At 66.5% G+C, this 115343-nt stretch carries 102 protein-coding genes and 1 tRNA gene (2 of these 103 running past the window's edge); 45 read left to right on the top strand and 58 right to left on the bottom strand.

The window, feature by feature from the left end:
* From nuoH to FAZ98_RS04375, 15 genes are all read right to left on the bottom strand, one after another.
* Positions 1 to 880, bottom strand: the 5' portion of a protein-coding gene (gene nuoH, locus FAZ98_RS04445; protein WP_158949162.1) for an NADH-quinone oxidoreductase subunit NuoH. Its footprint begins 185 nt before the window's first position; the window shows 880 of its 1065 coding nt (coding positions 1-880); its start codon is at positions 878 to 880; its stop codon lies off the left edge, out of view.
* Positions 881 to 3223: an NADH-quinone oxidoreductase subunit NuoG gene (gene nuoG, locus FAZ98_RS04440; RefSeq protein WP_158949159.1), complete on the bottom strand. Its 2343-nt coding sequence runs from the start codon at positions 3221 to 3223 to the stop codon at positions 881 to 883.
* Positions 3224 to 3344: 121 nt separating this feature from the next.
* On the bottom strand, positions 3345 to 4673 hold the full coding sequence (gene nuoF, locus FAZ98_RS04435) for an NADH-quinone oxidoreductase subunit NuoF (RefSeq protein ID WP_158949157.1): 1329 nt from the start codon (positions 4671 to 4673) through the stop codon (positions 3345 to 3347).
* Complete coding sequence (gene nuoE / locus FAZ98_RS04430) at positions 4670 to 5155, bottom strand: NADH-quinone oxidoreductase subunit NuoE (RefSeq protein WP_158949155.1); 486 nt, start codon at positions 5153 to 5155, stop codon at positions 4670 to 4672. The genes nuoF and nuoE overlap by 4 nt, the downstream gene beginning before the upstream one ends.
* 142 nt (positions 5156 to 5297) lie before the next feature.
* Positions 5298 to 6551 (bottom strand): NADH-quinone oxidoreductase subunit D, encoded by a 1254-nt coding sequence (locus FAZ98_RS04425; protein WP_158949153.1) that lies wholly within the window; start codon positions 6549 to 6551, stop codon positions 5298 to 5300.
* Between the two features lie 9 nt (positions 6552 to 6560).
* A complete protein-coding gene (locus tag FAZ98_RS04420; protein ID WP_158949151.1) occupies positions 6561 to 7166 on the bottom strand; it encodes an NADH-quinone oxidoreductase subunit C in 606 nt (201 codons plus the stop codon).
* Positions 7167 to 7188: 22 nt separating this feature from the next.
* Positions 7189 to 7668 (bottom strand): NuoB/complex I 20 kDa subunit family protein, encoded by a 480-nt coding sequence (locus FAZ98_RS04415; RefSeq protein WP_027819582.1) that lies wholly within the window; start codon positions 7666 to 7668, stop codon positions 7189 to 7191.
* Between the two features lie 76 nt (positions 7669 to 7744).
* On the bottom strand, positions 7745 to 8104 hold the full coding sequence (locus FAZ98_RS04410; protein ID WP_158949149.1) for an NADH-quinone oxidoreductase subunit A: 360 nt from the start codon (positions 8102 to 8104) through the stop codon (positions 7745 to 7747).
* A 161-nt stretch (positions 8105 to 8265) separates the two neighbouring features.
* Positions 8266 to 8350 (bottom strand) — tRNA-Leu (locus FAZ98_RS04405).
* A gap of 111 nt (positions 8351 to 8461) precedes the next feature.
* Positions 8462 to 8851: a preprotein translocase subunit SecG gene (gene secG, locus FAZ98_RS04400; protein WP_158949147.1), complete on the bottom strand. Its 390-nt coding sequence runs from the start codon at positions 8849 to 8851 to the stop codon at positions 8462 to 8464.
* Between the two features lie 93 nt (positions 8852 to 8944).
* Positions 8945 to 9727: a triose-phosphate isomerase gene (tpiA, locus tag FAZ98_RS04395; protein ID WP_158949145.1), complete on the bottom strand. Its 783-nt coding sequence runs from the start codon at positions 9725 to 9727 to the stop codon at positions 8945 to 8947.
* 150 nt (positions 9728 to 9877) lie between these two features.
* Positions 9878 to 10891 carry an NAD(P)H-quinone oxidoreductase gene (locus FAZ98_RS04390; protein ID WP_158949143.1) on the bottom strand — a complete coding sequence of 338 codons (1014 nt, stop codon included), beginning with the start codon at positions 10889 to 10891 and terminating at the stop codon, positions 9878 to 9880.
* A 140-nt stretch (positions 10892 to 11031) separates the two neighbouring features.
* Complete coding sequence (gene pnp / locus FAZ98_RS04385; RefSeq protein WP_158949141.1) at positions 11032 to 13176, bottom strand: polyribonucleotide nucleotidyltransferase; 2145 nt, start codon at positions 13174 to 13176, stop codon at positions 11032 to 11034.
* A gap of 373 nt (positions 13177 to 13549) precedes the next feature.
* Complete coding sequence (gene rpsO, locus FAZ98_RS04380) at positions 13550 to 13819, bottom strand: 30S ribosomal protein S15 (RefSeq protein ID WP_158949138.1); 270 nt, start codon at positions 13817 to 13819, stop codon at positions 13550 to 13552.
* Positions 13820 to 13999: 180 nt separating this feature from the next.
* Positions 14000 to 15265: a branched-chain amino acid ABC transporter substrate-binding protein gene (locus FAZ98_RS04375; RefSeq protein WP_158951867.1), complete on the bottom strand. Its 1266-nt coding sequence runs from the start codon at positions 15263 to 15265 to the stop codon at positions 14000 to 14002.
* Between the two features lie 240 nt (positions 15266 to 15505).
* Between FAZ98_RS04375 and FAZ98_RS04370 the strand changes: the two genes are divergently transcribed.
* Complete coding sequence (locus FAZ98_RS04370) at positions 15506 to 16045, top strand: hypothetical protein (RefSeq protein ID WP_158949136.1); 540 nt, start codon at positions 15506 to 15508, stop codon at positions 16043 to 16045.
* 121 nt (positions 16046 to 16166) lie between these two features.
* On the opposite strand, the gene FAZ98_RS04365 is transcribed toward FAZ98_RS04370, so the two are convergent.
* From FAZ98_RS04365 to FAZ98_RS04340, 6 genes are all read right to left on the bottom strand, one after another.
* Positions 16167 to 17717, bottom strand: a complete 1551-nt coding sequence (locus FAZ98_RS04365) for a 2-isopropylmalate synthase (protein WP_158949134.1) — start codon at positions 17715 to 17717, stop codon at positions 16167 to 16169.
* A 349-nt stretch (positions 17718 to 18066) separates the two neighbouring features.
* A complete protein-coding gene (gene pssA, locus FAZ98_RS04360) occupies positions 18067 to 18939 on the bottom strand; it encodes a CDP-diacylglycerol--serine O-phosphatidyltransferase (protein ID WP_158949132.1) in 873 nt (290 codons plus the stop codon).
* 12 nt (positions 18940 to 18951) lie between these two features.
* On the bottom strand, positions 18952 to 19605 hold the full coding sequence (locus tag FAZ98_RS04355) for a phosphatidylserine decarboxylase (RefSeq protein ID WP_035534386.1): 654 nt from the start codon (positions 19603 to 19605) through the stop codon (positions 18952 to 18954).
* A 158-nt stretch (positions 19606 to 19763) separates the two neighbouring features.
* Positions 19764 to 20780, bottom strand: coding sequence for a ketol-acid reductoisomerase (gene ilvC, locus FAZ98_RS04350; RefSeq protein ID WP_158949130.1), 1017 nt, complete (start codon positions 20778 to 20780; stop codon positions 19764 to 19766).
* 125 nt (positions 20781 to 20905) lie between these two features.
* Positions 20906 to 21397, bottom strand: a complete 492-nt coding sequence (ilvN, locus tag FAZ98_RS04345; RefSeq protein WP_158949128.1) for an acetolactate synthase small subunit — start codon at positions 21395 to 21397, stop codon at positions 20906 to 20908.
* A gap of 110 nt (positions 21398 to 21507) precedes the next feature.
* The gene (locus tag FAZ98_RS04340; RefSeq protein ID WP_158951866.1) at positions 21508 to 23283 is read right to left on the bottom strand and encodes an acetolactate synthase 3 catalytic subunit; all 1776 of its coding nucleotides are present in this window, start codon (positions 23281 to 23283) and stop codon (positions 21508 to 21510) included.
* 429 nt (positions 23284 to 23712) lie between these two features.
* Between FAZ98_RS04340 and FAZ98_RS04335 the strand changes: the two genes are divergently transcribed.
* The 10 genes from FAZ98_RS04335 (at position 23713) to FAZ98_RS04290 (ending at position 31809) form a co-directional block, all read left to right on the top strand.
* Positions 23713 to 24276, top strand: a complete 564-nt coding sequence (locus FAZ98_RS04335) for an RNA polymerase sigma factor (RefSeq protein ID WP_158949125.1) — start codon at positions 23713 to 23715, stop codon at positions 24274 to 24276.
* On the top strand, positions 24273 to 24701 hold the full coding sequence (locus FAZ98_RS04330) for a DUF3619 family protein (RefSeq protein WP_158949123.1): 429 nt from the start codon (positions 24273 to 24275) through the stop codon (positions 24699 to 24701). The genes FAZ98_RS04335 and FAZ98_RS04330 overlap by 4 nt, the downstream gene beginning before the upstream one ends.
* 42 nt (positions 24702 to 24743) lie before the next feature.
* Entirely contained in the window at positions 24744 to 25559 is an 816-nt protein-coding gene (locus FAZ98_RS04325) for a DUF3106 domain-containing protein (protein ID WP_158949121.1), read from the top strand.
* Positions 25560 to 25798: 239 nt separating this feature from the next.
* Positions 25799 to 26290: an RDD family protein gene (locus FAZ98_RS04320; RefSeq protein WP_233272692.1), complete on the top strand. Its 492-nt coding sequence runs from the start codon at positions 25799 to 25801 to the stop codon at positions 26288 to 26290.
* A 157-nt stretch (positions 26291 to 26447) separates the two neighbouring features.
* Complete coding sequence (locus FAZ98_RS04315; RefSeq protein WP_158949116.1) at positions 26448 to 27410, top strand: UDP-2,3-diacylglucosamine diphosphatase; 963 nt, start codon at positions 26448 to 26450, stop codon at positions 27408 to 27410.
* A gap of 178 nt (positions 27411 to 27588) precedes the next feature.
* Positions 27589 to 28623, top strand: coding sequence for a glycosyltransferase family 4 protein (locus FAZ98_RS04310; RefSeq protein ID WP_158949114.1), 1035 nt, complete (start codon positions 27589 to 27591; stop codon positions 28621 to 28623).
* Between the two features lie 142 nt (positions 28624 to 28765).
* Entirely contained in the window at positions 28766 to 29377 is a 612-nt protein-coding gene (locus tag FAZ98_RS35545; protein WP_233272658.1) for a diacylglycerol kinase, read from the top strand.
* A gap of 239 nt (positions 29378 to 29616) precedes the next feature.
* Positions 29617 to 30369, top strand: a complete 753-nt coding sequence (locus tag FAZ98_RS04300) for a TetR/AcrR family transcriptional regulator (protein ID WP_158949112.1) — start codon at positions 29617 to 29619, stop codon at positions 30367 to 30369.
* A gap of 38 nt (positions 30370 to 30407) precedes the next feature.
* Entirely contained in the window at positions 30408 to 30992 is a 585-nt protein-coding gene (locus tag FAZ98_RS04295; protein WP_158949110.1) for an LOG family protein, read from the top strand.
* Positions 30993 to 31062: 70 nt separating this feature from the next.
* Positions 31063 to 31809 carry an SDR family oxidoreductase gene (locus FAZ98_RS04290; RefSeq protein WP_158949108.1) on the top strand — a complete coding sequence of 249 codons (747 nt, stop codon included), beginning with the start codon at positions 31063 to 31065 and terminating at the stop codon, positions 31807 to 31809.
* A gap of 21 nt (positions 31810 to 31830) precedes the next feature.
* On the opposite strand, the gene FAZ98_RS04285 is transcribed toward FAZ98_RS04290, so the two are convergent.
* The 5 genes from FAZ98_RS04285 to FAZ98_RS04265 all read right to left on the bottom strand — a co-directional run bounded on the left by FAZ98_RS04285 (position 31831) and on the right by FAZ98_RS04265 (position 35395).
* Positions 31831 to 32487 (bottom strand): DUF924 family protein, encoded by a 657-nt coding sequence (locus tag FAZ98_RS04285; protein ID WP_158949106.1) that lies wholly within the window; start codon positions 32485 to 32487, stop codon positions 31831 to 31833.
* On the bottom strand, positions 32484 to 33218 hold the full coding sequence (locus FAZ98_RS04280; protein ID WP_158949104.1) for an alanyl-tRNA editing protein: 735 nt from the start codon (positions 33216 to 33218) through the stop codon (positions 32484 to 32486). Before FAZ98_RS04280 ends, FAZ98_RS04285 begins: the two co-directional genes overlap by 4 nt.
* A 167-nt stretch (positions 33219 to 33385) precedes the next feature.
* Positions 33386 to 33796, bottom strand: coding sequence for a group II truncated hemoglobin (locus tag FAZ98_RS04275; protein ID WP_158949102.1), 411 nt, complete (start codon positions 33794 to 33796; stop codon positions 33386 to 33388).
* Positions 33797 to 33908: 112 nt separating this feature from the next.
* On the bottom strand, positions 33909 to 34220 hold the full coding sequence (locus FAZ98_RS04270) for a Zn-ribbon domain-containing OB-fold protein (RefSeq protein WP_158949100.1): 312 nt from the start codon (positions 34218 to 34220) through the stop codon (positions 33909 to 33911).
* Entirely contained in the window at positions 34217 to 35395 is a 1179-nt protein-coding gene (locus tag FAZ98_RS04265; protein WP_158949098.1) for a thiolase family protein, read from the bottom strand. The genes FAZ98_RS04270 and FAZ98_RS04265 overlap by 4 nt, the downstream gene beginning before the upstream one ends.
* Positions 35396 to 35601: 206 nt before the next feature.
* Between FAZ98_RS04265 and FAZ98_RS04260 the strand changes: the two genes are divergently transcribed.
* Genes FAZ98_RS04260 through FAZ98_RS04240 form a run of 5 tightly spaced genes read left to right on the top strand, consistent with a single transcriptional unit; the run spans position 35602 to position 40882 of the window.
* Positions 35602 to 36600: a PDR/VanB family oxidoreductase gene (locus FAZ98_RS04260; RefSeq protein ID WP_158949096.1), complete on the top strand. Its 999-nt coding sequence runs from the start codon at positions 35602 to 35604 to the stop codon at positions 36598 to 36600.
* A gap of 50 nt (positions 36601 to 36650) precedes the next feature.
* Positions 36651 to 37970 (top strand): aromatic ring-hydroxylating dioxygenase subunit alpha, encoded by a 1320-nt coding sequence (locus tag FAZ98_RS04255; protein ID WP_158949094.1) that lies wholly within the window; start codon positions 36651 to 36653, stop codon positions 37968 to 37970.
* A gap of 14 nt (positions 37971 to 37984) precedes the next feature.
* Positions 37985 to 38458, top strand: a complete 474-nt coding sequence (locus tag FAZ98_RS04250) for an aromatic-ring-hydroxylating dioxygenase subunit beta (protein ID WP_158949092.1) — start codon at positions 37985 to 37987, stop codon at positions 38456 to 38458.
* Between the two features lie 20 nt (positions 38459 to 38478).
* Complete coding sequence (locus FAZ98_RS04245) at positions 38479 to 40104, top strand: AMP-binding protein (protein WP_158951864.1); 1626 nt, start codon at positions 38479 to 38481, stop codon at positions 40102 to 40104.
* 19 nt (positions 40105 to 40123) lie between these two features.
* Positions 40124 to 40882, top strand: a complete 759-nt coding sequence (locus FAZ98_RS04240; protein WP_158949090.1) for an SDR family NAD(P)-dependent oxidoreductase — start codon at positions 40124 to 40126, stop codon at positions 40880 to 40882.
* A gap of 103 nt (positions 40883 to 40985) precedes the next feature.
* Here the strand turns inward: FAZ98_RS04240 and FAZ98_RS04235 are convergent, their stop codons facing one another.
* From FAZ98_RS04235 to FAZ98_RS04170, 14 genes are all read right to left on the bottom strand, one after another.
* The gene (locus tag FAZ98_RS04235) at positions 40986 to 41510 is read right to left on the bottom strand and encodes a MarR family winged helix-turn-helix transcriptional regulator (protein WP_158949088.1); all 525 of its coding nucleotides are present in this window, start codon (positions 41508 to 41510) and stop codon (positions 40986 to 40988) included.
* 93 nt (positions 41511 to 41603) lie between these two features.
* Positions 41604 to 44252 (bottom strand): ABC transporter permease, encoded by a 2649-nt coding sequence (locus FAZ98_RS04230; RefSeq protein WP_407672035.1) that lies wholly within the window; start codon positions 44250 to 44252, stop codon positions 41604 to 41606.
* The gene (locus FAZ98_RS04225; RefSeq protein WP_158949086.1) at positions 44249 to 44863 is read right to left on the bottom strand and encodes a DUF4126 domain-containing protein; all 615 of its coding nucleotides are present in this window, start codon (positions 44861 to 44863) and stop codon (positions 44249 to 44251) included. Before FAZ98_RS04225 ends, FAZ98_RS04230 begins: the two co-directional genes overlap by 4 nt.
* 234 nt (positions 44864 to 45097) lie before the next feature.
* Positions 45098 to 45418: a quaternary ammonium compound efflux SMR transporter SugE gene (gene sugE, locus FAZ98_RS04220; protein WP_158949084.1), complete on the bottom strand. Its 321-nt coding sequence runs from the start codon at positions 45416 to 45418 to the stop codon at positions 45098 to 45100.
* Between the two features lie 140 nt (positions 45419 to 45558).
* Positions 45559 to 46257, bottom strand: coding sequence for a two-component system response regulator KdpE (gene kdpE, locus FAZ98_RS04215; RefSeq protein ID WP_158949082.1), 699 nt, complete (start codon positions 46255 to 46257; stop codon positions 45559 to 45561).
* On the bottom strand, positions 46250 to 49123 hold the full coding sequence (locus FAZ98_RS04210; RefSeq protein ID WP_158949080.1) for a sensor histidine kinase: 2874 nt from the start codon (positions 49121 to 49123) through the stop codon (positions 46250 to 46252). Before FAZ98_RS04210 ends, kdpE begins: the two co-directional genes overlap by 8 nt.
* 129 nt (positions 49124 to 49252) lie before the next feature.
* Positions 49253 to 49831 carry a potassium-transporting ATPase subunit KdpC gene (kdpC, locus tag FAZ98_RS04205; RefSeq protein WP_158949078.1) on the bottom strand — a complete coding sequence of 193 codons (579 nt, stop codon included), beginning with the start codon at positions 49829 to 49831 and terminating at the stop codon, positions 49253 to 49255.
* A 28-nt stretch (positions 49832 to 49859) separates the two neighbouring features.
* Entirely contained in the window at positions 49860 to 51962 is a 2103-nt protein-coding gene (gene kdpB / locus FAZ98_RS04200; RefSeq protein ID WP_407672034.1) for a potassium-transporting ATPase subunit KdpB, read from the bottom strand.
* A 26-nt stretch (positions 51963 to 51988) separates the two neighbouring features.
* Positions 51989 to 53794, bottom strand: a complete 1806-nt coding sequence (gene kdpA / locus FAZ98_RS04195; protein ID WP_158949076.1) for a potassium-transporting ATPase subunit KdpA — start codon at positions 53792 to 53794, stop codon at positions 51989 to 51991.
* A complete protein-coding gene (locus tag FAZ98_RS04190; protein WP_158949073.1) occupies positions 53791 to 53883 on the bottom strand; it encodes a potassium-transporting ATPase subunit F in 93 nt (30 codons plus the stop codon). The genes kdpA and FAZ98_RS04190 overlap by 4 nt, the downstream gene beginning before the upstream one ends.
* The gene (locus tag FAZ98_RS04185) at positions 53880 to 53996 is read right to left on the bottom strand and encodes a potassium ABC transporter ATPase (RefSeq protein ID WP_158949071.1); all 117 of its coding nucleotides are present in this window, start codon (positions 53994 to 53996) and stop codon (positions 53880 to 53882) included. The genes FAZ98_RS04190 and FAZ98_RS04185 overlap by 4 nt, the downstream gene beginning before the upstream one ends.
* A 220-nt stretch (positions 53997 to 54216) precedes the next feature.
* Entirely contained in the window at positions 54217 to 55191 is a 975-nt protein-coding gene (locus FAZ98_RS04180; protein WP_158951861.1) for a quinone oxidoreductase family protein, read from the bottom strand.
* A gap of 72 nt (positions 55192 to 55263) precedes the next feature.
* The gene (locus tag FAZ98_RS04175) at positions 55264 to 55653 is read right to left on the bottom strand and encodes a methylglyoxal synthase (protein WP_158949069.1); all 390 of its coding nucleotides are present in this window, start codon (positions 55651 to 55653) and stop codon (positions 55264 to 55266) included.
* Positions 55654 to 55710: 57 nt separating this feature from the next.
* A complete protein-coding gene (locus tag FAZ98_RS04170; RefSeq protein WP_158949067.1) occupies positions 55711 to 56490 on the bottom strand; it encodes an SDR family oxidoreductase in 780 nt (259 codons plus the stop codon).
* 393 nt (positions 56491 to 56883) lie between these two features.
* Here FAZ98_RS04170 and upp point away from each other — a divergent pair, with 393 nt between their 5' ends.
* The 10 genes from upp (at position 56884) to mnmH (ending at position 66996) form a co-directional block, all read left to right on the top strand.
* A complete protein-coding gene (gene upp, locus FAZ98_RS04165; protein WP_158949065.1) occupies positions 56884 to 57534 on the top strand; it encodes a uracil phosphoribosyltransferase in 651 nt (216 codons plus the stop codon).
* Between the two features lie 584 nt (positions 57535 to 58118).
* The gene (locus FAZ98_RS04160; protein ID WP_158949063.1) at positions 58119 to 58847 is read left to right on the top strand and encodes a YebC/PmpR family DNA-binding transcriptional regulator; all 729 of its coding nucleotides are present in this window, start codon (positions 58119 to 58121) and stop codon (positions 58845 to 58847) included.
* Between the two features lie 115 nt (positions 58848 to 58962).
* Entirely contained in the window at positions 58963 to 60237 is a 1275-nt protein-coding gene (purD, locus tag FAZ98_RS04155) for a phosphoribosylamine--glycine ligase (protein WP_158949060.1), read from the top strand.
* Positions 60238 to 60842: 605 nt separating this feature from the next.
* On the top strand, positions 60843 to 61814 hold the full coding sequence (gene hemF / locus FAZ98_RS04150; RefSeq protein WP_158949058.1) for an oxygen-dependent coproporphyrinogen oxidase: 972 nt from the start codon (positions 60843 to 60845) through the stop codon (positions 61812 to 61814).
* Positions 61801 to 62535 (top strand): nicotinate-nucleotide adenylyltransferase, encoded by a 735-nt coding sequence (locus FAZ98_RS04145; RefSeq protein ID WP_158949056.1) that lies wholly within the window; start codon positions 61801 to 61803, stop codon positions 62533 to 62535. Before hemF ends, FAZ98_RS04145 begins: the two co-directional genes overlap by 14 nt.
* A 2-nt stretch (positions 62536 to 62537) precedes the next feature.
* Positions 62538 to 63005 (top strand): ribosome silencing factor, encoded by a 468-nt coding sequence (gene rsfS, locus FAZ98_RS04140; RefSeq protein ID WP_158949054.1) that lies wholly within the window; start codon positions 62538 to 62540, stop codon positions 63003 to 63005.
* Positions 63006 to 63039: 34 nt separating this feature from the next.
* Positions 63040 to 63510 (top strand): 23S rRNA (pseudouridine(1915)-N(3))-methyltransferase RlmH, encoded by a 471-nt coding sequence (rlmH, locus tag FAZ98_RS04135; protein WP_158949052.1) that lies wholly within the window; start codon positions 63040 to 63042, stop codon positions 63508 to 63510.
* A gap of 245 nt (positions 63511 to 63755) precedes the next feature.
* Complete coding sequence (locus FAZ98_RS04130; RefSeq protein ID WP_158949050.1) at positions 63756 to 64382, top strand: Maf family protein; 627 nt, start codon at positions 63756 to 63758, stop codon at positions 64380 to 64382.
* Between the two features lie 4 nt (positions 64383 to 64386).
* The gene (gene rng, locus FAZ98_RS04125; protein WP_158949048.1) at positions 64387 to 65856 is read left to right on the top strand and encodes a ribonuclease G; all 1470 of its coding nucleotides are present in this window, start codon (positions 64387 to 64389) and stop codon (positions 65854 to 65856) included.
* Positions 65857 to 65898: 42 nt separating this feature from the next.
* Positions 65899 to 66996 (top strand): tRNA 2-selenouridine(34) synthase MnmH, encoded by a 1098-nt coding sequence (mnmH, locus tag FAZ98_RS04120; protein WP_158949046.1) that lies wholly within the window; start codon positions 65899 to 65901, stop codon positions 66994 to 66996.
* Between the two features lie 163 nt (positions 66997 to 67159).
* Here mnmH and FAZ98_RS04115 read toward each other — a convergent pair whose 3' ends face one another.
* Complete coding sequence (locus FAZ98_RS04115; RefSeq protein ID WP_158949044.1) at positions 67160 to 67474, bottom strand: DUF4148 domain-containing protein; 315 nt, start codon at positions 67472 to 67474, stop codon at positions 67160 to 67162.
* Positions 67475 to 67784: 310 nt separating this feature from the next.
* Positions 67785 to 68786 carry a lipopolysaccharide heptosyltransferase I gene (gene waaC, locus FAZ98_RS04110; RefSeq protein WP_158949042.1) on the bottom strand — a complete coding sequence of 334 codons (1002 nt, stop codon included), beginning with the start codon at positions 68784 to 68786 and terminating at the stop codon, positions 67785 to 67787.
* A 381-nt stretch (positions 68787 to 69167) separates the two neighbouring features.
* On the opposite strand from waaC, the gene FAZ98_RS04105 reads away from it, so the two are divergent.
* The 3 genes from FAZ98_RS04105 (at position 69168) to FAZ98_RS04095 (ending at position 72744) form a co-directional block, all read left to right on the top strand.
* Positions 69168 to 70319, top strand: a complete 1152-nt coding sequence (locus FAZ98_RS04105) for a glycosyltransferase family 4 protein (RefSeq protein WP_158949040.1) — start codon at positions 69168 to 69170, stop codon at positions 70317 to 70319.
* Positions 70320 to 70394: 75 nt separating this feature from the next.
* Complete coding sequence (locus FAZ98_RS04100) at positions 70395 to 71420, top strand: glycosyltransferase family 4 protein (RefSeq protein WP_158949038.1); 1026 nt, start codon at positions 70395 to 70397, stop codon at positions 71418 to 71420.
* A gap of 40 nt (positions 71421 to 71460) precedes the next feature.
* Positions 71461 to 72744: an O-antigen ligase family protein gene (locus FAZ98_RS04095; RefSeq protein WP_158949036.1), complete on the top strand. Its 1284-nt coding sequence runs from the start codon at positions 71461 to 71463 to the stop codon at positions 72742 to 72744.
* 98 nt (positions 72745 to 72842) lie between these two features.
* Here the strand turns inward: FAZ98_RS04095 and msbA are convergent, their stop codons facing one another.
* A complete protein-coding gene (gene msbA / locus FAZ98_RS04090) occupies positions 72843 to 74636 on the bottom strand; it encodes a lipid A export permease/ATP-binding protein MsbA (RefSeq protein WP_158949034.1) in 1794 nt (597 codons plus the stop codon).
* A 374-nt stretch (positions 74637 to 75010) separates the two neighbouring features.
* Here msbA and FAZ98_RS04085 point away from each other — a divergent pair, with 374 nt between their 5' ends.
* Positions 75011 to 75799, top strand: coding sequence for a glycosyltransferase family 2 protein (locus tag FAZ98_RS04085; RefSeq protein ID WP_158949032.1), 789 nt, complete (start codon positions 75011 to 75013; stop codon positions 75797 to 75799).
* 24 nt (positions 75800 to 75823) lie between these two features.
* Here FAZ98_RS04085 and dnaE read toward each other — a convergent pair whose 3' ends face one another.
* Positions 75824 to 79399, bottom strand: a complete 3576-nt coding sequence (gene dnaE, locus FAZ98_RS04080) for a DNA polymerase III subunit alpha (RefSeq protein ID WP_158951860.1) — start codon at positions 79397 to 79399, stop codon at positions 75824 to 75826.
* A gap of 281 nt (positions 79400 to 79680) precedes the next feature.
* Here dnaE and FAZ98_RS04075 point away from each other — a divergent pair, with 281 nt between their 5' ends.
* Both FAZ98_RS04075 and gluQRS read left to right on the top strand, forming a co-directional pair.
* Positions 79681 to 80571 carry a sulfurtransferase gene (locus FAZ98_RS04075; protein ID WP_158949030.1) on the top strand — a complete coding sequence of 297 codons (891 nt, stop codon included), beginning with the start codon at positions 79681 to 79683 and terminating at the stop codon, positions 80569 to 80571.
* Positions 80572 to 80578: 7 nt separating this feature from the next.
* A complete protein-coding gene (gluQRS, locus tag FAZ98_RS04070) occupies positions 80579 to 81535 on the top strand; it encodes a tRNA glutamyl-Q(34) synthetase GluQRS (protein ID WP_158949028.1) in 957 nt (318 codons plus the stop codon).
* Between the two features lie 73 nt (positions 81536 to 81608).
* Here gluQRS and FAZ98_RS04065 read toward each other — a convergent pair whose 3' ends face one another.
* The 6 genes from FAZ98_RS04065 to purT all read right to left on the bottom strand — a co-directional run bounded on the left by FAZ98_RS04065 (position 81609) and on the right by purT (position 89289).
* On the bottom strand, positions 81609 to 83123 hold the full coding sequence (locus FAZ98_RS04065; protein WP_158949026.1) for a DEAD/DEAH box helicase: 1515 nt from the start codon (positions 83121 to 83123) through the stop codon (positions 81609 to 81611).
* 701 nt (positions 83124 to 83824) lie between these two features.
* Complete coding sequence (locus FAZ98_RS04060) at positions 83825 to 85261, bottom strand: aldehyde dehydrogenase family protein (RefSeq protein WP_158949024.1); 1437 nt, start codon at positions 85259 to 85261, stop codon at positions 83825 to 83827.
* Positions 85262 to 85374: 113 nt separating this feature from the next.
* Positions 85375 to 87033, bottom strand: coding sequence for an acetolactate synthase large subunit (locus FAZ98_RS04055; RefSeq protein WP_158949022.1), 1659 nt, complete (start codon positions 87031 to 87033; stop codon positions 85375 to 85377).
* Positions 87034 to 87251: 218 nt separating this feature from the next.
* On the bottom strand, positions 87252 to 87677 hold the full coding sequence (locus FAZ98_RS04050; protein WP_158949020.1) for an MliC family protein: 426 nt from the start codon (positions 87675 to 87677) through the stop codon (positions 87252 to 87254).
* 50 nt (positions 87678 to 87727) lie between these two features.
* Complete coding sequence (locus tag FAZ98_RS04045; protein ID WP_158949018.1) at positions 87728 to 87916, bottom strand: DUF6726 family protein; 189 nt, start codon at positions 87914 to 87916, stop codon at positions 87728 to 87730.
* 149 nt (positions 87917 to 88065) lie between these two features.
* Entirely contained in the window at positions 88066 to 89289 is a 1224-nt protein-coding gene (gene purT / locus FAZ98_RS04040) for a formate-dependent phosphoribosylglycinamide formyltransferase (protein ID WP_158949016.1), read from the bottom strand.
* Positions 89290 to 89512: 223 nt separating this feature from the next.
* Between purT and FAZ98_RS04035 the strand changes: the two genes are divergently transcribed.
* Positions 89513 to 90145: an META domain-containing protein gene (locus tag FAZ98_RS04035; RefSeq protein WP_158949014.1), complete on the top strand. Its 633-nt coding sequence runs from the start codon at positions 89513 to 89515 to the stop codon at positions 90143 to 90145.
* Between the two features lie 225 nt (positions 90146 to 90370).
* The gene (locus FAZ98_RS04030; protein ID WP_158949012.1) at positions 90371 to 95524 is read left to right on the top strand and encodes a DNA translocase FtsK; all 5154 of its coding nucleotides are present in this window, start codon (positions 90371 to 90373) and stop codon (positions 95522 to 95524) included.
* Positions 95525 to 95625: 101 nt separating this feature from the next.
* Here FAZ98_RS04030 and FAZ98_RS04025 read toward each other — a convergent pair whose 3' ends face one another.
* The gene (locus FAZ98_RS04025) at positions 95626 to 96144 is read right to left on the bottom strand and encodes an antimicrobial peptide resistance and lipid A acylation PagP (protein WP_233272657.1); all 519 of its coding nucleotides are present in this window, start codon (positions 96142 to 96144) and stop codon (positions 95626 to 95628) included.
* Between the two features lie 289 nt (positions 96145 to 96433).
* Positions 96434 to 97657: a lactonase family protein gene (locus tag FAZ98_RS04020; protein ID WP_233272656.1), complete on the bottom strand. Its 1224-nt coding sequence runs from the start codon at positions 97655 to 97657 to the stop codon at positions 96434 to 96436.
* Positions 97658 to 97900: 243 nt separating this feature from the next.
* Between FAZ98_RS04020 and FAZ98_RS04015 the strand changes: the two genes are divergently transcribed.
* The 3 genes from FAZ98_RS04015 (at position 97901) to FAZ98_RS04005 (ending at position 101758) form a co-directional block, all read left to right on the top strand.
* Positions 97901 to 98050: a DUF3096 domain-containing protein gene (locus FAZ98_RS04015; protein ID WP_158949008.1), complete on the top strand. Its 150-nt coding sequence runs from the start codon at positions 97901 to 97903 to the stop codon at positions 98048 to 98050.
* A gap of 211 nt (positions 98051 to 98261) precedes the next feature.
* Positions 98262 to 100124, top strand: a complete 1863-nt coding sequence (locus tag FAZ98_RS04010; protein WP_158949006.1) for a glycoside hydrolase family 15 protein — start codon at positions 98262 to 98264, stop codon at positions 100122 to 100124.
* A gap of 338 nt (positions 100125 to 100462) precedes the next feature.
* Entirely contained in the window at positions 100463 to 101758 is a 1296-nt protein-coding gene (locus FAZ98_RS04005; protein ID WP_158949004.1) for a polyhydroxyalkanoate depolymerase, read from the top strand.
* Between the two features lie 134 nt (positions 101759 to 101892).
* Here the strand turns inward: FAZ98_RS04005 and FAZ98_RS04000 are convergent, their stop codons facing one another.
* The gene (locus FAZ98_RS04000; protein ID WP_158949002.1) at positions 101893 to 102525 is read right to left on the bottom strand and encodes a TetR family transcriptional regulator; all 633 of its coding nucleotides are present in this window, start codon (positions 102523 to 102525) and stop codon (positions 101893 to 101895) included.
* 620 nt (positions 102526 to 103145) lie between these two features.
* On the opposite strand from FAZ98_RS04000, the gene rsxB reads away from it, so the two are divergent.
* The 3 genes from rsxB (at position 103146) to FAZ98_RS03985 (ending at position 105365) form a co-directional block, all read left to right on the top strand.
* On the top strand, positions 103146 to 104084 hold the full coding sequence (gene rsxB / locus FAZ98_RS03995) for an electron transport complex subunit RsxB (RefSeq protein ID WP_407672033.1): 939 nt from the start codon (positions 103146 to 103148) through the stop codon (positions 104082 to 104084).
* A gap of 44 nt (positions 104085 to 104128) precedes the next feature.
* The gene (gene nth / locus FAZ98_RS03990) at positions 104129 to 104773 is read left to right on the top strand and encodes an endonuclease III (RefSeq protein WP_158948998.1); all 645 of its coding nucleotides are present in this window, start codon (positions 104129 to 104131) and stop codon (positions 104771 to 104773) included.
* 151 nt (positions 104774 to 104924) lie between these two features.
* On the top strand, positions 104925 to 105365 hold the full coding sequence (locus FAZ98_RS03985; protein WP_158948996.1) for a DUF1841 family protein: 441 nt from the start codon (positions 104925 to 104927) through the stop codon (positions 105363 to 105365).
* Positions 105366 to 105480: 115 nt separating this feature from the next.
* Here FAZ98_RS03985 and FAZ98_RS03980 read toward each other — a convergent pair whose 3' ends face one another.
* Together FAZ98_RS03980 and FAZ98_RS03975 are read right to left on the bottom strand one after the other, a co-directional pair.
* Positions 105481 to 105894: a c-type cytochrome gene (locus FAZ98_RS03980; protein ID WP_158948994.1), complete on the bottom strand. Its 414-nt coding sequence runs from the start codon at positions 105892 to 105894 to the stop codon at positions 105481 to 105483.
* Positions 105895 to 105909: 15 nt separating this feature from the next.
* Positions 105910 to 106275: a c-type cytochrome gene (locus tag FAZ98_RS03975; protein WP_158948992.1), complete on the bottom strand. Its 366-nt coding sequence runs from the start codon at positions 106273 to 106275 to the stop codon at positions 105910 to 105912.
* A gap of 429 nt (positions 106276 to 106704) precedes the next feature.
* On the opposite strand from FAZ98_RS03975, the gene FAZ98_RS03970 reads away from it, so the two are divergent.
* The 5 genes from FAZ98_RS03970 to FAZ98_RS03950 all read left to right on the top strand — a co-directional run bounded on the left by FAZ98_RS03970 (position 106705) and on the right by FAZ98_RS03950 (position 112276).
* Entirely contained in the window at positions 106705 to 107556 is an 852-nt protein-coding gene (locus FAZ98_RS03970; RefSeq protein ID WP_158948990.1) for an AAA family ATPase, read from the top strand.
* Between the two features lie 28 nt (positions 107557 to 107584).
* Complete coding sequence (locus FAZ98_RS03965; protein ID WP_158948988.1) at positions 107585 to 108757, top strand: vWA domain-containing protein; 1173 nt, start codon at positions 107585 to 107587, stop codon at positions 108755 to 108757.
* Positions 108758 to 109025: 268 nt separating this feature from the next.
* Positions 109026 to 110147, top strand: coding sequence for a benzoate/H(+) symporter BenE family transporter (locus FAZ98_RS03960; protein ID WP_233272691.1), 1122 nt, complete (start codon positions 109026 to 109028; stop codon positions 110145 to 110147).
* A gap of 372 nt (positions 110148 to 110519) precedes the next feature.
* A complete protein-coding gene (tal, locus tag FAZ98_RS03955; protein WP_158948984.1) occupies positions 110520 to 111479 on the top strand; it encodes a transaldolase in 960 nt (319 codons plus the stop codon).
* 365 nt (positions 111480 to 111844) lie between these two features.
* On the top strand, positions 111845 to 112276 hold the full coding sequence (locus FAZ98_RS03950) for a VOC family protein (RefSeq protein ID WP_158948982.1): 432 nt from the start codon (positions 111845 to 111847) through the stop codon (positions 112274 to 112276).
* Between the two features lie 16 nt (positions 112277 to 112292).
* Here FAZ98_RS03950 and FAZ98_RS03945 read toward each other — a convergent pair whose 3' ends face one another.
* The 3 genes from FAZ98_RS03945 to FAZ98_RS03935 all read right to left on the bottom strand — a co-directional run.
* Positions 112293 to 113468: an FUSC family protein gene (locus FAZ98_RS03945; protein ID WP_158948980.1), complete on the bottom strand. Its 1176-nt coding sequence runs from the start codon at positions 113466 to 113468 to the stop codon at positions 112293 to 112295.
* 110 nt (positions 113469 to 113578) lie between these two features.
* On the bottom strand, positions 113579 to 115129 hold the full coding sequence (gene mctP / locus FAZ98_RS03940; protein ID WP_158948978.1) for a monocarboxylate uptake permease MctP: 1551 nt from the start codon (positions 115127 to 115129) through the stop codon (positions 113579 to 113581).
* Positions 115126 to 115343, bottom strand: the 3' portion of a protein-coding gene (locus tag FAZ98_RS03935; RefSeq protein ID WP_158948976.1) for a DUF3311 domain-containing protein. Its footprint extends 19 nt past the window's final position; the window shows 218 of its 237 coding nt (coding positions 20-237); the start codon falls outside the window, past its right edge — the gene reads right to left on this strand; its stop codon occupies positions 115126 to 115128. Before FAZ98_RS03935 ends, mctP begins: the two co-directional genes overlap by 4 nt.

The raw sequence follows: 115343 nt of genomic DNA, 5'->3' as shown, positions 1-115343 counted from the left end.
TGCCCGGAATGAAATCGAGGAAGCTGAACGGCGCGCTCCAGCCGCCGAGGAACAGCACCGCGGTCAGCGCCGAGATCACGATCATGTTGATGTACTCGGCGAGGAAGAACAGCGCGAAACCCATCCCCGAGTAATCGATCATGTGACCCGCAACGATTTCCGACTCCCCTTCCACCACGTCGAACGGGTGGCGGTTCGTTTCCGCGAGACCCGAGATGAAGTAGACGACAAAGATCGGCAGGAGCGGCAGCCAGTTCCACGAGAGGAAGGTGACGCCGTGGCTCGCGAACATGCCGCGCATCTGGCTTTCGACGATGTCCGAAAGATTCAGGCTGCCCGACACCATCAGCACGACCACGAGCGCGAAACCCATGGAGATTTCGTACGAGACCATCTGGGCCGCGGCGCGCATCGCGCCGAGGAACGCGTACTTCGAGTTCGACGCCCAGCCCGCGAGAATCACGCCGTACACGCCGATCGACGAAATCGCCATCACGTAGAGCAGACCCGCGTTGATGTTGCCGAGCACCGCGCCCGCCTGGAACGGGATCACGGCCCAGACCGCGAAGGCCGGCACCACCACCATGATCGGCGCGATCATGTAGATCCAGCGGCTCGCCTGCGCGGGCTGAATGACTTCCTTGAGCAGCAGCTTCAGCACGTCGGCGATCGGCTGCAACAGGCCGCCGGGACCGACGCGGTTCGGCCCGAGACGCACGTGCATCCAGCCGATCAGCTTGCGCTCCCAGAGGATCAGGTACGCCACGCACAACAGGATCACCACCGCCACGACGAGAATGCGCACCAACGCCCACACCGTGGGCCACGCCACGCCGAGCAGCTGGCTGCCGCCTGCATTGATCGTATCGAACAAGCTCATTTACGCCTTCTCCACCAGCAGTTCACCGAACAGGCTGCCGAGTTGCGCACCGGCCGGCGTTGCCGCCGAGACGCGCACCACATTCGGCGCAAGATTCGCATCGCGCGTGGCCGGCAACGTTACCGCAAGCTCGCCCTGGCGCACGCGCACGGCTTCGCCTTCCTTCAGACCCAGTTGCTCGAACAGCGCGGCGGGCAGGCCGACCGCGTTCGCCACGCGTGCGGCCGTGGTCAGTTGCAGCGCTTCGCCGCGACGCACGATGGGGTCGGCATGATAGATGGGCACGTCGGCGATACGCTCGAAGCGGCCTTCGGCGGCCTTCGCGAGACTGCCGCGCGCGACCGTGGCGCTTGCCCGGTTCGACAGACGGCTTTCGATCTCGCCGTCGCCGAGCGCCTTGCGGCGCACTTCTTCGGCCGTGTCGTACTCGAAGCCCTTCGCGCCGAGCAGCGTGCCCAGCACGCGCAGGACCTTCCAGCCCGGACGCGTGTCGCCGAGCGGACGCACGACGCCGTTGAAGGTTTGCGGCGTGCCTTCGGCGTTGACGAAGGTGCCCGAGGTTTCCGTGTACGGCGCGATCGGCAGCAGCACGTCGGCGTAGTCGAGACCCGTCTTGTACGGCGAGAACACGGCGACCATTTCAGCCTGCGCGAGCGCGGCGCGCGCGGCGGCCGGATTGGCCGTGTCGTATTCCGGCTCCATGTTCAGCAGCAGATAACCCTTGCGCGGCTGCTCGAACGCTTCGCGAGCGTTCAGGCCGTCGCGGCCCGCGAAGCCCGGCAGCGCGCCAGCGAGGTGCGCGCCCACCGTGTTGGCCGCTTCCGTGAGGAAGCCGAGCGTGGCGCCCGTGGTGTCGGCGATGAACTGCGCGGCGGCATGCAGACGCGAGAATTCCGGATGCTGGACGGCGGCGTTGCCGAGCAGCACGTAGCGGCGCTCGCCGTTCGAGAGCGAGGTGGCCAACGCCTTCGCGGCTTCCGTGGCCTGCGCGCCCGCGAAGCCTTCCGGCACCGCGACGCCCTTCGCTTCCGCTACGGCGGCCGCGATCGCGGCGAGTTCGTCGAGCCATGCCGAAGGCGCCGCGACGATACGTTGCGCGTTCGGGATCAGCGAGCCGTCGGCGGTGGCTTGCAGCAGCGTGACCTGCGCGCCGCCCTTCGCGGCTTGACGCAGACGCGCGGCGAACAGCGCGTGGTCACGGCGCAGGAACGAGCCGATCACGAACGCCGAGTCGGCATACGAGAGTTCGGCGATCGGCGTGCCGAGCCACGGCGCGCCCGCGAGCGGCGCCGAGAAGTCGCTCTGGCGCAGACGGAAGTCGACGTTCGGCGTGCCGATCGCATCCGCGAACTGCTTCGCGAGAAAGAGTTCTTCGGTCGTGCTGTGCGGGCTCGCGAGCAGCGCGATCTGGTCTTCGCCGTGTTCGTCGGCGATGCCCTTGATGCCCTTGATGACGTATTCGAGCGCGGTCTGCCAGTCGGTCTCGACCCACTCGCCGCCCTGCTTGATCATCGGGCGCGTGAGGCGGTCTTCGCTGTTCAGACCTTCGTACGAGAAGCGGTCCTTGTCCGAGATCCAGCATTCGTTAATGGATTCGTTCTCGAACGGCAGCACGCGCATGACGCGATTGTTCTTGACCTGCACGACGAGGTTCGCACCCGTGGCGTCGTGCGGGCTCACCGACTTGCGGCGCGACAGTTCCCACGTACGCGCCGAGAAGCGGAACGGCTTGCTCGTGAGCGCACCGACCGGGCACAGGTCGATCATGTTGCCCGAGAGTTCCGAGTCGACGGTCTTGCCAACGAACGAGGTGATTTCCGAGTGCTCGCCGCGGCCGAGCATGCCCAGCTCCATCACGCCGGCGATTTCGTCGCCGAAGCGCACGCAGCGCGTGCAGTGGATGCAGCGCGACATCTCTTCCATGGAGATGAGCGGACCGACGTTCTTGTGGAACACCACGCGCTTTTCTTCGCTGTAGCGCGACGCCGACTTGCCGTAACCGACGGCCAGATCCTGGAGCTGGCATTCGCCGCCCTGGTCGCAGATCGGGCAATCGAGCGGGTGGTTGATCAGCAGGAATTCCATCACGGCTTGCTGGCCCTGCACCGCCTTGTCGGACATCGTGCGCACGACCATGCCTTGCGAGACCGGCGTCGCGCACGCGGGCACGGCCTTCGGCATCTTCTCGACATCGACGAGACACATCCGGCAGTTGGCCGCGATGGACAGCTTCTTGTGATAGCAGAAGTGCGGGATGTACGTGTCCACCCGCTGCGCAGCCTGGATCACCATGCTGCCCTCGGGCACCTGCACCTTCTTGCCGTCTATTTCAAGTTCAACCATGATGGTTAATCGTCCCTAACCTGTTACCGCCCAATTTCACAGCGGCATTCCCCGTTGCGTCGTGCTACGCGGCGCATGCACCCCGCGCTGTCCTGTGAGCGCCGCGGCGGGCGCTCGCCTCTCAGGCGGCCACCGTTTCCGTGGCCGCGTGCGAGCCGGCATGACCGCCGACGAGACAACGCTTGTTGTGCACGTGATATTCGAATTCGTCCCAGTAGTGCTTGAGCATGCCGCGCACCGGCATGGCCGCCGCGTCGCCCAGCGCGCAGATCGTACGGCCCATGATGTTGCCCGCGACCGAGTTCAGCAGATCCAGGTCTTCCTGGCGGCCCTGACCGTGCTCGATGCGGTTCACCACGCGATACAGCCAGCCCGTGCCTTCGCGGCACGGCGTGCACTGGCCGCACGACTCTTCGTAGTAGAAGTACGAGAGGCGCAGCAGCGAGCGCACCATGCAGCGCGTTTCGTCCATGACGATGACCGCGCCCGAGCCGAGCATCGAGCCCTGCTTGGCGATGGAGTCATAGTCCATGTCGGTCTGCATCATCAGGTCGCCCGGAATGACCGGCGCCGACGAGCCGCCCGGAATCACGGCCTTGAGCTTCTTGCCGCCGCGCACGCCGCCGGCGAGTTCCATGAGCGTCGCGAACGGCGTACCGAGCGGGATCTCGTAGTTGCCCGGACGCTCCACGTCGCCCGAGACCGAGAAGATCTTCGTGCCGCCGTTGTTCGGCTTGCCGAGTTCCATGTAGGTCTGCGGACCGACGGTCAGCAAAAACGGCACGGCCGCGAAGGTTTCCGTGTTGTTGATCGTCGTGGGCTTGCCGTACACACCGAAGCTCGCCGGGAACGGCGGCTTGAAGCGCGGCTGGCCTTTCTTGCCTTCGAGCGATTCGAGCAACGCCGTTTCTTCGCCGCAGATGTACGCGCCATAACCATGGTGCGCATGCAACTGGAAGCAGAAGTCGGTGCCCAGAATGTTGTCGCCGAGATAACCCGCGGCGCGTGCTTCGTCGAGCGCGGCTTCGAAGCGGCGATACACCTCGAAGATCTCGCCGTGGATGTAGTTGTAGCCCACGGTGATGCCCATCGCGTACGCGCCGATGGCCATGCCTTCGATCACGGCGTGCGGATTCCAGCGCAGGATGTCGCGATCCTTGAACGTGCCCGGCTCGCCTTCGTCCGAGTTGCAGACCAGATACTTCTGGCCCGGGAACTGGCGCGGCATGAAGCTCCACTTCAGGCCGGTCGGGAAGCCCGCGCCGCCGCGGCCACGCAGGCCACCGGCCTTCACGTCGGCGATCACCTGTTCCGGCGGAATCTTCTCTTCGAGAATACGGCGCAGCTGCTTGTAGCCGCCGCGCGCCACGTAGTCTTCGAGATGCCAGTTCTCGCCATTGAGGCCCGCGAGAATCAGCGGTTTGATGTGACGGTCGTGCAACGAAGTCATTTCGAAAGCTCCTCGAGCAGCTGGTCGATCTTCTCGCGGCTCATGAAGCTGCACATGCGGTGATTGTTCACGAGCATCACCGGCGCATCGCCGCACGCGCCCATGCACTCACCTTCTTTCAAGGTGAACTTGCCGTCGGACGTGGTTTCGCCGAAGTCGATTCCGAGCTTCTGCTTCAGGTATTCGGCGGCGCTCTCCGAGCCGCCTTCCGGGCCGAGCTGGCACGGCAGATTCGTGCAGAGCGTGATCTTGTGCTTGCCGACAGGCCGGGTCTCGAACATCGTGTAGAACGTGGCGACTTCCTGCACGGCCACCGGCGGCATGCCGATGTAGTCGGCCACGAACTGCATGAGTTCGGGGGACAGCCAGCCATGCTCTTCCTGAGCCACGGCCAACGCCGCCATCACGGCGGACTGTCGTTGATCGGCGGGATACTTCGTCAACGCGCGATCGATTTCTTTCAGGCCTTCAGCTGAGATCATTTTCAGACACGACTCTTTCAATTCCTACCGAACGAAAACCTGCCGCGCGGTTCATACACTCGCTGCGACAGACGTGGCGTTCCATGCTGCGTGCGTCCGGGACCGGACGCGCCTTGCTGCGCACCACCCGGGCGACTACGCCCTAGCGGTCAATTTCGCCGAACACGATGTCCTGCGTACCGATGATCGTGACCGCGTCGGCAATCATGTGGCCGCGCGCCATTTCATCGAGCGCGGACAAATGGGCGTACCCAGGCGCGCGGATCTTCAGACGATAAGGCTTGTTCGCACCATCCGACACCAGGTAGATGCCGAACTCGCCCTTCGGATGCTCGACCGCCGCGTACGCCTCGCCTTCCGGCACATGGAAGCCTTCCGTGAAGAGCTTGAAGTGGTGAATCAGCTCTTCCATGTTCGACTTCATGTTCACGCGCGACGGCGGCGCAACCTTGTGATTGTCGACCATCACGGGGCCGGGATTCTTGCGCAGCCACTCAATGCACTGTTTCGCAATGCGCGTGGATTGACGCATTTCCTCGACACGCACGAGATAGCGGTCGTAGCAATCGCCGTTCACGCCCACCGGAATGTCGAAGTCCATCTGGTCGTAGACTTCGTACGGCTGCTTCTTGCGCAAATCCCATTCGATGCCCGAACCGCGCAGCATCGCGCCCGAAAGACCGAGCTGCATGGCGCGCTCGGGGCTCACCACGCCGATCCCCACGAGACGCTGCTTCCAGATACGGTTGTCAGTGAGGAGCGTTTCGTACTCGTCGACGCAACCCGGGAAGCGCGTGAAGAAGTCGTCGATGAAGTCCAGCAGCGAGCCCTGACGCGCTTCGTTCATCTTCGCGAGCGCTTTCTCGTTGTGGATTTTCGACGCCTTGTATTGCGGCATTGCGTCGGGCAGATCGCGATACACGCCGCCCGGACGGTAATAGGCCGCGTGCATGCGCGCACCCGAGACCGCCTCGTACACGTCCATCAGATCTTCGCGTTCGCGGAAGGCGTACAGAAACACCGCCATCGCGCCCACGTCGAGCGCATGCGAGCCGATCCACATGAGGTGGTTCAGCACGCGCGTGACTTCGTCGAACAGCACGCGGATATATTTGGCGCGCACCGGCGGCTCGATACCGAGCAGCTTCTCGATCGCCATCACGTAGCCGTGCTCGTTGACCATCATCGACACGTAGTCGAGACGGTCCATGTACGGCACCGACTGGATGAACGTCTTGCTCTCGGCGAGCTTTTCGGTCGCGCGATGCAGCAGGCCGATATGCGGATCGGCGCGCTGGATCACTTCGCCGTCGAGCTCGAGCACGAGGCGCAGCACACCGTGCGCTGCCGGGTGCTGCGGGCCGAAGTTGAGCGTGTAGTTCTTGATCTCTGACATGCGACCCTCTTAGTGTTTCCTCAGACCACCGTAACGATCCTCGCGGATCACGCGCGGCGTGATTTCACGCGGCTCGATGGTAACCGGCTGGTAGACCACACGCTTTTGTTCCGGGTCGTAACGCATTTCGACATAGCCCGACACCGGGAAGTCCTTGCGGAACGGGTGGCCGATAAAGCCGTAGTCGGTCAGGATGCGGCGCAGGTCGGGGTGGCCTTCGAAGACGATGCCGAACAGGTCGAACGCTTCGCGCTCGTACCAGTTGGCCGAATTCCAGATTTCGACGACCGAGGGGACGATGGGCACGTCGTCGTCCGGCGCGAACACGCGCAGACGCAGACGCCAGTTGTGCGTGAGCGAAAGCAGATGCGAGACGGCCGCGAAGCGCGGACCTTCCCACGCGCCGTCGCCGAACGTCTGATAGTCGACGCCGGACAGATCCATCAGTTGCTCGAAACGCAGCGACGGATTGTCGCGGAGTTCTGTCGCTACATTCAGGTAATCTACCGCTTTTATGACCAAGGTCAATTCACCGAGCTTTTCGGTGAGACTGACGACGCGCGCGCCGAGGGCCGCTTCGAGGTTCGCTTTCAGGGTCTCGAGTTTGCTTGCCATATTGTGGGGAGGCGCTCGGCCTTTATTGACGGGCGATGGTGCTGGTGCGGCGAATCTTCGCCTGCAACTGGATCACCCCATAAACCAGGGCTTCCGCGGTCGGGGGGCAGCCCGGCACGTAGACGTCCACCGGCACGATGCGATCGCAGCCGCGCACCACCGAATACGAATAGTGATAGTAGCCGCCACCGTTCGCGCACGATCCCATCGAGATCACCCAGCGCGGCTCGGCCATCTGGTCATAGACCTTGCGCAGCGCGGGCGCCATCTTGTTGCACAGCGTACCGGCCACGATCATCACGTCGGACTGACGCGGGCTCGGCCGGAACACCACGCCAAAACGGTCGAGGTCGTAGCGGGCCGCGCCCGCGTGCATCATCTCCACCGCACAACACGCCAGGCCGAACGTCATCGGCCACAGCGAGCCAGTGCGCGTCCAGTTGATCAGTTTGTCAGCCGTGGTGGTGACAAACCCTTCCTTCAAGACCCCTTCGATACTCATGTGCTTTCCACTCCAGACGAACGGCCCGCAGTGTCGCGCCCTGCAGTGCCGCCGATGCTATCCGGCGATTAATCCATTATTCCCAGTCGAGACCGCCCTTCTTCCAGATGTAGGCAAAGCCAAGCAGGAATTCGAGCAGAAACAGCATCATCGACAGGAAACCGGGCCAGCCGATATCGCGCAGGGCAACACCCCACGGAAACAGGAATGCCGTTTCGAGGTCGAAGATGATGAAAAGGATGGCCACGAGGTAGTAGCGTACGTCGAACTTCATTCGCGCGTCTTCGAACGCTTCGAAGCCGCACTCGTACGGCGAGTTCTTTTCGCTGTCGGGCCGATTGGGACCGAGGATCTTGCCGATGGTAACCAGCGCTATACCCAGACCGAGACCCACGAGGAGGAACAGGAGGACGGGGAAGTAGGCAGCGAGGTTCAAGGCAATCCTCTATCGGTTGGTTCTGAGGTTCCGCGGGAACTTCTATCGCTCCGCGGGAATCACTTTCGTACTTCGCGCTGCGAACAGAAAACGAACACGACGTAAAAAGCAAAAATGCCAGCCGAAGCTGAAGCAAGCGGCTGGCATCTTTTAGAATACATTGGTGCCGACGGCGAGACTCGAACTCGCACAGCTTTCGCCACTACCCCCTCAAGATAGCGTGTCTACCAATTTCACCACGTCGGCACTACATACAATCCGGGACAACAAATTCTTGCAACCCGCGAATCGCTTCAAGACTTAGATTCTAACTTGTTTCCGGACTTTGTTCAACGCACAAAAACAAGTTTTCAGAATTTATTTCGGAACGTCGTTGCCCGGATTCGAGGCCGCCACAGCCGGCGATGCCGTAGCCGGAGCGGAGGCGACCGATGCCGGGGCAACAGGCGCCGAAGCCACGACAGGAGCCGGTGCAGCCGCTCCGAGCACGCCCGCCGAAGGCTTCGCATGATACGACCCCAGGTAGGTTAATGCAAGCGTGGACACGAAAAACACCGTTGCGAGAACCGCCGTGGTGCGCGACAAAAAGTTGGCCGAACCGCTCGCGCCGAAGAGGCTGCCGGACGCGCCGCTGCCGAATGCGGCACCCATGTCCGCACCTTTGCCGTGCTGCAGCAATACGAGGCCGATCACCCCGAGCGCCGACAGAAGCTGAACGACGATAATCAACGTTTTCAAATACAGCATCACACTCACCTGAGTCCTGGTTAAAACGCCCGGCCCATGACGAACCGGACGTGTAAGCCGCCCGCACGACGCCCTCGCGTCGTGCGCAAGCCGTTAGCCCGCGACGCTCTCGCCCGCCGCAGCGGCCGCGCAGATCGCGAGGAAATCCCCTTCTTTCAACGACGCGCCGCCGATCAGGCCGCCGTCGATGTCTTCCTGGCGGAACAGTTCCGCCGCGTTTTCCGGCTTCACGCTGCCGCCGTACAGCACCGAGACGTTCGCCACCTGCGCGCCCTTGGCCGCGAGGCGCGCGCGCAGGAACGCGTGCACCTGCTGCGCCTGCTCCGTGGTCGCGCTCTTGCCCGTGCCGATGGCCCAGACCGGTTCGTACGCGACGACAATGCGCGCCGCCTCGTCCACCGAAAGTGCCGCCAGCACTGCATCGAGCTGTGCGCCCACGACGCGCTCGGTCGCGCCCGATTCGCGCTCCTCGAGCGTTTCGCCCACGCAAACGATGGGCGTGAGGCCCGCCGTCAGCGCGCGCAGCGCTTTTTGCGCGACGACTTGCGAGCTTTCGCCGTGATACGCACGACGCTCCGAGTGACCCACGATCGCGTATGCCGCCTCGAAGTCGAGAATCATGCCCGCGGCGATCTCGCCCGTGTAAGCGCCCTGTTCGTGCGCCGACACGTCCTGCGCGCCCCACGCGACCCGGCTGCCGCCGAGCAACGCCTGAGCTTGCGCAAGATAGGGAAACGGCACGCACACGCCAACGCGCACTTCCGCGGGCAGCGCCTGCGCGCCTTGCGCGACACCCTGCAGCAGGGCCGCGTTGGCCGCGAGACGGCCATGCATCTTCCAGTTACCGACTACAAGCTTCGATCGTGAATTCGTCATTGTTCCGGTTGCTGTTAAAAGCGGACGCAAAACACATAATTTTACTGCGTGAAATCTACGCGGGTCAAACCGGCGCGACGTGCTTGTGCGAAAAACGCCCGAAAAATCAAGCGCGGCGCATCGCACGCACCCCGCACGTCACCGCACCGGTCACGCTTTGGACCAATCGAGCATGATCTTGCCGATATGCTCGCTGCTCTCCATGAGCGCATGCGCCTCGGCGGCCTGCGCGGCGGGGAACACGCGGAACACGACCGGCTTGATGCGCCCTTCTTCGATGAGGGGCCACACGCGCGCCTTCAGCTCTTGCGCGATCTGCGCCTTGAACTCGACCGAGCGGGCGCGCAGCGTCGAACCGGTGATCGTCAAACGGCGGCGCATGATTTCGGCCATGTTGACCTCGGCTTTCGCGCCACCCAGCGTCGCGATCAGCACGATACGGCCGCCGTCCGCCAGCGCGGACAACTCGCGCGGCACGTAGCCGCCCGCCACCATGTCGAGGATCACGTCCACCCCGCGGTCGTTCGTGAGCGCCTTCACCACTTCGACGAAGTCGCCGTCGCGATAGTTGATCGCGCGTTCGGCGCCCAGCTCCTCGCAGGCGCGGCACTTGTCGTCCGAACCGGCCGTCGCGAACACGCGGAAACCGAGCGCATGCGCGATCTGGATCGCCGTGACGCCGATCCCGCTCGATCCGCCCTGCACCAGCAGCGTTTCGTTCTCGCCGCCCTCGCCTTTGCCGAGTTGCGCGCGCTGGAACACGTTGCTCCAGACCGTGAAGAAGGTCTCGGGCAGCGACGCGGCTTCGATGTCGCTCAAGCCCTGGGGCACCGGCAAACACTGGACGAGCGGCGCGACCGCGTACTCGGCATAGCCGCCGCCCGCGATCAGCGCGCATACGCGATCGCCCACCTTCAGCCCGAACGGATTGTTCTTCTCGTCGATCGTGCCGCCCACGATCTCGCCCGCCACTTCCAGCCCCGGCAGATCGGAAATGCCCGGCGGCGGCGCATACGAGCCCTTGCGCTGGAACACGTCGGGGCGATTCACGCCCGAGGCGCTCACCTTGATCAGCACTTCGCCGGCCTTCGGCTCGGGGGTGGGCCGTTCGGCCAGCTTGAGCACGTCCGGCGCACCGAATTCCGTAATCTCCACTGCCTTCATCTTGCGTCTCCCTGAAGCGACAAGCGTTGGTCTGGATGGCATTGCGTCCGCCGCGCAGGCGCAGTGCCATCCTGCCTCACATTCTCATAAAAAAACGGCCGGCGCGTGTGACACGCTGCCGGCCGTTCGAGCTTATCGCTTTATTGCTGCGGTTCGCCCTGCGGTGCGCCGCCGCTCTGCTCGTTGAGCAGCGCCTTGGCGGACAGACGCACACGACCCTTCTCGTCCGTCTGGATGACCTTGACCTTCACGACCTGGCCTTCCTTCAGGTAGTCGTTGATGTCCTTGATACGCTCGTTGGCGATTTCGGAGATGTGCAGCAGGCCGTCCTTGCCCGGCAGCAGGTTCACGATCGCGCCGAAGTCGAGCAGCTTGAGGACCGCGCCTTCGTACACCTGACCGACTTCGATTTCGGCCGTGATGTTTTCGATGCGCTTCTTCGCTTCAGCCATGCCTTCGCTCGAGGTCGAGGCGATGGTCACGACGCCGTCGTCGGAGATGTCGATCGTCGTGCCGGTTTCTTCCGTCAGCGCGCGGATCACCGAACCGCCCTTGCCGATCACGTCGCGGATCTTTTCCGGATTGATCTTGATGGTGATCATGCGCGGCGCGTAAGCCGACAGTTCCGTGTTCACGCCCGAGACCGCCGAGGTCATCTTGCCGAGGATGTGCAGACGGGCTTCGTTCGCTTGCGCGAGCGCGACCTGCATGATTTCCTTGGTGATGCCCTGGATCTTGATGTCCATCTGCAGCGCGGTCACGCCCGCTTCCGTACCCGCCACCTTGAAGTCCATGTCGCCGAGGTGATCTTCGTCGCCGAGGATGTCGGTCAGCACGGCGAACTTGTTACCTTCGAGGATCAGGCCCATCGCGATACCGGCGACGTGCGCCTTCATCGGCACGCCGGCGTCCATCAGCGCGAGGCAGCCGCCGCAGACCGAAGCCATCGACGACGAACCGTTCGATTCGGTGATTTCCGAAACGACGCGGATCGAGTAGCCGAACTCTTCGGCGCTCGGCAGGCACGCGACGAGCGCGCGCTTGGCGAGACGGCCGTGGCCGACTTCACGGCGCTTGGGCGAACCCACGCGGCCCGTTTCGCCGGTCGCGAACGGAGGCATGTTGTAGTGGAGCATGAAGCGGTCGCGGTACTCGCCTTCGAGCGCGTCGATGATCTGCTCGTCGCCCTTGGTGCCGAGCGTGGCCACCACCAGCGCCTGCGTTTCGCCACGCGTGAACAGCGCCGAACCGTGCGTACGCGGCAGGACGCCCGTGCGGATCTCGATCGGGCGCACCGTGCGCGTGTCGCGGCCGTCGATACGCGGCTCGCCGTTCAGGATCTGCGTACGGACGATCTTCGCTTCGAGGTCGAACATCATGTTGCCGACGGTGGCCTTGTCGGCTGCCGTCGTGCCGGCTGCCGCCGCTTCGGCTTCGAGCTTCGCCGAGGTCGCCGCGTAGACTTCCTTCAGCTTGGCCGAACGCTGTTGCTTGTCGCGCAGTTGATACGCGGCGAGCAGTTCGTTGTAGGCGATGTCGGTGACGCGGCCGATCAGGGCTTCGTCCTTCGGCGCCGGCTGCCAGTTCCACTCGGGCTTGCCGCCGTCGCGAACCAGTTCGTGGATCGCGTCGATGGCGGTTTGCATCTGTTCGTGGCCGAACACGACCGCGCCGAGCATCACGTCTTCCGGCAGCTGGTCGGCTTCCGATTCCACCATCAGCACAGCGCGTTCCGTGCCGGCGACCACGAGGTCGAGGCGCGACTGCTTGCTTTGCGAGCGCGTCGGGTTCAGAACGAATTCGTTGTCGATGTAGGCCACGCGTGCGGCGCCCACCGGGCCGTTGAACGGCAGACCCGAGATCGCCAGCGCAGCCGACGCGCCGATCAGCGCGGGGATGTCAGCCGGGATTTCCGGGTTGATCGACAGGACGTGGATCACGACCTGGACTTCGTTGTAGAAGCCTTCCGGGAAGAGCGGGCGCAGCGGACGGTCGATCAGGCGCGAGATCAGCGTTTCGCCTTCCGACGGACGGCCTTCGCGACGGAAGAAGCCGCCCGGGATCTTGCCGGCCGAATAGGTCTTTTCGAGGTAGTCGACGGTGAGCGGGAAGAAGTCCTGACCCGGCTTGGCCGTCTTCGCGCCGACGACGGTGGCGAGCACGACGGTGTCTTCGACGTCGACGATCACCGCGCCGCTGGCCTGACGGGCGATCTCACCCGTTTCGAGGCGAACGTTGTGCTGGCCCCACTTGAATTCCTTCACGACCTTGTTGAACATCGTCATATCACTCACTCCTTACTCATTTGTTATGCGGCGTTCGCACACGCGAACGTCACGGCAAGACAGGACCGGCACCGCGCAGGAAGAGGAGTGTTATGCCATTCCAGCGGTACGCGCGGTTGCGACACAGTCGCGCACGATCTGCTGGAATGACACAGAGCTCTGCCCCGTGGCTTGGCCTGCTGCTGGTTACTGCGCTTGCTGCCTTTTGCTGCCTTTTCCTGCTTTTTTGCTGCTTTCTACTGCCGTGCACGTCCGAAACTTCGGTCATGCCGATGTTTTCGAACGATGCGCATCACGGGAAGCGTACCGTTCAAAAACAAAATGCCTGCATCAGCGGAAACTGACACAGGCATCTTTGTGGAAGACCTTCCGGTTACTTGCGCAGACCCAGCTTTTCGATCAGCGCGCGGTAACGGTCAGCGTCCTTGCCCTTCAGGTAGTCGAGCAGCTTGCGGCGACGGCTCACCATGCGCAGCAGACCGCGGCGGCTGTGGTGATCTTTGGCGTGCGACTTGAAGTGACCCGTGAGTTCGTTGATGCGCGACGTGAGGAGCGCAACCTGAACTTCGGGCGAACCCGTGTCACCCGTGCCGCGCGCGAATTGCGCAACGACTTCGGACTTCTTGATATCTGCGACGGACATTTGCTTTTCCTTTGTTTCTAACAGGCGGTCACGGAAGAATGGCCGTGCCGTGTATGAGTCAAATTCTTGCCATGGAAATACGGCAAGACCAGCATTGTAGCACAGCGCCGATTTGCCGCGAACCGCTGCCCGAGAAAGGCGCGCGCGGGCGCGGCGAGCCCGCGCAGCGGGACACGGGCATCAAGGCCGCTGCATGCGGCAGGTCGTGGGCGGCACCGTGCGCTCGGCGGGCAGTGCCAGCACCGTGCGGAAACCGTAGCCCGAGCCCTCGTTGTCGTAGCGCACGCCGTTCGCGCCCTGTTTGTCCATCTGCATGACGTAAAGGGGCTGGATCGTCTGGTGGTCGTCGGCGCGGATCCACATGGGGTGGAAACGGCTTGCCTCGCCGCTGAAATGCAGCCCTTCGAGCGCCTTCGCGACCGCCGTGGGCTCCGCCGTGCCGGCCTGGTTCATCGCCTGCGCGAGCATTTCCACCATCATCGACATGCGCAGCACGGGGTAATCGTCCTGCGCCGCCGGGTAGCGCGCGCGGAATGCCTTGTACCACGCGTCCGAGGCCGCGCCGCCCGCGTTCGGATGCCAGTCGGCCACGGCCATCACACGCTGCACGCCCGCGTCGCCGAGAGCCGCCGGTGCGCCCAGGCTGTTGCCGTAGAACGTGTAGAACTTCGTTTCCAGGCCCTGTTCGCGCGCGGCCTTCACGAGAAGCGTGAGGTCGTTGCCCCAGTTGCCGGTGATGACGGCGTCGGCGCCGGCCGCGCGGATCTTCGCGATGTAAGGCGCGAAATCCTTGACCCGGCCGATCGGATGAAACGTGTCGCCGACCACGGCGATGTCGGGCCGGTCCTTCGCCAGCGCCGCGCGCGCGAGCGTGCTCACGTCGTGGCCGAAGCTGTAGTCCTGGTTGATCAGGTAGACCTTTTTCACCGACTTGTCGGCGGCAATCACGTCCGCGAGCGCGTCCATGCGCATGCCCGCGTGCGCGTCGAAGCGGAAGTGCCAGAAGCTGCAGGCGGCGTTGGTCAGCGCGGGATCGTCGGCGGAATAGTTGAGGAACAGCTCGCGGTTATCGGGCTCGCGCGCGTTCTGGCGATCGATCGCCGTCACGAGCGCGGCGGCCACGGCCGAGCTGTTGCCCTGCATCACATAGCCGATATGCCGGTCCTGCGCCGCGCGCAACTGCACGAGCGCGGCCTCCGTGCTGCCCTTGCTGTCGAGCACGACGAGTTCGAGCGGATGCCGCCCGTCGCGCAGCATCACGCCGCCCTGCGCGTTGACGCGCTCCACGCCGAAGCGCAGGTTGCGCTCGACGGCCGCGCCCGCGTCGGCGAACGGCCCCGACATGCCTTCGATCAGCGCGAGCGGGATGGGCTTGCCCGCGGGCGCGGCGTCGGCCGCGTGCGCCGGTGCGGCGGTTAGCGTTGCCGCGATCGCTGCCGTCGCCATCAACGTCGAGGTGGCCAGTTGCCTCGCGGCAATCGCGAGCCGGTGCGTGATTCGTGCCTTCATGCGTGTGGTTTCTTCCGCGTCGGTTTCGTGACCGGTCAAGCGCCGGTCGAAGCGCGGATCATAGGACGCCCGGGCGCCACGCGGCAAGCCCGTCGGCAAGACGGTCGGCCTACAACGCGATCGCGCGCGGCGTCGAAGGCCGTGTCAAAATAAGCGATCGATTTTCGGGGACACTCCATGCTCATCCGCCTTCTTCCTGCGCTCGCGGCGCGCACCCGCCACGCTCGCCTTGCTCTCGCGGCGGGCGTGGGTGCGCTCGCGCTGGCCGGGTGCGCCCAGCCGTGGCAGCAATTCCATGCCGGCGACGACGCGCAATCGGTGATCGCCCGCTTCGGGCCGCCGCGCGAGACCTACGACCTGCCCGACGGCGGCAAGCGTCTGATGTGGCCCACGCAGCCCATGGGCGAAACCACCACCGCCGCCGACATCGACGCCAACGGCAAAGTGGTGAACCTGCGCCAGGTGCTGCAGGTGAACGAGTTCTACCGCGCGCAGATCGGCACATGGACGCGCAAGGACGTGCTCGTGAATTTCGGCCGCCCGGTCGAGACCGCGTACTTCCCGCTCATGAAGCGCAACGTCTGGACGTATCGCTACGAGGAAGACAACGTGTGGTACTTCCTCTACAACTTCTATTTCGACGACGACGGCATCCTGCGCCTCACGCAGAAAACGCCCGACCCGCTGCACGACCCGGACCGCCGCAGCCTGTTCTGAACGCGCGGCCCTTACCGGCCATCGCCCAAAGAAAAAACCCCTGCGCGCTTGCGAGCCAGGGGTTTTTTATCGCCGTGTGCGAGAAGCCAGCGGGGCACGGTGAGACGCGCCCCGCCGCCGCTTACGAGCGCTGCGGGTTCAGCTTGTCGGTATCCGACGAGTAGAGCTTGTTGAGCGCCGAGATATACGCCTTAGCCGATGCCGCGACGATATCCGGGTCGGTGCCCACGCCGTTGACGATGCGGCCGGCCTTCGAGAGGCGCACCGTCACTTCGCCCTGCGCCTGCGTGCCCGTGGTGATCGCGTTCACGGAATACAGCAGCAATTCCGAGCCGCTGCCCACTTCGGTTTCGATCGCGTTGAGCGTGGCGTCCACGGGACCGTTGCCTGCGGCCTCGCCCGTGACTTCCTTGCCGTCGGCCGAGAACACGATGCGCGCGTGCGGGCGCTCGCCCGTTTCCGAGCGCTGCGCGAGCGAGATGAACTTGTAGTGCTCCTTCTCCTGCGCTTCGGCCGATTCTTCCGTGACGATGGCGATGATGTCTTCGTCGAAGATTTCAGACTTGCGGTCGGCGAGTTCCTTGAAGCGGGCGAACGCACTGTTGAGTTCGGCTTCGCTTTCGAGCTGGATGCCGAGCTCCTGGAGACGCTGCTTGAACGCGTTACGGCCCGAGAGCTTGCCGAGCACGATCTTGTTCGCGCTCCAGCCCACGTCTTCCGCACGCATGATTTCGTAGGTATCGCGCGCCTTGAGCACGCCGTCCTGGTGGATGCCGGAAGCGTGGGCAAACGCGTTCGCGCCCACGACCGCCTTGTTCGGCTGCACCACGAAACCGGTGATTTGCGAGACGAGCTTCGAAGCCGGCACGATCTGCGTCGTGTCGATGCCGAGATCGAGGCCGAAGTAGTCCTTGCGCGTCTTCACGGCCATGACGATTTCTTCGAGCGACGTGTTGCCCGCGCGCTCGCCGAGACCGTTGATCGTGCATTCCACCTGACGCGCGCCGCCGATCTGCACGCCGGCCAGCGAGTTCGCCACGGCCATGCCGAGGTCGTTGTGGCAGTGCACCGAGAACACGGCTTTGTCGGAATTCGGAATGCGCTCGCGCAGCGTCTTCACGAGCTGACCGTACAGTTCCGGCACGCCGTAGCCGACCGTATCGGCGATATTGATCGTGGTCGCGCCCTCGGCGATCACGGCTTCGAGCACGCGGCACAGGAAGTCCATGTCCGAGCGGCTGCCGTCTTCGGGCGAAAATTCCACGTCATTGGTGAACTTGCGCGCGAAACGCACCGCGAGCTTCGCCTGCTCGAGCACCTGCTCCGGCGACATGCGCAGCTTCTTCTCCATGTGCAGCGGCGACGTGGCGATGAAGGTGTGAATGCGGAAGTGGTCGGCGGGCTTGAGCGCGTCGGCGGCGCGCTGGATGTCCTTGTCGTTGGCACGCGCGAGCGAACAGATCGTGCTGTCCTTCACCATGCCGGCGATCGTGTGGATCGCGTCGAAGTCGCCGTTCGAGCTGGCCGCGAAGCCGGCTTCGATGATGTCGACCTTCATCCGTTCGAGCTGCTTCGCGATGCGGATTTTCTCTTCCTTCGTCATCGACGCACCGGGCGATTGCTCGCCGTCACGCAAAGTCGTATCGAAGATGATGAGCTTTTCTGCTGCCATTTCGGGTCTCCAGGGGGGACTTGTTCAGTGTCTAAAAACGGATTTTGGGTGTTCGCGCCACCGATGGCGACGCTGACAATGAACGAGGCTTACGGAGGGCGAGCGAGATCAGCGCGGCAGGCGCGCTAGCGCTAGCGTGCGTAGGGGCGCGCCGGCTTGAAGGGAGAAGAAGGGGAACGTGATCGTTGCCATGCCGCCGACTATAGCCGGAATCCGCCGATAGCGCAATTGGGGCGCGCCATACGCCCACGGCCGCCACGAGCGCGCGCGGCGTGCAGGCTCAACCGCCAAACAAAAAGGGCCACGCTTGCGCGCAGCCCTTTCGTATCGATGTGAATCCGTTCGCGCGCTAGCGCTCGTGCGGCGAAGACCGCGCCGGATTCGCGCGTCCGCGCATGGCCTGATACCCCCAGAACACATAGCCCGAGAGGCCGTACAGCACGAACAGGCCGAACAGCATGAGCGGCGGGTCGGACGACACCAGCACGAACGCCACCACCACGAGCAGCGTGGCCGCGAACGGTACGCGGTGACGCACGTCGAGCGCCTTGCCGCTGTAGAACGGCGCGTTCGACACCATGGTCACGCCCGCGTAGATCGTGAGCACGAAGGCGACCCACGGCAGCCACGAAAGCTTGACCGGCACGCGGTTGTCGGTGGCGAGCCAGACGAAGCCGGCGATGAGCGCCGCCGCCGCCGGGCTCGGCAAGCCCTGGAAGAAGCGCTTGTCGACCGAACCGATATTGGTGTTGAAGCGCGCGAGCCGCAGCGCAGCGCCCGAGCAGTAGACGAACGCCGCGAGCCAGCCCCAGCGCCCGAGATCCTTGAGGACCCACTCGTACATCACGAGCGCGGGCGCCACGCCGAACGACACCATGTCCGACAAACTGTCGAACTGTTCGCCGAACGCGCTTTGCGAATGCGTCATGCGGGCGACGCGACCGTCCATGCCGTCGAGCACCATGGCCACGAAAATAGCGATGGCCGCCACTTCGAAGCGCACGTTCATGGCCTGCACGACCGCGAAAAAGCCGCAGAACAGCGCGGCGGTCGTGAAGGCGTTGGGCAGCAGGTAGATGCCGCGTTTCTTCAGGAACGCCTGGCGAGCCGCGCGCCGGCCCGCGGCAACGCCAACGGGCTCCTGCACGGACTTGTTGCGGCGAAACGGCCGCGGCAGCGGCGCACCGGGCGCATTACGGGGTCGACGCTTGAATCCGGCCATCGCTGCCCTCCTTTATGCCGATTGCGTGGGCAGTTCGGCGAGGATCGTCGACGACGCGGACACCTTCTCGCCGATCGACACACGCGGACGGCTGCCGACCGGCAGATACACGTCCACGCGCGAACCGAAGCGGATGAAGCCGTAGCGCTGGCCGCGCGACAGCGGCTCGCCGGCGCGCACGTAGCAGAGAATGCGGCGCGCGATCAGGCCCGCGATCTGCACCGAGGTGACGGTCGTGCCGTCCGCCATGGTCAGCACGACGGCGTTGCGTTCGTTTTCGGTCGAGGCCTTGTCGATGGCGGCGTTCAGGTACGCGCCCGGGAAATATTCGACCTTCGCCACGGCGCCGTCCACCGGCGAGCGTTGCGAGTGCACGTTAAACACGTTCATGAACACGCTGATCTTGAGCGCTTCACGGTTGGCATACGGGTCGTGCGCGGTTTCCACGGCGACGATGCGGCCGTCGGCCGGGCAAAGCACGGCGTTGGCCTGCGTCGGGATCGGACGCGGCGGGTCGCGGAAGAACTGGACGACGAAAATCAGGATCAGCCAGAACGGCCATGCGAGTCCGAAGCCTGCGACCGCATGGATCAAGAGCGCCACGACGGCCGCAATGGCGATGAACGGCCAGCCTTCGCGCGCGATGATCGGATGAGGGTAATTCATGATGGCTTCGCTGTTATTTTGAAAACCGTAGCATAACAAAAGCCGCCCAGGCTTCATCCCACCTGGGCGGCTTTTTCGGGTCTGACGCGGGAACGATTGCTGCGCTATGACGCGTGAGCGCCATGTCTCGCGCAGGCAATCGGAACGGCAATGTCAGATTAGTTCTTCGACTGGTCGACCAGCTTGTTCGCGGCGATCCACGGCATCATCGCGCGCAGCTTTGCACCGACCGTTTCGATCTGGTGCTCGGCGCCGAGGCGGCGGCGCGATTGCAGCGTGGGTGCGCCGGCCTTGTTTTCGAGGATGAAGCTCTTCGCGTATTCGCCCGTCTGGATGTCCTTCAGGACGTCCTTCATGACCTTCTTCGTCTCTGCCGTGACGACGCGCGGGCCCGTCACGTACTCGCCGTATTCGGCGTTGTTCGAGATCGAATAGTTCATGTTGGCGATGCCGCCTTCATAGATCAGGTCGACGATCAGCTTCAGTTCGTGCAGGCATTCGAAGTACGCCATTTCCGGCGCGTAGCCGGCTTCCACCAGCGTTTCGAAACCTGCCTTGATCAGCTCGACCGTACCGCCGCACAGCACGGCTTGCTCGCCGAACAGGTCGGTTTCGGTTTCTTCGCGGAAGTTCGTTTCGATGATGCCGGCACGGCCGCCGCCGTTCGCTGCCGCGTACGACAGGGCGATGTCACGCGCCGCGCCCGACTTGTCCTGATGGACAGCGATCAGGTGGGGCACGCCGCCGCCTTGCGAGTACGTACCGCGAACCGTGTGGCCCGGCGCCTTCGGCGCGATCATGATGACGTCCAGATCCGCGCGCGGGATCACGGCGCCGTAGTGAACGTTGAAGCCGTGCGCGAATGCGAGGGCCGCGCCGTTCTTGATGTTCGCGTGAACTTCCTTCGCGTAGACATCGGCGATCTGCTCGTCCGGCAGCAGCATCATGACGACGTCGGCGCTCTTCACCGCTTCGGCCACTTCCTTGACCTGCAGGCCGGCGTTCTCAGCCTTGCTCCACGATGCGCCGTTCTTGCGCAGACCGACGGTGACGTTCACGCCGCTGTCCTTCAGGTTCAGCGCGTGGGCGTGGCCTTGCGAGCCGTAACCGATGATGGTGATCTGCTTGCCCTTGATGAGGGAGAGATCGGCGTCCTTGTCGTAGAAAACTTTCATGTTGGTTCCTTGGCGAGAGTCTGGTGAATTCGGTACTGCTTGTTAGCTTGTGCTGCTGGGCCGGATGCGTCACAGGTTGCGCCACATCCGGTCAAGTTCCGGTGCAAGATCGACTGGGTCGGGAGTTACACCTTCAGAATGCGTTCTCCGCGCCCGATGCCCGAGCTGCCCGTGCGGACGGTCTCGAGAATGGCGGTTGCGTCGATCGCCTCGATGAACGCGTCGAGCTTGTCGCTCGCACCCGTCAGTTCGATCGTGTAGGTCTTTTCGGTGACGTCGATGATGCGGCCGCGGAAAATATCCGCCATCCGCTTCATCTCCTCACGTTCCTTGCCGACCGCCCTTACCTTGATCAGCATCAGCTCGCGTTCGATGTGGGCGCCCTCGGTCAGGTCGACCACTTTCACCACCTCGATCAGGCGGTTCAGATGCTTCGTGATCTGTTCGATCACGTCGTCCGAGCCAATGGAAACGATGGTCATGCGCGACAGCGAACGGTCTTCGGTCGGCGCCACCGTCAAGGTTTCGATGTTGTAGCCGCGTGCGGAGAAGAGGCCGACGACGCGCGACAGCGCGCCCGGCTCGTTTTCCAGCAAAACGGAAATAATGTGTCTCATGATGGGATCCGCGATTTATCCAGTTAGCGTGTGCCGCCCTTCCCCGCGAACCCGCGCGCCCCTTGTGTGGGCGCGCGCCGCGCGAGGTCGAGACGGCCGTGCAAATACCGTTACAGGTCTTCCGAGCCGAGCAGCATCTCGGTGATGCCCTTGCCGGCCTGAACCATCGGCCAGACGTTTTCGGAAGGGTCGGTCTGGAAATCGAGGAACACCGTGCGGTCCTTCAGGCGCAGCGCTTCCTTGAGCGCCGGCTCCACATCGGCGGTCTTTTCGATCCGCATGCCGACGTGGCCGAACGCTTCGGCGAGCTTCACGAAGTCGGGCAGCGCATCCATGTACGAATGCGAATAGCGCTTGCTGTATTCGATCTGCTGCCACTGGCGGACCATGCCGAGGTAGCGGTTGTTGAGCGAGATGATCTTCACGGGCGTGTCGTACTGCTTGCAGGTCGACAGTTCCTGAATGCACATCTGGATCGAGCCTTCGCCCGTGATGCAGAGCACGTCGTCGTCCGGGTGCGCCATCTTCACGCCCATCGCGGCCGGCAGGCCGAAGCCCATCGTGCCGAGACCGCCGGAATTGATCCAGCGGCGCGGCTGGTTGAAGCGATAGAACTGCGCGGCCCACATCTGGTGCTGGCCGACGTCCGAACACACGAAAGCGTTGCCGCCCGTGAGTTCCCACGCCTTTTCCACCACGTACTGCGGCTTGATGATCTCGCTCGAACGGTCGAACTTGAGGCAGTTCTTCTCGCGCCAGCCTTCGATCTCCTTCCACCAGTCGGCGAGCGCCGCGGTGTCCGGGCCATGATCGGCGTGCTGAAGTTGCTCGATGAGTTCCTTGAGCACTTCCTTCACGTCGCCGACGATGGGGATGTCGACCTTCACGCGCTTCGAGATCGACGAAGGGTCGATGTCGATGTGGATGATCTTGCGCGGGCGGGAAGCGAAGTGCGCCGGGTCGCCGATCACGCGGTCGTCGAAGCGCGCGCCGATCGCGATCAACACGTCGCAGTGCTGCATCGCCATGTTGGCTTCGTAGGTGCCGTGCATGCCGAGCATGCCGAGGAACTTGCGGTCGCTCGCGCGATAGCCGCCCAGACCCATCAGCGTGTTCGTGACCGGGTAGCCGAGCAGATCGGCGAACTGGTTCAGTTCGCGCGACGCATCCGCGAGGATGATGCCGCCGCCGGTGTAGATATACGGACGCTTGGCCGAGAGCAGCAGCGAGACCGCCTTGCGGATCTGCCCCGAATGGCCCTTGGTGACCGGGTTGTACGAACGCAGCGAAACGTTCTTGACCGGTTCGTACGCGCACGGCGTTTTCGACACGTCCTTGGGAATGTCGATCAGCACGGGGCCGGGACGGCCGGTGCGCGCAATATAGAAAGCTTTCTTGACGGTGGCCGCGAGGTCGCGCACGTCCTTCACGAGGAAGTTGTGCTTCACGCAGGGACGCGTGATGCCGACGGTATCGCACTCCTGGAACGCGTCCTGACCAATCGCGGCGGTAGGCACCTGGCCGCTGATGATCACCATCGGGATCGAGTCCATATAGGCCGTCGCGATGCCCGTCACCGCATTGGTGACGCCAGGTCCCGAGGTCACGAGGCACACACCAACATTACCGGTCGAACGCGCGTAGGCGTCGGCGGCATGCACGGCTGCCTGTTCGTGGCGCACGAGAACGTGCTGAATCTTGTCCTGCTTGTACAGCTCGTCGTAGATGTAGAGTACCGAGCCGCCGGGATAGCCCCAGATGAATTCGACCTGCTCGTCGGCGAGCGCCTTCATCAGCACGGTTCCGCCGATGGAGGTAGCAGCTTGAGGGTCAGATTCTTGCGAGGGGGGAACCGACGTGGAGAATTCCGCGCTGGGCATGTTCATCATTCACCTTTCGAATTTTCGGCAAAAAATTGATCGGGTGCTCTCTGCCGGGCTTGTGGCTCGGGTTCAAGCGGCGCGTCCAGTTGACAGATGAGCCTCATGGGCCACACCTGAATTGAGACAAGTCACTTATGTTGCGAACCGTCGAAGATAGCGATTCGCCGCGAATCGGTCAAGCGATTATTGAGCGCCCGGGCACGGCCATTGCATCCCATCGACCTTTCGCGGCGTCGAAACACGAAAAAAATCGGGCGATTCTGCACCTCCGGAAATCGCTGTGACGCCCGCCGTTGCGGCGATCGCGCGCGGTGCGTAAAAACGGGTTGTGGCCCCCGGCCACCCCGAAGACGCGAAAGTTTGCTAGGATCCGCGAGTTTTACGACATTTTTCGAACGATAACGCGTACGCTGGTGGCGGCGCCCTGCACGGATGGCTTCAGACAAGGAACTCGCCGATTTCCTGGCGGGCGTCGAAAGACGCGCGTTCAAGCAGACGGTCTACGCCGTGAGGGACGACGACGCCTCGCTCGACATCGTGCAGGACGCGATGATCAAGCTCGCCGAAAAATACGGCGACCGTCCCCCCGCCGAACTCCCCCTGCTCTTTCAGCGTATTTTGCAAAATACGATGCACGACTATTTTCGTCGGCAGAAAGTACGCAATACGTGGGTGAGTCTATTTTCATCGCTCGGCGGCGCCGACGACGAGGATTTCGATCCGCTCGAAACCTTCGAAGCCCAGGAAGGATCGGCCGGCGCGGAAAGCAGCGAACAGCAGATCGAGCGGGCGCAAGTCCTGCAACTCATCGACGACGAAATCCAGAAGTTGCCCGCACGTCAACGGGAGGCGTTTCTGATGCGTTACTGGGAAGACATGGATGTCGCCGAGACCGCCGCCGCCATGGGTTGCTCCGAAGGTAGCGTGAAAACGCACTGCTCGCGGGCCACCCACACGCTGGCGCAAGCGCTCAAGGCCAAAGGAATCACGCTATGAGCTCCGCACTCGAAAACAAAGAACTAGCGTTCGTGCGGGAAATGCGCCGCGCGCTCGACGAGAGCGCCGCCAGCCTTCCCGCTGCCACCACTGCCCGACTCGCTGCCGCACGTCAGTCCGCGCTCGCCCAGAAAAAGGCCGAGCCCGTGTTCGTGCGCGCGCCCGCGTTGGCACTGGCCGGCGCCGGTGGCATGGCCGGCGCGCCCAGCCCGCTGCCCGCGCGGCGCCGCTCCGCGCTCGGGCGCTTCGCCCTCGCGTGGCCGCTCGCGGCGCTCGTCGCCGGGCTGTTCGCCATTGCGTACTTCGAAGATCAGCAACGCACCGCTGAACTCGCCGACATCGACGCGGCCATGCTGAGCGACGACCTGCCGCTCACGGCCTACCTCGATCACGGGTTCAACGCGTATCTGACGCGCGCGCATTGAGCGGCAACAGGGCAGCCACTGAGAAAGCGGGGGACTGACGGGGTGAGTTACAAGCGCGGCCTGGCCGTAGTCATTGGATGTGTGGTCGCGGCGCTGGTCTCGTATGCGGCGACCTGGCCGCGCTTTCATCCCGAACCGGCCGGCGAACCCGCGCCAGGCGCGGGCGTGCAAGCCAAGGCACCGTCGCCCGACGCGCCTTCGTCGTCGCCGGTCACGCCGCCGCCCGGCTCGAACGATCCGCTTGCATGGGCCAGCCTCAACGAGGAACAGCACGCCGCGCTCGCGCCCTTCGCGACGCAGTGGGATCATTTCAGCGACGAACGCAAGCGAAAATGGCTGAAGATCGCCACGCGTTACCCGAAGATGTCGCCGGAAGTCCAAAAGCGCCTGCATGAGCGCATGACCGAATGGGTGCGCATGACGCCCCAGCAGCGCCGCGTCGCGCGCGAGAATTATCAGGTGTCGAAGGAACTGCCGGCCCAGGCGCGTCAGCGCGCCTGGGAGGCGTATCAGCAGCTTCCCGAGGACCAGAAGGCACGTCTCGCCGCGAGCGAGCGCAAGCGCCGCCCCACGGTGGTGAGCGCGCCGCCCAGCGGCAACAAGAGCGAGATCCGCGATATTCAGCGCCTCGTCAACGAGCGCGACCACAAGGGCCCGCATGCACCGGGCGCAAGCGCCCCGGCCTCGGGCGCCGTGCCCGCCAGCAACACGGGCTCGGTCATTCCCGCGCCGGGTTCGCCCGCGGCGGCCGCCGCCGCGGCGATCGCCTCCGGCGTGCCCGCGGCCGGCAGCTTCGTGCCCGCCACGCCCATTCCCGTTTCGCCCGCCGAAGCACCCGCGGCCTACAAGGGCTCGTAACGCAACGAGACTTCGCCGCGCGCGCAACCCGGCTTGCCACGGCGGGATCGGGCCGCGCGTAAACCCCGGCGAGCCGCGCCGGCGTTCGCGGTTATGCTTGGGCGTTCTGTTTTCACCCTGCGCCCAGCTTGCGCACCAACCGCATCGTGTCCGACCACGCCCCGCTCACGACCGCTCCGTCCCCCACGTACCCTGCCGAGGTTGCCGCGCCGCTTTCCGCGCCCGCGCAACCGGTATCGATCCGCCGCCGCCTGGCCGCGCTGCTCTACGAGAGCGTGTTGCTGTTCGGCGTGATCTTCGCCGCCGGTCTCGCCTTCAGCCTCGTGTTCCAGCAGCGCAACGGCTACACGCATCACAACCTCATGGCCGCGTGGATCGTGCTGGTCGCGGGCGCGTATTTCGTCGGCTTCTGGCACAAGGGCGGCCAGACCTTGCCGATGAAAACCTGGCGCCTGCGCGTGGTGAGCGCGCACGACGGCGCGCCGCCTTCCGTCGCGCGCGCCATCGCCCGGTATCTCGCGGCGTGGCTGTGGTTCCTGCCGCCGCTCGCGCTGCACACGCTGTTCGATCTGCCGATCCCGCGCACGCTCGTGCTCGAAGCGGTGTGGTTCGCGCTCTGGGCCGGCAGCGCCCGTTTCGCACCCGGCCGGCAATTTCCACACGATCGCCTCGCGGGCACCCGCATTGTCGCGGCGATACGACAGCGCGCTGCGGCCCCCGTTTCGCCCTGAAACACAGCGGGAAAAATCGGCGCCCGAGCCGCCGCGCAAGCCAGTCAAGGCTGCGGCAAAACCAGAAAGCCCCACGTAACAAGACCTTCTTGTGACTGTCACGGCACGGTCATGGCCGCACGTTGCAATGCGCGTATTGCAACCTGCCGCGTGTGCCATGGCCCAGAAGACGTCCGCGACCGCCCTGTTCCGGCAAACCACCGGACGAGGCACCGACCCCGCCGAATTTCATCCGATTCCGAACGGCGCGCCCTTCTCCCCGCCTTCGTCACTCGCCGCCGCGCTCGACGACGCCACCGCCACCGGCACTGGCTCCACCGACGACGATCATCCCGATCCCACCCGTTACCGCACCATCTGGCTCTCGGATATCCATCTGGGCACGGGCGGCTGCCAGGCGTCGTATCTGCTCGACTTCCTGCGCCACAACGAGTCGGAGTATCTGTATCTCGTGGGCGACATCATCGACGGCTGGCAGCTGCGCAAAGGCTGGTACTGGCCGCAGGCGCACAACGACGTCGTGCAGAAAGTGCTGCGCAAGGCGCGCAAGGGCACGCAGGTCATCTACATTCCCGGCAATCACGACGAGGCCGCGCGCCAGTTCTGCAACCTCGCGTTCGGCGACATCCACGTGCGCGAGGAAGCGTTCCACACCACGCTCACCGGCAAGCGCCTCTGGGTCGTGCACGGCGATCTGTTCGACGGCGTGATCCAGCACGCGAAGTGGCTCGCCTATCTCGGCGACTCGGCGTACACGCTGATCCTGCTGCTCAACCGCTGGTTCAACCGCATTCGCGCGAAGCTCGGCTTCCAGTACTGGTCGCTCTCGCAGTACCTCAAGCACCAGGTGAAGAACGCCGTGAACTTCATCTCGTCGTTCGAGCGCGTGATGACGGACGAAGCGCGCCGGCGCGGCTGTGACGGTGTCGTGTGCGGCCACATCCACAAGGCCGAGATCCGCGAGATCGACGGCGTGCTCTATTGCAACGACGGCGACTGGGTCGAAAGTCTCACCGCGCTCGTCGAGACCTTCGAAGGCGAACTGCGCATCGTCAACTGGACGGTGATGCGTTCGCCCGAGACGCAAGCTTCCACGCGCAAGGCGCGCGTGAACGCGTGACAGCCTGAATCACGAAACCGGCATCACGGGCACACGCTGAACACCAATCGGACCGCCTGTCTCAACACGCCGCGCGCGACGCCCCTGCGTTCGCGCGCTGCCATTCCTGGTACGCCCGCCGCGCCGTGGCGGGCATTCGCAACATCAGTCAAAACATCATCCTGAGGGCCGCCGACCGATGAAGATCATGATCGTCACCGATGCATGGGAGCCGCAAGTCAACGGCGTGGTGCGTACGCTGAAGAACACCACCCGCGAACTCATTGCGCTCGGCCATGAGGTCGAACTGCTCACGCCGCTCGAATTCCGCACGGTGCCGTGCCCGACGTATCCCGAGATTCGCCTCTCGCTGTTTCCCAAGCGGCATTTGCGCGAACGCATTGCGGCGTTCGGCCCGGACGCGATCCATATCGCGACGGAAGGCCCGCTCGGTCTCACCGCGCGCCGCTACGCGATCGATCACGACCTGCCCTTCACGACCGCCTATCACACGCGCTTTCCCGAGTACGTGCAGGCACGCTTCGGCATTCCGCTTTCGGCCACGTATCGCTTCCTGCGCTGGTTCCACAAGCCTTCGCTCGCGGTGATGGCGCCCACGCCCGTCGTCAAGACCGATCTGGAGAAGTTCGGCTTCACGAACGTCGTGCTGTGGACGCGCGGCGTCGATCTCGACATCTTCCGGCCGATGGAGTCGAAGGTGCTCAACACGGCGCGACCGATCTTTCTGTACGTGGGCCGCGTGGCCGTGGAAAAGAACGTCGAGGCGTTTCTCAAGCTCGACCTGCCCGGCTCGAAGTGGGTTTGCGGCGAAGGCCCGGCGCTCGCGGAACTGAAGTCGCGCTATCCGCAGGCGAACTATCTGGGCGTGCTCAGCCAGCCCGAACTCGCGAAGGTCTACGCGGCCGCCGACGTGTTCGTGTTCCCGAGCCGCACCGACACCTTCGGCCTCGTGCTGCTCGAGGCGCTCGCCACCGGCACGCCGGTCGCGGCCTATCCGGTCACCGGCCCGATCGACGTGCTCGGCACCAGCAGCCGCGCGGGCGCGATGAACGAGGACTTGCGCGAAGCCTGCCTCGAAGCGCTCAAGATCGACCGCGCCGACGCGCGCGCCTGGGCCGAGCGCTTCTCGTGGCGCGCGGCGTCCGAGCAGTTCGCCTCGCACCTCAAGCCGCGCACGCGCGAGGCGATGCAGGCGAAGAGCGCCGCGGCCTGACGCGCGGCACGCACCCGGGGCACGATCCATGGCACCCCCTTCCGCCCGCGAATCGACCGTCAAGCAGCCCAAGGAGGCGGACGACGCGCGCGGCGCAGCCGCGTCCGACGCATGCGATACTGAGACACTCCCCCGTACCGTCATGACGTCACGCTCTCCGTCACCGCTGCATTCCGCAACCTCGTCCGCGGGCGCGGCGCGCTCCGGCGCCGCGGCCCGCACGGGTACGCGCGGCCAGCCGCCCGAAGCGCCTCCCGCGCCCACGGCGTCGCAAAAGCGCAAACAGCAGCAAGCCAAGGAGCCGCCTCCCGAACCGCTCGGCCCCGACGATCCGCTCGCGCCGCTGCCCTTCAATCCGTACAAGGGCAATCGCGGCATCACGCGCGCGTGGCATGCGCTCAAGTATTCGATCAAAGGGTTTCGCGTGGCGATTCGCGAGGAAAGCGCGTTTCGCCAGGAACTCACGCTCGCGGCCATTCTCGTGCCGGCCGGCGTGTTCATTCCCGTCGATCCGGTCGAACGCGTGCTGCTGCTCGGCTCCGTGATGCTCGTGCTGATCGTGGAGCTGCTCAATTCGAGCATCGAGAACGCCGTCGATCGCATCGGTCTCGAGCGCAACGAACTCTCCGGCCGCGCGAAGGATCTGGGCAGCGCCGCCGTGACCGTCGCGCTGCTGCTGTGCGTGCTCACGTGGGGCCTCATTCTCGTGCCGCACTACGGGCCGCCGTTTCTGCACTGGTTGAGCGCGCTGTAGCGCACCGCGGCGGCGCACACGCCCTCGCCGCTTCCTCGGGCCGCTTTCGCCGCTTTCGCCGCTAGCCGCGCCGTCCAATCCCGCCGCGCGCGCCGCGGCGGTCCACGCTCGCCGTTTCGCGCCAGGTCGTCGGTTTATAATCGAACGACAGTCTTAAAAAACGACCAACCGCATCCGGGCCACCCACGCCGCCAACGCGAGCGTTTTGGCCCGGTACTGCTTTTTCAGGGCCGGACGACATGGAAGCCAAACCTCCCCGCCGTACACGCGAACGGATTCTCGAGCTGTCGCTGAAACTGTTCAACGAGATCGGCGAGCCGAACGTCACCACGACGACCATCGCCGAGGAAATGGAGATCAGTCCAGGCAACCTGTACTACCACTTCCGCAACAAAGACGACATCATCAACAGCATCTTCAGCCAGTTCGAGCAGGAGATCGAAAAGCGTCTGCGCTTCCCCGAAGACCATCGCGCCACCATCGACGAAATGTGGGCGTATCTGCAATACATGGTCGATTTCACGTGGCGCTACCGCTTTCTCTATCGCGACCTGAACGACCTGCTCGCGCGCAACCGCACGCTGGAGATGCACTTCAAGCAGATCATCAGCCACAAGGTGCACTTCGCGCAGCAGTTCTGCGAGCAGCTCGTGGAAGACGGCGAGATGGTGGCCACGCCCGCCGAGATCGCCGTGATCTCGACCAATATCGGCGTGATCGCCACGTACTGGCTTTCCTACCAGTTCGTGATGAACCCGCGCAAGTACAACGACCAGGAAGCGATTCGCGACGAGTTGCACCAGGTGAGCGTGCAGATCATCTCGTTGATGGCGCCGTATCTGCGCGGCCGCGCGCGCGAACTGTTCGACGACCTCATCTCGGGCAAGCTCGCCAAGCGCGAGTTCTACGACTACCTGCCGCCGCGCGAAGGCGCGAGCCCGACAACCGGCGCGAGTGCCGCCACCGGCGGCGCGAAAGACCCGCGCGGCTGAACGCTCCGCCTCGCTCAAGCCCAAAGGATAACCACCGCATGAAAGCAGTTTGCGTCTATTGCGGCTCCTCGTTCGGAGCCAACCCGCTGTACACCGAAGCCGCCCAGGCATTCGGCCGCGCGCTCGTCGCGCAGGATCTCGCGCTCGTTTATGGCGGCGGCAAGGTCGGCCTGATGGGCGTGATCGCCGACACCGTCATGCAACACGGCGGCCGCGCCATCGGCGTGATTCCCGAACTGCTCGTCGATAAAGAAGTCGGCCACGCGGGCCTCACCGAGCTGCACGTCGTGCCCGACATGCATCATCGCAAGAAGATGATGGCCGATCTCGCCGATGCCTTCGTGGCCATGCCGGGCGGCGCGGGCACGCTCGAAGAGCTGTTCGAGGTCTACACGTGGGCGCAACTCGGCTATCACCGCAAGCCCGTGGGCGTGCTCAACATTGGCGGCTTCTACGACCCGTTGATGACGATGCTCGATCACACCGTGCGCGAGGGCTTCATGCGCGAGACCTATCTGCAGATGCTGCAAGTCGACGGCAACGCCGAGTCACTGCTCGCGAAGCTCGCGGCGTATCGCGCGCCCGAGAAGGACAAGTGGGCCGATCTGCGCGAGAAGGTTTAAGCGCGCCGGTTTCGCACCCGGAGTTCGCACCGCCATCCCTGAACCGCTTCGCAACGAAGGGCACGACACGATGAGCAAGGTCGTTTTGATCACGGGCGCGAGCCGCGGCATCGGCCGCGCGACGGCGCGTCTCCTGGGCGCGCAAGGCTGGACCGTGGGCGTGAACTATCACCACAACCAGCCCGCCGCCGACGAAACCGCCGCCGAGGTGGGCCGCGCCGGCGGGAAGGCGCGCGTGCTGCGCGGCGACGTGGCGAGCGAAGCGGACGTGGTCGCCCTGTTCGACGCGCTCGAATCGGCGTACGGGCGCATCGACGCGCTCGTGAACAACGCGGGTATCGTCGCGCCGGGCAGCCCGGTCGCCGACATGAGCGCGGAACGCCTGAAGCGTGTGTTCGACGTGAACGTGTACGGCGCGTTTCTGTGCGCGCGCGAAGCCGCGCGGCGCATGTCGAAGGATCGCGGCGGCGAAGGCGGCTCGATCGTCAATGTGTCTTCGGCGGCGGCGCGGCTCGGTTCGCCCAACGAATATGTCGATTACGCGGCGTCCAAAGGCGCGATCGACACCATGACGCTCGGTCTCGCGAAGGAACTCGGGCCGCAAGGCATACGCGTGAACGCGGTGCGCCCCGGCCTCATCGACACGGAGATTCACGCGAGCGGCGGCCGCCCCGACCGCGCCGCCGTGCTCGGCGCGCAAACACCGCTCGGGCGGCCCGGCAGCGCCGAGGAAGTCGCGCAAACAATCGTCTGGCTGATCAGCGACGCCGCGTCGTACGTGACCGGCGCGGTGCTCGACGTGGCCGGCGGCCGCTAGCCGTTCACGCCGCGACGCCGGTCAAAACCGCGAACCGGGCTCGCGCAGAAACGCGAGTTCGTCCTCCGTGGATACGCGCCCGAGCACCTCGTTGCGATGCGGAAAACGCCCGAAGCGCTCGATCACCTGCGCGTGCCGCCGCGCGTAGTCGTGATACGCCTCGAAACTCGCACTGAAGCTCGCCTCGAAACCGGCCTCGCCCGCTTCCTGCGCCAGCGCGCCGAACAAACGCAGCGACTCGCGCTGCGCCGCCACCGACTCGGCGTGCTCGAACGGCATATACACGAACATGCGCTGATAGAGGTCGGGCAAGCGTAGATCCGCGCCGCTCGCGACCATGGCGCGGGCGATGGCGAGCGCTTTCGCGTCGGCGGCAAAGGCGTGCGGCGTGCCGCGCAGGCAGTTGCGCGAAAACTGGTCGAGCACGATCACGAGCGCGAGCGCGCCAGCGGGCGTCGCGCACCACGCGTCGAGCTCGCCCGCGCGCGCGGCGGCAAGCAGCGCGCCGAAGCGCTCGCGCAATTGCGCGTCGAACGCTTCGCGTTTGCGGAACCACTGCTTGCGCTCGCGGCCGCGTTCCGCCGAACCCGGCGCGCCGAACCAGAAGTCGAGCACCTCGCGGGCACGCGGATCGAGCGCCTCGACCGGCAAACCCGCCGTGACGTTGCCCGCGCTCAAACGAGTTCCAGCACGAGACGCCGCGTGCGCGCGCTCTTCTTTTCGAGCTTCGCCACGCGCAACGTGCCGATTTCCTCGGTGTTGCGCACGTGCGTGCCGCCGCACGGCTGCAAATCCACGTTCTCGATGCGCAGCAAGCGCACGCGGCCGAGGCCCATGGGCGGCTTCACGCTCATCGTGCGCACGAGTTCGGGACGCTGCGCCATTTCGTCGTCGGTGATCCACTCGGTGCCGACCGCATGCGCGCCCGCAACCAGTTCGGCGAGCCGCGCTTCCACGTGCTCGCGCTCGATCGGCTCGACCGTGGCGAAGTCGAGGCGCGCGTACTCGGTCGTGATGCTGCAGCCGTCGACGGGATACGGCAGCACCGCGCACATCAGATGGCTCGCGGTATGCAGGCGCATATGCCGATGGCGGCGCGCCCAGTCGATTTCCGCGCGCACCCGTTCGCCCGCCGCGAGACGCGCGAGCAGCGCTTCCTGGCCGGGTGCGGGCACGTGCAGCGCGTCGTCGGGCGTGGCGCCTTCGAACCTGGCCTTGCGCGTGTCGGCAATCACGAGGCGCGCGCCGTCTTCGAGCACGAGCGCGCCGCTGTCGCCGGCCTGACCGCCACCGAGCGGATAGAACACGGTCTGGTCGAGCCGCACGCCGTCCTCGCCCACCGCAAGCACGGTGGCGTCGCAGTGCGTGAGATAGGCGTCGTCGCGAAAGAGTGCGCGGGTGGTCGTCATCGTGGAGTCTCCTGTTATGTGTACCGGGGGTGCCGCCATGCGAATGGAGCGGCCATTATGGACACATCGCGCCATCGTCCGCCGGACGGCCGGCGGCTGCCAGTGCCTGACTGTACCGGCGTTTGCGCCAGCACAATTCGGCGCCGCGCCCGGCGCGTGATCCCGCTTCAACCGGGCCGATTGCGCATCCAGTCGGCGGTATCGAAGAACGAATGCAGCAGGCGTTCGCGCAGCGGCTCGGGCAAACCGATGTCCTGCATGGCCCACGCCATGCAGCGCAGCCACTGGTCGCGCTCCGAAGACGCGATCGCGAACGGCAGATGCCGCGCGCGCAAACGCGGATGCCCGAAGCGCTCGATGTAGTGATCCGGGCCGCCGAGCCAGCCGCACAGAAACCAGAAAGTCTTGTCGCGCGAGCCGTCGAGCGTGGGCGGATGCAGCGCGCGTATGCCCGCGAATTCGGGCTCGAGGTCCATCAGGTCATAGAAACGGTCGACGAGTTCGCGCACACGCGCCTCGCCGCCGATGAGTTCGAAGGCCGTGGGTTGTTGCGGCGCTTCGTCGGCTGGATCGGACATACGGTTCCATCACGGCTAAAAAGGGCAAAAACGGGCGGAGCGGGCGAACTTCAGCGCGCCGCCGCGAAGCCGCGATTTTCGCATAGCGGCGCGCGGCGAGTTGCCCTGCGCCTCAGCCACGGCGCGCGCGAATGCGCTGTTGATCGTCGATGGAAAGCGTCACGGCACTGCCGGCCGCCAACGCCTCGTCCAGCCGCGCGATCACGACAACGCCCGCCGCCGTGCGCACGCTCGCGAGATGCACGTCGCCGGTCTCCCGCGCGGCGCCCACGCGATGGCGCACCACGGTCGCCTCCTCCAGCGCGCCGGTTGACGCGTCCTCTTCCGTGAATTCCGCCTCCCCGCACGGACAACGGTAACGCGCCGGAAACAGCGCCTCGCCGCAGGCGCGGCAGCGAAAAATCGTCAACGCGGTTTCGCTCATGCCGCCTCCCGTTCGAGCACCACGGCGTTCGCGCACATGCCGTGTCGATACTGCACCATGCCGTAGCCGCTTACGAGCGCGAGCCGCGCGTCGCGCACCTGGCGCTCGCCGGCTTCGCCCTGTAACTGCACGATCGCCTCGACGAGCCCGTGCATGCCGCCCGCCGCCCCCGCCTGCCCCGCCGACAATTGCCCGCCCGAGGTGTTCACCGCCAGTTCGTGCGACGCGATGCGAGTGATCAGCGCGCGCAGGTCGCCCGCGGGCGCGAAGCCGAGATCGGCAAGCTGGATCAGCGTCATCACGGGATAGTCGTCGTAGACCGAGATCATGTCGATGTCCTCGGGCCGCGCGCGCGCCTGCGTCCACAGCGACGCCGCGAGATCGGCCAAGCCGGTTTGCAGCCCGTCGCCCGCCTGGTGATCGAAGTTGTAGCGGCATTGCAGCGCACGCACGCGCACTGCGTGACGCGCGGGCGCACGCTGCGCGACGAGATCGGCGCGCGCCACCACGATCGCGTTCGCGCCGCACACCACAGGCACGCAGTCGAAGCGCCCGAGCGGATCGGCCACGCGCGGCGCGGCGAGATAGTCGTCGAGCGTGAGCGGCGCGCGGTACACCGCGCCCGGATTCAACGCGGCCCACGCGCGCTGCGCCACGCACAAGGCGCCATAGTCGCGCGCCTCGAGACCGTGACGTTGCGCGTGACGCATCGTTAGCATGGCGAACAAACTGTTCGGGCCGCCATTCTCGAGCGGCCGCAAATAGGTGCGCGTCGTGAGGTTGTAATGCTCGACGAGTTGTTTGAAATCGGCGGCTTCGAAACGATCGCCCGCGAGCAGCACGATCACGTTCGCGTCGCCGTGTTGCACCGCGCGCACGGCGTGTTGCAGCAGGTTGATTCCGCTCGCGCCGCCGTGGCAATCGTCCATGCACCAGCGCGGGCTGAGGCCGAGCCGCCAGGCCATGTCGATCGCATGATCGGGCGCGAGCGTGAACGACGCGACGCCCAGGCCATCGACCTCCCGCGCCGCGAAACCCGAGCGCCGCAGCGCCAGCGCAAACGCCTGCGCGAGCAGATCGCCGGTCGTGTCATCGGGCGCCTGACGCCGATACGGCACTTCCACGCCGCATGCGATCGCCACCGCGGCCAGATCGTTCCCTATCTCGTCTTTCATCGTGATCGCCTTGACAGTCGAATATTTTCATTATCCAATAAAACGCATGAATTTTCATATATTCGAATCTAAAGGGTTAACACGGAGAACGTGACCGGGAACGCGGCGAAGACCGCGCCCTCGATTCGACGATGCCCAACGATGCCCGCCCGCCGCGAGGCAAGGAGACGCCCCATGACACCCGTCCTCACGCAAGGAGTTCCGGCATGAGCGCACCGCACGACCACGATGCCTTCGACGTCATCGTCGAAGCCGTCACGCCGCTCACCGCGCACGTCAGCGCATTCCGCCTGCGCCCCGCCGATGGCCGCGCGCTGCCCGGCTACGCGGCCGGCGCGCATGTTCGCGTGCGGGTGCGAACGCCGCAGGGCGAGGACTGGCGCGCGTACTCGCTGGTGAACCTCGCGCCGCACACCGCCACCCACACCGCGCCCGATCATTACCTGCTCGCCGTGCGTCGCGAAGACGAAGGCGCGGGCGGCTCGCTGCACATGCACACGCGCGTTCGCGCGGGCGACACGTTGCGCATCACCGCGCCCATTCACGCGTTCGCGCTCGAAGCGACGGATCACGCCGTGCTGATCGCGGGCGGCATCGGCATCACGCCGATCGCGTCGATGGCGAGCGCGCTCGTCGCGCAAGGGCGCGAGTTCGCGTTGCACTACACGGGCCGCGCGAAGTCGCAGCTGGCGTTCGTCGACGAATTGCGGGCGCTGTGCGGCGCGGCGTTGCATCTGTATGGCGACGACGAAGCCGCGCCGGGCGACCGCTTCGATCTCGCACGCCTCATCGACACGCTGCAACCCACGCAACCGATCTACGTGTGCGGCCCGCAAGGGCTCATCGACGCGACCCTCGCGCTCGCCACCGCGCGCGGCTGGCCGCGCGAACGCCTTCGCTCCGAACTGTTCGCGGCCGGCGCGCCCCAGGCAGGCGACGCCGCGTTCGAAGTCGAACTGCGCCAGTCGAACCTCACGTTGCGCGTTGAACCCACGCAATCGATCCTCGACGCGATGCTCGATGCCGGCCTCGATCCGCTCTACGACTGCAAACGCGGCGAATGCGGCGTGTGCCAGGTCGGCGTGCTCGAAGGCGAGGTCGAGCATCGCGACTACTGCCTGAGCGACGCGGAAAAGCGCGACGGCAAGGTCATGCATATCTGCGTGTCGCGCGCCCGCGCGGCGCGGCTCGTGATCGACGCATGAATCGACCGAGCAACCCAACGCAACACGCCCTTTCCCCACGGGAGATTCCCATGCCACGCTACCGCGAAGATCACGCCGCGCTCGCGGCGCTCGTCGAACCGGACCAGGTTCACCGCGACGTCTATCTCGACCAGGAAGTGTTCGATCTGGAAATGGAGCGACTATTCAGCCGCACTTGGGTCTATGTCGGCCACACGAGCCAGGTGCCGAACCCAGGCGATTACCTCACCGTCGATATCGCGAAGCAGCCGCTCGTGATGGTGCGCCAGGCCGACGGCAGCATTCGCGTGCTGATGAACCGCTGCGCACATAAAGGCGCCAAGCTCGTGAGCGCGCCCGCCGGCAATACCGGCAAGTTCTTTCGGTGTCCGTATCATGCGTGGACCTACAGGACCGACGGCAAACCGCTCGCCATTCCGCTCAAGAACGGCTACGAAAACACGCGCCTTGGCGAATGCCCCTCGGGCCAGGGCCTCAGCGCGGTCGGCAACGTGGAAACCTATCGCGGTTTCGTGTTCGTGCGGCTCGCCGAGGCCGGCCCGTCGTTCAGCGAGTATTTCGGCGACTCGCTTTCGTCCATCGACAACATGGCCGACCGCTCGCCCGAGGGCGAACTCGAAATCGCGGGTGGTTGCCTGCGCTACGTGCACAACTGCAACTGGAAGATGTTCGTCGAGAATCTGAACGACACGATGCATCCCATGGTGGCGCACGAATCGTCGGCGGGCACGGCGAAAAAGCTCTGGGAAGGCAAGCCCGCCGACGAACCCAAACCCATGGCGATCGAGCAGTTCGTGCCCTTCGTTTCCGACTACGGTTTCTTCGACGGCATGGGCGTGCGCGTGTTCGACAACGGCCACAGTTACACGGGCGTGAACTTCTCGATTCATTCGAGCTATGCGTCCCTGCCCGAATACGAGCAACAACTCGTGAACGCGTGGGGCGAAGAAAAAGCGAAAAGCGTGTTGGGCACCTCGCGGCACAACACGGTGTACTACCCGAGCCTCACCATCAAGGGCGCGATTCAGGCGATCCGCGTGGTGCGCCCGCTCGGCCCCGACAAAACGGTGATCGAGTCGTGGACGTTTCGTCTCAAGGGCGCGCCCGACGCGCTGCTGCAACGCACGCTCACCTACTCGCGCCTCATCAATTCGCCGATGTCGGTGGTGGGCCACGACGACCTGCATGCGTATCGCGCGATCCAGGAAGGACTCGCGGCAAACGGCAACGACTGGGTGAGCCTGCACCGCGACTATCGCCCCGACGAAGCCGGCGCCAAAGACCTCACGGTGAACGGCACGAGCGAAATCTCGATGCGCAACCAGTTCCGCGCATGGGCGCGCTACATGACGCCGCCCGCGCAAGCCTGACGAGGAGCCCTTCGATGACGACCTCCAACGACAACCTGATCGACTTCGTCTACCGCGAAGCGCGCCTCATCGACGAAAAACAGTTCGACGCGTGGTACGAACTCTTCGCCGAAAACAGCCTCTACTGGATTCCGCTCGCACACGGCCAGCAGGACGGCCTCAACCACGCCTCGCTGATGTATGAAGACCGCTTGCTGCTGAAGCTGCGTATCGAGCGCCTGAAGCAGCCGCGCGCCTATTCGCAACAGCCCGAGAGCCGCTGCCAGCACGTCCTGCAACGCCCGGAAATCGAAGCCGCCGATCCCGACGGCTATCGCTTGCGCACGCCGTTCTTTTACGCCGAAGCGCGCGGCGACGAACAACTCGTGTTCACCGGTGTCGTGCGCCACCATCTCGTCGATGAAAACGGCGCGCTGCGCATGCGCGAGAAGCGCATCGAACTGCTCAACTGCGACGCGGCGCTGCCGTCCGTCCAGCTTTTCCTGTGAGGCCCACGGTGAGCGACACGCTGTCTTTTACGTCCGTGCACGCCGCGTTCGCCGCGAGCGCCGCGCGCTTCCCCCAGCATGACTTTCTTGTCGTGCTGCCCGAAACGGCCGCGCTCTACGGCATCGAGGCCCAGACGCTGCGCTACGGCGCAGCGCAGGTTCAAATCGAGGCGCTGATCGCGCGCTATCGCGCGGCGGGCTTCGGCTTCGGGCATCGCGCGGGCCTCATGCTCGAAAACCGGCCCGCGTTCTTTCTGCACTGGCTCGCGCTCAACGCGCTCGGCGTTGCCGTGGTGCCGCTCTCCACGGAATTGCGCGCCGCCGAACTCGAATACATCACGGGCCACAGCGAACTCGATCTCGCGATCGCCCCCGCCGCCCGCCATGACGACCTGCGCGCGGCGGCGCGAGCGGCGAATCGCATCGTGATCCTGAGCGATGCCGCCCGCGACCCGACGATTGCTCAAGCCGCCACGGCCGCCCGCGACGGCGCGCCGACGATCGACACCGAATGCGCGCTGCTCTACACCTCGGGCACGACCGGCCGCCCGAAAGCCTGCGTGCTGGCGAACGAGTACTTTCTGCTCGCGGGCGTCTGGTACAACCGCATCGGCGGCCTGTGCGCGCTGCGCGAAGGCAGCGACCGCCTCATCACGCCGCTGCCCATGACGCACATGAACGCCATGGCCTACTCGACGATGGCGATGATCCTCGCGGGCGGCGCGATCGTCGCGCTCGACCGCTTTCATCCGCGCACATGGTGGGACAGCGTGCGCACCTCGCGCGCGACCATCATGCATTACCTCGGCGTGATGCCCGCCATGCTGCTCACCGCGCCCGAACACGCCGAAGATCGCGTCCATGACGTGCGCTTCGGCTTTGGCGCGGGCGTCGACAAAACCTTGCATGCGCGCTTCGAAACCCGCTTCGGCATTCCGTTGCTCGAAGCGTGGGCGATGACGGAAACGGGCGCGGGCGCCGCGGTGATCGCGAATCACGAGCCGCGCAACGTGGGCATGTCGTGCTTCGGCCGGCCGGAGCCGGAACTGGCGATACGGATCGTCGACGAACAGGGCGCCGAAGTCGATCACGACACGCCCGGCGAACTGCTCGTGCGCGCGAACGGCGCCGAGCCGCGCCGTGGTTTCTTCCGCGAATATCTCAAGGATGCCGAAGCAACGGCCGCCGCATGGGAAGACGGCTGGTTCCATACGGGCGACATCGTCAGGCAGGACGCGCAGGGCCAGCTGTATTTCGTCGATCGCAAGAAGAACGTGATCCGGCGCAGCGGCGAAAACATCTCGGCGGTCGAAGTGGAAAGCGTGCTGCGCCGCCATCCGCTCGTTGCCGACGTGGCGGTGGCCGCCACGCCCGACGCGGTGCGCGGCGACGAAGTGCTGGCCTGCGTGATCGCGCGCGAGCCTTTTTCCGCCGAAGCGCGCGAGCGCACCGCCATCGAATTGACGCAGCTCTGTCTCGCGCAGCTCGCGTATTTCAAGGCGCCGGGCTATGTGGCGTTCGTGGAGGCGCTGCCGCTCACCGGCACGCAGAAGGTGCAGCGCGCGACGCTCAAGGAACTCGCGCGCACGCTGCCGGGCGCGCCGCACTGCATCGACACACGCGCGCTCAAGAAGCGCCAGGATTAACGCTGAAAGGATCGACACGATGCAAACCAGCACGATACAAGCGGCGAAACACGCGGCAAAACAGGCAGCGATCGTCACCGGCGGGAATGCGGGCATTGGCCGCGCGATCGTCGAGCATCTGCTCGAAGCGGGTTACGACGTCGTCTCGCTCGACCTGCGCAGCAGCGCGCCGGGCCACGCGCGCCTGCACACGATGGAAGTGGATCTTTGCGACGCTGACGCCACGCGCGCGGCCGCCGCCGAGATCGCCGCGCGACACGGCCCCACGACGCTCATCCACAACGCGGGCGTGATCCGCCCCGCGCTGCTCGCCGACGTCGCGCACGCCGATCTTCTCGCGCTCACGAATCTGCACCTCGCCGCGCCCGTGACGCTCGCCCAGGCAATGCTGCCCGCCATGCGCGAGGCGCACTTCGGCCGCCTCGTGCTGATCTCGTCGCGCGCGGCGCTCGGCCTCGCCACGCGCACCGCGTACTCGGCGACCAAGGCGGGCATGCTCGGCCTCGTGCGCACGTGGGCGCTCGAACTCGGCCCGCTCGGCGTGACCGCCAACGCCATCGCGCCCGGGCCGGTCCAGACCGACATGTTCCACGCCGTGGTGCCGGCGGATAGTCCCAAAGTCGCGCAGATCGCCGCCGGCATTCCGGTCGGCCGGCTCGGTCAACCCGACGACATCGCGCGCGCCGCGATGTTTTTCGCGGCGCCGGAAAACGGCTTCGTCACGGGCCAGACGCTCTATGTGTGCGGCGGCACGAGCACGGGCAGTCTCGCGCTTTGATGCGCTTTGATGCGCTTTGATGCGAGCGGCGCGCGGCTAGCGGTGCGCGGCGCGCGGCTAGCGGCTAGCGGCGCGTGCGTGTCGTATCGACGTGACCAGGACGTTATTTCGTATGTTGCGCGATCAACTGGCGCAACACGTCGATGAACACCTGGGTGGTTTCCGCCGGAAACGGCAGCAGCACCGAAGCCTCGTGCTCCAGCGCGAGCGCCACGAGTTCGGCGGCCAGCGCGGCGCCCTTCGGCGTGAGCGCGACGAGCGTGCGGCGGCGGCTCGCCGGATCCTCCTGGCGCACGACGAGCCCCGCCGCTTCCATGCGGTCGATGAGCTTGCTCACGGTCGGCTGCTTCGCGAGGATGAAGCGGCCGAGATCGCCCATCGGCAAGGCGCCGTCGGAGAGACACGCGAGCACGCGCCACTGCAGCGCGGGAATTTTCTTGCGCGCGAGCGTGGCGTGGAATTCGTCGGAGATCAGGCTGCTGGCGCGCGCGAGCAGCGCGGCCAGATACGTGTCGAGAAAGCGCGCGGGCGTGGCCTCGCGCGCCTGCGGGTTGGCGTCTGGCGTGGCGTCTGGCTGGCTGGCGCCGCCGGCCTTGGCGCGGCGCGGCCTGGTCGTTTCGGTGGTCATGGCAGCGGCATCATACACGCAGCGAGACTTGCGCCGAACCGCACGCCGTTCGCGGCAGACCGCCAGCTACGCGCGACCGCCCCGCCACCGGCATCACGCGTCGCGCAACGACTGCAACGCGGGCCGCGCGAGCACGTGGCGCAAGCTGATCCAGCCACCCACGCCCGCGCACAGCACGCCCGCCGCGATTCCCGCCGGCACGAGCCACGGGTCGAACGCGAGATAGAACTGGAACACGCGGGTGGCGAGCACGGAGCCGACGATCTGCGCGCCCACCGCCGCCATGAGCCCCGCGAGCGCGCCCACGGACAAGAACTCCGCGACCTGCACCGCGCGCACCTGCCGGTGCGAGGCGCCCAGCGCGCGCAACAACGCCGACTCGCGCATGCGTTCGTCGCGCGTGCCCGCGAGCGCCGCGTACAGCACCAGCACGCCGGCCGCGAGCGTGAAGATGAACAGAAACTGCACCGCGCCGATCACCTGTTCGAGCACGCGCTCGATCTGCGCGAGGATCGGGGCGATGTCGATGGCGGTCACGTTCGGATACTTCGCGACCAGGCCGTCGACCACGCCGCGCTGCGCGGGCGGCAAGTGGAAGCTCGTGATGTAGGTGGCCGGAAAATCGTGCAGTAGCGCGGGCGGCATCAGCACGAAGAAGTTGACCTTGAACGAGCCCCAGTCGAGCTTGCGCACGCTCGTCACGGGCGCCGTCACTTCGAGACCCGTCACGTCGAACTTGAGCACGTCGCCGGGCTTCACGTTGAGGATCTTCGCGAGTCCTTGTTCGATCGAAAGCTGCGGCGCGCTCGAATCGCCATACCACGTGCCCGCTTCCAGACGGTTGTCGTCGGGCAGCTTCGTCGTGTAGGACAGGTTGAATTCGCGATCCACGAGGCGGCGCGCCTGCTCGTCCTTGTATTGATCGGGATTCACGTCGCGGCCGTTGATGGCGATCAGCCGGCCGCGCACCATGGGTTCGAGCGCGGGCGCGCCCGTTTTCTCGTTGTCGCCGTCGCGAATGCCGTGCGCGGCGAGCCACGCGGCCACGGCATCGCGCTGATCGGGCTGAATGTCGATGAGGAACTCGTTGGGCGCGTCCGGCGGCGTGGATTTGCGCCAGCCTTCGACGAGATCGTTGCGCGTCATCGCGATCAACAGCAGGCACATGAGGCCGATGGCGAGCGCCGTGATCTGCAGCGCGCTCGCGCCGGGCCGCCGTTCGAGCGACGCCAGCGCATAGCGCCAGCCCACGCCCGCGCGCCCCTGCCCGGCAAGGCGCTCGCTGCGTGCCACGCGCGCGGCGCACCACAGCGCGAGCCGCGCCACGCCCGCGAACACCAGCAAGCCGATGGCGAAGCCGCCCGCCACGATGCCGCCGAGCTTGAGGTCGCCCGCCGCGATCACGAGCAGCGCCGCGAACAGCACGATGCCGATGCCATAAGCGGCCCACGCCGCGCGGCCCTCGTCGCCCCATTCGCGGCGCAGCACGCGCACCGGCGGCACGCGCGTGAGCGGCAACAGCGGCGGCAGCGCAAAGCCGAGCAGCAGCACGAGACCCGTCGCGATACCCTCGATGGCCGGCAATGGCCCCGGATACGGCAAGACCACGTCGATCAGATTGCCGAGCCAGGCGAGCAGCGCGAGATGCCCCGCGTAACCGAGCGCCACGCCGATCGCGCCGCCCACGAGCCCGAGCCCCGCGAACTCGAGCACGAACAGCGTACGCAGCGTGCGCTGGCTCGCGCCGAGACAGCGCATGGCGGCGCAGGCGTCGAGATGGCGCCGCGTGTAGCGATGCGCGGCCATCGCGATCGCCACGGCCGCGAGCAGCGCCGTCAGCAGCGAGACCAGCGTGAGAAAGTGGCGCGCGCGGTCGAGCGTCTGGCGCACCTGCGGCTGGCCGTCCTGGAGCGATTCGAGCACGACGCCGCGCATCTTGCCGCCATCGACCTGCGCATGCGAGAACGCGGCGAAGCGCGCGACATTCGCGTCGGCGCCGGCCACCAGCAGCCGGTAAGTCACGCGGCTGCCATAGCCGATCAGGCCCGTGGACGCGATCTCGTCGGCGCGGATCATCAGCCGCGGCGAGAAGTTGACGAACGAGAAGCCGCGATCGAGTTCGCGCGTGATGATCGCGTTGATGGTGAAAGTGCGCGTGCCGACCTTCACCGGATCGCCAACATGGAGCTTGAGCGCGTCGAGCAATTCGTCGTCGACCCAGACCGTGCCGGGCGGCGGCAAACCCTGCGCCTCGCGGTCGGGCGCGCCCGGTTTATCGGCGATACGCAGCGCGCCGCGCAACGGATAGCCCGCCGAGACGGCCTTGACGGCCGAGAGGCGCGTGGGCGTTTGCCCGGCGGCGTTGGCCTTGGCCGCGCTCACCATGCTCGGGAAGATCGCCGTGGTGGCCGTATTCAGCGAGAGCGATTTCGCCTCGTTCGCGAACGCGGGATCGACGGGATGATCGGCGCGCACGATGAAGTCGGCGGCGATCATGCGGCGCGCATCGCGCTCCAGCCCGCGCTGCAGGCGATCGGCGAGAAAACCCACGCTCGCGAGCGCCGCCACGGCGAGCACGAGCGCGAGCAGCAGCATCGTGAGTTCGCCGGCGCGCCAGTCGCGCGCGGTCATTTGCGTGGCGAGGCGGACGAGATCGGACCAGGAAGGCGTGGAGCGCGGCGCCGCGCGAGCGGCTTCAGGCGCGGCGTGGGACGGCGATGAAGAAGGGGAAGAACCGCTCAATCGTGGCGCCCTCGCAAGGAAAGTCGCGACACCATGTGCGTCGCCATGCCGCGGAAACCGCCCTGCACGCCGCGCCACAAGCGCGGCAGCGCCCACGTGGCCAGCGCCAGAAAGCCCACGATCATCACGAGGAACAGGAGCGGCACGAAGAACGCGAGCAGCACGCCGACGAACGTGAGGCCGTCTTCGGCGCTGGATGTGACCACGTTCGAAACGGGTTCCGGCGACAGATTGATGAGCGCGCGCGTGCCCGCCTTGGCGAGATGCGCGGTGCCGGCGAGCGTACCGCCCGCGAGTGCGGCAACGGTCAGCAGCGCGGGATCGGCGTGACCGAGCGCGCCGGCCGCGAGCATGGCGCCGGCGGGAATGCGAATGAAGGTATGGACCGCGTCCCACAACGAATCGAGCGCGGGCACTTTATCGGCGAGAAATTCGAGCACCGCGAGCGCACCGGCAATGCCGATCACCCACGGCGACGCGAGTACCAAAAGCGTGTCGGGGAGATGGATGAGGCCGAGGCGCTGCAGCACGCCGGCCATCAGCACGGTGAGATAGAGGCGCAGGCCGCTGCCCCAGGCAAGTCCCGCTGCGAGCGAAAGTGGTTCCAGCATGGCTGCCTCCTCGCGCGGCGCGGCCGGGGCGCCGCTCCGCTGAGCCGGTGGGGAGCGGGCGCTGCCTTGGCAGGCGCACGCGCTCGCCGCACAAGCGGCGCGGAGTGTTATCGGGTTATGACGATCTCATTATAGCCACGCTCGCTGCTGCGCCGCGGCACTGTTGCGCACGCGCGCCACACGCCGGAGGCCATACGGCACGCGTACGCGGTGAAACCGCCCACTTCGACGCACTCAGACCGCGGAACTCAGCTTCAGGCCGATGAGCCCGAGCACGATCAACGCGGCACTGGCGATACGCGCCGCGCTCGCGGCTTCGCCCATCATGACGATCCCGAACACGAACGCGCCCACGGCGCCTATGCCGGTCCACACCGCATAAGCGGTGCCCAGCGGCAACTGGCGCATGGCCATGGCGAGCAGCACGAAACTGCCGAGCGCCGTGACGAGCGTGAACACAGACGGCCAGAGCCGCGTGAAGCCTTCGGAGTATTTGAGACCCGCGGCCCATGCCACTTCGAGCAGGCCGGCGATCAAGAGGAGAAACCAGGACATGAGAGACGCTCCATTCTAAAAATGGGGCCGTCCCCGACGTGAAAGATGAGGTGCAAGGTCGTCCTTACAGTTCGTAAGTATAGCACTACCCTCGCATCGGTGTCGCCAACCACGCACCACGGCGGTGCGCGATCGGACCCTTACTGCACGCCCACGAGCCGATAACCCACGCCCGTTTCGGTGACGATGTGCTCGGGCTGCGCCGGATCGCGTTCGAGTTTCTGCCGCAGATGCGCCATGTAGATGCGCAAATAATGGCTGCTCTCCACGTGCGACGGCCCCCACACCTCGCGCAGCAACTGGCGATGCGTGAGCACGCGTCCCGCGTCGCGCACGAGCGTCGCGAGCAGGCGGTATTCGATGGGCGTGAGATGGACGGGCGCGCCGTCGCGGGTGACCTGGCGCAGGCCCAGATCGACATTCACGGCGCCGAAGTTCACTTGCGGCGCCTCGTTCGCGCTGCTGCGATTGCGCCGCCGCAGCTGCGCGCGAATCCGCGCGAGCAATTCGGACACGCCAAACGGCTTGGTGAGGTAATCGTCGGCGCCGGCGTCGAGCGCGGCCACCTTCTCGGTTTCCTGGGTGCGCGCCGAGAGCACGATCACGGGCAGATCGCTCCAGCCGCGCAGTTCGCGGATCACGTCGAGACCGTCGGTGTCGGGCAGGCCCAGATCGACGATCACGAGGTCCGGCTTGCGCGTGGCCGCTTCCACCAGCCCCTGCTTGCCCGTTTCGGCGTCGTGGACCACCATGCCTTCGCCTTCGAGCGAGGCGCGCACGAATCGGCGGATCTGTTTTTCGTCTTCGATCAGGACGACGCAGACGCTCGGATCACTCATGAGTCGGTTTGGGGGCGGCGGGTTGATCGGCGGGAACGCTGGCTTCGGGCGAAGGCGCGGGCGCATCGACATCGACATCGGCGATATCCGCCGGCAGCGGCGGCGGCGCTTCCACGGGCAGCATGAACCAGAACGACGCGCCTGCCACGCGGCCCTCGGCATTCAGCCGATTGGCCGCGCCGATTGTACCGCCGTGCGCCTCCACGATCGCCCGGCAGATCGCGAGCCCAAGCCCGATGCCCGGCTTCGCCGACTCCTTCTCGCCGCGCGTGAACTTCTCGAACACGCGCTCGCCCATGGCGGGCGGCAGGCCCGGTCCTTCGTCGTCGATGGAAACGCGCACGAACGGCGCACCGCCCTCTTCGACGCCACGCGCGGCGATCGTGAGCGGCGTGGCGGGCGGCGTGTACTTGGCCGCGTTTTCGAGCAGATTGGCGAACAGGCGCTCCATCAGCACGGCGTCGAGCTGCAGGAGCGGCAAGCCCGCTTCGAGCTGCACGCGCACGGGGTGTTGCGCGAGCACGCGGCGGCACGCGGCGAGCGCCGCGCCCACGGTTTCCTCCAGCAGCGTCCAGTGGCGATTGAGCTTGAGACTGCCCGCCTGCAGGCGCGCCATGTCGAGCAGATTCGTGACGATGCCGGTCATGCGCAGCGCCTCGTCGTGGATCGCCTCGATCAGCTCGCCTTCGCGCGGGTCGCGCGCCTCGGCCGGTTCGTGGGTTTGCGCGAGCATCGACGAAAACCCGACGATCGCCGTGAGCGGCGTGCGCAAGTCGTGCGAGATCGCCGAGAGCAGCGAGTTGCGCAGGCGCTCCGACTCCATGTTGACGAGCGCGTCGCGCGCGATATCGACGTAATGCACGCGTTCGAGCGCGAGCGCGATCTGCGCGGCGAACGCGTCGAGCATGCGCTGCTGCTCGGGCACCTGCAGCTCGCCCCGTTCCTGCGCCTCGCGCGGCATCACGGCGAGCACGCCGCGCGTGCGCATGGGCGCCTTGAGCGGGAGGTAGCGCGCGGCGGCGGCGGGCAAGGTGTCGGTGCCGCGTCCCGCCGGTTTCTGCTGGTCGTAGACCCACTGCCCCACGTCGATGTCGAGATGCGCGGCGTCGAGCATGATCTGCGGATCGGGTTCCTCCACCTTCTGCTGGACCTTGTCGGCGCTGTCGGGCAACAGCAGCGCCACGCGCGCGCCGAACACTTCGCTCACGTGCCGGCCGCCGATCGCGACGATCTGCTCCGTGGTGAGCGCGGCGGCCAGTTCGCGCGCCATCGCGTACATCGCGCCGGTGCGTTGTTCGCGGCGTTGCGCGACGCTCGCTTCGCGGCGCAGGCTCGAGGTGAGATGGCTGATGACGAGCGACGTGAGCAGCATGCCGACGAAGGTCAGCAGATATTGCGTGTCCGTGACCGAGAGCGACATGCGCGGCGGCACGAAGAAAAAGTCGAACGCGGCCACGCTCGCGAACGACAGCATCACGCCGGGACCGCGGCCGAGTTTCGCCGCCGCGAAGATCACGCCGAGCAGGTACAGCATGACGAGATTCGTGAGGTCGATGTGGTCGATCAACTGGCTTGCGACCAGCGTCACGCACGCGCAGATCACGAGCGCCGCCGCGTAGGCGCGCGCGGGCGAACGCGCCGGACCGCCCGCCGCCAGCGCATCGCGCCAGGCATTGGCGGCGCGCGCGGCGGCGGGCGCCGCGCTGCGCTCAGCCGCCGCGCCGCCCGTGTTTTCGTTCGCGCGCACGAGCGTGAGGTCGACGTCGCCCGCCTGTTCCGCGAGCCGTTCGCCGAACGGCCGCTTGAGCCAACGCGAGACTCCTGTGCGCAACGAGCCGCCCGCCACGAGCTTCGGGACATTGCGCAGCCGCGCGTAGCCGACCAGCGTGGCGGCGGCGTCCTCGCCCGCGAGCGTGACCGTTTCCGCGCCCAGTTCCGCCGCGAGCTTGAGCGCGCCGAGCGGACGCTCGCGCAGCGCGTCGGGCAGGCGCTGGAGCCGGGGCGTTTCCACATACACGGCGATCCAGTCGGCGCGCAGGCTCGCCGCGAGACGCGCGGCCGCGCGCACCAGGGCGTTCGCCTCCGCGCCCGGCCCCACGCAGACGAGCAGCCGCTCGCGCGCCTGCCACACGCGCTGGATGGAGCGGTCGGCGCGATACTCGCGCATCTGCGCATCCACGCGGTCGGCCGTGCGCCGCAGCGCGAGTTCGCGCAGCGCGATCAGGTTGCCCTTGCGAAAGAAGTTGCGCACCGCCCGCTCGGCCTGCGCGGGCAGATACACTTTGCCGTCGCGCATGCGTTCGAGCAGTTCTTCGGCGGGGAGATCGACGAGCGTGACTTCGTCGGCGCGATCGAACACGCGGTCGGGCACGGTCTCCATCACGCGGATGCCGGTGATCTGACCGACCACGTCGTTGAGGCTTTCGAGGTGCTGCACGTTGACGGTCGTGTACACGTCGATACCCGCGTCGAGCAGTTCGACCACGTCCTGCCAGCGCTTCAAATGGCGCGCGCCCGCGAGATTCGAGTGCGCGAGTTCGTCGACGAGCATCAACTGCGGCTTGCGCGCGAGCGCGGCGTCGAGATCGAATTCGTCGAGCGTGCGCCCGCGATACGCAATGCGCTGGCGCGGCAGCACGTCGAGCCCTTGTGTGAGCGCGGCGGTTTCGCTGCGGCCGTGAGTTTCGACGATACCCACCGCGACGTCGACGCCTTCGTCGGCGAGCCGGCGCGCGGCCTGCAACATCGCATAGGTCTTGCCGACGCCCGCCGACGCGCCGAAGAAAATCTTCAGCTTGCCGCGGCGGCGTTTTTCTTCGTCGCGTTGCAGGCGATCGAGCAGTTCGTCGGGATCGGGGCGATTCATGCGGATTCGATGGGGTTGCGCGAATGACAGCGCGCCACGAGCGATCGTCTCACCGTGGCGCGTATTTGGCAAACGAGGTTGCGCGCCGCGCGCCGGTTGCGAGCGCGGCGCGCGAGCGACAGGTCACGCTCAACTCGCGGTTTTGCCGTCGAGCGCGAGATTGAGTTCGAGCACGTTCACGCGCGGCTCGCCGAGGATGCCGAACTGGCGCCCCTTCGTATAACGGTCGACGAGCGCCTGCACGTCGTTCGCGTGCAGATGGCGCGCCTGCGCGACGCGCGCGACCTGATACGCGGCGGCGGCCGGCGAAATCTCGGGATCGAGACCGCTGCCCGAGGAAGTCACGAGGTCGGCGGGAACGGGCTGCGAGACGTCGGTGCCCGCGGCCTTGAGCGCGGCGATACGGCCTTTCGCCTCGTCGGCGAGCGCGGGATTGGTCGGGCCGAAGTTCGAACCCGACGAGCCCTGCGCGTTGTACGGCATCGGCGAGGTGGCCGAGAGGCGGCCCCAGAAGTACTGCGGCGCGTCGAACTGCTGACCGATCAGCGCGCTGCCCACGACCTTGCCGTCCGCCACCACGAGGCTGCCGTTGGCCTGGCGATGGAACACGGCCTGGCCGAACGCGGTCATCACGCCCGGATACACGAGCCCCGTGACGACCGTGAGCACGGCGAAGATCACGAGCAAGGGACGAATCTGCGATTTCATTTCGGTTTCCTTATTTTGCGTGGACGTCTTACACCCAGCCGAACGCGGCGAGCACCACGTCGATCAGCTTGATGCCCACGAACGGCACGACAATGCCGCCGAGGCCGTAGATCAGCAGATTGCGGCGCAACAGGATCGCCGCGCCGAGCGGCCGGTATTTCACGCCCTTGAGCGCGAGCGGAATCAGCAACACGATGATGAGCGCGTTGAAGATCACCGCCGAGAGAATCGCCGAGGCTGGCGTGGCGAGATGCATCACGTTGAGCGCGTTCAATTGCGGATACGTGGTGGCGAACGCGGCCGGAATGATGGCGAAGTACTTGGCCAGGTCGTTGGCGATCGAGAACGTGGTGAGCGAGCCGCGCGTCATCAGCATCTGCTTGCCGATCTCGACGATCTCGATGAGCTTGGTCGGGTTCGAGTCGAGATCGACCATGTTGCCCGCTTCCTTCGCGGCCTGGGTGCCCGTGTTCATCGCCACGGCCACGTCGGCCTGCGCGAGCGCGGGCGCGTCGTTGGTGCCGTCGCCGGTCATCGCCACGAGCTTGCCTTGCGCCTGATGTTCGCGAATGGTCGCGAGCTTGGTTTCGGGCGTGGCTTGCGCGAGGAAGTCGTCCACGCCCGCCTCGGCGGCAATCGCGGCGGCGGTCAGGCGGTTGTCGCCCGTCACCATCACGGTCTTGATGCCCATCTTGCGCAACTCGGCGAAGCGCTCCTTGATGCCGCCCTTCACCACGTCCTTCAGTTCGATCACGCCCAGCACGCGCGCCGCGCCGCCCTGCTTTTCGGCGACCACGAGCGGCGTGCTGCCGCGCCGCGCCACGTCATCCACGGCGTGATCGACTTCGCCCGGGAAACGGCCGCCGTTGGCTTCGACGTAGTTTTTCACGGCGTCGGCGGCGCCCTTGCGGATCTCGCGGCCGGCGAGATCGACGCCGCTCATGCGCGTTTGCGCGCTGAACGCGAGGAAGGTCGCCTGCAACGCGTGCATGTCGCGCTGGCGAATATTGAAGCGCTGCTTCGCCAGCACGACGATGCTGCGGCCTTCGGGCGTTTCGTCGGCGAGCGACGAGAGTTGCGCGGCGTCCGCGAGCGCTTCCTCCGTCAAGCCCGGCGCGGCCACGAACTGCGACGCCTGGCGGTTGCCGAGCGTGATCGTGCCGGTCTTGTCGAGCAGCAGCACGTCCACGTCGCCGGCCGCTTCCACGGCACGGCCCGAGGTGGCGATCACGTTGGCCTGCATCATGCGGCTCATGCCCGCCACGCCGATGGCGGAAAGCAGCCCGCCGATGGTGGTCGGAATCAGGCAGACGAGCAGCGCCGTGAGCGCCGTGATCGTGACCACGTGCCCCATCTTCGCGGCCTCGACGGAAAACATCGAGAACGGCAGCAGCGTGGCCGTGGCGAGCAGCAGCACGATCGTGAGCGCCACGAGCAGGATCGTCAGCGCGATTTCGTTCGGCGTTTTCTGGCGCTTCGCGCCTTCGACCATCGCGATCATGCGGTCGAGGAACGCTTCGCCGGGATTCGCCGTGACCTTCACGACGATCCAGTCGGAGAGCACGCGCGTGCCGCCCGTCACCGAAGAAAAGTCGCCGCCTGACTCGCGGATCACCGGCGCGGATTCGCCCGTGATGGCCGATTCGTCCACCGAGGCCACGCCCTCGACCACTTCGCCGTCGGCGGGAATCGTGTCGCCGGTTTCGACCAGCACCACGTCGCCGCGCCGCAGGTCGGAGGCCGTCATGATGCGGATCGGCGCCTTCGGATGCGGCTCGTTGAGCTTCTTCGCCATCACGTCTTTCTTCGCCTGGCGCAGCGAGGCCGCCTGCGCCTTCGAGCGCCCTTCCGCGAGCGCTTCGGCGAAGTTCGCGAACAGCACCGTGAACCACAGCCACAGCGTGACCGCGAGAATGAAGCCCGAAGGCGCCTCGGCCTGACCCGCGAGCGCGGCGATCCAGAGGATCGTCGTGAGCACGCTGCCCACGTAGACGCAGAACATCACCGGGTTGCGCAACTGCGTGCGCGGGTTGAGTTTCCTGAACGCGTCGACGACGGCCGGACGCACCAGCGACGGGTCGAACATCGAACGCGTTGCACTATGCTGCTGATTCATTTTCGTTTCGCTCATGTTGCTCATGTTGCGAGGTTCCCCGTTCAGTGCACGCCCATCATGATGAGATGCTCGACGCCGGGCCCGAGCGCGAGCGCGGGCACGTAGGTGAGCGCGCCAACGAGCAGCACCGTGCCGAGCAGCAGCACGACGAAGAGCGGCCCGTGCGTGGGCAGCGTGCCGCCCGTGACCGCGATGCGCTTCTTCGCGGCGAGCGAACCGGCGATGGCGAGCACCGGCACGATGGTGCCGAAGCGGCCGAACCACATGGCGATGCCGAGCAGCCAGTTGTAGAACGGCGTGCTTACCGTGAGGCCCGCGAAGGCGCTGCCGTTGTTGTTGGCGGCCGAACTGAACGCGTAGAGGATTTCGGAGAAGCCGTGCGCGCCGGGGTTGGCGATGCCCGCCTTGCCCGCGTCGGCGAGCACGGCGATGGACGTGCCCACGAGCACGAGCAGCGGCGTGAGCAGCACGACGATCGACACCATCTTCATCTCGAACGCCTCGATCTTCTTGCCCACGTATTCGGGCGTGCGGCCGATCATGAGCCCCGCCACGAACACCGCGAGCAGTGCGAACACGAGCATGCCGTAGAGCCCCGAGCCCACGCCGCCGAAGATCACTTCGCCGAGCTGGATGAAGAGCATCGGCACGAGGCCGCCGAGCGGCGTGAGCGAGTCGTGCATCGCGTTGACGGCGCCGCACGAGGCCGCCGTGGTGGTGACGACGAAGAGACCCGTTTGCGCAATGCCGAAGCGCGTTTCCTTGCCTTCCATGTTGCCGCCGGCCTGCCACGCGCTCGCCTGCTGATCGACGTTGAGCGACGCGTAGAGCGGATTGCCCGCCTGCTCCGCCTGCAATTCGCAGCCCACGGCCACCACGAACGCGATCGTCATGACCGCGAGCACGGCAATGCCTTGCCGCCGGTCGCCCACCACGCTGCCGAACACGAGACACAACGCCGCCGGAATGATCAGGATCGCCAACATTTCCAGCGTGTTCGCGAACGGCGTGGGGTTTTCGTAGGGATGCGCGGAGTTCGCGTTGAAGAAGCCGCCGCCGTTGGTGCCGAGCATCTTGATCGCTTCCTGCGAGGCGACCGGGCCCATCGCGAGCGTTTGCGACGTCACTTTCGTGTCGACGGTCACGGCGTTGCCCTGCGCGTCTTTCACCGCGTTGCCTTGCGCGTCGAGTTTGGGCGCCGCGTAGGTGGTGGTTTGCAGCACCGGCACGTCCTCGTAGGACTTGAAGTTCTGGATCACGCCCTGGCTCATGAGCAACGCCGCGACCACCGCCGACATCGGCACGAGGATGTAGAGCGTGGTGCGCGTGAGATCGACCCAGAAGTTGCCGATGGTTTGCGCCGAGTGCCGCGCGAAGCCGCGAATCAGCGCCATCACCACGACGATGCCGGTGGCCGCCGAAAGGAAGTTCTGCACCGTGAGGCCGAGCATCTGCGCGAGATAGCTCAGCGTTTGTTCGGGCGAGTAGTCCTGCCAGTTCGTGTTGGTGACGAAGCTCACGGCGGTGTTGAACGCGCCGTCCGAGGTCATCGCGCTGAATTGTTGCGGATTGCCGGGCAGCCAGCCCTGCACGCGCAGCAGCACGTAGAGAAAGCCCACGCCGAGCACGTTGAACGAAAGCGTGGCGAAGGCGTAGCGCTTCCAGTCCATTTCGGCTTGCGGATCGACGCCGGCCAGGCGATACAGCGCGTTTTCGAGCGGCGCGAACAGGCGCACGACGCGCGAACGTCCGTCGAATACGCGCGCGATATAACCCGAGACAGGCACCGCGAGCGCGAGCAGGACGACGAGAAACACGCCCGACTGAAGCAAGGTATTGGCGTTCATTCGATGTCCTCCGCGCGCAGCAGCGCATGGACGAGATAGACGAACAGCAACGCCGTTGCCGCGCCCGCCAACCACAGAATCCAGCTCATGAGCGCGCTCCCCGATCGCCGCGGCGGAACTGCATCAGCTTCGCGCAGCCCGCAACCAATGCGTAAGTGAGCGCCGCGAACACCGCCAGGCCCCCGATATACAGCACATCCATTGTCGTTTTCTCCATTCACGGACGGATGGCTGCAAGGTAAGGGTTATCGCGTTAATTCCGGGTTAAAGGTTTCGGGGCGGGTGTAAAAATCGCGTAAACGACGAGTCAAGTACGAATCAAGCACGAATCAGGCGCGAATCGAGCGCCCATGAAAAAAGGCACGCAACGCCTGAACGTTGCATGCCTTCGGAAACCGCAATGACCGTTTCGATACCGCGCGTTACGGCAACAGAATCGTCGACCCCGTGGTCTTGCGCGCTTCGAGGTCGGCGTGCGCCTGGCCGACGTCCTGCAACGCATAGCGCTGGTTGATCGACGTCTTCACCTTGCCCGACGCCACCATCTCGAACAGCTCGGCGGCGTTCTCCTCGTAAGCGGCGCGCTTCGCGATGTAGGTGAACAGCGTGGGCCGCGTGAAGAACAGCGAGCCGCGCCCCGCGAACTCCGAGGAATCGACCGGCGGCAACGGCCCCGACGCATTGCCGAAGCTCACGAACATGCCGAGCGGCGCGAGGCAGTCGAGCGACTTCGTGAAGGTGTCCTTGCCGATCGAGTCGTACACCACGGGCACGCCCGCGCCGTGCGTGATCTCGCGCACGCGCGCCGTGAAGTCCTCGCGGTTGTAGTTGATCGGGTGATCGCAGCCGTGCGCCCGGGCGATTTCCGCTTTCTCGTCGGAGCCGACCGTGCCGATCACCGTTGCGCCCAGCGCCTTCGCCCACTGGCACACGAGCAGGCCCACGCCGCCCGCCGCCGCCTGGATCAGGATCGTGTCGCCGGGCTGCACGCGGTACGTGCGGCGCAGCAGGTATTGCGCGGTCAGGCCTTGCAGCATGAGCGAGGCGGCGTCTTCGTCGCTGATCGTGTCGGGCAGCTTGATGAGCTGGTCGGCGCGCAGCACGCGCTCCTGCGCATAGGCGCCCGGCGGCCGCGCGACATACGCCACGCGATCGCCCGCCTTGAGCGAGGTCACGCCCGCGCCCACGGCCGTCACCTCGCCCGCCGCCTCCATGCCGAGCCCGGCCGGCAGCGACTGCGGATACAGCCCGGTGCGGAAATACACGTCGATGTAATTGAGGCCGCAGGCGGTCTGGCGCACGCGCACCTCGCCCTCGCCGGGCGCGCCCACTTCGACGTCCACCCACTTCATCACCTCGGGACCGCCGGTCTGGTCGTATCGGATTGCCTTCGTCATCATGTCTCCTTGCTTCGCAATGCGGGTTGGCGATGGTTCAATTCACAGTGTGTCGATCGATGCCCCGGCGGCTCAGATCACGCTCTTCATGCGCAGCGTGAGCACGTCGAGAATCATGCGCGCCGTGGAGATGTTGGTCGCGCAGGGAATGTCGTGCACGTCGCACGCGCGCACGAGCGCGTTGATGTCGGGTTCGTGCGGCTGCGGCGTCATGGGGTCGCGCAGGAAGATCACCACGTCGAGATTGCCTTCGGCGAGACGCGCGCCGATCTGCAGGTCGCCGCCGTGCGGGCCCGAGAGCATGCGCTCGACGCTCAGGCCGTGCGCGGCCTCGATGCGCGAGCCGGTCGTGCCGGTCGCGATGAGTTCGCATTGGCGCAGCGTGTCGACGTACTCGCCGGCCAGCTTGACGATGTCGTCTTTCTTGTGATCGTGCGCGATCAGTGCGACGCGGGTGGACATGACGTGGGTCTCCTTCCTTGTGTAGGCGATGAGTGCTGCGTGTCGGTGCTGCGGTGTTCAGAACGTGCCGGGGAACGCGCCGCCATCGATCAGCCAGTTCTGCCCGGTGATATAGCCGGCGTGCACGCTGCACAGGAACGCGCAGGCGCGGCCGAATTCGTCGGGCGTGCCGAGGCGGCCGGCCGGGATCGACTTGAGACGGCGCGCGCGCACGTCGTCCTGGGACAGGTTGGAGGCCTTGGCCTGCGCCACCATGGTCGCGCGAATGCGGTCGGTGTCGAACGAGCCCGGCAGCAGGTTGTTGATCGTCACGCCGGTGGACGCCACCTGGCGCGCCACGCCCGCCACGAAGCCCGTGAGCCCCGAGCGCGCGCCGTTCGACAGACCGAGCACGTCGATGGGCGCCTTCACCGAGGAACTCGTGATGTTGACGATACGGCCGAAGCCGCGCGCCGACATCGCCTCGATGGTCGCCTGGATCAGCGCGATCGGCGTGAGCATGTTGGCTTCGAGCGCGGCGATCCACGCTTCGTGCGTGTAGCTGCGGAAGTCGCCCGGCGGCGGCCCGCCCGCGTTGTTGACGAGAATGTCGGGCGCGGGGCACGCGGCGAGCGCGGCCGCGCGGCCCGCTTCCGTGGTGATGTCGCAGGCCACGGCCTGGACCGCGACGCCCGTGCTCTGGCGGATCGCCTCGGCAGTTTCCTCGAGCGTCTGCGCGGTGCGCGCGACGATCGTCACGTTGACGCCCTCGGCGGCGAGCGCCTCGGCGCAGCCGCGCCCGAGTCCCTTGCTGGCCGCGCATACCAGCGCGGAGCGTCCTGCGATGCCCATGTCCATCGTGTGTGTCCTTTACGTGCGTGACCTTCGTGGGGCGATGCGGGCGCCGCGCGCCGCCGATCGCCGGGGAGTGTTTTGCGATTCTAGAAGAATCGCGCGCACTGCGTGGCGCACTGCGTGGCGGACCGCGGGCGGACGGCGGCAGGATCGCGAGCCCGGCGCCCGGCAGGTTCTCAAACGCGGCACCCAGTCAGCCCCGCACTTACCGGTATACTTGCGGATGTAGCGCGGCCCGGCGCTCCCGCGAGTCAAGCCTTCCAGTCTTTGTGCCGCGCGCGGCGGGCCGCGCCCGCCGTCACCGCGCGGCCGGGCGGGCCTACCGCCTCGCTCCGGATCACGCGGCCCGCGGCACCACCGACACCCCGAATTCCTTGCAGCCTCGTGCGCCCCGCCATGAAACAGGACAGCCGTTTCCCGAATCTTTTCATCCTCGATCACCCGCTGATCCAGCACAAGCTCAGCCACATGCGCGACCGCGACACGTCCACGCGCACGTTCCGCGAGCTGCTGCGCGAAATCACGCTGCTGATGGGCTATGAAATCACCCGCGATCTGCCGATGGCCACGCGCCGCGTGCAGACGCCGCTCGTCGAGATCGAAGCGCCCGTGATCGCGGGCAAGAAGCTCGCGATCGTGCCCGTGCTGCGCGCCGGCATCGGCATGTCGGACGGCCTGCTCGAACTGGTGCCGTCGGCGCGCGTGGGCCATATCGGCGTGTATCGCGCGGACGACCATCGCCCGGTCGAATATCTCGTGCGCCTGCCCGATCTCGAAGACCGCACCTTCATTCTCTGCGATCCGATGGTCGCCACCGGCTACTCGGCGGCGCACGCCATCGACGTGCTCAAGCGCCGCGGCGTGCCCGGCGAGCGCATTCTGTTCCTCGCGCTCGTGGCCGCGCCCGAAGGCGTCGAGGTGTTCCAGAAGGCGCACCCGGACGTGAAGCTCTACGTCGCCTCGCTCGACTCGCACCTGAACGAGCACGCGTACATCATCCCGGGCCTCGGCGACGCCGGCGACCGTCTGTTCGGCACCAAGAACTGAGCGTGCCGCGCCGGTGCGCCGCCGCCTCGGCCGGGTGCCGGGCCGCGGCGGCGCGATTCCGGCGCCCGCCCGCCTCACGGGCCTTCCGCGTGCCTTTCGCGTGCTTTTCGCGGCGCGCTCGCACCCTCGCCTCGCGCCATTTTTCGTCGTTTCCCCCCGCCGATCCCGCCCCGAACCGGTTCGTCGCCGCCCAATCGCGTAGGCAGGCGAAGCCGGACCGTCCCGGCGTGATAAAATTCAGATCCTCCTGAACGGGCGTCCGCTTTGGCCCGCTTCGTTCCGATGCGCGCCCGCGCGGCGCGCTCGGCCAAGCGACTGGCAGATAAGCGGCATGAGCCGAACGGCGCCGCGCCGATCCGCGGCCCGCTTCGCGCGGACGGGCAGGACATTCAAAGGCACATCGCATACGCGCAGCACACGTCGCACCGGCCTCGCCGATTCCCGGAATCGCGAGACCCGCGAACCGTCGCGCGTGCGCGCGGCCTTGAAGCGCGGCGAAAGCGCGTGAAAGCAGCGCGCGAACGCGCATCGACAACAGCACACTGGTTACTGCATGCGCCCTCGCGCGTGCGACGGAGAAAGGTATGGCGGGACATTCGAAATGGGCCAACATCAAGCACAAGAAAGCCGCTGCTGATGCCAAGCGCGGCAAGGTCTGGACGCGGCTCATCAAGGAAATCCAGGTCGCGGCGCGCATGGGCGGCGGCGACGCCGACACGAACCCGCGCCTGCGTCTCGCCGTCGACAAGGCGTACGACGCCAACATGCCCAAGGACAACATCAACCGCGCGATCCAGCGCGGCGTGGGCGGCGTGGACGGCGCGAACTACGAGGAAATCCGCTACGAAGGCTACGGCATCGGCGGCGCGGCCGTGATCGTCGACACCATGACGGACAACCGCACCCGCACCGTGGCCGAAGTGCGCCACGCATTCTCGAAGTTCGGCGGCAACATGGGCACGGACGGCTCGGTCGCCTTCATGTTCGATCACGTGGGCCAGTTCGTGTTCGCGCCCGGCACCCCGGAAGACGAACTCATGAACGCCGCGCTCGAAGCGGGCGCCGACGACGTCGTGACCAACGAAGACGGCTCGATCGAAGTGGTCTGCCCGCCGTTCGAGTTCCCGAAGGTCAAGGCCGCGCTCGAAGCCGCGGGCTTCAAGGCGGAAATGGCCGAAGTCACGATGAAGCCGCAGAACGAGGTCGAATTCACGGGCGACGACGCCGTGAAGATGCAAAAGCTGCTCGACGCGCTCGAGAACCTGGACGACGTCCAGGACGTGTACACCAACGCGTCGATCGCCGGGGAATAAGCGTCGGCGAGCGGCTTTCGGTCCGCACGATTTTCACGGCCAGCTCGAACGTCTTGCGCCTCGCGCGGCGTGCTGGCCGCAACGGTTTCTGGTTTCAGGTCTTTCGGGGATTCACATGAAGTTACTCGTCGTCGGTTCTGGCGGCCGCGAACATGCGCTGGCATGGAAGCTCGCGCAGGCGCAGCGCGTTCAGCTCGTCTACGTCGCACCCGGTAACGGCGGCACCGCGCAGGACGAGCGGCTCGCCAACGTCGACATCACGGACATCCACGAGCTGGCCGACTTCGCCGAGCGCGAACAGATCGCCCTCACCGTGGTCGGTCCGGAAGCGCCGCTCGCGGCCGGCATCGTCAACGTGTTCCGCCAGCGCGGCCTGAAGGTGTTCGGCCCCTCGAAGGAAGCGGCGCAGCTCGAAAGCTCGAAGGACTTCGCCAAGGCGTTCATGAAGCGCCACAACATCCCGACCGCCGCCTACGAGACCTTCTCGGACGCGACGGCCGCGCACGCCTATGTCGATCAGAACGGCGCGCCCATCGTCATCAAGGCCGACGGTCTCGCCGCGGGCAAGGGCGTGGTCGTGGCGATGTCGCTGGAAGAAGCGCATCAGGCCATCGACATGATGCTCGCCGACAACAAGCTCGGCGACGCCGGCGCGCGCGTCGTGATCGAGGAATTCCTCGCGGGCGAGGAAGCCAGCTTCATCGTGATGGTCGACGGCAAGCACGTGCTCGCGCTGGCGTCGAGCCAGGACCACAAGCGCCTGCAGGACGCCGATCAAGGCCCGAACACGGGCGGCATGGGCGCTTACTCGCCCGCGCCCATCGTCACGCCGCAACTGCACGCGCGCGTGATGCGCGAGATCATCCTGCCGACCGTAGCGGGCATGGAGAAGGAAGGCATCCGCTATACGGGCTTCCTCTACGCCGGTCTGATGATCGACGCGCAGGGCAACCCGAAGACGCTCGAATTCAACTGCCGCATGGGCGACCCGGAAACGCAGCCGATCATGGCGCGCCTGAAGGGCGACTTCTCGAAGGTCGTCGAGCACGCCATTGCCGGCACGCTCAACCAGGTCGAGCTGGAATGGGACCGCCGCACGGCGCTGGGCGTGGTGCTGGCCGCGTACAACTACCCGGAAACGCCGCGCAAGGGCGACCGTATCAGCGACATCCCGGCGGAAACGGCCGATTCGGTCACGTTCCACGCGGGCACGCAGATCGTCGACGGCAAGCTCGTGACCGCGGGCGGCCGCGTGCTGTGCGTGGTCGGTCTGGCCGATTCCGTGCGCAGCGCGCAGAACGTCGCGTACGAAACCGTGAACCGTATTTCGTTCGACGGCATGCAGTATCGCCACGACATCGGCTATCGCGCCGCTGGGCGCAAGCAGTAAGCGGCACGCGCGCGGCGCGTCGGTCCGGCGTGGACGCCGGGTCGCGCGCCGCGCGGTTTTTTTGGGGCGCGAGTCGGGGCGATGTTCCGGCTGCTGGCGGCGGCGCGAAAGTTGCGCCGCCGGATTGTGCCCCGTTGTGCCGGGTGGCTTCGATTGCGTGCGAATCGTGCAAATCCGTGCGGATCTTGCCTGGTGCGCGAATAGCCGATACGAACCGCGCCTCGACATGCCCGTGCGTTGTCCCGAGCCGGTGAGGCCGCGAAGCGCGCCATATCGGCGTGCAGCGATGCGGCGGCGGGCGATCCCGGCTGTTAGTTGCACGCCATGACGGCGCGGCGATCGGCCATCTGGACGATCGATACCCTGCCAGCGCCGCGAAGCGCGGGCGACAGCGCCGCCCGGCACCGGACGAATGCCGCACCGCGCACCGGCGGGCGCCGCGGCGATCGGCGCTACACTGCCGCTAACGCTACAGCAAGTCTGCGGCAAGTCCGCCGCAAGTCGGCTGCAAGTCGGCTACAAGCGCGCCGCAACGTTTTTCCCGTGACCCACCGCGTCGCCGGAACCGGCCCCCGAGCCGGAACCGCGCCGCCCCGTAATCAGCGATGACCGATAACCGACCTGGCGTTCCCGTTAGCGAATCCGCCCGCCACCCGAGCGACGCGGCCCCCGACAGCGCCGCCGTGCGCGCATGGCTCGCGGGCCTGCAAACGCAGATCGCCGACACGCTCGGCGCCTTCGACGGCACGCCGTTCGCCAGCGACGTCTGGCAGCGCGCGCCCGGCGAAAAGCTGCGCGGCGGCGGCTGCACGCGCATCCTCGAAAACGGCGGTTTCTTCGAACGCGGCGGCATCGGTTTTTCGGACGTGCAAGGCGACGCCCTGCCGCCTTCGGCCACGGCCGCGCGCGCGCAACTCGCCGGGCGCGGCTTCGAGGCAATGGGCGTCTCGCTCGTGCTGCATCCGCGCAATCCCTACTGCCCGACCGTGCACATGAACGTGCGTCTGCTGCTCGCGACCAAGGCCGGCGAAGCGCCCGTGTTCTGGTTCGGCGGCGGCATGGACCTCACGCCCTACTACGGTTTCGAGGCAGACGCGCAGCATTTCCACCGCGTCTGCCGCGACGCGCTCGCGCCCTCGGGCGACGACCGCTACCCGCGTTTCAAGCGCTGGTGCGACGAGTACTTCTTCCTCAAGCACCGCAACGAAGCGCGCGGCGTGGGCGGCATTTTCTTCGACGATTACGCCGAAGGCGGCTTCGACGAGGCCTTCGCCATGGTCAGGCGCGTGGGCGAGGGCTTCCTGAAGGCCTATCTGCCGATCATCGAAACACGCCGCGACATGCCTTACGGCGAGGCCGAGCGCGAGTTCCAGGCGTACCGGCGCGGCCGCTACGTGGAATTCAATCTCGTGTGGGACCGTGGCACGCATTTCGGCCTGCAAAGCGGCGGCCGCACCGAATCGATCCTGATGTCGATGCCGCCGGGCGCCACCTGGCGCTACGACTGGCAACCGCAGCCGGGCACGCCCGAAGCGCGCCTTTACCGCGATTTCCTGCCCGTGCGTGAGTGGGTCTGACGCCGTGACGCCCGCCTTCACCGCGCCCTCTCACGCCCTGCCGCGCCGCATCGGTTTGCTCGGCGGCACCTTCGATCCGATCCACGAGGGACACCTCGCGCTCGCGCGCCATTTCGCGCGCGCGCTCGACCTCAACGAACTAATCCTGCTGCCCGCCGGCCAGCCGTGGCAGAAGCCCGGCGTTACCGCGGCGCAGCATCGGCTGGCGATGACGCGCGCGGCCGCCGCCTCGCTCGAACTGCCGGGCGTGAAAGTGACGGTCGACGCCGACGAGATCGAGCACGACGGCCCCACGTACACGGTCGAAACCTTGCGCCGCTGGCGCGAGAAGAGCGCCAGTAACGGCGGCGCAGCGCTCACGCTGCTGATGGGCGCGGATCAACTGCTGCACCTCGATTCGTGGCACGAATGGCGCGCGCTGTTCGAACTCGCGCATCTGGGCGTGGCGAGCCGGCCGGGCTTCGACGTTTCGACGCTGCCCGCGGCCGTGGCCGCCGAAGTCGCCGCGCGGCGCGCGCCGCCCGCCACGCTGGCCACGACGCGGCACGGCCACTTGCTGATCGACGAGACGCTCGCGCTCGACGTTTCAGCCACCGAAATCCGCCGTGCGCTGCCCGCCTGCGTGGCCGCGCGGCAACGTTCCGGCACAGCCGCCGACAAGCTTCCGGCAGCCGTGTGGGACTATATCCTTCAACATCATCTCTATTCGCATCACGGGTAACCATGGATATTCGCAAACTGCAACGCGTCATCGTCGACGCGCTCGAAGACGTCAAGGCACAGGACATCAAGGTCTTCAACACCAGCCATCTGACCGAACTGTTCGACCGCGTGATCGTCGCGAGCGGCACCTCGAACCGCCAGACCAAGGCGCTCGCCTCCAGCGTGCGTGAAAGCGTCAAGGAAGCCGGCGGCGACATCGTCAGCACGGAAGGCGAGGACATCGGCGAATGGGTGCTCGTGGATTGCGGCGACGCCGTCGTGCACATCCTCCAGCCCGCGCTGCGCCAGTACTACAACCTCGAGGAAATCTGGGGCGACAAGCCGGTGCGTCTGAAGCTCACGGGCAACACGGGCTTCGCGGGCGCGCGTCCGAGCGAGCCGCTCGACGACGAGGACGACGAAGAAGACGCCGCGCCGGCCGTGAAGAAGCCGGCCCGCAAGACCGCCGCGCGCAAGAGCGCGAAGTAAGCGCGGCCGCGCCGCCAGCAATCGCGTACGTACGATGAAACTGCATATCGTCGCCGTCGGCCACAAGATGCCGGACTGGATCGCCGAGGGCTTCGAGGAATACACGAAGCGCATGCCGCCCGAGCTGCGCATCGAGTTGCGCGAGGTGAAGCCCGAGCAGCGCTCGTCGGGCCGTTCGGCCGAAAGCGTGATGGCCGCCGAGCGCACGCGCATCGAGGCCGCGCTGCCGAAGAACGCGCGCCTCGTCGCGCTCGACGAGCGCGGCAAGGACTGGACCACGATGCAGCTCGCGAAGGCACTGCCGCTGTGGCAGCAGGACGGCCGCGACGTGGCGTTCCTGATCGGCGGCGCGGACGGCCTCGACCCCGAGCTGAAGTCGCGCGCCGACACGCTGCTGCGCCTCTCCTCCCTCACGCTGCCGCATGCGATGGTGCGCGTGCTGCTCGCCGAGCAGCTTTACCGCGCCTGGACCATCACGCAGAATCACCCCTATCATCGCGTGTAAGCCGGTTCGCCGCGCCGGGCTCGCGTCGCTACGTTCGCTCCGCCCGCGCCGCCTTCGTCGCGGGTGCGGGGCACGGCATTCCGGCGCCCCGATGGCGCGAGCGACGGACGCGCGCCGCGTAAGTGACGCACCGCTGTTCGCGAGCCGGATCGACACAATCGGTCCGGTTCGAAACCCACGCGCCGATCGCGCCCGATTGACCCACTCGCGACCCGCTCGCGACCCAACTCGCCGAAGACGCTCCGATGCCTGATTCCGCGCTCTATCCGTTCGTCTATCTCGCCTCCCAAAGCCCGCGCCGCCAGGAACTGCTCCAGCAGCTCGGCGTGCGCTTCGAACTGCTGCTGCCGCGCCCCGACGAAGACGCCGAAGCGCTCGAAGCCGTGCTGCCCGGCGAGCGCGCCGATGTCTACGTCGAGCGCGTGTGCGCCGCGAAGGCCGACGCCGCGCGCGCACGCCTCGTGGCCGGGGCGCACCGCCACGCGCCGATCCTCACCGCCGACACCACGGTCTCCATCGACGGTCACATTCTCGGCAAACCGCACGACGCCGCCGACGCCTACGCGATGCTCGAACGCCTCGCGGGCCGCGAACACGAGGTCTTCACGGCCGTGGCCGTGGTGAACGCCGAAGGCGTGTGCCTGCCGGTCGCGCTCTCGCGTTCGCGCGTGCGCTTCGCGCCGCTGCTGCCCGCCGCGCTCGCGCGCTACGTCGCGAGCGGCGAGCCGTTGGGCAAGGCCGGCGCGTACGGCATTCAGGGCCGCGCGGCAGAGTTCGTAGAGCGAATTGACGGGTCCTATTCGGGTATCATGGGTTTGCCATTATTCGAAACGGCCGCCCTCCTGCGCGCCGCGGGCATCGACTTCCAATAACACCATGAACGAAGAAATCCTGATCAACGTCACGCCGCAGGAGACACGCGTCGCATTGGTCCAGCAGGGCGCCGTGCAGGAGCTTCACGTCGAGCGCACGCTGTCGCGCGGCCGCGTCGGCAACGTCTATCTCGGCAAGGTCGTGCGCGTGCTGCCCGGCATGCAGTCGGCGTTCATCGACATCGGGCTCGAGCGCGCCGCGTTCCTGCATGTCGCCGACATCTGGCATCCGCGCATTGCGGGCGAAACGCATACGAACGCCCACCATCAGCCGATCGAAAAGACCGTGTTCGAAGGGCAAACGCTCATGGTGCAGGTCGTGAAGGATCCGATCGGCACGAAGGGCGCGCGGCTCTCCACGCAGGTGAGCATCGCGGGCCGCACGCTCGTGTATCTGCCGCAGGAGCCGCATATCGGCATCTCGCAGAAGATCGAGAGCGAGGCCGAGCGCGAAGCCGTGCGCGCGCGCCTGACCGCCGTCTTGCCCGCCGACGAAAAAGGCGGCTATATCGTGCGCACGATCGCCGAAGACGCCACGAGCGAAGAACTCGCCGCGGACGTCGCGTATCTGCGCAAGACCTGGGCGACGATCCTCGCGCAAGGCCAGCGCCTGCCCGCGACCAGCCTGCTCTATCAGGACCTGAGTCTCGCGCAGCGCGTGCTGCGCGATTTCGTCAACGACGAGACCTCGCGCATCCAGGTCGATTCGCGCGAGACCTTCCAGAAGCTCAGCGAATTCGCCGCCGAATTCACGCCGGCCGTTTCGCCCAAGCTGCATCACTACACGGGCGAGCGGCCGCTGTTCGACCTCTACAACATCGAGGCCGAGATCCAGCGCGCGCTGTCGCGCCGCGTGGACCTCAAATCGGGCGGTTACCTCGTGATCGACCAGACCGAGGCGATGACCACCATCGACGTGAACACGGGCGGCTACGTGGGCGCGCGCAACTTCGACGACACGATCTTCAAGACCAATCTCGAAGCGGCACACACCATTGCGCGCCAGTTGCGGCTGCGCAATCTCGGCGGCGTGATCATCATCGACTTCATCGACATGGAGAACGTCGAGCATCGCGACCAGGTACTCGGCGAACTCAAGAAGGCGCTTTCGCGCGACCGCACGCGCGTGACCGTGAACGGCTTCTCGCAACTCGGGCTCGTGGAGATGACGCGCAAGCGCACGCGCGAATCGCTCGCGCATGTGCTGTGCGAACCGTGCCCGACCTGCCTCGGCAAAGGTCAGGTGAAGACGCCGCGCACCGTCTGCTACGACGTGCTGCGCGAGATTCTGCGCGAGTCGCGCCAGTTCAATCCGCGGGAATTTCGCGTGGTGGCGTCGCAGCAGGTCATCGACCTGTTCCTCGAGGAAGAGTCGCAGCATCTGGCCATGCTGATCGACTTCATCGGCAAGCCAGTGTCGTTGCAGGTGGAGTCGAATCTGAGCCAGGAGCAATACGACATCGTGCTGATGTAGCACGCATCGTCGCCCGCCCTCGCAACACCGGAGCCCCGCAGTGTGAATCACCAGCGCGTCACCATCGAGCATCTCGGCGAGTTCGACGAAATCGTGGACGTGAGAACGCCGCTCGAATTTGCCGACGACCACGTGCCCGGCGCACTCAATGCCCCCGTGCTCAGCAACGAGGAGCGCGTGCTCGTGGGTACGATGTATCGCGAGTCGCCGTTCGACGCCACGCGCGTGGGCGCCGCGCTCGCCGCGCGCAACATCGCCCGTCATCTCGACACGACCTTCGCCGGCCGGCCGCGCAACTGGCGGCCGCTCATCTATTGCTGGCGCGGCGGCAAGCGCTCCGGCTCGATGACGGCAATGTTCAACATGATCGGCTGGCGCGCGCGGCAGCTCGAAGGCGGCTACAAGGCGTACCGGCACAGCGTGCTCGAAGCGCTCGGCGCGCTGCCCGGCGCGCTTCGCTACGTCGTGCTCGCGGGCCCCACGGGCAGCGGCAAGACGCGCCTGCTGAACGCGCTCGGCAACGCCGGCGCGCAAACGCTCGATCTCGAAGGTCTCGCTGCGCATCGCGGCTCGCTGCTCGGCGCGCTGCCCACGCGCGCGCAACCCACGCAGAAGTCGTTCGATACGGCGCTGCTGCAAACGCTGCGCGGTTTCGACGCCGCGCAGCCGGTGTTCGTCGAGGCGGAGAGCAAGCGCATTGGCGCGATCACGCTGCCGCTCGCGCTCGTCGAGCGCATTCACGACGCGCCGTGCGTGGTGGTGGACGTCGAGCGCGAGGAACGCGTGGCGCTGCTGCTGGAAGAATACGGGCACCTGCTCGACGATCGGGACGCGTTCCGCGAGCAACTGGTGAAACTCACGCCGCTGCATGGGCGCGAACGCGTCGCGAACTGGTGCGCGCTGCTCAGCGAGGACCGTCGTACGGCGTTGTCGGAAGCGCTGGTGGCCGAGCATTACGATCCCGCCTATGCGCGCAGCACGCGCCGCCACTATGCGAAGCTCGCGAAGTCGCTGCACTTCGCGTTTCATCCGATGGCGGGCGACCCGCTCGCGCAAGCGCAAACCCTGCTCGCGCGAATCGATGCGGCGCCGGGCACGGCATCGACAATCGAAACGCCGGAAGCATCGCGTCTCGCCTGAGGCGCGCAATCCAACCGCATCCCGTCTCGCCGGAAAAAGCACCCGGCCGCCCGAAGTTCGAGCGGCCGGGTCAAGCCATCGACAGGCCGATGGCGGAGGTAAGCGCGCGCCCGGCCCGCTTGCAGCGGACAAGGCGCGAAATGTTACGTGCAGCGTTTCAGGCTTAGCGCGAGTACATCGTGTTCCAGTCCGCGCTCGACACCGAGCCGCGGCCGCCCGACTGCGACGCGTTCGCGGCGCCGCCATAACCCGTGTTGGCGCCGTTCATCGCGGCGACCTTCGCTTCGGCGGCCTGGATCGCTTCGGGATAGTGCGCGTTGTCGCCCTCGCCCACGCGGTAGCCGGCTTGCTGGAGCTGCACGAGTTCGGCGCGAACCTGGGCGCGCGTGATGGTCGACGATTGCGCGAACGCGGCGGCGGGCGCCACGAGCGCGGCAAGGGCGGCAGCGGCGGCGACGGTTTGGATCAGGGACTTCATGAGATGACCTCCATGGGACTGAAGCGGTCTCGATGCGACGTTGTGTGCAGATGACCGATGCACGCAGTCTAGGCGCGTCATACCCTAGGGTTAACCCCTAATCCTCTAAAGCAATGTTCCAGAAACCGGCAAAATCGCCGCAAGCCACGTGGTACGGGCGTGAGCGCGCCTTCGGCCGGGCGCCGGGCGGGCATTGGGGAGGAGCCAGAGGAAGCGCCGCGCGGCGAAATGGCAATGCGCAATCGGCAATGCCCAAACGGCAATGCGCAACGGTAATGCGATGCGCCGCGCGAGCGGGGAACGCGTGCGATCAGCCCGCGCTGGAGCTGAGCGGCGTGGCCGCGCCGGACGCGGGCAGCACCGAAGAGATGGCCGCGCAGACTTCGTCGACTTCGGCCGGACGGCCCGCGTCGCCGAGCGACATCGAGCGGCCCGGTACGTTGATGCCGAAGTGGCGCACCGAGGTGGCCGTGAAAATCATCACCGTGGGACGGCCCACGGCGCTCGCGAGGTGGACGAAACCCGTGTCCGTGCCGACCACGAGCGCCGCCGCGTCGATGTGCTGCGCGACTTCCGTCACCGAAAGCTTCGGCAGGACGACCGCGCCGGGAATGCCCGCCGCGATCGCCTCGCCTTCGCGGCGCTCCGCTTCCGAGCCCCACGGCAGCAACGCGGTCAGGCCGCGCTCGCGCAGGTGCGCGCCCACGCGGTGCCAGTGCGCCGCGGGCCATTTCTTTTCGTCGCTGGAGGTTGCGTGGAACAGCATCGCGTAAGGCGCGTGCACGGCGCCCGCGAGCGGCGCGGCGGGCTTCGGCACGACGAGGCCGAAGTCGGGCGCGCTGTCGATCGCATAGCCGAAGGTGTCGCCCACGGTCTTGCGCAGCCCTTCCCACGCGAGCAGGTCCTCGCGCGGCGGATAGCGCCGGTTATAGGCGAACGCCGCGCCCGCCTCGCCGAGACTCTCGCGCCGATAGCCGTAGGTCACGCGCCCGCGCGCCAGAAACGCGATGATCGCGCTCTTGTACACGCCGTGCAGATCGAGAATGGCGTCGTATTTCACGGCGCGCAGTTCGCCGATCGAGGCCGCGATCGCTTTCAGATCGTCGAGGCTGCGCGCGCGCTTGAAGCGGCGCAGCGGCGCGCACAGCACGCGGCCGATATCGGGGTTCCAGCTGAGGATGTCGGAGAAGGCCGCGTCGGCGGCCCAGTCGACCTGCACGCCGGGAAAGGCACGATGCAAATCCGCCACGACGGGCTGGCCATGGACGATGTCGCCCATCGACGTGACTTTGACTATGAGAATGCGTTCCATGCCCGAAGCGATGCGTAACGGATAAAAAAGCGGATGAACGCGAAAGCGGCGCAAAACTGCGGGAAAACGCGGCAAAAACGGCTGAAAACCGCTGCGAGACGCCGCCGGCTCACGCCCGCGGACGCCGCTTTCGACGTAGCCCGCGATTATACGTCAGCGCATTGCGGCCACGCCGCAGCAAAAAACGTGCACAAGCACGCTCGGGGCCCGAACGAATCGGCGTTCCGTGGGGTCGATGAGTTAAAATCGGACGCCCTTGACCGCCCGGACCGACATCGCGTTCATCTGGCCCTACGCAGCCATTCGCAGCCCTCGCCGTCACAACGCGACGCGGCGCGATGCGAGGCAAGCCGAAGCATGGCGCCGGGCAGGAGTCCCTGTTTGAAAATCCTGCTGACCAATTTCCACTACGGCCGCGGCGGCGGTCACGACACCTATGTGGGCGTCATCGCTCGCGGCCTCGCGGTGCGCCATCAGGTCTATGTCGCGGCGCCCGCCACGAGCCGGCTTTACGCCCACGTGAGCGCGATGCCGGGCGTCCACGCGTTGCCGTTCGAATTTCCCGCCAAGCTCAAGGACGTGCGCCGCATGGTGCCCGCGTGGCGCGCACTGCGCGCGCTGCTCGAACGCGAACGCTTCGACGTCGTGCACGTGAACGGCTCGCCCGACCATCGCCTGCTGATGTTCGCGATGATGGGCATGAAAGGCACGCGCCCGCGCGTGGTCTGGACCAAGCACAACTCGATCGCGATCAAGACCGACTTTCTCACGCGCGTGCGCGCCACGCGCGCGACCGACGCCGTGATCGCCGTCTCGGATTCGACGGCCACGTTCGTGCGCGATTCCGTGTACGGCGGCAAACCCGTCACCGTGGTCAAGAACGGCGTCGACATCGACGCATTCCAGCCCGCCAGCGCGGCGGAAACGCTGGCGGCACGCGCCATGCTGCTCGGCGAAGCAGGCGCCGGCCAGCTCGTGCTCGGCACGGTCACCGGCTTCGACTGGTACAAGGGCACGATGGACATGATCGCCGCCGTGGCCGCGCTGCCGCGCGAGGCGCGCGACGCGTGCACGATCGTCGTGGTGGGCACCGAGCCCAGCGAGGAGCAGTGGCGCGAGATCGACGCGCTCGGCATGCGGGAGCAGGTGCGCGTGGAAGGTTTCGTTGAGGACGTGAAGTCTTACGTGCGCGCCTTCGACGTGGGTTTCGTGGTGTCGTACGCGATCGAAACGGTGTCGTTCGCGTGCCGCGAAATGATGGCGATGGGCAAGCCCGTGATCGTCGCGCGCTATGCCGGTCTGCCCGAGAACATCGAGGACGGCGTGGATGGCTGGATCGTCCCGCCGCACGACCCGCCCGCGCTCAGCGGCACGCTCGCGCGCATTCTCGCGCAGCGCGGCCAGCTCGGCGCGATGAGCGTGCGGGCGCGCGCGAAGGCCGAGCGCGAGTTCTCGCAGCAGGATTTCATCGATCAGACGGAACAGGTGTATCTCCAGCAGCTACCGACCTCATCCAAGTCGCCGCCGGCTTAAGGCCTGGCTCAAGCGCGCACACCGGCCCGGCTGTCCCCACACTCGAGCCAGAGGCCACACATCATCGAATACGACATGGCGAATCGGGTCATTCATCTCTTCAACGGATTCCTGAATCCGCACGGCGGCAGCGAGTCCGAAGCGCTCGCGCTCGCGGAGCAGTTGCGCGCGCATGGCGAAGTGAAGCTCTGGGCGACCTCGTCGCGCAGCCCGGCCGCGTTGCGCGAAACGCACGGCATCGAGCGCATCACGCTCGGGCAAGCGGCGCGCGGCCGGCTCGGCAACGCCGCCGATTCCCCGTCGATCCCCGATGGCGGGACCTATGTGTTCGTGGGCGCGCACTGGCGCAACCGGCTCTGGCCGCTCGTCGTGCCGGCGCCGCAACGGCTCATCTACGTGTTCAACACGTTTCATCCGAAGATTCTGCCGTTGACGTCGCAACATCCGCCGTTGCTGCGTTGGCCGAAAACGGAGTACGTGTTCATCTCCGAGTTCCAGAAAACGCTGCTCGACACGCCAGGCGTGATCCATCCTTCGCCCATCGACATCGCGCGCTTCACGCCCGCCGCGCAGCCGCACCGGCGCAGCCGTCCCGTGATCGGCCGTCTGAGCCGCGACACGCTCGCCAAGCACGACCCCGAAGATCTCGCGCTCTACCGCGAGTGGATGGCCGCGGGCGCGGACGTGAAACTGCAGGGCGCCTCGTGTCTCGCGGATCAGATCGAGGCGAATCCGCACCTCGAACTGTTGCCCGAGGGAGCAAGGGCTGCAGTCGATTTCCTGCGCTCACTGGATGTGTTTTACTACCGCACGGGTAGTCACGTCGAAACCTTCGGGCGCGTGGTGTTCGAGGCGATGGCGTGCGGTCTGCCGGTGGTGTGCCACCGGCGCGGCGGCTACGCGAACAGCATTCGTCACGGCGAAAACGGTTTCCTCTTCGACACGACTCAGGAAGCGCGCGAGATCATGCAGCGGTTGCTCGCGCAACCGCTGCTGCGCGCGAAGATCGGCGCCCAGGCGCGGCGCACGGTCGAGTCGCTTTATTCGCGCAGCGCGCTCGAGCGCCGCGCCCAGTTTTACCACGGCCACGCAATGGCTTGAGGCCTCGGCCTGCAACAGCATCAGGAAGGAACCGTAACGTATGCAAATGACGCTCTCCGATCGAAGCCGGCCGGCGCGGGTGGAATCGTGGCCCCTGCTGTGCGCCCGGTTTTCGGCGGTACTCACGCTCGCGGCCGTGCCCGTGTCCACGGCCGGCGTGAATCTCGCGAGTGCGCTCGTGCTCCTGTTCGCCATCTGTTCGCCCGAGGCATGGCGCGCGTTGCGCAAGATCGGCAAGTCACCCACCAGCGTCGCGGCCATCGTGCTGTTCGTCGCGCTCGCACTGAGCCTCCTCTACACCACGGCGAGCATGAACGAGGCGGTCAACTTCCTCATGAAGTACCGCAAGCTGCTGCTGTTCCCCATCATGCTGCTCGTGTTCCAGGGCGATGGCAGTTCGAAATGGGGCGGCGCGGCGATCTGGGCGCTGTTCGCCCCGCTCACCCTGGCCATGGTGCTGACCTACACGAACTTCTTCGGCTGGACCGCCGTCGGGCCGATGCACGGCACGCAAGGTCCGGTCAGCAAGCCATGGGTGTTCAAGGATCACATCTCGGGCGGCCTGATGATGGCCTACCTCGTGTATCTCTCGGTGGCGCTCGGCCGCACGATGCACAGGCCCGCGTGGCGCGGGTTGCTGTATCTCAACGCCCTGCTCGCGCTCGTCAACGTGCTGTTCGTGCTGCAGGGGCGCACGGGGCAGGTCGTCGCGCTGCTCTACATCGCGCTCTTCATCGTGTGGCAGCTCGCGCATCTGCGCAGCGCGCGCGCCGGCGGCATCCGCGTGGCCGCGACGCTCGCCTGCATCGTCGCGTGCGTGGGCCTCGCGTACTACGCGTTCACGGCCAAGGACTCGCGTCTCGCCGACACGGGTCAGGAAATCACCACCTTCGAAACGAAGAACGAAGACACTTCGGCGGGCGTGCGCCTCGAGTTCTATCGCCGCAGCGTCGACCTGTTCGTGCACCGTCCGGTGGCGGGTTATGGCGTGGGCAGCGTGCTGCCCGAGTTCGAGCGCCTCACGAAAAATCAGACTGGCGCGCGGGCCGTCATGGTTGGCAATCCGCACAACGAATTCCTGCTGATGGCGGTGCAGCTCGGCGTGATCGGCGTGGCGCTGTTCGTCTGGCTGCTCGTCGCGCTGTATCGCGAGTGCAAGCGCGTGGAGCCGCTCGCGCGCACGCTGATCTTCGGCTACCTGCTCGCGTTCGTGGCCGGTTGCTTCGCGAACTCGTTGCTGCTCAACTTCACCGAAGGCAGCCTGTTCGTGCTGCTGAGCGGCATTCTGCTCTACAGCCGTCGCAGCGACGACAGCAGGCTCTGACCTGCTGCATCCAAGACTGTTGCAGCAATAAAAAAGGCGACCTTCGGGTCGCCTTTTTCATGTCGCGCACGCCGCTTTATGTCGTGCGCAGATCGCGCTTACGCCGCGCCTTGCTGATACTGGATGCGATGCAGGTGCGCGTACAAGCCTTCCTGCGCGAGCAGTTCGCGGTGCGTGCCGCGCTCGACGATGCGCCCCGCTTCCATCACCAGAATGCGGTCGGCTCGCTCGATGGTCGAAAGACGGTGCGCGATCACGAGCGTCGTGCGGCCCTTCATGAGCGTTTCGAGCGCGGCCTGCACGTGGCGCTCCGACTCCGAATCCAGCGCCGAGGTGGCTTCGTCGAGAATCAGGATAGGCGCGTCCTTGTAGATGGCGCGCGCGATGGCGAGACGCTGACGCTGACCGCCCGAGAGCTTCATGCCGTTGTCGCCCACCAGCGTGTCGATGCCTTCGGGCAGCGCCGCGATCGTGTCCCACAGGTTGGCCGCCTCGAGCGCCTTCTGCACGCGCTCGCGGTCGGCCGTCTGGCCATACGCGACGTTGTTCGCCACGGTGTCGTTGAACAGCACGACGTCCTGGCTCACCATGGCGATCTGGCTGCGCAGCGCGTGAATGCCGTAGTCGGCGAGCGGCACGCCGTCCACCAGAAGCTGGCCGCCCGTGGGGTCGAAAAAGCGCGGCAGAAGGTTCACGAGCGTGGTCTTGCCGCTGCCCGAAGGACCCGCGAGCGCCACCATTTCGCCCGGCGCCACGCGCAGCGTCACGCTGTCGAGAATCTTGCGCGAGGCGTCGCCGTAACCGAACGACACGTTGCGAAACTCGATCTCGCCGCGCGCGCGCTCGAGCGGCTGGCCGCCGCCTTCGGGCTCGGCCGGTTCGTCGATCAAACCGAAGATCAGTTCGGCCGCCGTCACGCCGCGCTGGAGCGGCTGGTTCACGTCGATCAGATGCTTGAGCGGCGAGATCACGAGCAGCATCGACGTGACGAAGGCGACGAAGCCGCCCACCGTGGTCTGATCGTGCGACGCCTGCACCACGGCGATGGTAATGACGATGGCGAGCGCGATCGAGGCCAGGAACTGCGTGAGCGGCTGCGCGAGACCGCCCGAGATCGTCATGCGCATCTGGTAGCCGCGCAGGCGCTTGCTGAGCGAAGTGAAGCGATCGATCTCGTATTGCTCGCCGTTGTGAACCTTGACGACCTTGTAGCCGCCCACCGTTTCTTCGACGATGTACGAGAGATCGTTGGTGAGGATCTGATGCTCGCGATTCAGGCGGCGCAGCCGCCGGTTGATCTTGCTGACGAGCCAGCCGATGGCGGGCAGCAGCACGGCGACGATCAGCGTGAGCCGCCAGTTCAGGATGAACAGATAGCCGAGCAGGAAGATCACCGTGAGCGAGTCGCGCACGGCGGTGACGAGCACGCCCATCAGCACGTTGAGGATCTGGTTGACCTCGAACACGATGGCGTTGATGACGGTGCTCGCCGTCTCGCGCTGGAAGAAACCGACGCTCGCGTGGATCATGCGCTCGAACATCTTCAGACGCAGTTCGAGCAGGATGCGATTGGACACGTACTGCAGCAAATAGCCGGACGCGTATTGCGCGAGGCCGCGCACGAGCGCGAGGCCGATCACGGCCACGGGCACGATCCATTTCGCGCTCGGGCTGCCCTTGGTGCCGAAGCCGTGATCGAGCAGCGGCTTGAGCAACGCCGGAATGCCGGCTTCGGTCGCGGCCACCAGCGCCAGCGTGAGAATGGCGCCGATCGACACGCCGAGGAGCGGCTTCAGATAGGGCCACAGCCGCCGGCCGACCGACATCGGGCTCGACGCCGTAGTGCCGCCGATGGGCTTGCTGAGTGTGGACTGGAGGGGCTTCTCGCTCAAGGCATCCTCTGAAATAAGGCGTTAGTGCTACGAACTTCGGAAACGGGACCGGCAAATTCGACCCGGCGGGCTATGCGCCGCCTGTCGGAGACTGGCACGGGGTTACGCATTGTATATGCTCGGCGCACCCGGCCGCCGCGCCATGGAGCCCGGCCGGTGGGGCTGCCAGCCGCCGCCCTGGCGAGGCCGGGGCATGCCGCCGCGCCGGGTGGCCCGCGCGGGCTGTGTATACTTGCGGGCGCGGCGTGACACCGGCCGATCAACGTAACGCGGCACCAAAGGCGCTAAATGCGCTAGATGCACTCGATACCGCACCCGATACCGCAGCACGCACGGCACCCGCCTTCCCTACCGCATTCCCGCTTCCAGCCCGCATGACACACACCACGCTCGGCGTCGCCATCATCACGAAGAACGCGGCGGCACGGCTCGCGCAATGCCTCGACTCGGTCGCGTTCGCCGACACCGTCGTGGTGCTCGACAGCGGCAGCACCGACGCCACGCTCGACATCGCTCGCGCACACGGCGCTCGTGTGCTTGAAACGCCCGACTGGCCCGGCTTCGGCCCGCAGAAAAACCGCGCGCTCGATGCGCTCGACGCGCTCGGCATGGACTGGGTCCTGTCGATCGACGCCGACGAAGTCGTATCGCCGGAACTGGCCGCCTCGATTCGCGCCGCACTTGCCGCGCCCGCCGCCGACGTCTACGCCGTGGACCGCCTGTCGAGCTTCTGCGGCGCGTGGATTCACCACAGCGGCTGGTATCCCGACTGGATTCCGCGCCTTTTCAAGCGCGGCACGGCACGTTTCTCCGACGATCTCGTGCACGAGCGGCTCGTGTTCGAGGCGAACGCGCAACGCATTACGGGCAAACTGCTGCACTACTCGTACGAGGACTTCGACGCGGTGTTGCGCAAGCTGGACGCCTACTCGAGCGCGGGCGCGCGCCAGCGCGCGGCAAGCGGCAAGCGCGGCAGCTTCGGCAAGGCCGTGGCGCGCGGGGCGTGGGCGTTCGTGCGCACCTATGTGCTGCGGGCGGGGTTTCTCGACGGCCGCGCCGGGTTTCAGATTGCGGTGTTCAACGCGGAGACCGTGTATTACCGCTTTCTGAAACTCGCGCGGCTCACCGAAGCGGGAAGCCGCGCGCCTGACGGGCACGGCTAACGCGCGTGCGCCGGCTTTGCAGGATCAATAAACGATTTCGATCGAGCTGCCGGCGAACTCGCCGCGCAGGGCCGCGAGCAGGTCGTCGGTGGGCTTGACGCGCCAGGCGTCGCCGAGGCGCACCTCGCCTTCCGCGCGGTCGTTGCGATAAACGATCTGCACGGCGAGGCCATTCGGAATCACGACCTGTTCGCGCTCGCGGCCACGGCCGCCGCCGAAACCGCCGCCATCGCGGCCGCCGCGCCCACGCGTTTCGGCCACCGGCGCCGGCAGCGAGTCGTCGGGTTTGGCGCGGTACGCTTCGAGCACGCTGCGCAGCGCGAGCGCGTTGGCGTTGCCGTTCATCTGCACCTTCACGGCCTGCGCGTAGCGGCTGCGCGCGCGCTCGAGATCCATCACCGTGTCCACCGTGAAGCGGATGCCGCCCGTGAACGCGTCGTTACGCGCGCCGCCCTGCACCACCAGCAGCTCGTCTTCCTTGAAGAGCGCCTTGTGCGCCTCGTACTGCTCGTTGAACACCGTCACTTCGCACTGACCGGTGCCGTCGTCGAGCAGCGCGATCAGCATCTTGCCGCGCTGGGTCATCTGCGTGCGCAACGAGGCGATCACGCCCGCGACCAGCTTGTCGCGGCCCTCCTTGAGTTCGCCGATCTTCTGGCGCACGAAGCGGCGCACCTCGTCCTTGTACGCGTCGAACAGGTGGCCCGAAAGATAGAAACCGAGCGCGCCCTTTTCTTCCTGGAGCCGGCGCTTGTCGTCCCACGCGGGTTCGTCGACGAGTTCGTGCGCCGCCAGCGGCGCGTCGCCCATGTCGAAGAGACCCGCCTGCATGGCGTTGGCGCTCGCCTGCTCGGCGGCCTCCATCGCCATGGAAACGGAGGCGAGCAATTGCGCGCGATTCGCGTGGATCGAGTCGAGCGCGCCCGCGCGGATCATGGCCTCGATCGTGCGGCGATTCACGAGACGGCGGTCGATGCGCTCGCAGAAGTCGAACAGGTCCTTGAACGGACCGCCTTCTTCGCGCGCGCGCAAGATTTCTTCGATGGCGTTCTGGCCGCTGCCCTTGATCGCGCCCAGACCGTAGCGGATCGTGCGCGAGCGCCTGCCTTCGGCCACGTTGGCGTCGGCGACCGGCTCGAAGCGATACGCCGAGGCGTTCACGTCGGGCGGCAACACCTTCATGCCGTTCGTGAGGCAATCTTCGAACAGGATCTTCACCTTGTCGGTGTCGTCCATGGCGAGCGACATATTGGCCGCCATGAATTCCGCCGGATGGTGCGCCTTCAGCCACGCCGTGTGATAGGCGAGCAAGGCGTAGGCGGCCGCGTGCGACTTGTTGAAGCCGTAGCCCGCGAACTTTTCCATCAAGTCGAAGGTTTCGTCGGCTTTCTCGCGCGTGAGGCCGTTCCTGGCCGCGCCTTCCGCGAAGATTTCGCGGTGCTTGACCATTTCCTCGGGCTTCTTCTTGCCCATCGCGCGACGCAGCAAATCGGCGCCGCCGAGCGAGTAGCCGCCGATGATCTGCGCCATCTGCATCACCTGTTCCTGATAGACCATGATGCCGTAGGTCTCTTTCAGAACCGGTTCGACGCGCGGGTCGGGGTACTCCACCACTTCGCGGCCGTGCTTGCGCGCGCAGAAGCTCGGGATCAGGTCCATCGGGCCCGGACGGTACAAGGCCACGAGCGCGATGATGTCCTCGAAGCGGTCGGGCTGCGCGTCTTTCAGCATGCCTTGCATGCCGCGGCTTTCCAGCTGGAACACGGCGACCGTATTCGCTTTCTTGAGGATCGAGAACGACGCCGGGTCGTCGAGCGGCACCTGCGCGAGCGACCAGTTTTCCTTCGACGGGTCGAGACGGCGAATGTAGCGCTCGGCCCAGTCGAGAATCGTGAGCGTGGTCAGGCCCAGAAAGTCGAACTTCACGAGGCCGACGGCTTCCACGTCGTCCTTGTCGTACTGGCTCACCACGCCGCTTTCGTCGCCCTGCGTGTAGAGCGGGCAGAAGTCCGTGAGCTTGCCCGGCGCGATCAGCACACCGCCCGCGTGCATGCCCACGTTACGCGTGAGACCTTCCACGAGCTGCGCGAGATCGAGCAGCTGATGCACTTCGTCTTCGTTGTCGTAGCGCTCCTGCAGGAGCGGCTCTTCCTTCATCGCGTCGGCGATGGTGACGTGCTTGCCCGGCTTGAACGGAATGAGCTTGGCCACGCCGTCGGTGAAGTTGTAGCCGAGGTCGAGCACGCGGCCGATGTCGCGCACCGCCGCCTTCGCCGCCATGGTGCCGAAGGTGGCGATCTGCGAGACGGCGTCCGCGCCGTACTTCTCCTTCACGTACTGAATGACGCGGTCGCGGCCGTGCTGGCAGAAGTCGATGTCGAAGTCGGGCATCGACACGCGTTCCGGATTCAGGAAGCGTTCGAACAGCAGGTTGTAGCGCAGCGGGTCGAGGTCGGTAATGCCGAGCGCGTAGGCGACCAGCGAGCCCGCGCCCGAGCCCCGGCCCGGCCCGACCGGCACGCCGTTGTTCTTCGCCCAGTTGATGAAGTCCGCGACGATCAGGAAGTAGCCCGGGAAGCCCATCTTGATGATGGTGCCGCACTCGAAGTCGAGCCGCGCGTAGTACGTCTCGCGCTGTGCGTCGCGTTCGGCTTGCTGCGGGAACAGCTGTTCGAGGCGCTGCTCGAGCCCTTCCTTCGAGAGTTGCACGAGGTAGTCGTCGAGCGACATGCCGTCGGGCGTAGGAAAGAGCGGCAGCTTGGGCTTGCCGAGTTCGAGCGTGAGGTTGCAGCGCTTGGCGATTTCGATGGTGTTCGCGACCGCCGAGGGCAGGTCCGCGAACAGCGCGGCCATTTCTTGCTGGGTGCGAAAACGCTGGTCGGTCGTGAAGCGCTTCTGGCGGCGCGGATTCGCGAGAATGTCGCCCTCCGAGATGCACACGCGCGCTTCGTGCGCGGTGTATTCCTCGTCGGTCATGAACTGCATGGGATGCGTGGCGACCACGGGCAGCTTCAGCTGCGACGCGAGCGCCACCGCCTGCTCGATATACTGCTCCGCGCCCGGCTGGCCGCAGCGTTGCAGTTCGATGTAATAGCCGTTCGGGAACAGCGTGGCCCAGCGTTGCGCATGACGCTTCGCGCTTTCCACGTTGCCCGCCGCGAGCGCGAGACCCACGTCGCCCTGCTGCGCGCCCGAGAGCGCGAGCAGCCCTTCGCCGAGACCCGCTTCGAGCCACGCGACGTCGACTTCGGCGCGGCCGCGATACTGGTTCGTGAGCCACGCCTTCGAGAGCAGTTCGCACAGGTTCAGGTAGCCGCGCTTGTCCTTCACGAGCAGCAACAGGCGCGAAGGCTTGTCGCGGTCGTCGGGATTCATGATCCAGACGTCGCAGCCGGCAATGGGTTTGACCCCTTTGCCGCGGGCTTCCTGGTAGAAACGGACGAGGCCGAAAGCGTTGCCGAGGTCGGTGAGCGCGAGCGCGCCCTGACCGTCTTTGGCCGCCGCCTTGACGAGGTCGTCGAGACGCACGATGCCGTCGGCAATCGAGAATTCGGAATGGACGCGGAGATGGACGAAGCGGGGATCTGACATGGACGAGATTGTACCTCTACGGTCACGCGATTTTGCCCGCCGCCCGCAGTGGCGGCGCAACGTTGGCCGAACGGACAAGGCCTTGCGCGAGCACAGACCCGCGGCATATCGCCCGAGGTTGCGCGCAGGCGGCAACCCTCGCGATTGAGGGATAATAGCGGATTGCGTCCGGCGCGCGCCCTGCCCCTTTTTGTCGTCCGCGGGCGGGATTCGAGCGCGTCCGGCACCGGTTTTCACGCGCGCTCCACAGCCCGCCGCGGGCCCGTTTCGAGCGCTTTACACGTTGCATCATGCGTATTCTCAATCTGTCCGCTTATCAGTTCGCCACGCTCGACAACACCGTCGAATGGCGCCCGCTCGTGCTCGCGCGCTGCCAGGCGCTCGATTTGCGGGGCACGATCCTGCTCGCGCCGGAAGGCATCAACCTGTTCGTCGCCGGCGAGGAGCCGAACGTGCGCGCGTTCATGGACTTCATCAACCACGACCCGCTGTTCGAGGGCAAGTTCGCCACCTTGCAGTTCAAGGAAAGCCTCTCGGAAACGCGCCCGTTCAATCGCATGCTCGTGCGTCTGAAGCGCGAAATCATCACGATGAAGAAGCCCGCGATCCGCCCCGAGGAAGGCCGCGCGCCCTCGGTGGCGCCGGTCGTGCTCAAGCAATGGCTCGATCGCGGCCACGACGACGAAGGCCGTCCGGTCGTGATGCTCGACACGCGCAACGCGTTCGAGATCGACGTGGGTACGTTCGAGCGCGCGCTCGACTACCGCATCGACAAATTCAGCGAATTCCCCGCCGTGATCGAAGCGAACCGCGCCGACCTCGAAGGCAAGACGGTCGTGTCGTTCTGCACGGGCGGCATTCGCTGCGAAAAAGCCGCGATCCACATGAAGGAAGTGGGCATCGAGCACGTGTATCAGCTCGAAGGCGGCATTCTCAAGTACTTCGAGGAAGTGGGCGGCGCGCATTACCACGGCGACTGTTTCGTGTTCGACCAGCGCACCGCGGTCAATCCGCAACTCGAGCCGACCGACACCGTGCAGTGCTTCGCCTGCCGCGCCGTGGTCACGCCCGAAGAGCAGGCTTCGCCGCTCTACGAAGCGGGCAAGAGTTGCCCGGCGTGCCACCCCGAGCGCGCAGGCGCCGGAAACGCGGCATCGGCGTCCAGCACGGCCGCGGCGTAATTCACGCGTGAGCGCGCGGAGCTATCGCGGGCGCTTCGCGCCGTCGCCCACCGGGCCGCTGCATTTCGGCTCGCTGGTCTCGGCGCTGGCGAGCTGGCTCGACGCGCGCGCGCAGGGCGGCGCGTGGCTCGTGCGCATCGAGGACATCGACGGTCCGCGCACCGTGCCCGGCGCCGCCGCAGGCATTCTCGCCACGCTCGAACGCTTCGGTTTTCATGCCGACGAACCGCCGGTCTGGCAAAGCGCGCGGCTCGAACCCTACCGCGCGGCGCTCGACGCGCTGGTTGCCGCGGGCCATGTCTACCCCTGCGGTTGCACGCGCAAGGAAATTGCCGATTCGCAACTGCGCGCGCATCAGCGCAACACCACGCTCATTTATCCCGGCACCTGCCGCAACGGCCTGCATGGCAAGCCCGCGCGCGCGTGGCGTCTGCGGGTTCCCGACGACGCGGCAGGCGACGCGCCAAACGACGCGCCCGCCGCCGCACCGAATCCCGCGCTGATCCGCTTTCACGACCGCTGGCAAGGCGAGCAAACGCAGAATCTCGCCACGGAAGTCGGCGATGTCGTGCTGCTGCGCGCGGATGGCCAATGGGCGTATCAGCTCGCCGTGGTCGTCGACGACGCGGCGCAGGACATCACGCACATCGTGCGCGGCGCGGACCTGCTCGACTCCACCGCGCGGCAGATCTGGCTCCAGCAGTGCCTGGGCGTGCCCACGCCCGCGTATCTGCACGTGCCCGTCGTCAATAACGCCGACGGCGAAAAGCTCTCCAAGCAGACGGGCGCGCAGGCGCTCGACGCCACGCGCCCGCACGAGGCGCTGCCCGTGCTCGTGGCGGCCGCGCGCCATCTCGGGCTCGACCTGCACGACGCCGCGCCCACGACGCTCGAAGCGTTTCAGGCCGATGCCATCGCGGCATGGCAGCGGCGGCTCGCGCGGTTGCCGGCTTCATCGACGTAAAAAGCCGCGCGCCAATGCGAAAACGGCGTGCCGGAAACTCCGGCACGCCGTTTTTATCGCGTCGACAACCCGATTAGTTCGAAGGCGTCGGCTTGTTGCGCCACGACGATCCCAGACCGCCCAGCAGCGCCGCGAGCGGCTGCTTCGACTGCGCGGACTTTTGCGGCGCGGCGGCCGCGGCCGGCGCGTTGTCTTCCGCCTTCGAACGGGCGGCCGGCGAAGGCTCGTAGGGCTTCAGGAAGAAGTCGTCGACCGGTTGCGAACGATGATGCGGACGATCGAACGAGGTGGAACGGCGATGACCGCCGCGCTCGCTGCGCTCGTTGCGGTCCGTGCGTTCGCCACGTTCGCTGCGCTCGCCGCGCGCCTCGTAACCGTCGCGCTCGCGGCGGCGGCCGCCGTTTTCGTGATGCGCGATCGGCGTGTCGACTTGCAGGCGCTCGACCGTCAGCGGGCGCTTGATGAGCTTTTCGATGTCGGCGAGCTGCTTCTTTTCATTCGGGCTGCACAGCGACAGCGCGTCGCCCGAGGCGCCCGCGCGGCCCGTGCGGCCGATACGGTGCACGTAGTCTTCGGCGCTGAACGGCAGGTCGAAGTTGATCACGGCCGGCAGTTCGGCGATGTCGAGACCGCGCGCGGCCACGTCGGTCGCCACCAGCGCTTCGATTTCGCCGCGCTTGAACGCGTCGAGCGCCTGCATGCGCTCGCTCTGCGACCGGTCGCCGTGAATCGCCGCCGCGACAATGCCCTGCTTCTCGATCTGACGCGCGAGACGGCTCGCGCCGATCTTGCTGTTGCAGAACACGATCACCTGCTTGAGGCTGCGCTCGCGAATCAGTTGCACGACCGCGCCCGTCTTGTCGCCCTCGGCGACTTCGTAGACGATCTGCGTGACGTTGGTGGCCGTGGAATTGCTGCGCGCGACTTCGATCGTCTGCGGCGAGCGCAGGTAGGTCGCGGCGAGCTTCTTGATTTCCGGCGAGAACGTGGCCGAGAACAGCAGCGTCTGACGCTCCTTCGGCAGCAGGTTCAGGATGCGCTGGAGGTCGGGCAAGAAGCCCATGTCGAGCATGCGGTCGGCTTCGTCGAGCACGAGCATCTGCACCTGACCCAGGTTCGTGGTCTTCTGCTGGACGTGATCGAGCAGGCGGCCCGGCGTCGCGATCAGGATTTCCACGCCGCGGCGCAGTTCGTCCGACTGCGGATTCATGTCGACACCGCCGAACACCACCGCGCTGCGCAGCGGCGTGTGCACCGCGTAGGAGCGCACGTTGTTGGCGACCTGGTCCGCCAGCTCGCGCGTGGGCGTCAGGATCAGCGCGCGCACCGGATGGCGCGCGGGCGAGGCGCTCGTGCTCGCGTTCGGCAACAGCCGCTGGATGATCGGCAGCGAGAAGCCCGCCGTCTTGCCGGTACCCGTTTGCGCCGCAGCCAGCACGTCCTGGCCCGTGAGCACGACGGGAATCGCCTGCGCCTGGATCGGCGTGGGCGTCGTGTAGCCCTGATCCTGGATGGCCCGCAGGATGTCGGGGGCAAGGCCAAACTGGTCGAAGGTCGCAGTGCTGGGCTTGACGGCTGTGTCGGACATGGTGGCTTCGCTATAAAGGCGCTGTGCGCGCGAGGCGCGGGAGCGCCTCAAATGATCACTGCAGGTAGTACGTGGAATTGCCTGGGATTGCCTGGATCGTGCGGGATGCCGCCGGACGGGCCGTGACCCTCGTCTCGTGCCACATCTCGCGCAAGATCCCGGCACCTCGCGCCACACCGTGTCGCAACGCGGCGGCGGCGCCGGACGCGCGCGGTTTGCGCGCCGTGCCTCGTGCCTGCTTCAGGTTGGCGCCGGATCCCGCCGCACCTTTTTTGGGGCGGCGGTCCCGATCGGCCGGTCGCAACGCGGCGCAGCCAGCTTCGCGCTCGCAGCCTGCCGCTTGCGCGCAGCAGACCGGCGACTCGCCGGGTGCTTCGATCGAGCCTCGATCGGGCCTCATTCGGCCGTTCGCCAGTTCCTGACGAACGCGCCGCTGCGCCTGACCGCCAAAGCTTACCGATGCCTTTCTGCACCGATCCGGCCACGGCAGGCGCAACCCGCCGAAAGGCCGGTATTGTAACACCTTGGCATAAATCCCTATGGCAGCGTCCCACGCCTTCTGTCAACGGCACACCGGGCGATGCGGCGTTACAACACTTGCGGGCGCAGAAATAATCGTGCCCTTTTTATCGCCCATTTTTGTTGCCTATTTGTTGTCGCCGCTTTTTCGCCCTGCCATCGCCGGTGCCGCGATGTGCCGCTCACCAGGTCTCGCGCATCACCATCAAGCGCGGCTCGGTCATGTCCTCGATCGCGTAGCGCACGCCTTCGCGCCCGAGCCCCGAATCCTTCACGCCGCCGTACGGCATGTTATCGACGCGAAATGACGGAACGTCGTTGATCACCACGCCGCCCACTTCGAGGCCCTCCCACGCCCGATGCGCGTTCGCGAGCGAGTCGGTGAATACGCCCGCCTGGAGGCCGAAGTCACTGTCGTTGACCATCTCGAGCGCGCGGCCGAAGTCGTCGAAGCGCTCCAGGATCGCGACCGGCCCGAACGCCTCCTTGCGGTAGAGGTCGGTGTCGCGGCGCACGTCTTCGAGCAGCGTCGCCTCGAACATCGCGCCGTCGACCTGGCCGCCCGCGATGATCTTCGCGCCGCCCAGCACCGCGCTTTCCATCCAGCCCGCCAGCCGCTTCGACTCCGAGGTGGAGATCATCGGCCCGACGAAGGTGGCGGCGTCTTTCGGGTCGCCCATTTTGAGCGACTTGACCTTGGCGATGAGCTTGTCGCGCAGCGCGTCGTAAAGGGACGCGTGCACGAGAATGCGCTGCACGCCGATACAGCTTTGCCCCGACTGGTAATACGCGCCGAACGCGAGCCGGTCGACCACGTAGTCGAGCTTGCCCGCCTGGTCGCCGTCGACGATGGCCGCCGCGTTGCCGCCCAGTTCCAGCACCACTTTCTTCTTGCCCGCCTTCGCCTTGAGGTCCCAGCCCACGGCGGGCGAACCGGTGAACGACAGCAGCTTGAAACGCTCGTCGGTGGTGAACAGATCGGCGCCGTCGCGATGCGCGGGCAGGATCGAGAACGCGCCCTTCGGCAGATCGGTTTCGGCCAGCACCTCGCCGATGATGAGCGCGCCCACCGGCGTGCGGCTCGCGGGCTTGAGCACGAACGGCACGCCCGCCGCGAGCGCGGGCGCGACCTTGTGCGCGGCCAGGTTGAGCGGGAAATTGAACGGCGAGATGAACGAGCACGGCCCGATCGGCACACGCTTGACGTAGCCGTGATAGCCCTTGGCGCGCGGCGAGATCTCGAGGTTCACGATTTCCCCGTCGATGCGCACGCTCTCCTCCGCCGCCACGCGAAACGTGTCGATCAGGCGCGTGACTTCGCCCTTCGAGTCGTTGATCGGCTTGCCCGCCTCGATGCACAGCGCCTCCGCGAGTTCGTCGAAGCGCTCGCGAAAACGCGCCACGCAATGATCGATCACGGCCTGGCGCCTGAACGGTTCGAACGCGCGCATGGCGGGCATGGCGGCCTCGGCGGCCGCGATGGCCTGGTCGATCGCCTTGGCATCCGCGAGCGCGACGCGGGTGGCGACCTCGCCGCTGAACTTGTCGGTGACTTCGAGATCGGTATTGGCGGCCACGGGCTCGTTGGCCAGATAGTACGGATAAGTCGGTTTGAGCATGACGGGTTCTCCGGAAGACGGATCAACGGCTCGGATTCACTGCGCTGTCAAAACCGGCGCGCAAAGCGCGCGCCCACCTGCTGAATCGCTGTCAGGCCGACACCGCCCGCGCCTCACAACTGCGCGCTCAAGCGCTTGATCTCGCGATTGAGCACGCGTTCGTTGTCGGAATAGTCGATCGGCACGTCGATCACATGTACGCCCGGCGTGGCGAAGCACTCGGCCATCAGCGGCGCGAGTTCGTCGGCGGCGCGCACGCGGTGGCCTTTCGCGCCGTAGCTGCGCGCGTATTCCACGAAATCGGGGTTTTGCAGCGTCATGCCGTAGTCGGGGAAATTCATGTTTTCCTGCTCCCAGCGGATCATGCCGAACGCGTCGTCGCGCAACACCAGCACCACGAGATCGAGCTTCAGGCGCACGGCCGTTTCCACTTCCTGCGAATTCATCATGAAGCCGCCGTCGCCGCACACGGCCACCACTTTGCGCTGCGGATGCACGATTTTCGTGGCGATCGCCGAGGGCAGCCCCGCGCCCATCGAGGCGAGCGCGTTGTCGAGCAGCACCGAATTCGGCTCGCGTGCGCGGTAGTAGCGCGCGAACCAGATCTTGTACATGCCGTTGTCGAGACACAGAATGCCGTCTTCGGGCATCGCGCTCTGCACGTCGTGCACGAGCCGCACGGGATAGATCGGAAAGCGCGCGTCGTGCTGGCCTTTTTCCAGATGCGCCTCGAAGTGCCGCTTGATCTCCTCGAAGCGCGCGAAGTCCCACGCGTGCTCGCGCCGCTCGACGCTGTCCGTGAGTTGCTCCTTCAGTTGCCACACCGCATTGGCGATATCGCCCACCACTTCGATCTGCGGGAAATACACGGGGTCGACTTCCGCGCCGAGAAAATTCACGTGGATCACGGTCTTGTCTTCGGCGCTGCGCATGAAGAACGGCGGCTTCTCGATCACGTCGTGACCGACGTTGATGATGCAGTCGGCGTGCTCGATCGCGCGGTGCACGAAGTCTCCGTCCGATAGCGTGGCGTTGCCGAGCCAGAGCGGATGCGATTCGTCGATCACGCCCTTGCCCATCTGCGTGGTGAAAAACGGAATGCCGGTCGCGTCGACGAATTCGCGCAGCACGTTGCGCGTGGTCTTGCGGTTGCCGCCCGCGCCGATCATCAGCAGCGGATGGCGCGCCGAGCAGATCGCCGCCACCGCGTGCGCAACGGCCTTTTCCTCGGCCACGGGACGGCGGCTGTAGCTCTTGGGAATTGGCTTGCCGTCGCCTTCTTCGTCGGCCACGTCCTCGGGCAGTTCGAGATGCACGGCGCCGGGGCGCTCCTGCTCGGCCTGGCGAAACGCCTCGCGCACGAGCGCCGGAATATTGCCGATGGAGACGATCTGCCGCGCGTACTTGGTGAGCGGCTCCATCATGCGCACGACATCGACGATCTGAAAGTGGCCTTGCTTGCTCGACTTGATCGGCTTCTGGCCGGTGACCATCAGCATGGGCATGCCGCCCAGTTGCGCGTAGGCGGCGGCGGTCACGAAGTTGGTGGCGCCCGGGCCGAGCGTGGCGAGACACACGCCCGTGCGGCCTGTCAGCCGGCCGTAAGTCGCGGCCATGAAACCGGCGGCCTGTTCGTGACGCGTGACGATCAGACGAATCTTCGAGCGCCGCAACGATTCGAGCAGATCGAGGTTTTCTTCGCCCGGAATACCGAACACATAATCGACGCCTTCGGCTTCGAGCGCCTTGACGAACAGATCCGATGCTTTCATCGACAACCTCGCTGGCAGAGTCGTGGTGTGACGGGATGCGGAGGAAGCCGGCGCGGGGCGCGCGACGTATGACGGCCGGCCGTCCACGATGCCCGACAGATTACTCCGGCGCAGCGGATGGCGTCGTGAATCGCGCAGGCTCGATTGCCTGCGCGGCCAGCGTGTTCGGCCTTTGCGGCCTGGTCGGCGGAATGGACGGCGTCTGCGGACAGCGCGCGTCAGCGCATGATGGTCGCGCAGCCGGCGAGAACGGGTTTGGCGCTGTCGCCGGAAGCGGTGTCGTAGAGATCGGCGCCGGGGCCTTTGGTCCACCACGTGTAGCGGTCGGCGACATAGCGCACGCCCGAGGCCGCGATCACGCCGACGAACAGCAGCTTGCGGCCGTCCACGGGCACGAGCGCGAAGCTCTGGCCGTTGGCCGCGTTGAAGTAGGTCACCTTGAAGTTCGCGCCGCTCGCGCAGGTGTAGCTGAAGGTGTGGCGCGTTTGCACCTTGATGCCGGGCACTTCGAGCGACGCGCCACCGGACGCGGCTTGCGCGAGCGGCGCGGCGAACGCCGTCAGCGCACCGGCCAACGCGAGCGCCCACTTCAGGCGCGACGAAAAAGAAACCGGCGAGCGTGCGCCGGCGCGGACGTGGATCATCGTGTTCTCCTGGCGTGGCATGTATCGGGACATACGGGCGCGGCCGCAGTTCAAGGATCGATCACATCGGCGCAGGCATCGGTGGGCGCGGCGGCGAGATGCCCGACCAGCGGCACGATCTTCAACCCCGCCGATGCCACACGGCACGGCGCCGCCGCCACGCCGCAACCCGCCAGCGCAGTCGCGCACAACGCAGCGCCAACCCAGCGCGCCACACGAACGAAGAACACGTTGCTCATACTGAATTCACCTTCGGCCTGCACCGACACGATAACCCGCTACATGCACACCACGGATATCGCGGGTGCGGCGGAGGGCCGCGATTATCGGCTAGAGGCGGTGCGCGCAGCTTGTGCGGGATCAAGCCGCGCGCACGAAGCAAGCGGATTTATTGTGCCGCGTCGCCCGCGACCGGACGCACCGCCGCGGCCGCCGCGCGAGCCCGCGCGCGCGCTTCTTCGAGATCGGCGCCGGTGGCGAGCGCGACGCCCATGCGGCGCTTCACGAAGCTCTCCGGCTTGCCGAACAACCGCACGTCCGCGCCCGGCACCGAGAGCGCATCGGCCACGCCTTCGAACGCGATGCCGCGCGCGTCCATGCCGCCGTAAATGACCGCCGACGCCGACGGCCCGCGCGCCGTCGTATCGACGGGCAAACCGAGAATCGCGCGCGCGTGCAGCTCGAACTCGGAAAACCGCTGCGACGCCAGCGTGACGAGACCCGTGTCGTGCGGACGCGGGCTCACCTCGGAGAACCACACTTCGTCGCCGCGCACGAACAGCTCGACGCCGAACAGGCCGCGGCCGCCCAGCGCCTCGGTCACCTTGTGGGCGATCTCGCGCGAGCGTTCGAGCGCCTTCGCGCTCATCGGCTGCGGCTGCCACGACTCGACGTAGTCGCCGTCCACCTGCCGGTGGCCGATCGGATCGCAGTAATACGTCTGCACCGCGCCGCTCGCCGGGTCGGTGGCGCGCACGGTCAACTGCGTGATTTCGTATTCGAAGTCGATGAAGCCCTCGACGATCACGCGGCCGTGGTTCACGCGGCCGCCCGCGAGCGCGTACTCCCACGCGCGCTCGACGTCGGCGTCGCTGCGCAGCACCGACTGGCCCTTGCCCGACGACGACATCACCGGCTTCACCACGCACGGATAGCCGACCTTGGCGATGCCCGCCTTCAGTTCTTCCAGCGAATCGGCGAACGCGTACGGCGAGGTCGCGAGGCCGAGTTCCTCGGCGGCGAGGCGGCGGATGCCCTCGCGGTTCATGGTGAGCTGCGCGGCGCGCGCCGTGGGAATCACCTCGGCGACGCCTTCGGCTTCGACCGCCGCGAGCGCGTCGGTGGCGATCGCCTCGATCTCGGGCACGACGAGGTGCGGGCGCTCGGCGTCGATCAGCGCGCGCAGCGCCTTGGGATCGGCCATGTCGATGACGTGCGCGCGATGCGCGACCTGCTGGCCCGGCGCGTTTTCGTAGCGATCGACGGCGATCACCTCGACGCCCAGACGCTGCAGCGCGATGATGACTTCCTTGCCGAGCTCGCCAGCGCCGAGCAGCATGACACGGGTGGCGGAAGCGGAAAGCGGCGTGCCGATGCGGGGGCCGGTCTGCATGATGTCTCCAGAATGACAGTGAGGCGGGAATGCGGGGAAGCGCCGATGTTAACATGCGGCCCCGCCCGCTCGCCGCTCGTTTCTGGCGCGCGGGGCCGCCCGTGACGATCCGGTCCGCGCCCGGCTGCGCCAGCCTTCGGACGGGCGCGGGCACGTTTGACGCTCGCGTGGTGCGGCGCGGTGCGTTACCCTTACGCCTTCGTCGATTACCAGGACCGATGCGATGCCCTCAAGCCTGCGCTTGCGCCCCGTGCGGCGTTTTTCCGCGCGACTGCTCGCTTCGCGCGCGGCCCCGCTCGCCGCCGCGCTGCTCGTTTGCGCGTGCAAGCTGCCCATCCACCAGGATGCGTCGGCGCCGCCGCCCGATCCGTTCGCGCCCGCCGCGACCCAATTGCTCGACAACACGCACTGGCAGCTCACCGAATGGAAGCGCGCCGACGGCGCGCTGCGCGACCTGCCCGGCGCCAACGCCGACGCGGGCGCGGCGGCTTCGCCCGGCGCGCGCCCGATCACGCTCGACCTCTCGACCGACAGCGGCCAGCGGCGCGCGAGCGGCTATTCGGGCTGCAACCGCTATTTCGGCAGCTACACGCTCAAAAACGGTCTGCTTTCGTTCGGCCAGCTCGGCGGCACGCGCATGGCCTGCGTGGGCGCGGGCGGCGCGGTCGAAACTTCGTATCTCGACGCGCTCACGCACATCGCGCGCTCCGGCGTGCAGATGCGCGACCCGCAGGCACTGCTGCTCGTGCTCGACAACGGCGACCACCTGACGTTCGCGCCGCAAGGCGCAACCGGCGCGGCGCCGGCTTCAGCGGCTTCGGCGGCCGATATGCGGCCCGCGCAGCCATCGCAATGAACGCGCTGAATTCGCTGAATTCGCAATGAGCGCCGTATCCGGCGCCGGCCGCGCCCTCGCCCGGCGCGGCTGTTTTTTTGCGGCGAATTTTTCCGTGAGTTTTGCCGTGAATCCAGGCGCGAACGAAACTTCCGGCGCCATGGCGCGTCGATGCGGTTCGCGGTTCACCCGGGCCGAGCGGTTACACTCGACACGTCGCACACCCTCAACACGTTTATCTTCGGCATGCACACGGTAGTTCCTGGCTGGTTCGGCATCTCGGCCGTCTGGTTCCTCCCCCTGATCTGGCGTCTCGTGAAGACCGTGCTGCCGGGCGGCGCGGGCTTGCGCGGACCCGGCACGATCCGCCTTTGGCTCGGCTTTCTCGGCGTGTTCGTCGCGAGTTGCGCGCTCGAGGCGTCGCTGCTCGACATCGCCGGCTTCGACGCGTTCGGCCACTTTGTCGCGGGCGGCCTCGGCAAGCTCGTCGGCCATGTGGCCGCGCCGCTCATCATGCTCGCGCTGATGCTGACGAGCCTGCCGTGGCTGCTCGATTTCCGTTGGCGCGAATTCCTCGTCTGGGCCGACATTTCGCTCGGACTCGGCCTCAATATCCGCGCCGCGCGCGAACGCGGCAGCGACGACGACCGCCGCGGGCGTAGCGAACGCCGCAGCCGCCGCGCCGCCGCCGACCCTGACGACGACGCGTACGCGCACGGCGCGACCTCGCTTCCCACCGCCCCCGAGAGCGACTCGCGCCGCCGCCGCCCGACGATCTGGCGTCCGCCCTCGCGCCATGAACGCGACGAGCGCGCCGCACGACGTGACGCGCGCGAAGGCCGCGACGGCGCACGCGCGGCCACCTTGGCCGCGGGCGTGGGCGCTTCGGTGGCATCGGCATCGGCATCGGCATCGGCCGCGGCGGGCGCGCGCAATGGCTTGAGCCAGGCGCCGCAGCCGTGGCGCGCGGAACCGGCGCTCGGCTCGCCGATCGACGCCTCCGCGCCGTGGACGCGCGCCGAACCGACCGCTTCCGCCGACTGGCTGCGCGGCACGCGCTCGCCGATTCCCGCTCAGGCGGCACAAGCGGCACAAGCTGCGCAAGCCGTCCAGACGACCCAGGCCGCGCGCACGATGCAAGGCGCCGCATCGCGTGCGCCGCTTCCGGCGGCCGCACCGCTGGGCATGCCCGCCGTATCGCCGAATCCGCCGTTCGCGGAGCCGCGCCGCCCGACGGCGCGCGGCATGGGCAACGTGCCCGGCACGCCCGTGCCCGCGCAGCCCAATGCGCCATGGCGCGCCGATACGGCGCCGGTGCGCGCCAGCGCGACTTCGGCGGCCGCGCGCGCCACGATGGCGGCCACGAGCAGCGCCACGGCGGCGGCGGCCCTGCACGGTGGCGCAACGCTCGCGGGCGCGGCCGGTGCGCTGGGTGCGGCACGCGGTCCCGGTGCCGGGCTTGCGACGGGGGCCGGCATGCCGGCTTCGATGGGCTCGGTTTCACAACACGTCAATCACGCCAATCAGGCCGCGCTCGATCCGCTGACGTCGCCGTTCGCGCAACCCGCCGTGCCGCGCCGCTCGGCGCCGCCGCCCGTGGCAGGCAGCACGGCCGCGCGCGCCGCGGCCGCCGCGCCGCCGCGCACGGCCGCCAAGCCGCCGCGCCCGTTCGTCTGGCCCGCGCAACCCGCGCGTACCGTCGGCCGTCCGCCGATTCCGTCGTCGCGCAACGGTGCGCTGTCAACGGCAACGCCCGCTTACTCGCGCCCGGCACCGGTGAATCCCGCGCCGTCCGACGCGCCGCTCTCGATGAGCGTGCTCGAAACGCTGCGGTCGATCGAAGAAAACGCCGCGCGCTGGACGTCGCTCGCGGGCGCAAGCCTCGCGCGCCGCAATCTCGACGCGCCCGCCGGACTCGCGACCGCCGAACCGGCGCGTCATGCCGGAGTGGCGGCAGCGCCGAACGTCTCGCCCATGCCGACGTCGACGCACCCCAACGCGCATGTGCCGTTGCCGACGCAAGCTGGCACACAAGCCGACGCGGCCGAAGCCCGCGCGCAAGTATCAGCACATTTACCGGCGCATTTACCGGCGCAAGAAGCAACGCACGAGCCGACGCCGTTCCCGATCGTCGTGCCGCAGGTGGCATCGCCGGTTGCGGGTCAGGTGCCCTCGCCGACTGATGCGGTCGCGCCGGAAGCCGCGTCGCCAATCGCGAGCGCGGTGACGAACTCGCCGATGGCTCATGCGGTCGCGCCGGAAGCCGCGTCGCCAATCGCGAGCGCGGTGACGAACTCGCCGATGGCTCATGCGGTCGCGCCGGAAGCCGCGTCTCAGTTTGCGTCTCATGTACCTCAATCGCCGGTGGCCGCCACGCCAGCGCACACGGTCGCGCCGGAAGCCGCGCCTCAGTTTGCGGCACAGGTAACCCAATCGCCTGTGGCGCCCGCGCCTGGCGCCGCAGGCCAGTCTGCGGCGGAGCTAACCCAATCGTCGATGGCACATGCGCCCGTGCAAACGGTCGCGGCTCAGTTTGCGGTTCAGGAATCGTACGCGCCGATGGCGCCTACGCCCGCACAAACGGTCGCGCCCACTGTCACGCCCGTCGCCGCGTCCGATACGCCGCGCCGCGAGGAAAGCGCAAGCGCACCCGCCATCGACGGAACGACGCAACCGGCCCGCGATACGGTCGCGCAACATGTCGCGCGTGATGCCGTCGTCCCCTCCCCTACCGTTCCTCCGGGCGCGCCCGCCACGCATGACGCGCCCGAAGTGACCGCCGCCGCGCCGTGGCAACCCGCGCACTCGCAAGCGGGCGAAGCGGCGGCCGCACCTACGCCCACCGCGACCGGGCCCGCGCACGACTACGCCACCGCGATGCCGATGTCGACGTTCGATCACGGCATGCCGTGGATGCTGCTCGACGACGACCCGGCCGACGACGCCTCGAATGACCACGCCGATCGCGCTGCGGCCGGCGATACCGAAGGCGAGCGCCAAATCGAGACGCCGCTGCATCCGGCCATCGCAACCGAAGCGACGACACCGGCGCCGATCGTCGACGACGCGGCAACCGCGCTGTCGAGCATCGTCCATTTCCCGCGTCTCGCTCACGACTTCGAAGAGGCGGCGGCACCGCACGCGCAGAACGTCGCCGCGATCGAACCGCAGCCTGTCGCGCAGCATGACGAAACCCGCACGGGTATCGCGGCGAGGAACGGGGATACGGAGACGGACACGGACACGGACACGCAAGCAAATCGCATCGGCGCGACCGACGAAGCCCGCGCCGACCTCGCGCCGACGACGACCTCGCCCAGCGCGCGCATCGACGAAAATCCCGCAGCCGCCGCGCCGATCCATGTGCATGTGCACGTGACGCCGCAAGCCGCCGCGCCGCTCGTCGCAGAACACAGCGCGGATTACGCCGCCGATCACGCCGCACCGCAGGTCGCACCTCACGTCGCACCGCAGGTCGAGCCCGCCGCGGCGCCGGCCGGTCATCCGCAACACGTTGCTGGCGAGACCGCGCCTGTTGCGCCTGTTGCGCCTGTTGCGCCTGCAATGACGCCTGCGATCACGCCCGCACTCACGCAGGCCGCCACGCACGCGGCACCGGCTGAATATCCGACCGCCGATCGAACCGACGCTCTATCGCACGCCCAGACGCCCGCGCAGGACCCGCAGGCCGTCACGCCGCCGCGGTCCGACGACCCGCAGCCGGCAGCGCCTACCGTCGCGCCGCCGTACACGCCGAACTCGGCGCAAGCGATCGAGTCCGCCCAACCCATCGACGTCACGCCCGCCGCGTCGCCGGCACCGGCCGCGCAGCCCGAACCCGCGCAGGAGGCCGCCGCACGCCAACCCGTGCGCGGCCATGCGCCCACGACGTTCGAGTTCCAGCCGCTCGCGGCGTCGGCGGTCGACTTGCCCGGCATCGATCTGCTCGATCGCGCTTCGTCGGAGATCGAGCCGGTGTCCGAGCAGAAGCTCGCCGACACCAGCCAGCTCATCGAACAGCGCCTGCAGGAATTCAAGGTGCCGGTAACCGTGGTGGGCGCCTCGGCGGGGCCGGTCATCACGCGCTTCGAAGTCGAACCCGCGCTCGGCGTGCGCGGCAGCCAGATCGTCGGCCTGATGAAGGATCTCTCGCGCGGCCTCGGCCTCACGTCGATCCGCGTGGTCGAAACGATTCCGGGCAAGACCTGCATGGGCCTCGAACTGCCCAACGCGCGCCGCCAGATGATCCGGCTTTCGGAGATCATCGAATCGACGCCGTATCAGCGCTCGCCTTCGAAGCTCACGATCGCGATGGGCAAGGACATCGTCGGCCTGCCCGTGGTCACGGATCTCGCCAAGGCGCCGCACATGCTCGTTGCGGGCACGACCGGTTCGGGCAAGTCGGTGGCGATCAACGCCATGATCCTCTCGCTGCTCTACAAGGCGACGCCCGAGGACGTGCGGCTCATCATGATCGACCCGAAGATGCTGGAATTGTCGGTCTACGAAGGCATTCCGCACCTGCTCGCGCCCGTGGTCACCGACATGAAGCTCGCGGCCAACGCGCTCAACTGGTGTGTCGGCGAAATGGAGAAGCGCTACCGGCTGATGTCGGCCGTGGGCGTGCGCAATCTGGCGGGCTTCAACCAGAAGATCCGCGACGCCGCCGCGCACGAGAAGAAGATCGGCAATCCGTTCTCGCTCACGCCCGAAGCGCCCGAGCCGCTTTCGCCGCTGCCGATGATCGTGGTCGTGATCGACGAACTCGCCGACCTCATGATGGTCGCCGGCAAGAAGATCGAAGAGCTGATCGCGCGTCTCGCGCAGAAGGCGCGCGCGGCCGGCATCCACCTGATTCTCGCCACGCAGCGCCCTTCCGTCGACGTCATCACGGGTCTCATCAAGGCGAACATTCCCACGCGCGTCGCGTTCCAGGTGTCGTCGAAGATCGACTCGCGCACGATTCTCGACCAGATGGGCGCCGAGTCGCTGCTCGGCCAGGGCGACATGCTGTTCCTGCCGCCGGGCACGGGTTATCCGCAGCGCGTGCACGGCGCGTTCGTCGCCGACGAGGAGGTGCACGCCGTGGTCGAGTATCTGAAGCAGTTCGGCGAGCCCGAATACGTCGAAGGCATTCTCGACGGCCCCGCGTCCGAAGGCGCCTCGCAGGACCTGTTCGGCGACGCCCCCGAAGCCGAAGCCGACCCGCTTTACGACGAAGCCGTCTCGTTCGTCGTGCGCACGCGGCGCGCGTCGATTTCGTCGGTGCAGCGGCAATTGCGCATCGGCTACAACCGCGCGGCGCGGCTCGTCGAGCAGATGGAAGCGGCGGGCCTCGTTTCGCCGATGGGCATCAACGGCAGCCGCGAAGTACTGGTGCCGGGCGGCGCAGCGGAATAGCGCCCTTCGCCTCGCGACGATAAAAAAGCGCGGCTTCGGCCGCGCTTTTTCGTTGGTGCTGCAATGAGGCCGCCAGCGAAACGGCATGCGAACAACACGCGCTAGAACTCGTAGCGCGCCCAGAAAAACCCGAGATCGCCGGGATTCGCGCCACCGGGCAAGCGCGGAATGAACGTGCCCATCAGCGAGGCCTTGCGATAACGCAGCGAGACCACGGGCAACACGAGCGGAAACGGCACGTAGTGCGCCACGTCGTTGCGCGCCGAAATACCCGCGAAATAGCCGCCGCCGAGCGAGAGTCCGCCGAGCACGGGCTTCGTGTACCACTGGCGCGCCCAGCCCGCGATCGGCTCGGGGCTGTCGTGGGAATTCAGGAATACCAGGAAAAACAGGATGTCTTCGTTGCCGTTGGCGTCGGTGTAGTGCTTGCCGAAGCCGCCGCCCCACGACTTCGCGTTGATCGCATGGCGCTCCTCGGCCGTGAAGCCGTCGATATGCCAGCCGTAACCGGTCACGTAAGCGTCCCACGTGCCGTCGTTCCAGACGCGCGCGACCCGCCCGCAGGCGCCTTGCAGCCACGCGCCCGAATAGTCGCAACCGGCATGGGCGTCTTGCGGCAACGCGACGCCGCCACTCAGCGCGAGCGCGATCGCAACGGCCGAGGCGCGCGACCCGGCGGTCGTTTTCGCTCGCCCCCAGCGACGCAGCAACCGACCCGACCGATTGACCCACTGAGCCGTCGACCGACCCCGCCGAACCCGCGGAACCCGCATAAGGCCGCCTCGCAGAAGTCGTCACGCGAACGCGCCGCCGGCCGGCATGCGCGTCACGCACGATGCGCCCTTGCGAGCACGCGGCATGCCGCAGCCGGCACGGCCGCGCGCCGCGCCGAATAACGACGTGACGGCGTCAGGGCGCGACGAACTTGAAGTCGACGGGCGAGCCGATGTCGATACGCTTCGGGTTTGGCGCGAGCAGACCGGTTTGCGGGTCGCGGCGGAACACGTAGGCGGTGTCGCTGTTCTGGTTGCCCACGATCAGCCAGCGGCCGGTCGGGTCGATGGCGAACTCGCGCGGCGACTTGCCGAGGCTCGCCTGACGGCCCACGCGCGTGAGCTTGCCGCTCGCGGCATCGACGGCAAAGATCGAGATGTCGTTGGCGTCGCCGCGATTGGACACGTAAAGGAACTTGCCGTCCGGCGAAAGATGCAGCGCGGCCGCGCCCACGGCGCCCGTGAAGCCCGGCTCGGCGAGCTTCACGACCTGTTCGACCGTGAGATGGCCGTCGTGGTAGCGCAGCGCGCTCACGGTGCCCGCGAGTTCGCTCGTGAGGTATGCGTAGCGGCCGTCGTTGCCGAACACGAGATGGCGCGGGCCGCTGCCGGCTTTCATCTCCGTGTAACGCCATTCGGTCGGGCCGACCAGACCGCGGCTGCCGTCGGGCGTGTAGCGATACGCGTAGAGCTTGTCGGTGCCGAGATCCTGCGTGAACAGGTACTGGCCGTCGGGCGAGAACACGGTGGAATGGACATGCGCGTTGTCCTGGCGCCCCTTGACCGGGCCGCCGCCTTCGTGATGCACGCCGAGCACCGCCTCGCCGAGCTTGCCGTCCTGCTGGATGGGCAGCACCGCGAAGCTGCCGCCGGGGTCGGCCGCCACCGAATAGTTGGCGACGAACAGATAGCGCCCGTCGGGCGAAAGGCTCAGATAACACGGATCGTTGCCTTGCGCGGAGACCTTGTCGAGAAACGTGAGCTGGCCGCTCGCGGCGTCGAAACCGAATGCGCTCACGTCGCCGCGCAGGCTCGCGGGACCGTTGTCGCCGGGCAGTTCGTTGACGGCGTAGACGAAGCGCTTGTCGCGGCTGACGACGAGATACGACGGGTTCACCGTTTTCGCGACGCTCACCTGCTGCGCGTCGCCGGTGTTCGTGTCGAAGCGATAAACGTAAATGCCCTCGCTCTTGCCGCCCGTATAGGTGCCGACGACCAGATCGTAGACGCCGTCGGCGGGAGGCTGTGCTGCGGTCGCGGCCGTCGAGGTTTGTGCAAATGCGGACGACGCGGCAACGGAAACCATGAAAACGAGGCCTTTGAGGAAGGTGGGGAGCGAAGCGCGCGTGGACCGCTTCATAGACAGCTTCATCGACTGATTTTTCGATCGTTCCGTCGATCGGAGCGCGCGGGGGGAGGCTGCGGGCATGGCGTTTGCAACGACGTGACGAAGGAACATGTCGACCTCCTTTTTTGTGGTCTGAGTATAAGAGAGGTTGCGCGCGCAAGGCCCCGAAACGTCCAGCACGACCGAATCTTTCGTACAACGAGCCATCTCACAACCCGCCTTCACGTAACCTTCACGCCGCTTCCAGGAGCCATCATGAACGTTCACCTTGCCATCGGGCCGCTCGCCGCGCTCATCGCAGGCATTCTGATTCTCGCCGTGCCGCGACTGCTCAATTTCATCGTGGCGCTGTACCTCATCATCATCGGGATCGTCGGCCTGTTCGGCACCGGCGGCCATTTTTAAGCCGGAAAACGGCGCGCGTGGCGTCGTTCGCTGAACGTTTATTGACGTTCGTGCAGCGTGCTATTGCTCGCAATGTCATGCGAAACGCGTTGCACAGTGCGCGCCGCAGCAACTACTCTTGTGCGTGCATGCCGCCAGGACGCGGCCGCAAACAGTTTGCTTGCGGCCGCTTTGTCTTTGATCTTCGCGTTTCGCTGTCAATCTGCTTACCATGCCCGCTCCTATTGAAGACTATGCATTGATCGGCGACGGCCACACGGCCGCGCTCGTTTCCCGCGCCGGTTCCATCGACTGGCTTTGCTGGCCCCGCTTCGACTCCGGCGCGTGCTTCGCCGCGCTGCTCGGCACCGAGCAAAACGGCCGCTGGCTCATCGCGCCCGCGCAACCGGAAGGCGGCACCCCTATCGAGGTCAAGACCACGCGTCGCTATCGCGGCGACACGCTGATCCTCGAAACCGATTTCGAAACGCCCGAGGGCGCCGTTACGCTCATCGACTTCATGCCGCCCGGCAACGGCTGGTCGGAACTCGTGCGCATCGTCGTGGGCAAACGCGGCACCGTGCGCATGAACTGCGAACTGTTCCTGCGCTTCGACTACGGCTACTCCGTGCCGTGGGTCAGCCGCCTCACCTACGAAAGCGGCATCAAGGCCACGGTGGGCCCGGACACCGTCGTGTTGCGCACGCCCGTGGATCTGCAAGGCGAGAACATGCACACCACCGCGGAGTTCGAGGTGAAGGAAGGCGAACGTGTGCCCTTCTCGCTCTCGTACGCGGCCTCGCATCTGCGCCTGCCGCCGCCGCGCGACCCGTTCACGGCGCTCGCGCGCACCGAGAACTTCTGGTCCGAATGGGCCTCGCGCGGCACCGTCAAGGGCCGCTGGGCCGAGCCGATCCGCCGCTCGCTCATCACGCTGAAGGCGCTCGCCTACGAACCGACGGGCGGTATCGTCGCCGCGCCCACCACCTCGTTGCCCGAGCAACTCGGCGGCACGCGCAACTGGGACTACCGCTATTGCTGGCTGCGCGACGCGACCATCACGCTGCTCGCGATGATGCGCGGCGGCTACTACGACGAAGCGCGCGCGTGGCGCGCGTGGCTCGGCCGCGTGATGGCCGGCTCGCCCGAGCAGTTGCAGATCATGTACGGCATTGCCGGCGAACGCCGTCTGCCCGAATTCGAACTCGAATGGCTCGACGGCTACGAAGGCGCCAAACCCGTGCGCGTGGGCAACAACGCCGTGGGCCAGTTGCAGCTCGACGTCTACGGCGAGGTGATGAACGCGCTGCACCTCGCGCGCGTGGGCGGCCTGCAGGCCGACGACACCGCGTGGTCGATCCAGTGCGCGATGCTCGTGCATCTCGAGAAAATCTGGTCGGAGCCCGACGAAGGCATCTGGGAAACGCGCGGCGGCCGCCAGCACTTCACGTTCTCGAAAGTGATGGCGTGGGTCGCGTTCGACCGCGCGATCAAATCGGCGGAAAAATTCGATCTGCCGGGACCGATGGACCATTGGATCGAGATGCGCGACACGATCCATGCCACCATCTGCGAGCGCAGCTTCAATACGGAGCTGAATTCGTTCACGCAGATCTACGACGGCACGGACCTCGACGCGAGCCTGCTGCTGATGCCGCTGGTGGGCTTCCTGCCGGCCATGGACCCGCGCATCAAGGGCACGGTTGCGGCCATCGAGCGCGATCTGCTCTGCGAAGGCTTCGTGATGCGCTATCGCACCGCCGACTTCAACGACGGCCTGCCGCCCGGCGAAGGCACCTTCCTCGCGTGCAGTTTCTGGCTGGTCGACAACCTCGCGCTGCAAAACCGCATGGACGACGCGCGCGCGATGTACGAACGCCTGCTCGGCCTGTGCAACGACGTCGGCCTGCTCGCCGAGGAGTACGACCCGATCGAAGGCCGGCTGGTCGGCAATTTCCCGCAGGCGTTCTCGCACGTGGCGCTCGTGCACACGGGCCTGAACCTGATGCGTCACGAGCAGGAAATGGCCTCCGAAACCGGCCATCCGGAAATGGCGGCGAACTTGATCGAAGCCGATATCGCGCAGGCGTCGTGACGTGGGCGGGCGGCGTTCGGCATGTGTCGAGATCGTGACAAAACGCGTGAAACCACGCGGGTTCGAGCGCGCCCGATGCGTTTCCCCAAGCTGGGTTACACTGGGGTTGTTGCATTGCACAACGAACGTCGTATCGAGGGACAGAGGGTGGGACGGGCGTTGCGGCCGCGCCACCCTAAAGCCGCCCTCGGCGGCGGCCGATAACTAGCCTGACCGCCGGTGCGTTCGCCTCGCGAACCACGGCAGCACGAGACTGACCGACCAACCCCGCCGGCCCGCGCCGGCGCCGCGCCAGAAGCGCGCCGCCGCTGCGAGCCGCCCCATGTAGCGGAGCGCCCATGCTCTATCAAATTCGTGAATTCCAGCGCGCGCTGCTGAGCCCGCTGACCGCCTGGGCCCAGGCCGCCTCGAAATCGTTTACGAACCCTTCGAGCCCGTTCTCGCTCGTGCCGGGCGCTCCGCGCCTCGCGGCGGGCTACGAGCTGCTGTACCGCCTCGGCAAGGACTACGAAAAGCCCGAGTTCAACATCCGCCAGATCACGAAAGACGGCTTCAATATTCCGATCGTCGAGCAGACCATCGTCGAAAAGCCGTTCTGCCGCCTGCTGCGCTTCAAGCGCTACGCAGACGATCCGGGCGCCGTTTCGGCGCTCAAGGACGAGCCCACCGTGCTCGTGTGCGCGCCGCTCTCGGGCCACCATTCCACGCTGCTGCGCGACACCGTGCGCACGCTCCTGCAGGATCACAAGGTCTACATCACCGACTGGATCGACGCGCGCATGGTGCCGCTCGACGCCGGCCCGTTCCATCTGGACGACTACGTTGCGTACATCCAGGACTTCATCCGCCATATCGGCGCGAAGAACCTGCACGTGATCTCGGTGTGCCAGCCCACGGTGCCGGTGCTCGCCGCCATTTCGCTGCTGGCGAGCCGCGGCGAGGACACGCCGCTTTCCATGACGATGATGGGCGGCCCGATCGACGCGCGCCGCAGCCCCACGGCCGTCAACTCGCTCGCCACCGAGCACTCGCTCGACTGGTTCGCGAACAACGTGATCCATCCGGTGCCCGCGAACTATCCGGGCGAAGGCCGCGAGGTGTATCCGGGCTTCCTGCAGCACGCCGGTTTCGTGGCGATGAACCCCGGCCGCCACACCACGGCGCACTGGGACTTCTACAAGAGCCTGCTGCGCGGCGACGAGGAAGACGCGGAAGCGCATCGTCAGTTCTACGACGAATACAACGCCGTGCTCGACATGGCCGCCGAGTACTACCTCGAGACCATCCGCACGGTGTTCCAGGAATTCAGCCTCGCCGAGGGCACGTGGGACGTGGCCGGCGAACGCGTACGCCCGCAGGACATCAAGGAAACGGCGCTGCTCACCGTGGAAGGCGAGCTCGACGACATCTCGGGCGCGGGCCAGACGCGCGCCGCGCACGACCTCTGCACGGGCATTCCCGAGCCGCTCAAGCATCACCTGACCGCGGAAAAGTGCGGCCACTACGGCATTTTCTCGGGCCGCCGCTGGCGCACCATCATCTATCCGCAGCTGCGCGAATTCATTCGCCAGCGCGAAATCGCCGCGGGCAAGCCGTCGTCGCGTACGCAAACGGCCACGAGCGTGGTCGCGTAAGCCTGCCGCTCTTAATAAACGCACGCACGACAGCGCGCGCCGTGCCGGGAAACCGGACGGCGCGCGTTGCTTTCTGGGCCGGGAAAACCGTGCTTATTGAAGCCGCTAAATGGGTGCTGCCGGCTCGCGCGACCTTACTTGCGCATCAGATACGCAAGCAGCATCTCCGTATTGAGCTGGATGATCTCGGCGCGTTCCGCCGCCGTGCTGAAATCGCGGCCGAGCGTGGCATTGAGCGTGTAGCGGTTCGAGACGATGTAATAGCCCATGCCCGAGAGCGTCACGTACAGCCGCAACGGGTCGATGCCGGCCCGAAACAACCCCGCCGACTCGCCGCGCGTGAGAATCGTGCCGAGCGTGGTCACGATCGGCGAAATCATTTCGCGGATTCGTGAGGACTTCTGCATATAGCGCGCTTCATGCAGATTCTCGTTGTTCACGAGACGCAGCAATTCCGGGTGATCGCGGTAGTAGTCCCAAACGAAATGCGCGAGCCGCGTGATGGCTTCCACGGGCGCGAGTCCGGCCAGATCGATGGCGCGTTCGGCTTCGTTGAGCGCGCCGAACGCATGTTCGAGCACGGCGGTGAACAGTTGCTCCTTGCTGCCGAAGTAGTAATAAAGCATGCGCTCGTTGGTTTCCGCCCGACGCGCGATCTGGTCGACGCGGGCGCCAAACAGGCCGCCATTGGCGAACTCCTCGGCTGCCGCGAGCAGAATGCGGCGGCGGGTGCCTTCAGGATCTCTTTTGATTTTTGGCTGATTCATGGTGGCAGGATCTCGGTAAGCCGCGTTGTCCGGTTCACGCTGCCGGGCCATCCATCTGGCCGAGCCTTTAACGGGCCTCTCCTAGCCCGCGAAAGCAGCAACGATCTACGGGGCGCGCCAGGTTAATGGACAGACACCCTCCGACCTACGGTCTTGCGTTCGTTCTTGTGCGTCGCCGGTCTATGCCCGCGACGTATTCGCCCTCTGTGGCTCTGCTGCGCCTCGCGGTACTACCTGCCTGAGGTCTCGAGGCGCCTGCGACTTTGCCCGATGCGGCTCGGCGAGTTCTTCGGCTCCGCATTAAGCGCTTTGATTATGGCACATGGCCTGCCGATGGCAATGCGGGAAATCGGCGATAATGCACGCTTTGGCGCCGCTTTCGCGCGACCGGCCCATCGCCCCGCTACGGCACGTCGATCGCCGGCGCATTGCCCGCGCAGCGTCCGCGCAACGCCGGTTTTGCATCGCCGCACGGCAGGGCCGCGCGACCCGTTCATCACCGGATGTTTGCATGCGGGCCGCGAGCCGGTCACGCGCGGGCCGCGTCCATCTCGCAGCGTATATCGAGGTCGCGCGCCGGTCATGTCGAGGCCGCGCGGCCCGCCCCAGAAGTCGCCACAGTGAACGATCCGAAAACCCTCGCAGATCGCGTCGAAGATCTGCTTCCCCAGACGCAATGCACGAAGTGCGGTTATGACGGCTGCCGGCCCTACGCCGAAGCGGTCGCGAACGGCACCGCGAACTACAACCAGTGCCCGCCGGGCGGCGCCGAGGGCGTTGCGCGCCTCGCGCATCTGCTCGGCAAGCCCGTCATTCCGATCAATCCCGACAACGGCGTCGAGCGGCCGCGCCCGGTCGCGTTCATCGACGAACAGGCGTGCATCGGCTGCACGCTGTGCATGCAGGCGTGTCCCGTGGATGCGATCGTGGGCGCGCCCAAGCAGATGCACACGATCGTCGCGGACCAGTGCACGGGTTGCGACCTGTGCGTCGCGCCCTGCCCGGTCGACTGCATCGCGATGATTCCGGTGACGGGCGACGCCACCGGCTGGGACGCCTGGACCCAACAGCAGGCCGACGAGGCGCGCGTGCGCCACGACCGCCGACTCGCGCGTCAGGCCGCCGAGCGGCACGCGGCGGAAGCGCGCGCGGCCGCGCGCCGCGCCGCGACGAGCGCGCCGGCCGCGGCCGATTCTGCGTCGACTGCCGCGGCGCCCTCGGCACCGGCTTCGGCCGGCGACGCACCTGCGCGCGACGCCGCCTCGCAAAACGCGAACGCCGCGCCCCCCGCGAACGCCGCCGACGACGCCGAAGCGAAGAAGAAAGCGATCATCCAGGCCGCGCTCGAACGCGCGCGGCGCAAGAAAGCCGAACTCGCCGAACAGGGCGCCGGCCCGCGCAACACGCAGAACGTGAGCGCCGACGTGCAGGCGCAGATCGACGCGGCCGAAGCGCGCCGCAAGCGTCTCGGTCTGGGCGCGGAGGTCACGCCGACCGCGGCGACGGATTCGTCAGACGCAAACGCCGCCCCGAAGACGCCCGGCGACGACGCATCGTAAAGCCTGCCGATACGCCATCGATACATAAACCGCCCGCACCGAGCATGAACGCCACCAAGCGCCACGCCATCTACGAAACGCTGCAAAGCATCAATCCGCATCCCACGACGGAGCTGGAGTTCAGCACGCCGTTCGAACTCCTGATCGCCGTGATGCTCTCCGCGCAGGCCACCGACGTTTCGGTGAACAAGGCCATGCGCCGGATGTTTCCCGTGGCGAACACGCCGCAGACGGTGCTCGCGCTCGGCGAGGAAGGCGTGGCCGATTACATCAAGACGATCGGCCTGTACCGCACGAAGGCGAAGAACGTGATCGCCACGTGCCGCATTCTCATCGACGAGCACGGTGGCGAGGTGCCGCAAACGCGCGAGGCGCTCGAAGCGCTGCCCGGCGTGGGGCGCAAAACGGCGAACGTGGTGCTCAACACGGCGTTCGGGCATCCGACCATCGCCGTGGATACGCATATCTTTCGCGTGGCGAACCGCACGGGGCTCGCGCCCGGCAAGGACGTGCGCGCGGTGGAAATCGCGCTCGAAAAATTCACGCCGAAGGCATTCCTGCAGGACGCGCACCATTGGCTGATCCTGCACGGCCGCTACGTGTGCAAGGCGCGCCGGCCCGAGTGCTGGCACTGCGTGATCGAGCCGCTGTGCGAGTTCCGCCCGAAAACCCCGCCGCCGGAACTTTGAGCGCCGGGCCGCCGGATCGCCGGACGCTGAAACGCGTGCGCGGCGCCCGGCGTAGAATCGATATCTCCCCGCATTCCCGCGCGTGGTTTCCATCGCGACGCAGGCCCAAACCTGAACGCGATTCACGCGCATCAACGGCATACGAATCACGATGTTCAATCCGAGCCGCGACGAAGTCCGTCGCTTTTTCACCGAGACCTGGCGCAAGCAGCGCGCGGGCGAAATCCTCACCCCGCTCGAGGCCATGGCCGCCGACTGGATCGTCGAGCATCCGGAATATCACGCGGAGCTGACCGACGCCGAGGCCGCCGCCGCGCAGGATTACTCGCCCGAGCGCGGCCAGAGCAATCCGTTCCTGCATCTGTCGATGCATCTCGCGATCAGCGAACAGTTGTCGATCGACCAGCCGCCCGGCATACGCGCGGCGCACGACCGCCTCGCCGCGCGCATGGGTTCGACGCACGACGCGCAGCACGCGATCATGGAATGCCTCGGCGAAACCATCTGGGAAGCGCAGCGCACCAACACGCCGCCCGACACCGACGCCTATCTCGCGCGCATCGAGCGCCGCGCCACGCGCGATCGCGGCTGAATCTACGCCGTTTTTCCGTCGACGAAAAAACACCCCGCGCCAGCTCGCCGTCATGCGGCCCGCGCGGGGTGTTGTCGTATCGATGCGGCATGCATGACGCGCGCCGCACGCGCCTTTATTTCTTGTCGATCAGATCGCCCTTGAGCGATTCGATGTAGGCGGCAATGTCCTTCATGTCGCTCTGCGACAGGCTCTGCACCTGCGCCTGCATGATCGGATTGTTGCGGCCGAGATGCGGATTGCCGTTGCCCATCTGGTACTGGCGCAACGCCCAGTAGATGTAATCGGAGTGCTGGCCCGCGAGCTTCGGATATTCGGGGCTCACGGGCTTGTTGAGATTCGCGCCGTGGCAGGCCGCGCAATTGTGGCTGTCGGCGAGTGCCTTGCCGTGCGCGGCGTCGGCGGCCTCAGCGCGCGCGGGCGCCAGCGCGGCGGCGAGCGCCAGCGCAAGGGTTGCGCCCGCAACTTTCAGGTTGCCGCGCGAGAATTGACCGGCAAGCGAAGGCACAGCCGTATGGGGCTTGTTCATAAGGTCTCCTGCCGGTTACTTCTCGGGATTGTTCTTCGACTCGGCCGTTTGCGACGAGTAATAGGCCGCGATGTCGGCGATGTCCTGGTCGGAAAGCGAGGTCGCGATGGCGTGCATGGTCTCGAAGTGGCGGTCGCCCTTCTTGTAGCCGTGCAGCGCGTTCGAGATGTACTGGGCGTTCTGGCCGCCCAGGATGGGCACGTGATAGACCTCGGGATAGGCGGTGCGGTAGTCGGGAATACCATGACAGCCGATACACATCGCCACTTTGCCCTGACCCGCTTTCGCATTGCCCACGACGTCCGCGTGAGCCGAGACTGCGAAGCCCGCCAGCACCGAAACCGCTCCGATGACGACGCGCCTGCCGACAATTTTTTTCATAGCATCCAACCTGGCTTGAGGGGATTCGAACGCCCGAAACCGCAGGCCACGGCCTGCGCCGCATTACTGCTGTTTTACTTTTGGGTCGCCGTGCAGGCCGAAAAAAATCGGTCCGAGTATACCGCGACGCCGCGCCGGCCGTCCATTGGCCGCGCCACGCCTGGCGGGCTTTGGCGGGGTTTTCGGGGGGGCCGGCGACCCGCGCCGCGCGCGCTTCGTCCCGCGTGGCGGGCACTCGCGGCAACTCGCGGCGCGCGCATGAGGGTCATCCCTGGCGAGCCCACAACGTGCGCGCGCAGGTCGCAAAAAGCTCACCTCAACTCGATCGCACGGCCGCCTTCCAGCGCGCAGTCACGATACGCGAGCCCCTCCCGACGCACCACCGCATCTGACTTATACTGGGATTTTTTCCAAGCGAGCGGATTCACCATGCCGTCCACGCGTTTCGAAGGTTCTTCGCAGTACGTCGCCACCGACGACCTCAAGCTCGCGGTCAACGCCGCCGTCACCCTCCAGCGCCCCCTGCTCATCAAGGGCGAGCCCGGCACGGGCAAGACCATGCTCGCCGAGGAAGTCGCGGCCGCGCTCGGCATGCCGCTCATGCAGTGGCACATCAAGTCCACCACGAAAGCGCAGCAAGGTCTCTACGAATACGACGCGGTTTCGCGCCTGCGCGACTCGCAGCTCGGCGACGAACGCGTGAAGGACATCGGCAATTACATCGTCAAGGGCGTGCTGTGGCAGGCGTTCGAGTCGGAGCAGCAGAGCGTGCTGCTGATCGACGAAATCGACAAGGCCGACATCGAATTCCCGAACGACCTGCTGCGCGAACTCGACCGCATGGAGTTCTACGTGTACGAGACGCGCCAGCTCGTCAAGGCGAAGCAGCGGCCGCTCGTCATCATCACGTCGAACAACGAGAAGGAACTGCCCGACGCCTTCCTGCGCCGCTGCTTCTTTCACTACATCAGCTTCCCCGACCCGGCCACGATGCAGCGTATTGTCGAGGTTCACTACCCGGGCATCCGCAAGCAACTGCTCAGCGCCGCGCTCGAAAGCTTCTTCGAGTTGCGCAACGTGGCGGGCCTGAAGAAAAAACCTTCGACGTCCGAACTGCTCGACTGGCTCAAGCTGCTGCTCGCCGAAGACATTCCGCCGGAAGCGTTGCGCGCCGCCGACGGCTCGAAGACCGTGCCGCCGCTCGCGGGTGCGCTGCTCAAGAACGAGCAGGACATGACGCTGTTCGAGCGGCTCATCTACATGAACCGTCACAACCGCTGAACGCGGCACGCCCGACGGAGACTTCCGCATGCTGATCGACTTCTTCTACACGCTGCGCGACGCGAAGCTGCCGGTTTCGGTGAAGGAGTACCTCACGCTCGTCGAGGCGCTCAAGGCGCGCGTGATCGCGCCGTCGCTCGACGACTTCTACTGGCTCTCGCGCATGACGCTCGTGAAGGACGAGCAATACTTCGATCGTTTCGATCAGGCGTTCGGCGCGTACTTTCGCGGCATCGAAAAGAAGTCGGAGCTTGCGTTCGAGATTCCCGAAGACTGGCTCAAGAAGCGGCTCGAGCGCGACTTCACGCCCGAGCAACGCGCGCAGATCGAAGCGATGGGCGGCCTCGACAAGCTCATCGATCGCTTGAAGGAACTCTTCGACGAGCAAAAGGAGCGCCACGAAGGCGGCAACAAGTGGATCGGCACGGGCGGCACTTCGCCGTTCGGGCATGGCGGCTACAACCCGGAAGGCATCCGTATCGGCGGCGAAGGCGGCGAACGCAGCGCCGTGAAGGTGTGGGACGCGCGCGCCTACCGCGACTACGACGATCAGGTGGAAATCGGCACGCGCAACATCAAGGTCGCGCTGCGCCGTTTGCGCCGCTTCGCGCGCGAGGGCGCGGCCGAAGAACTCGATCTCAACGACACGATCCGCAGCACGGCCGCCAACGCGGGCTGGCTCGATCTCAAGATGGTGCCGGAGCGCCACAACAACGTGAAAGTGCTGATGCTGCTCGACGTGGGCGGCTCGATGGACGATCACATCAAGCGCACCGAAGAACTGTTCTCGGCGGCCAAGGCCGAGTTCAAGCATCTGGAGTTCTACTACTTCCACAACTGCGTGTACGACTACCTGTGGAAGAACAATCGCCGCCGCCACGCCGAACGCACGCCCACGTGGGACCTGCTGCACAAGTTCACGCCCGACTACAAGCTCATCTTCGTCGGCGACGCGACCATGAGTCCCTACGAAGTCTTGCAGGCGGGCGGTTCGGTCGAGTACAACAATGCCGAACCGGGCGCGGTCTGGCTGCGGCGCCTCGCCGACCAGTTCCCGCATTTCGCGTGGCTCAATCCCGAGCCCGAGCGGCTGTGGGAGTATCGCCAGTCGGTGTCGATCATTCGCGAGATACTCGGCCACCGCATGTATCCGCTCACCGTCGCCGGGCTCGAAACGGCGATGCGCACGCTAAGCAAATAGCCGCCCGCGCCCGTTCCGTTTTCTTGCGGCGGCGCGTAGAACACGCGCCGCCTTTTTGTCGTGGCGCCGAGTCGTTGTATCGTTGCACCGCTGTTTTTTGCGCGCTTTGCGCTTTTGCCTTGTCAGCCCGCTCCAGGAGATTCCCCGCATGACCGCGCCTTCCGCCCCCGACCTGCCCGCGAGCCCGGCGCCCGCGCGCCTCAGACGGAAACCGCTGCGGCCCTTCGCCGACACCTCGGTCGCCACCATCGTGGCCGGTTTCGTCGCGATGATGACCGGCTACACCAGCTCGCTCGTGCTGATGTTCCAGGCAGGCCAGGCCGCGCATCTCACCGACGCGCAAATCTCCTCGTGGATCTGGTCGCTCTCTATCGGCATGGCGGTGACCACCATCGGCCTCTCGATGTGGTTCCGCGCGCCCATCGTGGTGGCGTGGTCCACGCCGGGCGCGGCGCTGCTGATCGCCTCGCTGCCGCACGTGCCGTATGCGGAGGCGATCGGCGCGTATGTCGTCTGCGCGGTGCTGCTCACGGCCGTGGGCCTCACGGGCTGGTTCGACACGCTGATGAAGCGCATTCCCGCCGGCATCGCCGCGGCGCTGCTCGCGGGCATCCTGTTCGAGATCGGCATCGAGATTTTTCACGCGGCGCAGGTGCAAACGCCGCTCGTGCTCACCATGTTCTTCGGCTATCTGATCGTGAAGCGCTTCGTGCCGCGCTATGCGATCGTGGCGACGCTCGCCATCGGCATCGCGGCGGCCGCCGCGCTCGGCCTGCTCGACTTCAGCCAGTTCCACGTGGCCGTTGCGAAACCGGTGTTCACGATGCCGGCGTTCTCGCTCACGGCCGTGGTCAGCATCGGCATTCCGCTGTTCGTCGTGGCGATGGCCTCGCAGAACGTGCCCGGCATTGCGGTGCTGCGCGCCGACGGCTACGACCACACCATCGCGCCCTCCTCGCCGCTGATCGCCACCACCGGCCTCGCCTCGCTCGTGCTCGCGCCGTTCGGCTCGCACGGCGTGAACCTCGCGGCGATCACGGCGGCCATCTGCACGGGCCCGCACGCGCACGAAGACCGCACGAAGCGCTATATGGCGGCGGTCTGGTGCGGCGTGTTCTATCTGATCGCGGGCACCTTCGGCGCGACGATCGCGGCGCTGTTCGCGGCGTTTCCGAAGGCGCTGGTCGTGTCGATCGCGGCGCTCGCGCTGTTCGGCTCGATCATGAGCGGCCTCACCAACGCGATGCAAAACCCGAAGGAGCGCGAAGCGGCGCTCGTGACCTTCATGGTCACGGCCTCGGGTCTCACGCTGCTGTCGATCGGCGCGGCGTTCTGGGGGCTGGTTGCGGGCGTCATCACGCAGATCGTGCTGAACGCGCGGCGCGACTGAGGCTCCGTTCCCGCGCGGCGAGCGGCGAGCGCAGTGCACGTGGCACGCGGCCTGCGGCACTGCAACAAGGCCGCGCGCCAAGCCCGCCGTAAGCCGTCTGCGAGCTTCGTGCCCGCGTCGTCGCAAGCCGGGGCGATCCGCCATAAAATGACGAAGTGAGCCGCGCGTCGCCCGCCACATTGAGCCGCGCGGCGCCGCCTGGCCGGCCGCCCAGCGCGCGTTCCGGCCCGCGGCGGTCTCGCAGCGCGCGTTTCGTTTCGCCCGTCGCACCCATGCTGCTCCGCTCCGGGAGATCCCGGCGGACGGTGATTTGAGCGCGACGGCCGTTCCACACTCACCGACACCGGCGCGCACGCGCCCACAAGGCCTGACATGACTACCGCACTCGACCAGCTCAAGCAGTACACCACCGTCGTCGCCGACACGGGCGACTTCCAGCAATTCGTGCAGTACAAGCCGCAGGACGCCACGACCAACCCGTCGCTGATCCTGAAGGCCGTGCAAAAGGCCGAATACCGCCCGCTGCTCGAAAAAACCGTGCGCGATCACAAGAGCGAGTCGCTCGAGTCGATCATCGACCACCTGCTGATCGCGTTCGGCACCGAAATCCTCAAGATCATTCCGGGCCGCGTCTCGACCGAAGTCGACGCGCGCCTCTCGTTCGACACGAAGCGTTCGATCGAAAAAGCGCATCACATCATCGACCTTTACAAGCAGGCCGGCATCGGCCGCGAGCGCGTGCTCATCAAGCTCGCGTCCACGTGGGAGGGCATCCGCGCGGCGGAATCGCTGCAAAAGGAAGGCATCCACTGCAACATGACGCTGCTGTTCTCGCTCGCCCAGGCCGCCGCGTGCGCCGAAGCGGGCGCGCAGCTGATCTCGCCGTTCGTCGGCCGCATCTACGACTGGTACAAGAAGGCCAAGGGCGCCGACTGGGACGACGCGAAGGACGGCGGCGCCAACGATCCGGGCGTGCAGTCGGTGCGCAAGATCTACGCGTACTACAAGAAGTTCGGCTACAAGACCGAGGTGATGGGCGCGAGCTTCCGCAACACGAGCCAGATCGTCGAACTGGCCGGCTGCGACCTGCTGACGATCAGCCCCGACCTGCTGCAAAAGCTCCACGACAGCAGCGAGAAGGTCGAGCGCAAGCTCTCGCCGGAAGCGTTCAAGAACGAGTCGATCGAACGCGTGAGCGTCGACGAGTCGAGCTTCCGCTTCCAGCTCAACGACGACGCCATGGCGACCGAAAAGCTCGCGGAAGGCATCCGCGCGTTTGCCGCCGACGCGATCAAGCTCGAAAAGATGATCGAGGAACTGCGCGCGAAGTAAGCGCAGCCCGCGCCCGGCCTGCGCCCGGCCTGCGCCATACCCGGCGCCTCCCGATCACGCGCTCGCCCACCCTCAGCGGTGGCGAGCGCGTTGTTATTTGGGCACGCTCCTCTCGCGCGCTTTATCGACGAAATGCGCGCTTTGCGCCTGGCGAGCGCGCGGGATTTCCCCCTCGATTCGCCCCGCCGCGCCTCTGCAACGTCCGTTCCCATCTGCGCTCTCGCAAACCCTGGCCACGTACGGCTCGGTGGTGCGCGCGCGCACGCCTAGAATCAGGGCAGCGGCCGTTCGTCCTGTCCCCGGCCGCGCTTTCAGGCCCCGGCCGCCTCGCGCACCGGGCCGCGTTCAGTCCGCAAGGAACCACCATGCTCATTCAGCCCTATCTGTTCTACGACGGCGACTGCGAAGAGGCGATCGCCTTCTACGGCGAAGCGATCGGCGCGACGGCGCTCTTCAAGATGCGCTTCAAGGAAGCGCCGCCCGACCCGCAGCGCCCGCTCGCGCCCGAACTCGCCGAGAAGATCATGCACGCGACGATCCAGGTCGGCGACGCGCAATTCATGGTGTCGGACGGCGGCTGCATGAGCCCGAACAAGAAGTTCGAAGGCTTCGGCGTCTCGCTCACGGCGCCCGATCAGGCCACGGCCGAGCGCTACTTTCAGGCGCTCTCGCAAGGCGCGCAGGTCACCATGCCGTTCCAGAAAACGTTCTGGTCGCCGGGCTTCGGCATGCTGACCGACAAGTTCGGCGTGCCGTGGATGGTCTCGGCGCCGCCGCTGGAGCAACCGGCGGGCTGAATCGCCACGCCACGAGTCACACCATGCGGTGCCAACCCGCGCGTTCGATGTTCCAGCGCGGTTCGATGTCGAGCAGCAGCGCGCGCAGTTGCTCGACCTGCTCCTCCACCCGCAGGCTCAGCCAGACCGGCCCCTGCATCTGCGGCGCGAGCGCGCGCTTTTCCGCATGGTCTTCCGCATGGTCTGCCGCGCCAGTCTCTTCGTTGGCACACGCGTCCGGGCGCAGCGCACTCGCCGCCGCGTCGGGATGGCGGGCGCCGCCAAAGCGCAGCGCCCGCGCCGTGGCCAGCAACGCGCGCCGCACGGTCTCGGCGCGCTGCGCGAACGCCACGCGCACCAGCGCTTCCTCGTAGCTGCCCGTTCCCGTCGAAAGCATTTCGAGCGCGCTCAGAATTGAACGATGCAGCCGCTGCACCTGTTCGAGGCGCGCCTGCGGTACGTCGATCTCCTTCGCCACCGAAGGCATCAGCGCGCGTAACTGCACGAGCCGCGTATTGAGCCGCATGAAGGCCTGCACCTGCGCCTCGGGCTCGACGTGCACGCCGCTCGCGATCTGCGCGTAGACCCGCGCACAGTCGCGCAGATTGTCGGCGAGACGGTAGCGCCACGAGTAAGTCGCGTGCAGCGGCAACGCGAACGAGAACGCCAGCGCGATCACGATCCCCACCATCACGTTGAGCGTGCGCCACAAGCCCGTGTCGATGAGATTGTCGCCGTGGCCCGCGACGATGCACATCGTGATGGCCGTGAGCAGCGCCACGTAGCCCGGCTTGCCGATCGCGTAGTAACCGCACACGGCCGCCACCAGCGACATCAGCACGTAAGTGAGCGGCGCCGAGTCCGTGACCGCCTGCACGACGATCAGCACGAGCCCGATCACCGCGCCGAGCAGCGTGCCGAGCGCGCGCTCCGCGGCCTTCTTGCGGATGTTGCCGTGATGCTGCAAGCCGCCGATCACCACGAGCAAGGTCACCGAGGACCAGATCCCGTGCGGAATGTCGATGCCGGTGGTCGCGAGTATCGACGCGAGCATGGCGAGCCCCACGCGCACGCTGTGAATGAGCTTCGCGTTGCGATAGCGGTAATACGGCGAAGCGAGCGCGCGCCAGATGCGCGCGAGCCGCGAGCGACGGCGCGGCGGCCCGTTGGGACGTTCGGATGACGTGGCGGGAGCGGAGTCGGGAGCGGTCATGGCACGAGCGGAACGGAGGTTCTGCGCAACATCGTGCACCACAAAAAGCGATGCCCGCAACGTTTCGTTGCGGGCATCGTCATCGCGTCAGACGGAGGACGGGCGAAGGATCAGCCTTCGACCACGTCCAGATAATCTTCGGGACGCGTGCGGTCTTCCGGCTTTTGCATGCCGAACATGTGCACGAGCGCCGAGACCACCACCGACACCACGAGGTTCACGACCAGCGCCCATACGGCGGCGTAGCCCGGCACGTCGGTACCGAACAGATGCAGCACGAAAATCGAGCCCTTGAGCTTCAGCGAGATCGCCATCCACGTGCCCACGCCGATACCGGCGGCCCAGCCGATCAACAGGCCGCGATAGTCGAGCATGCGCGTGTAGAGACCGAGCACGATCGCGGGCAGCGTCTGGATGATCCAGATGCCGCCGAGCAATTGCAGCTGGATCGCGTACGTGAGCGGCAAGCCCAGGATGAACGCCACCGCTCCCACTTTCACGATCAGCGAAACCAGCTTGGCGATATTGGTTTCCTGCTCGTGATTCATGCCGCGATTGATGAACTCCTTGTGGATGTTGCGCGTGTACAGGTTGGCGGCCGCGATCGACATGATCGCCGCCGGCACCAGCGCGCCGATGCCGATGGCCGCGAATGCCACGCCCACGAACCACGACGGGAAGAAGTGCAGGAACAGCGCCGGGACCGCGAAGTTCGGGCCGAAGGCCTTGAAGTACGGCGCGTATTGCGGCATGTCCTTCACGCCCGAAGCGAGCGCCATGAAACCGAGCAGCGCGAGCAGGCCGAGCACGAGCGAGTACGCGGGCAGCATCGCCATGTTGCGGCGGATGGTGTTGCCCGACGACGACGACAGCACCGCCGTGATCGAATGCGGATACAGGAACAGCGCGAGCGCCGAACCCACCGCGAGCGTCGCGTACGCGCTATAGCCGTTCAGGCTCGAGGCGTCCGGCGCCTTGAGCAGCAGCTTGGCCGGCGGCACCGAGGCGAAGATGTGGCCGAAACCGCCCATCTGCGCGGGGATCACGATGATCGCCACGGCGATGGTGATGTAGATCAGCAGGTCCTTGACCACGGCGATCATGGCCGGCGCGCGCAGGCCCGAGGTGTACGTGTACGCCGCCAGAATCGCGAACGCGATGATGAGCGGCAAGTCGCCGACAAAGCCCGTGGTGTCGAAGCCGAGCGCGCCGATCACCACTTCGATACCCACCAGCTGCAGCGCGATATAGGGCATGGTCGCGACGATGCCCGTCACCGCGATGGCGAGCGCCAGCATGCGGCTGCCGTAGCGCGCGCTCACGAAGTCGGCGGACGTCACGTAGTGATGGCGCTTGGCGATGGCCCAGAGCTTCGGGAACACCACGAACGCGAACGGATAGATCAGGATCGTGTACGGCAGCGCGAAGAAACCCGTTGCGCCCGCACCGAACACCAGCGCCGGCACGGCCACGAACGTATAGGCCGTATAGAGGTCGCCGCCGAGCAGAAACCACGTGACGATCGTGCCGAAGCGGCGGCCGCCCAGGCCCCACTCGTCGAGATGCGCGAGATCGCCCTTGCGCCAGTGCGCGGCCAGAAAGCCGATGATCGTGACGCCGATGAAGAACAGCACGAAAACGAAAGTTGCGGTGATGTTCATCGTGCGCCTCCTGCGCTGGCCTTGTTACGGCTCTTCGTCTTGTGATAGACGAGCGCGGTGATCACGGCGCTGATCAACACCCAAAGCAGCTGATACCAGTAGAAAAACGGAAAGTCCCACAGTGTGGGCTCGACTTTGTTGTAGGACGGCACCCAGATCATGGCGATCCAGGGCAGCAGCAAAAGCCACAGCCAATGCTTGCTCGATTTTCCGG

This window comes from Paraburkholderia acidisoli (assembly GCF_009789675.1).
GTDB lineage: Bacteria > Pseudomonadota > Gammaproteobacteria > Burkholderiales > Burkholderiaceae > Paraburkholderia > Paraburkholderia acidisoli.
This window is presented reverse-complemented; position numbering and strand designations above follow the sequence as displayed.

Bases quoted from the DNA above. Each gene is read 5' to 3' on its own strand.
- nuoG (WP_158949159.1), bottom strand. From the start codon at position 3,223: ATGGTTGAACTTGAAATAGACGGCAAGAAGGTGCAGGTGCCCGAGGGC.
- nuoF (WP_158949157.1), bottom strand. From the start codon at position 4,673: ATGACTTCGTTGCACGACCGTCACATCAAACCGCTGATTCTCGCGGGC.
- nuoE (WP_158949155.1), bottom strand. From the start codon at position 5,155: ATGATCTCAGCTGAAGGCCTGAAAGAAATCGATCGCGCGTTGACGAAG.
- FAZ98_RS04425 (WP_158949153.1), bottom strand. From the start codon at position 6,551: ATGTCAGAGATCAAGAACTACACGCTCAACTTCGGCCCGCAGCACCCG.
- FAZ98_RS04420 (WP_158949151.1), bottom strand. From the start codon at position 7,166: ATGGCAAGCAAACTCGAGACCCTGAAAGCGAACCTCGAAGCGGCCCTC.
- FAZ98_RS04415 (WP_027819582.1), bottom strand. From the start codon at position 7,668: ATGAGTATCGAAGGGGTCTTGAAGGAAGGGTTTGTCACCACCACGGCT.
- secG (WP_158949147.1), bottom strand. From the start codon at position 8,851: ATGCTGTATTTGAAAACGTTGATTATCGTCGTTCAGCTTCTGTCGGCG.
- tpiA (WP_158949145.1), bottom strand. From the start codon at position 9,727: ATGACGAATTCACGATCGAAGCTTGTAGTCGGTAACTGGAAGATGCAT.
- FAZ98_RS04390 (WP_158949143.1), bottom strand. From the start codon at position 10,891: ATGAAGGCAGTGGAGATTACGGAATTCGGTGCGCCGGACGTGCTCAAG.
- pnp (WP_158949141.1), bottom strand. From the start codon at position 13,176: ATGACGATGTTCAACAAGGTCGTGAAGGAATTCAAGTGGGGCCAGCAC.
- rpsO (WP_158949138.1), bottom strand. From the start codon at position 13,819: ATGTCCGTCGCAGATATCAAGAAGTCCGAAGTCGTTGCGCAATTCGCG.
- FAZ98_RS04375 (WP_158951867.1), bottom strand. From the start codon at position 15,265: ATGGCGACGGCAGCGATCGCGGCAACGCTAACCGCCGCACCGGCGCAC.
- FAZ98_RS04370 (WP_158949136.1), top strand. From the start codon at position 15,506: ATGCTCATCCGCCTTCTTCCTGCGCTCGCGGCGCGCACCCGCCACGCT.
- FAZ98_RS04365 (WP_158949134.1), bottom strand. From the start codon at position 17,717: ATGGCAGCAGAAAAGCTCATCATCTTCGATACGACTTTGCGTGACGGC.
- pssA (WP_158949132.1), bottom strand. From the start codon at position 18,939: ATGGCCGGATTCAAGCGTCGACCCCGTAATGCGCCCGGTGCGCCGCTG.
- FAZ98_RS04355 (WP_035534386.1), bottom strand. From the start codon at position 19,605: ATGAATTACCCTCATCCGATCATCGCGCGCGAAGGCTGGCCGTTCATC.
- ilvC (WP_158949130.1), bottom strand. From the start codon at position 20,780: ATGAAAGTTTTCTACGACAAGGACGCCGATCTCTCCCTCATCAAGGGC.
- ilvN (WP_158949128.1), bottom strand. From the start codon at position 21,397: ATGAGACACATTATTTCCGTTTTGCTGGAAAACGAGCCGGGCGCGCTG.
- FAZ98_RS04340 (WP_158951866.1), bottom strand. From the start codon at position 23,283: ATGAACATGCCCAGCGCGGAATTCTCCACGTCGGTTCCCCCCTCGCAA.
- FAZ98_RS04335 (WP_158949125.1), top strand. From the start codon at position 23,713: ATGGCTTCAGACAAGGAACTCGCCGATTTCCTGGCGGGCGTCGAAAGA.
- FAZ98_RS04330 (WP_158949123.1), top strand. From the start codon at position 24,273: ATGAGCTCCGCACTCGAAAACAAAGAACTAGCGTTCGTGCGGGAAATG.
- FAZ98_RS04315 (WP_158949116.1), top strand. From the start codon at position 26,448: ATGGCCCAGAAGACGTCCGCGACCGCCCTGTTCCGGCAAACCACCGGA.
- FAZ98_RS04310 (WP_158949114.1), top strand. From the start codon at position 27,589: ATGAAGATCATGATCGTCACCGATGCATGGGAGCCGCAAGTCAACGGC.
- FAZ98_RS35545 (WP_233272658.1), top strand. From the start codon at position 28,766: ATGACGTCACGCTCTCCGTCACCGCTGCATTCCGCAACCTCGTCCGCG.
- FAZ98_RS04300 (WP_158949112.1), top strand. From the start codon at position 29,617: ATGGAAGCCAAACCTCCCCGCCGTACACGCGAACGGATTCTCGAGCTG.
- FAZ98_RS04295 (WP_158949110.1), top strand. From the start codon at position 30,408: ATGAAAGCAGTTTGCGTCTATTGCGGCTCCTCGTTCGGAGCCAACCCG.
- FAZ98_RS04290 (WP_158949108.1), top strand. From the start codon at position 31,063: ATGAGCAAGGTCGTTTTGATCACGGGCGCGAGCCGCGGCATCGGCCGC.
- FAZ98_RS04280 (WP_158949104.1), bottom strand. From the start codon at position 33,218: ATGACGACCACCCGCGCACTCTTTCGCGACGACGCCTATCTCACGCAC.
- FAZ98_RS04275 (WP_158949102.1), bottom strand. From the start codon at position 33,796: ATGTCCGATCCAGCCGACGAAGCGCCGCAACAACCCACGGCCTTCGAA.
- FAZ98_RS04270 (WP_158949100.1), bottom strand. From the start codon at position 34,220: ATGAGCGAAACCGCGTTGACGATTTTTCGCTGCCGCGCCTGCGGCGAG.
- FAZ98_RS04265 (WP_158949098.1), bottom strand. From the start codon at position 35,395: ATGAAAGACGAGATAGGGAACGATCTGGCCGCGGTGGCGATCGCATGC.
- FAZ98_RS04260 (WP_158949096.1), top strand. From the start codon at position 35,602: ATGAGCGCACCGCACGACCACGATGCCTTCGACGTCATCGTCGAAGCC.
- FAZ98_RS04255 (WP_158949094.1), top strand. From the start codon at position 36,651: ATGCCACGCTACCGCGAAGATCACGCCGCGCTCGCGGCGCTCGTCGAA.
- FAZ98_RS04250 (WP_158949092.1), top strand. From the start codon at position 37,985: ATGACGACCTCCAACGACAACCTGATCGACTTCGTCTACCGCGAAGCG.
- FAZ98_RS04240 (WP_158949090.1), top strand. From the start codon at position 40,124: ATGCAAACCAGCACGATACAAGCGGCGAAACACGCGGCAAAACAGGCA.
- FAZ98_RS04235 (WP_158949088.1), bottom strand. From the start codon at position 41,510: ATGACCACCGAAACGACCAGGCCGCGCCGCGCCAAGGCCGGCGGCGCC.
- FAZ98_RS04225 (WP_158949086.1), bottom strand. From the start codon at position 44,863: ATGCTGGAACCACTTTCGCTCGCAGCGGGACTTGCCTGGGGCAGCGGC.
- sugE (WP_158949084.1), bottom strand. From the start codon at position 45,418: ATGTCCTGGTTTCTCCTCTTGATCGCCGGCCTGCTCGAAGTGGCATGG.
- kdpE (WP_158949082.1), bottom strand. From the start codon at position 46,257: ATGAGTGATCCGAGCGTCTGCGTCGTCCTGATCGAAGACGAAAAACAG.
- FAZ98_RS04210 (WP_158949080.1), bottom strand. From the start codon at position 49,123: ATGAATCGCCCCGATCCCGACGAACTGCTCGATCGCCTGCAACGCGAC.
- kdpC (WP_158949078.1), bottom strand. From the start codon at position 49,831: ATGAAATCGCAGATTCGTCCCTTGCTCGTGATCTTCGCCGTGCTCACG.
- kdpB (WP_407672034.1), bottom strand. From the start codon at position 51,962: ATGAGCGAAACGAAAATGAATCAGCAGCATAGTGCAACGCGTTCGATG.
- kdpA (WP_158949076.1), bottom strand. From the start codon at position 53,794: ATGAACGCCAATACCTTGCTTCAGTCGGGCGTGTTTCTCGTCGTCCTG.
- FAZ98_RS04190 (WP_158949073.1), bottom strand. From the start codon at position 53,883: ATGAGCTGGATTCTGTGGTTGGCGGGCGCGGCAACGGCGTTGCTGTTC.
- FAZ98_RS04185 (WP_158949071.1), bottom strand. From the start codon at position 53,996: ATGGATGTGCTGTATATCGGGGGCCTGGCGGTGTTCGCGGCGCTCACT.
- FAZ98_RS04180 (WP_158951861.1), bottom strand. From the start codon at position 55,191: ATGACGAAGGCAATCCGATACGACCAGACCGGCGGTCCCGAGGTGATG.
- FAZ98_RS04175 (WP_158949069.1), bottom strand. From the start codon at position 55,653: ATGTCCACCCGCGTCGCACTGATCGCGCACGATCACAAGAAAGACGAC.
- FAZ98_RS04170 (WP_158949067.1), bottom strand. From the start codon at position 56,490: ATGGACATGGGCATCGCAGGACGCTCCGCGCTGGTATGCGCGGCCAGC.
- upp (WP_158949065.1), top strand. From the start codon at position 56,884: ATGAAACAGGACAGCCGTTTCCCGAATCTTTTCATCCTCGATCACCCG.
- FAZ98_RS04160 (WP_158949063.1), top strand. From the start codon at position 58,119: ATGGCGGGACATTCGAAATGGGCCAACATCAAGCACAAGAAAGCCGCT.
- purD (WP_158949060.1), top strand. From the start codon at position 58,963: ATGAAGTTACTCGTCGTCGGTTCTGGCGGCCGCGAACATGCGCTGGCA.
- hemF (WP_158949058.1), top strand. From the start codon at position 60,843: ATGACCGATAACCGACCTGGCGTTCCCGTTAGCGAATCCGCCCGCCAC.
- rsfS (WP_158949054.1), top strand. From the start codon at position 62,538: ATGGATATTCGCAAACTGCAACGCGTCATCGTCGACGCGCTCGAAGAC.
- rlmH (WP_158949052.1), top strand. From the start codon at position 63,040: ATGAAACTGCATATCGTCGCCGTCGGCCACAAGATGCCGGACTGGATC.
- FAZ98_RS04130 (WP_158949050.1), top strand. From the start codon at position 63,756: ATGCCTGATTCCGCGCTCTATCCGTTCGTCTATCTCGCCTCCCAAAGC.
- rng (WP_158949048.1), top strand. From the start codon at position 64,387: ATGAACGAAGAAATCCTGATCAACGTCACGCCGCAGGAGACACGCGTC.
- FAZ98_RS04115 (WP_158949044.1), bottom strand. From the start codon at position 67,474: ATGAAGTCCCTGATCCAAACCGTCGCCGCCGCTGCCGCCCTTGCCGCG.
- waaC (WP_158949042.1), bottom strand. From the start codon at position 68,786: ATGGAACGCATTCTCATAGTCAAAGTCACGTCGATGGGCGACATCGTC.
- FAZ98_RS04100 (WP_158949038.1), top strand. From the start codon at position 70,395: ATGGCGAATCGGGTCATTCATCTCTTCAACGGATTCCTGAATCCGCAC.
- FAZ98_RS04095 (WP_158949036.1), top strand. From the start codon at position 71,461: ATGCAAATGACGCTCTCCGATCGAAGCCGGCCGGCGCGGGTGGAATCG.
- FAZ98_RS04085 (WP_158949032.1), top strand. From the start codon at position 75,011: ATGACACACACCACGCTCGGCGTCGCCATCATCACGAAGAACGCGGCG.
- FAZ98_RS04075 (WP_158949030.1), top strand. From the start codon at position 79,681: ATGCGTATTCTCAATCTGTCCGCTTATCAGTTCGCCACGCTCGACAAC.
- FAZ98_RS04065 (WP_158949026.1), bottom strand. From the start codon at position 83,123: ATGTCCGACACAGCCGTCAAGCCCAGCACTGCGACCTTCGACCAGTTT.
- FAZ98_RS04060 (WP_158949024.1), bottom strand. From the start codon at position 85,261: ATGCTCAAACCGACTTATCCGTACTATCTGGCCAACGAGCCCGTGGCC.
- FAZ98_RS04055 (WP_158949022.1), bottom strand. From the start codon at position 87,033: ATGAAAGCATCGGATCTGTTCGTCAAGGCGCTCGAAGCCGAAGGCGTC.
- FAZ98_RS04050 (WP_158949020.1), bottom strand. From the start codon at position 87,677: ATGATCCACGTCCGCGCCGGCGCACGCTCGCCGGTTTCTTTTTCGTCG.
- FAZ98_RS04045 (WP_158949018.1), bottom strand. From the start codon at position 87,916: ATGAGCAACGTGTTCTTCGTTCGTGTGGCGCGCTGGGTTGGCGCTGCG.
- purT (WP_158949016.1), bottom strand. From the start codon at position 89,289: ATGCAGACCGGCCCCCGCATCGGCACGCCGCTTTCCGCTTCCGCCACC.
- FAZ98_RS04035 (WP_158949014.1), top strand. From the start codon at position 89,513: ATGCCCTCAAGCCTGCGCTTGCGCCCCGTGCGGCGTTTTTCCGCGCGA.
- FAZ98_RS04030 (WP_158949012.1), top strand. From the start codon at position 90,371: ATGCACACGGTAGTTCCTGGCTGGTTCGGCATCTCGGCCGTCTGGTTC.
- FAZ98_RS04020 (WP_233272656.1), bottom strand. From the start codon at position 97,657: ATGAAGCGGTCCACGCGCGCTTCGCTCCCCACCTTCCTCAAAGGCCTC.
- FAZ98_RS04015 (WP_158949008.1), top strand. From the start codon at position 97,901: ATGAACGTTCACCTTGCCATCGGGCCGCTCGCCGCGCTCATCGCAGGC.
- FAZ98_RS04010 (WP_158949006.1), top strand. From the start codon at position 98,262: ATGCCCGCTCCTATTGAAGACTATGCATTGATCGGCGACGGCCACACG.
- FAZ98_RS04005 (WP_158949004.1), top strand. From the start codon at position 100,463: ATGCTCTATCAAATTCGTGAATTCCAGCGCGCGCTGCTGAGCCCGCTG.
- FAZ98_RS04000 (WP_158949002.1), bottom strand. From the start codon at position 102,525: ATGAATCAGCCAAAAATCAAAAGAGATCCTGAAGGCACCCGCCGCCGC.
- nth (WP_158948998.1), top strand. From the start codon at position 104,129: ATGAACGCCACCAAGCGCCACGCCATCTACGAAACGCTGCAAAGCATC.
- FAZ98_RS03985 (WP_158948996.1), top strand. From the start codon at position 104,925: ATGTTCAATCCGAGCCGCGACGAAGTCCGTCGCTTTTTCACCGAGACC.
- FAZ98_RS03980 (WP_158948994.1), bottom strand. From the start codon at position 105,894: ATGAACAAGCCCCATACGGCTGTGCCTTCGCTTGCCGGTCAATTCTCG.
- FAZ98_RS03975 (WP_158948992.1), bottom strand. From the start codon at position 106,275: ATGAAAAAAATTGTCGGCAGGCGCGTCGTCATCGGAGCGGTTTCGGTG.
- FAZ98_RS03970 (WP_158948990.1), top strand. From the start codon at position 106,705: ATGCCGTCCACGCGTTTCGAAGGTTCTTCGCAGTACGTCGCCACCGAC.
- FAZ98_RS03965 (WP_158948988.1), top strand. From the start codon at position 107,585: ATGCTGATCGACTTCTTCTACACGCTGCGCGACGCGAAGCTGCCGGTT.
- FAZ98_RS03960 (WP_233272691.1), top strand. From the start codon at position 109,026: ATGATGACCGGCTACACCAGCTCGCTCGTGCTGATGTTCCAGGCAGGC.
- tal (WP_158948984.1), top strand. From the start codon at position 110,520: ATGACTACCGCACTCGACCAGCTCAAGCAGTACACCACCGTCGTCGCC.
- FAZ98_RS03950 (WP_158948982.1), top strand. From the start codon at position 111,845: ATGCTCATTCAGCCCTATCTGTTCTACGACGGCGACTGCGAAGAGGCG.
- FAZ98_RS03945 (WP_158948980.1), bottom strand. From the start codon at position 113,468: ATGACCGCTCCCGACTCCGCTCCCGCCACGTCATCCGAACGTCCCAAC.
- mctP (WP_158948978.1), bottom strand. From the start codon at position 115,129: ATGAACATCACCGCAACTTTCGTTTTCGTGCTGTTCTTCATCGGCGTC.